The following is a 111762-nucleotide window of genomic DNA, read 5'->3' as shown; positions in this document are numbered from 1 at the left end:
GACAACGAATACTGGTACTACACGCGCTTCGAGACCGGCGGGAACTACCCGATCGTCGCGCGCAAGAAGGGATCGCTGGACGCGGCGGAGGAGATCATCCTCAACCAGCCGGAGATGGCCAAGGGCGCCAATTTCTTCCAGATCGCCGCACGCCAGGTCAGCCCCGACAACCGCCTGCTCGCTTATGCCGAGGACAAGGTCGGCCGGCGCCAATATGTCCTCAAGGTCAAGGACCTGACCACCGGGCAGACGCTCAGCGACGAGATCCCCAACGCGCAGCCGGGCTTCGCCTGGGCTGGCGACAACAAGACGATCTTCTATATCGAGAAAGATCCCGTCACCCTGCTCGGCAAGCGGGTGAAGGCGCATGTGCTGGGCACGCCGGTCAGCCAGGACCGGCTGGTCTACGAGGAGCAGGACGACACCTTCTCGCTCGGCATCGGCACGACCAGTTCGGAAAAGTTCATCTGCATCTATTCGGGCAAGACCATCAGCGACGAGCAGCGCTGCGCGCCGGTCGACAATCCCGCGACCTTCACGGTGCTGGCGCCGCGCGAGCGCGACTTCCTCTATGGCGCGGACCATGTCGGCAGCCGCTGGGTGATCCGCACCAACTGGCAGGCCCCGAACTATCGCCTGATGACCGTGCCCGACAGCGCGACCGGCGCGGGCAAGGCGGCGTGGAAGGACATCGTGCCGCACAGCGACAGCGTGTTCATCGAGGGCGTCCAGCCCTTCGACAACTATCTCGCGATCGAGGAACGCTCGGGCGGCAACAAGCGGCTGCGGCTGCTGGGCAATGACGGCAAGTCGAGCTTCGTCGAGGCCGACGAACCGGCGTACAGCATGGGACTCAGCACCAACGCCGAGACCGCGACCGACTGGGTCCGCTACACCTACAACTCGCTGACGACGCCCGCGACCACGATCGAGGCGAACATGAAGACGGGCGAGCGCAGGACGCTCAAGGTCAACCCCGTCCCCGGCTACGACAAGTCGAAATACGTGACCGAACGCATCTGGGCGACCGCGCGCGACGGGACCAAGGTTCCGGTCAGCCTGGTCTATGCCAAGGGGTTCAAGAAGGACGGCAGCGCCGCGCTATTCCAATATGCCTATGGCAGCTACGGCAATTCGACCGATCCCGGCTTCTCGCCGATGCTGCCCAGCCTGCTCGACCGCGGCATGGTCTATGCCATCGCGCACATTCGCGGCGGGCAGGAAATGGGCCGCAAATGGTATGATGACGGGCGGATGTTCAACAAGAAGAACAGCTTTACCGATTTCATCGACGTCACAGAATATCTGGTGAAACAGGGTTATGCGAAGAAGGGTCGCGTCGCCGCGATGGGCGGCAGCGCCGGCGGCCTGCTGATGGGCGGCATCACCAACATGGCGCCGCAGACTTATGGCGCGATCATCAACCTGGTTCCGTTCGTCGATGTCGTGACGACGATGCTCGACCCGACCATCCCGCTCACCACCGGCGAATATGACGAGTGGGGCAACCCGGAGAACAAGGCGAGCTACGACTATATGCTCAGCTACTCGCCTTATGATCAGCTCAAGCGGAAGGCCTATCCGGCGATCTTCGTCGGCACGGGGCTGTGGGACAGCCAGGTGCAATATTATGAGCCGGCCAAATATGTCGCACGCCTGCGCACGCTCAAGACCGACCCAAATCCGCTGCTGTTCCGCGTCAACATGGAAGCGGGCCATGGCGGCAAGTCGGGCCGGTTCGAGCGGTTCCGCGAACAGTCCGAATATCTCGCCTTCGCGCTGGATCAGTTGAAGGTGAAGTGATCGTCGAACGGAAGGGCATCTACGACTAGTCGTCACCCCGGCCACCGTGCCGGGGCCACCTTGCTGCGGCGGATTCGATCGAGCCTTCGGAGGTTCGCTTGCCGCGCCGTGGACCCCGGAACACGTCCGGGGTGACGATCGGGAGTATGCAGTGGCCGTTGCAGAGATTGAACCTCCGGCTTAGCGAGAGCGCATGGACAAGCTCCCCGCTACCGAGATCGATGCCGCCGCCGAGTTGGAGACGCTCGCTACCGAGATCGCCCGCCACAACCGGCTCTACCACACCGACGACGCGCCAGAGATCAGCGACGCCGACTATGACGCGCTGATGCGGCGCAACACCGCGATCGAAGCTGCTTTCCCGCACCTGATCCGCGACGACTCCCCGTCGAAGCTGGTCGGTTCCGCACCCGCCGGGCATCTCGCCAAGGTGCGCCACGCCCAGGCGATGATGAGCCTCGACAATGCCTTCTCTGACGAGGACGTGGTCGAGTTCGTGCTACGCGTGCGGCGCTTCCTCAAGCTCGGCGAGGACGACCGTGTCGCGCTCACCGCCGAACCCAAGATCGACGGCCTGTCCTGCTCGCTGCGCTACGAGAACCGCAAGCTCGTCCTCGCCGCCACCCGCGGCGACGGCCAGGTCGGTGAGAATGTCACACCCAATGTGCTGACCATTTCCGACATCCCGGTCGAGCTCCCCGCCGATGCCCCGGACGTGTTCGAGGTACGCGGCGAGGTGTATATGGCGAAGGACGACTTTCTCGCGCTCAATGCCCGGCTCGCCGCCGAAGCCGGGGAGAGCGGCAAGGAAGCGCGCCAGTTCGCCAATCCACGCAACGCCGCCGCCGGATCGCTGCGCCAGAAGGATGCGTCAGTCACACAATCGCGCCCGCTGCGTTTCCTCGCCCATGGCTGGGGCGAGACATCGGCGCTGCCGGGCGACACCCAGTTCGCGGTGATGAAGGCGATCGAGGCCTGGGGCTTCCCGCTCCACCCGCTGTTCGTCGACTGTGTTCAGGTCGAACCCGCGCTGGCGCAGTATCGCAAGATCGAGAAATTGCGCGCCGACCTGCCCTTCGACATCGACGGCGTCGTGTACAAGGTCGACCGGCTCGACTGGCAGGCGCGCCTCGGCAGCGTCGGCCGCGCGCCGCGCTGGGCGATCGCGCACAAATTTCCCGCCGAACGCGCCGAGACGACGCTCAACGCCATCGACATCCAGGTCGGCCGCACCGGCAAGCTCACCCCCGTCGCGCGACTCGAGCCGGTGACGGTGGGTGGCGTCACCGTCACCAACGCCACGCTGCACAATGCCGACGAGATCGAGCGGCTCGGTGTTCGCCCCGGCGACCGCGTGCTGCTCCAGCGCGCCGGCGATGTGATCCCGCAAATCGTCGAGAATTTGACGCGAGACGACGCACGCGAACCCTATGCCTTCCCCACGCACTGCCCGATCTGCCAGTCCGAAGCGACGCGCGAGGAGGGCGAGGTCGATTATCGCTGTACTGGCGGCCTGATCTGCCCCGCGCAGCGCCAGGAGCGGCTGCGCCATTTCGTCAGCCGCGGCGCGCTCGATATCGAGGGGCTGGGCGAGAAGACCATCGTCGAGTTCCTCGACCTTGGCTGGGTCGCCGAACCCGCCGACATCTTCCGCCTCGCCGCGCATCGCGACGAGTTGCTCGGCCGCGAAGGGTGGAAGGACAAGTCGGTCGACAACCTCCTCGCCGCGATCGAGGCGAAGCGCGCGCCCGACGCCGCGCGGCTGCTGTTCGGCCTCGGCATCCGTCACATCGGATCGATCACCGCGCGCGATCTGTTGAAGCGCCTCGCTACCCTCCCCGCCCTCGCCGCGTTGGCGGACGAGGTGATCGTGTTGCGCGAAAGCATCACTCCGGCGATCGGCGAGACCGACGCCAAATTCCGGACCCGACTCGACAAGGCGATCGCAGAGCATATCGGGATCGAGAATGTCGGTGCCGCGGTCGGCCATGCGCTTGCCGACTTCTTCCATGAACCGCACAACCGTGCGGTGTGGGACGACCTGCTTGCCGAGGTCGCCCCGCCGCCGTTCGTGGTCGAATCCCGCGCGTCGGAAGTCACCGGAAAGACCATCGTCTTCACCGGCAGCCTCGAGACGCTGAGTCGCGACGAGGCGAAGGCGCAGGCTGAGTCGCTCGGCGCCCGAGTCGCGGGTTCGGTATCGGCAAAAACCGATCTTGTGGTTGCCGGACCCGGCGCCGGATCGAAACTGAAGAAGGCCGCCGATCTCGGAATTCCGGTGATCGACGAGGCGAAATGGGCGGAAATCGTAGGGTCCGCCCACTGATTTGGGGGGTGATGCTTTTTTGCAACGCACAATGGACTTGAATCAACTGTAACAATCTCGCAAAGAATTCTCCCCATGGGGCAGCGCAAGACGGCGAACATCGCCGCACGCGCAGGCTTACCGAGCCGATCCTAAGGGGACACCAATGCGAAACTTTCTACTCGTCGGCGTGGCTAGCGCCGCGATCATCATGCCCGGCGCTGCCTATGCGCAGTCGAGCGGCTCCATCGAAGCCGAAGAAGGCACCGAAGTCGTCGTCACCGGCAGCCGCGTCGATGACGGGGTTCAGGGCGTCGTCCTGCCCAAGACGTCGAAGGCCAAGGGCGTTCTGACCGACGAATTCATCCGCCAGCAGGCGCAGGGCGTCGCGGTCAACGAAGTGATCAACCAGCTGCCGGGTGTCAGCACCTCGGGCAACGACGCGTATGGCTCGGCCTCGGGCAGCTCGTCGAACATGGTCATCCGCGGCTTCGACTCGACGCGCATCAGCCAAACCTTCGACGGCATGCCGATGAACGATTCGGGTGGCTACGCGATCTACACGCAGCAGCAGCTGGATTCGGAGCTGATCTCGCAGGTCAACGTGAACCTGGGTTCGACCGACGTCGACAGCCCGACCGCGGCAGCCAGCGGCTCGACCGTCAACTACCGCACCCGCCTTCCGCACGAGAAGTTCGGCGCGCAGGTGGTCGGTTCGGTCGGCGACTATGAATTCTTCCGCATCTTCGGCGTCGTCGACACCGGCGAGTTCACCAGCTTCGGCACGCGCGCATTCGTTGCCGCCAGCACGACCAACAACGTGTCGCCGTTCAACTCGCGCGCCCGGGTGTACAAGGAACAGTATAACGCCCGCATCTATCAGCCGCTGGGCAGCAACGGCGACTTCCTGTCGATCGCCGGCCACTTCAACAAGGGCCGCAACAACTTCCAGGGTTCGGTGCCGCTGCGCACCGACACCTCGATCGGCACCCCGGGGATCACGCGCGTCGTTGGTCCGAATTCGAACAACCGCTTCCCGATCACCAAGGACGAGCGCGAATATACGGTTGCACCGTGCACCACGACCGTGGCGGCCCGTCCAGGTCTGGCCGATGCGGCGAGCAGCTGCGGCTCGATCTTCGACGAGCGCCTGAACCCGGGCGACACCGGCAACATCCGTATCGCGTCGAAGTTCACGCTCTCCGACAAGCTGACGCTCTATTTCGACCCGAGCTACCAGTATGTGAAGGCGAATGGCGGCGGCACCGCGGTCGGCCAGGAAGGCCGTCGCGACGTCAACCCGGCAGGCGGCAACGCCAACTGCGCCACCACGCCGAACGGCGCACAGGTGAGCTGCCAGGTCGGCTATATCGGCGGCACGCCCTATTTCGGTCGTGACCTGAACGGCGACGGCGACCTGCTCGACGCGGTCCGCTTCGCCACGCCGAGCCAGACCAACACCCACCGTCTGGGCCTGATCTCGTCGCTGCGCTACGAGATCAACGACGAGCATAGCATCCGCATCGCCTACACCTATGACCGCGCCTATCACCGCCAGACCGGTGAAGTCGGGCTGCTGCTCGGCAATGGTCAGCAGGCCAATCCGTTCCCGGTCGACAACCCACTGCTCGACGTCAACGGGCGCGTGCTGCAGAAGCGCGACCGCAAGTCGTACGCCATCCTGCATCAGGTGGCGGGCGAGTATATCGGCGACTTCTTCGAGAAGGCGCTGCGCGTAAACCTGGGTCTGCGCGCGCCGTTCCTGCGTCGCAACCTGACCAACAACTGCGCCACGTCGAGCGCGGGTGGTTTCGTCGAGTGCTTCACCGATGACGCCGCGGCACTGCAGGCTTACCTCAGCACGCAGAACCCGCAGACCGTTCCGGGTGTCGGCACCTTCAACATCCAGGGTCCGCAGAACCGCGTGTTCAACTACAAGCGGCTGCTGCCGAATGCCGGCTTCACCTTCAACCTGTCGCCGCAGGCAGCCATCTTCGGTAACTATTCGAAGGGCATCCAGGCGCCGGGCACGGACAATCTGTACAACGCCTTCTACTTCCCGGTGACCGCCGCTCAGGCCAATCCGGATCCGGAGACGACCGACAATTTCGACCTGGGTTTCCGCTACAACAGCGGCAGGTTCCAGGTGCAGGCGTCGGGCTGGTACACGATCTACACCAACCGCCTGGCGTCGTCGTACGACCCCGAGCTGGAGCGCAGCGTCTATCGTAACCTGGGCAAGGTGACGAAGTGGGGCATCGACGGCAGCATTGCCTACGCGCCGATGCGCGAGCTGAGCTTCTACGCCTTTGGTTCGTACCTGAAGTCGCGCATCAAGGACGATGTCATTATCGGCCGCACGACCGCCGCTGGCACGCTTGGCCCGATCGGCACGCCGATCTACGCGCCGACCGCCGGCAAGTCCGAAGCGGGTGCGCCGACCTTCAGCTTCGGTGGTGGTTTCAACGCCATCCTCGGCCCGGTCGAGATCGGCGGCACGGTGAAGCACACGGGTCCGCGCTTCATCTACGACACCAACGAGCCGGTTCGCGCGTTTGCGCCGGTCAATGGCACTTCGACGCTGTTCGTGGTGTATCCGAACAAGACTCCGGCCTACACGATCGTGAACCTGAACGTGAAGATCGGCCTGGAGTGGGCGGGTCTGAACGACAAGACCTACTTCAAGTTCAACGCGATGAACCTGTTCGACGAACTGTGGGTCGGTGGCCTGCAGCAGAACCTGAACCAGGGTCCGGTCTATTCAGCCAATGGCCAGACCATCACCGGTTACAGCAACGCGCCGAACGCCAGCATCGGCTTCCCGCGTACCTTCATGGCATCGCTGATCGTCGGTCTCTGATCGCCTGACATCACTGTCGAAACGAAGCCGCCGCCCCGGAAACGGGGCGGCGGTTTTCGTTTGCGGACAATGGGCTAGCGTATCATGCGGCTGACGCTAATTTGTCCCGCGGCAATCAGGGGAAAGCATCATGAGTCCGTTCGAGCTGGTCTTCGCGGTCTATGGCATGCTTCTCGGCCTCGCGATCGCAGGGGTACTGAGCGGCTTCTCGCGCACGCTCAAGCTCAAGCGAGGCACCAAGCCGATCAGGGTCGGCTGGCTCACGCCACTGCTCGGAATCCTGGTGATGTTGGACCTCACCAACTTCTGGCTGATCGCATGGGAGACTCGCGACCAGATCGCCGCCAACTATCTCACGTTAGTCGGCGTGCTGACCATTGTCGGCATCTACTATCTCGCCGCGACGCTGATCTTTCCCGACGAACCGGAAGACTGGCCCGATTTCGACGACTGGTATGACAAGCAGAAATGCCTTGTGATCGGCGGCCTGCTCGCAGCCAATGCCGGAACCTGGATCGGCAGCATTGCCCTGCAGATCGCCAAGCCGGCCCCTGGGGCAGAACGGGCGATGACGGATTCGAAACTGATGGTGGTGTGGGCCGGTCTCGGCGGGCTGGCCCTGCTCGTCGCGCTGCTCAAGATCAAATCGCGCAGGTGGAACAGGGTCTTGCTCGTGGCCGTCAGCACGCTGCTGCTGGTCTTCGGAATCGTCGAGACATTCGTCTGACAGCGCGGTTGGGTGCGCGGCACAGCCGAGAAGCCGGAACTCGCCTATATCCCGCGCTGGCCCGACGAGGCGCGGATGAAGGCCGGCTGGGCCGCGTTCATGACGGACGAGGAATGGCCCGGATCAAGCGCGAGACCCCGGCGGAACACCGCCCGATCATCGGCACGATCCAGGATCGCATGATGCGCCTGACCGACTATTCGCCAATGATGAAATAGGAAGGTGGGAGCCGGGACGACCCGACACGAAAATCGTTACGGCTGCTTCCTTCCGGACCTGACCGGGTTGGCGACGGCATCGTCCGCCCGACTCCCGCGGCGCATATGGGGGAAGCCGCCAGACATCGCAATAGCTCAATGATTTCTGCACAGAGCGATGCTAGGCAGCCGCCCGATGCATATCCTGCTGCTGGGCGCCGGGGGCTTTATCGGCCGCCATATCCTCTCCGAACTGCTGGCGAGCGGCCACACGGTCCGCGCGGTGGCGCGCGACATCTCGGCGCTGCGTGAGATGGAACCCGGGGCCGAATGGGTCGCGCTCAACCTGGCCCGCATGACCCGGCCCGAAACCTGGGCGCCCCACCTTGCCGGTATCGATTGCGTGATCAACGCCGCCGGGGTGCTGCGTGGGCCGGACATGCACGCGGTCCATGTCGCGATGCCCCAGGCGCTCCATGCCGCATGCAAGAAGGCCGAGGTGCGCCGCGTCATCCTCCTCTCCGCCGTCAGCGCCCGGCCCGATGTCGCCACCGACTATGCCCGCACAAAGGTCGAGGGCGAGGCGGCGCTGCGCGCATCGGGGCTGCGCTGGACGATCTTCCGTCCCTCGCTCGTCATCGCGGAGGGGAGCTATGGCGGCACCTCGCTGCTGCGCGGGCTGGCCGCCCTGCCCTTCGTCCAGCCTCTGCCTGGCGATGGCGATTTCGCCTTCTCGCCAATCCATGCCGACGACCTTGCCCGATCGGTGCGACAGGCATGTGAGGACCTGTGGTTCGTCAACATGACGCTGGAGCCAGCCGGGCCAAAGACCCAGACCCTGCGTGAGCTCATGACTCGCTATCGTAGCTGGCTGGGCTTCGGGGGTCCGCGCTTCGTGTCGGTCCCGATGCCGGTGATGCGCCTGCTCGGGCGGATCGGCGACTTCACCGGTTCCGGCCCGGTCTCGACCAACAGCCTGACCCAGATGGTCGCTGGCAACGCCGCCGATGGCGAAGCCTTCGCGCAAACGGTCGGGTTCCGCCCGCGCAGCCTGGACAATGCGATGCGCGATCGCGCCGCCGGGGTTCAGGACCGCTGGCACGCGCGACTATTCTTCCTCGCTCCGGCGATCCGTTGGGGCCTTGCGCTACTGTGGCTCGCCTCGGCCCTGCTCGGCCTGTTCGCGGCACGCATGCAGACACTGGAGGTGTTGGCGGCCGTCGGCGCGCCCGACAGCCTCGCCTTCCCGCTCCAGATCGGTACGGCCTTGCTCGACTTCGCCATCGCCGCGCTGGTCGTCCGCGATTCCCGGGCCCGCGTCGCAACGGTCGCCCAACTCTTGGTGGTCGCGGGCTATACGCTGGCACTCACCCTTGCACTCCCCGCGCTCTGGGCCGATCCGCTCGGGCCGCTGCTCAAGAATCTGCCGATTCTGCTACTGATCCTGGTCCATGGCGCGATCGGGGACCGCCGCTGATGACCTATCTGCTGCTCAAATGGGTTCATGTTCTCAGTTCGACGGTGCTGTTCGGCTTCGGCGCCGGCACCGCCTGGTATCTCTGGTCGGCGCACCGCACCGGCGATCCGGCGACGATCGCCAGCGTCGGCCGGATGGTGGTGCGCGCGGACTGGATCTTCACCGGCTCAAGTGGCGTGATCCAGCCGGTGAGCGGTCTGATGCTGCTCCATATCCTCGGCTATTCGCTGACCGAATCCTGGGTGCTGGCCAGCATCGTGCTGTACTTGGTCGCCTTCGCCTGCTGGGTGCCGGTGGTCGGCCTCCAGATCCGTGCGCAGAAGCTGGCCCAACTGGCCCTGGAGACCGGCACGCCGCTGAGCGATGACTATCGCCGCGCGATGCGCGCCTGGTTCTGGCTCGGTTGGCCCGCCTTTCTCGGCCTCACCGCGGTCTTCTGGCTGATGATCGCCAAGCCGCAGCTCTGGTAGCGCTTTAGGAAAACAACAGTCCGACCAGCTCGCCCAGCTTGGCATGCGCGGCATTGACCTTGGCCAACGGCAGCATCGGCGCATCCATGTAGCAGGTGATCAGGATCGGCTTGCGCCCGGGCGGAGTCGCGATCGCGATGTCGTGAACATAGCCTTCGCCGCTCGTCCCGGTCTTGTCGCCCACCCGCCACGTCTTGGGCAGTCCAGCGCGCAACCGGTCCTTGCCCGTCGGCGACGCCTCCATCCAACCGGCCAGCTTCGCCCGCGATGCCGGGGCGAGCGTCTCTCCAAGCAACAGCGCGTTGAGCAACCACAGCATCGCCTGCGGCGTGGTCGTGTCACGCACCTCGCCGTTGCGGACATTGTTGAGCGTCGGCTCGTCACGATCCGAGCGCGTCAGCACATCGCCGGCCGACCGGATGAATTGGGTCAGTCCCCGCGGCCCCGAAATCTGGCCGAACACCAGATTGGCGGCGCTGTTGTCGCTCATCGCCACCGCCGCCTCGAGCAGCGTCTCGATCGGCAATGCGCCCTTGGCAAGATTCGCCCTCACGACCGGGGCGTAATCGAGTAAATCGGCCTCGCTGAACCGGATCTCACGCTTGAGGTCGATCTCGCCTCGGTCCGCCCGCGCCAGCACGGCGGCCGCGAGCGGCACCTTGAAGGTCGAGCACATCGCGAACCGCGCCTCGGCTCCGTCGAAATAGCGCCGACCGGTGCCGCTGTCATAGACAGCCAGCCCGATGCGCCCGCTCGTCTCCTCGCGCAGCCGGTCCAGCACGCTCTTTGATTGCGCCAGAGCGGCCGAGGGAAATGCAGCAAGCGCTGCGGCGCCAGCGATCAACTGGCGGCGATTGGGGGTCGTGGTCATCGTCCCTGCATATCGCGATGTTCTGAAGGCAGGCTGACCGTGAGGCCGTCCAGCTCCGGCGTCAGGACGATCTGGCACGACAGCCGGCTGGTCCGCGTCGCGCCGACGGCCAGGTCGAGCATGTCCTCCTCCTCCTCGCTCGCGCGCGGCAGCCGATCGAAATCTTCCGCCGCGACGATGACGTGACAGGTCGAACAGGCCATCTGCCCCTCGCACGTCCCCTCAAGCGGCATGCCCTTCGCCTGCCCGACCTCGAGCAGCGAAAAGCCCGCCTGTCCCTCGGCTTCTCCGGCCAGGCCACCGTCCGGCGTCAGGAACCGCACGCGGATCATGCCGCGAACCTCTGCTCGCGCGCCGCCGCGTCGATCCGTTCGACCGCGCCGAGCAGCGCCTCTTCTGTCGTGTAGCGCCCGAAGCCGAGCCGGATGCTCGACCGCGCATCGCTGTCGGAAAGGCCCATCGCCTTCAGCACATGGCTCGGCCGCCCCGATCCGCTCGCGCACGCCGACCCGGCCGAGAAGGCGATGTCGCGCAGGTCGGACATCAACCGGGCAACGTCGAGGCCGGGGTAGCGCATATTGAGATTGCCCGGATAACGATCGTCGAACGATCCGTTGAGCGTCCAGCCCGACCCGCCCAATGCCTGATAGGCCTTGCGGAACAGCTGCGCGACATGCCCGCGATCCGCGCCGAAGCGCTGCTTGGCCAGCGTCGCCGCCGCACCGAACCCGGCGCACAATGCCGGTGACAGCGTCCCTGAACGCCCGGCCGGCTCTTGTCCACCGCCATGCATCAGCGGCTCGAGCTCGACTCCGTTTCGGATCCACAGCGCTCCGACTCCCTTCGGGCCATGGACCTTGTGCGCCGACACCGCGACCAGATCACACGCCGCCGGGATGATCTCGCGGCCATAGCCCTGTACCGCATCGCACAGCAGCAGTGCTCCGGCGCCCTTTGCCAGCGCCGCGAGCTCGTCGAGCGGCTGGATCGTCCCGATCTCGTTGTTGACCAGCATCACCGCGACCAGCCCGACGCCCGGCTTGATCGCCTCGCGTGCGGCGGCCAGTTCGACCAGCCCGTCTCCGCCCACCGGCAGCACCGTCACCGCGCGCCCGCGCCGCGCCTCGGCCGCGACGGTATCGAGTACCGCGGCATGTTCGGTGGCCACCGTCACGATCGGGCCGCTGCTGCCCTTGATCGCCCAGTTCAACGCCTCGGTCGCGCCGCTGGTGAAGCTGACGATGCCATTGTCCGGCATCAGGTCCGCGACCGCCTCGCGCGCCACCTCGACCGCCGCCTTGGCCTTGCGCCCGGCGGCGTGCGCCGAATGCGGATTGGCGAAGCCGGCGTTGAGCCACGGCAGCATCGCCTCGACCGCTTCGGGCGCGAGCGGCGTGGTCGCCTGATAGTCGAGATAGGTCATGCGGCTCCCTTTTGGCCCGAAATCTTCAGCCATGCGTCGGCAAAGGCGTCGAGCTCGGCCGGCGTCGTGCTCCAGCCGATGCTGATCCGCACCGTACGGTCGGCAATCTCCGATTCGATCCCGAACGCGGCCAATGCACGACTGCGCTTGAGTGTTCCGGACGAGCAGGCGCTGCCAGCCGAAATCGCGAAGCCCAGCGCATCGAAGCGGATCAGCTGCGCCGCCGCGCTCAACCGCCCCATCGCGAACGCGAAGATATAGGAGGACTGGACCCCCGGCGCGACCATCTCGCCCCCGCGACACAGGGCGTCCTTGAAGTCGAACCGTTCCTCGGCCGTGGTGGCCCAGGACTCAGGTCCGCCCGCCTCCAGTGCCGCCGCGAAACCCAATGCCCCCGGCAAATTCTCGGTCCCACCGCGATAGCCGAACTCCTGCCCGCCCGACGGCTCCAGACAGCCAAGGTCGCGCACCAGCAACGCTCCGATCCCAGGCGGTCCGCCCAGCTTGTGCGCCGACACCACCGCCAGATCGACATCGGGCAGCTCGAATTTCCCGGCCGATTGCGAACAGTCGCTCAGGAATAGTCCGCCGGCGTCGCGCACCTGACCGATCATCGTGTCGTTCGGGTTCAAGATCAGCGCGGTTCCGGTCTCGGAATTGACGTGCTGGATCGCCACGACCGAACGCCCATCCTGCGCGAGCGCGCCAGCCAGCGCGTCGGCGTCCACCCGGCCATCGATGACCGGCAGCACTTCCGCACCGGGCGCGGCACGGAACACCGCGTCATGCTCCACCGCCGAAACCAGCCGCCGCTCCACCTTGGCTCGGCCCAACCCGATCGCCAGCGCCTCACTCGCCCCGCTGGTGAGGATGACATGCCCCTCCCAGCCCAGCGCCGTCCTGATCCGCTCGCGCGCATCCTCCAGCGCCGCGCGCGACGCGCGGCCCTCGGCATGGGGGGAAGACGGATTGGCCCATCGCCGCATCCCCTCGATCACCGCGTCGCGCGCCTCCGGCCGCATCGGCGTGGTGGCGGCATGGTCCAGATAGATGCGGTCGTTCAGGATGGGACTCGTTTGAAATTGCGTGAAAGGGCGGGACGACTATATAGCCAGCATCGCTTTCCGCGCCACCGCGCGTCCCACTTATCAGCAGGTAGAGCTTTGCCCGAAGTCATCATTCCCGGTCCCGAAGGCCGTCTTGAAGGGCGTTTCGCCCCCGCTCCCCGTCCCCGCGCACCGGTGGCGATGATCCTCCACCCGCATCCCAATGCGGGCGGCACGATGAACAACCGCATCGTGCAGGAGCTGTACAAGACCTTCCAGCGCCGCGGTTTCGCGACCCTGCGCTTCAACTTCCGCGGCGTCGGCAAGAGCCAGGGCGTGTTCGACAACGGCATCGGCGAATTGTCCGACGCCGCCTCCGCGCTCGACTGGGTACAGAGCTTCCACCCGGAGGCCTCGACGACCTGGGTTGCTGGATTCGGCTTCGGCGCATGGATCGGGATGCAGCTGCTGATGCGCCGCCCGGAAATCCGCGGCTTCATCTCGGTCGCGCCGCCCGCGAACATGTTCGACTTCACCTTCCTCGCCCCTTGCCCCTCGTCGGGCATCATCATCCAGGGCGAGAATGACGAGGTGGTGACCCCAGGCGCGGTCCAGAAGCTGGTCGACAAGCTGCGCACGCAGAAGCACATCACCATCCACCACGACACCATCCCCGGCGCGAACCATTTCTTCGAGCACGAGATGGAAGAACTGATGGGCAGCGTGGACAAGTATCTCGACATGCGGCTCGACCCGAACTCGCCGATCCGGTGAGGCTCTCGCCAGCACGGGCGACCACGGACATTGCGAAAGGCCGGGGCAAGCTCCGGCCTTTTTGCGTTTGGGAAACGCCTGCGTGTCGTGACCCGCTTCTTGCCGAAGAGCAGCGCCCTAAGGACCCCAGCGATCCCACGCCTTGTCTTCAATATCCGGGTCGAATGAGATCGTCAGGCTTCCTGGCGGGAGCGACATCCCTCGCTGATACGCTGCAAAAAAGGCACCGAATAGCGTAGCATATGTCTCAAAGCCGACGCTGGTTTGCGCAATTCTCTCTGAAACGCCTATCGTCCATTTATACTCCGGCCCTTGAAGACCGGAGGCCTGGCTGGCCCAAGCAAAGAACGACACTTCGCGCCTACCATCTATGAAAAGCGTGAAGCGCTCACGGACTCGCCCACCTTCACGTCGCACCTCGTATTTAGCGCCTTGGGCGAACCAGCCTTGGGGCGTGCGTTCAAAATGGATCGGCATATGTGAAAGCATAGCGGCGATCCGCGCATGTCCGCTACTTCGATCGCTGGCGGTCGTTCCTCGCTGGCTTCTAATCCCTCCAACCCTCTATCCTTCCGTCCCGCACCGTCGCATGATGCCCGCATGAAGCAATCGACCGCGATCAAGATCGCCACCGGCGTCGCCGCCGCCGCCATCGGCGGACTGTTCCTCTACTCGCGCGCGAGCCGGCCGCCGGTGATCAACCCCAAGGTGCCGCAGCCCGCCAAGCCGGTCGACCTTACCCGATATGCCGGCACATGGTTCGAACTCGCCCGGCACGAGAACCGCTTCCAGAAGGGCATGGACGCGGTCACCGCCGAATATTCGCTAGAGAAGGACGGCAAGGTCCGCATCGTCAACAGCGGGCTGCGTTCGGGCGAAGAGGCGCGCAGCGAAGCCGAGGGCCAAGCGATCGTCGCGGACGAGGAAACCAACGCCAAGCTCAAGGTCTCGTTCTTCGGCCCCCTCTATACCGGCGACTATTGGGTGCTCGACCATGGCGACGACTATGACTGGTCGATCGTCGGCGAGCCCGGCGGCCGCTATCTCTGGGTGCTGAGCCGCGTGCCCCATCCGGCGCCCGAGATGCTTCAGATGCTGCGCGAACGGGTCGATGAACTGGGTTACGACCGCTGGGCGCTGCGCATCACGCGACAGGATTGAGCCAATGGAGCGGATCGACGTCACCGTAACCGGTGGATGCCAATGCGGCGCGGTCCGCTATCGTGCCACGGCGATGCTCGACAATTCGCACCTCTGCCATTGCCGCATGTGCCAGAAGGCGGTGGGCAACCTCTTCGCCGCGCTGGTCGCCGCCCCCAATAACGCGCTGGAATGGACGCGCGGCACGCCCGCCACCTTCCGCAGTTCCGACCATGTCGACCGCGGCTTCTGCGCCGATTGCGGTACCCCGCTCTATTATCGCAACCTCCAGGGCAGCCGCACCAACCTGACCATTGGCTCGCTCGACGACCCAGCCGCTTTTCCGCCCAGGACCCAGATGGGAACAGAAGCGCGCATGCCCTGGTTCGAGGATCTGCCCGCGCTCGAGGATATCGGCGCGACCGAAGCGCAGGATGCGGCCTGGGCGGCGGCGATCGCGGCGAGCAATCGGCAGGCGCCGGACCGCGACTAGCCTGCGGTGCGATCCAGCCAGCGCTCCACCGCAGCCGCGAAGTTGCGCCCTTCGCTGGCATCGAACCGGGGGTACAGATACGGCTCGATCAATTCGCACTCCATCACGGCCAACTCGCCATCGGACCGACGAACCAGATCGACCCGCGCATAGAGCGCCGGCGCGGGCAGCACGTCGATCACCGCCCGGGCGCTCGCCAGATCCTGCGCCGCTGGAACGAATTCATGTTCCCGGCCGTCAAAGACCGACTGAACGCGATAGTCCGACCCCGCCGGAGTCTTGCGCACGGCATGGCTGAACACCCCGTCGAAGAAGATGAAGCTGAGTTCGCCCTCCTGGCCAATGCTCGCCATGAACGGCTGGATCATCACACCTTGTTGCCACAGTGGATGATCGGGCGGCGGCATCGTGTCCAGCGCGCCCTTGAACTGGTTCACGCCGCCCGCGCCGATCGCCGGCTTGATCACGATCTGCTCCGCCGCGATGCCCGCGCGGAGATCATCCGCCGTCAGGTCGGCGAGGCGATCGGCCCAAAGGGTCGGGATCGACGGAACACCCCGTTCGCTCAACTCGCGCAGATAATGCTTGGACAGGTTCCACTCGATCAGTTCGGGCGGGTTGGCCAGCCGGGTGCGCGATGCGATCTCCCGCAGCGTCGCCAGGAAGTGCTCCGACCGTCCGGCATAGTCCCAGGTCGTGCCGACGATCGCCGCGTCGAAGCGCGACCAGTCGATATCCGCGGCATCCCAGGCGACCTCCTGCAACTGATAGCCCCGCGCGGCGAAGGCCGGCCCGAAGATGCTCAGCGAAATGTCATGCTCGAACGCGTCATGGCGCCGCGCTGATGAGGTGGTCACCGTTCCCTGGCATGCCAGATAGGCGATGCGTCGTGCGTTCCCCGTCATGATCCCCCTTCAGCCTGTCACACCACCCGGCACGCTTCACACCGTCCAGATCAGCACGTTTCCCAGCGCCACCAGCGCACACACGATCATCAGCACGCCCTTTTGCCGCTCGCCCTTGCGGATCAACCGCACCCCGCCCCACGCCAGAGCGAAGGCGGCCAGCATCAGGATCGCGAGCGTGGTGGAACCGGCGGTGGGGAGAGTGTCCATCGCTCCGCCATGCCCAAAGCGGGCCTTCGCGTCGAGCCAAGATATAATTGCGATTGACTCGCAATAGCCAGATGCTAGGAGCGGCGGCGAAGGGAGCGCCCGTGTACCATTATCTCGACCGTACCACCGCCTCGCTCGATCTGGGCGGCCGGTTCATCGTCTGGGCGGTGCGTGGATGGGTTCAGGCGGTCAACCGCCGTCAGTGTCCGTGCAACGCGCTGGCCGACGGATTTGCCCGCTGGAATGCGGTGGAGGCGTTGCAATCCTTTTCCATGGCTATGGCAATTCTTAATTGCGAAGCTGGCGAACCCCTGTATTTCCGCGCTCCAGGCCATAGTCGGGTGAGCGACGACGAGGCGCTGCTGCTCGACCTGTTCGAGCAAGCGCCGCGACGGCCCCAAAACGAGATGCGGGAGATGCTGGGCATGGTCGTCCCTTCGACGAGCGCGCCCGCGCTTCAGATCGCGATCGAAACCGCGGCGGCGGCGTTCGAGGCCATCGGCCTCAGCCCGTCGGCGCAACATGGAACATGAAGTGATGAGTGACCGGAACCAAATCCCCCTCGCCCCCTCGGCGGCCCTGACGGTCGAAACCGTCCTGAGCGTGCGCCACTGGAACGAGCATCTGTTCAGCTTCACCATCAGCCGTCCGCAGAGCTTCCGCTTCCGCTCGGGCGAATTCGTGATGATCGGCCTTCCCGGTGAAGGCCGCCCGCTGCTGCGCGCCTATTCGATCGCAAGTCCCGCTTATGCCGAGGAACTGGAGTTCCTTTCGATCAAGGTGCCCGATGGCCCGCTGACCTCGCGCCTCCAGCTGATCCAGCCGGGCGACCAGGTCTTCCTCGGCCGCAAGCCCACCGGCACGCTCGTCACCGACGCGCTACTGCCCGGCAAGCGCCTGTTCTTCCTGTCGACCGGCACCGGCCTCGCGCCGTTCCTCAGCCTGGCGCGCGACCCCGACGTCTACGACATGTTCAACCAGATCCTGCTGGTCCACTCGGTCCGCCGCGTCAGCGACCTCGCCTTCCGCGAGGAGCTGGAATCGCAGCTCGCCGGCGATCCGCTGGTACAGGATCAGGCGCTGCTCCAGTTCGGCTATCTGCCCACCGTGACGCGCGAGCCCTTCCCGACCGACCAGCGCATCGGCACGCTGATCGAGAATGGCGCGCTGTTCGGCCCGCAGATGGGCGGCGAAAAGCGCCTCGATCCCGAAACCGACCGCATCATGCTGTGCGGTAGCATGGAGATGATCAAGGATCTCTCCGCGATGCTCGACGGCCTCGGCTTCGAGGAAGGCTCGAACGCCAAGCCCGGCCATTATGTGATCGAGCGCGCCTTCGTCGGATAAGTCGGGCGATATCCGCTCTCGAACTGGAAGCGGAACGCCCAGAAACCGGCGAAATCGCAAACGCATAGAGCGAAGGAACCGCCAAGGAGTCCTTCGCTTGATCGCTGCTGCACTGCTGTTCCTCTCGACCGTTGCCGGCCATCGCTTCGAACTGACCGACCCAAGGGTCGACGCCTGCGCATGATCGCACGGCTGTGGCATTGAGCGGCTTCCACCACCCTCTGTCTTCTAGCGTTCGCGCATCGCCTCCTGCGCCTTGTTGATCGGCTTGAGCAGGTAATCGAGCACGGTCTTGCGGCCGGTACGGATCTCGACCGTGGCGACCATGCCGGGCATGATCGCATGATCGCGGCCGTCCTTGGTGCGCAGCGTCGCGCGCTTGGTGCGGATGAAGACGCGGTAATAGACCTGATCGCGGTGCACATCGTCCTGCAGCGTATCCGGCGAAATCCGATCGACCGTGCCCGCGAGCGCGCCATAGATTGAGGGATCATAGGCGGTGATCTTGATCGTCGCGGGCAGGCCGGGACGGATGAACGCGATGTCCCGAGGACTGACACGAGCCTCGATCAACAGTTCATCGCCGAGCGGCACGATTTCCATCAGCGCCCCGCCTGGCTGAATGACGCCGCCGATCGTCGAGACCTCCAGATTCTTGACGATCCCGCGCACCGGGGAGGCGATCGTCGTGCGGTTCAGCTGATCGCGGCGACCGCTCATCACCTGGTTGACGACCTCCAGTTCCGATTTTGCCTTCGCGTAATCGGCATTGGCGTCGATCACGAACTGGTTGCGCAGGGAATCGAGCTTGGCCTGAAGTTCATTCTCTTGCCGCTGGAGGCGGATCACTTCGACATTGTTCGCCGCGCCCAGTTCGACGAGTGGCGCGGTCATCGCCAGTTCGCGCCGGACCAGCGTGAGCGACTGCCGCAGGCTGGCGGTGGCGACCTGAAGATTCTCGCGGCGCGAGCCGAGCAACTTGAGCTCCCGCGCCATCAGCCCCGGAGTCTGGCGTACCGCTTCGCTGAACTGCGGGGTACCGCCGCTGATTTCGGCTTCCAGGCGCGCGGCGGCGGCCTCCAATGTTCGCGCCTTGGCTTCGGCCTCACCCAGTGTCGAGCTGAAACGCGCCCGATCGAGCGTCGCAAGCTTCTGGCGCGGTTGAACAATGTCGCCTTCATGGACGAAGATGCCGTCGACGATCCCGCCCTCAAGACTCTGGATCACCTGCGATCGCGAGGTTGGCGTCACCTTGCCCGCACCGATCGTGACCTCGTCCAGCGTGCCGAAATAGGCCCAGAGCAAGAGCGCGACCACGCCGATCGAGATGATCGGGATGATCCGGAGCTTCTCGAAACGGATCAGCCAGCCATCGTCATAGCTACCGGACGCCTTAGGCAAGGCAGGCTCGGCGGTCTTGCGGCGAGCGAAGGGCATCATGCCGATTGGCCCTGCAACTTGTCGGCGGCCACGCCACCCCCTCCGCCCGACAGCGCGGCGAGCACCTTGGCCTTGGGGCCGTCGAGCGCGATCCGGCCATGGTCGATCACCACGATACGGTCGACGAGCTCGAGCAGGCCGGGCCGATTGGTGGTGACAATCAAGGTCCGCCCACCCAGCCACCGGCCAAGCTGCTGGACAAGACCGCGCTCGCTCAATTCGTCGAGCGGCGCCGATGGTTCGTCGAGCAGCAGAATATTGCCGTTGCGCAATAGCGTGCGCGCAAGCAGCAACGTCTGGCGCTGCCCTCCGGAAAGCCCGGCGCCGCCTTCCTGCAGCATCAGGTCAAAGCCATGCGCCTGGCTTTGCACCAGCGGCAGGCCGCCGCTGACCGCCAGCGCCGCCAACAGGTCCTCGTCGCGAGCGGCCGGGGTGCCGACCAGCAGATTTTCACGGATCGTGCCAAGAAACAGCTGCGCGCCCTGCCCCAGATAGGCCGCCTCGCGGCGGATATCGGCGGGACTGATCAGGCCCATGCTCGTGCCGTCGAGGAGCAGACGCCCGCTGCTGGGCTGTGCCATACCGGCAAGAAGGCGAAGCAGCGTGGATTTCCCCGCACCAATCCGGCCGAGCAGCGCGACGCGCTCACCCGCGCGGATCGTCAGCCGGTCGACACGAAGCACCGGCGCGGATTCGGCATCATAAGCGAAGCTGATCCCCTCCAACTCATAGTTTCCACGCAGAACGGTCCGACGGAGCAGCCCCTGATCCGGATCATGGTCGACCGGCTTGTCAAAGAGATCGTCGAGCGCCGCGATCGCGATCTTCGCATTCTGCCAGCGCGTGAAAATCTGGCCGAAAGGGATGAACAGGACGAGCGCGCGGCTGGTGAGGATCGAGCATGCGATGAGCGCACCCATCGTCATATCGCCATCCATCACCTGGAAAGCACCCACGACGACGACCGCGGTATAGGCGAGCTGCTGAAGCGTCTGCGTCCAGTTCACGAACAGGGAGGACAGGAAGCGCTGGCTGGCGCCGATACGCGTTCCGGTATCGCTGAAGCGCTCCCACAGCGACTGGAAGCGCGCTTCGGACTGGGTCGCCTTGATCTCCTCGATGCGTTCGATCGATTCGACGAGGATGGCATTGCGCAGCGCGCCTTCGCGCATGCCTTCCTTCGCGAGCTTGGCCAGCGGCCGTTGCAGCAGCAATCCGGGCAACGCGATCAACAACGCGGCGGCGACCAACACAAAGGTCAGCGGTCCCGCGAGCATCGTGAACAGAATGAGAAACAGGATGATGAACGGGAGGTCGACGATCGCGGCGATCGTGGTCGAGGTCAGCAGTTCGCGGATTTGCTCGATGTCGCGCAGCTGCGCGATCAGGGCGCCCGTGGAGCGCGGGCGGGCGTCATTGCGGATGTCGAGCGCGCGCGCGAAGACCCGCGCCGAGATCGCCATATCGGCTTCGCGTCCGATGCGATCGACGATCGCCACGCGGGCGGTGCGCAGCAACAGCTCGAGCAACAGCGCGATCCCGGTACCCAGCGCGAGTACCCAAAGCGTGGGGATCGATTGCGCGGGAATCACGCGGTCCCAGACCTGCATCGCGAACAGCGACGTGCCGAAGGTCAGCAGGTTGCCGAACAGCGACGCGAGCATGATATCGCGATAACCGCCGCGATGACCGATGATCGCGTCGCGCAGCCAGCTCTTGGCCGGCTTGCGCAGAAATGCCTCGATCCGCGCGTCGCGCGTCTTGGTCGAGAGCGGCTCGACAAAGCCGACGCGCCCGCTCGCCCTTTCGCGAAATTCGGCAAGCGGCTGCTGCACGGGGCTATTGTCGAGCAGCCGCGGCAGGATGATCTCGACGCTATCCGCGCTGCGGCCAAGCACGATCGCGACGGTGCCGTCGCGCATCGCGAAGATGGCGGGGAGCATCATGTCGGGAATGTCGTCGATCGCCGCCGGCACGATATCGAGCTTCAATCCCGCTGAGCGGGCGGCGGCGATAAGCCGGGCGTCCATGGTTTCGGCGGGATCGCCCCAGGCCAAGCGGCCGGCGAGTTCCGCCTCGGTGATCTTGACGCCCTTCAGCCCGGCGAGCGTTACCAGCGCGGCGCCCCAGTGGGGTACGGACTGGTCCACGTCACCCGCCACCATCTGCCCCCTCCTTCAGGGCGGACGGAAGGCCTAGCGATTGCCGCAATTTGCCATGGACCGTCTCATAGCGCACGCGCGCCGTCATAATGTCATACTCGGCGCCGATCCGCGCGCTGGCGGCGCGATAGATTTCGAGCTCGGCATTGAGCAGGTCGGTCAGGCTGCGCTTGCCGAGCTTATACTCCTCGAAGAAGATCCGGCTCGCCGACACCGCCTGTTGCTCCTGATGGCGATAGGCGTCGATCCGTTGATAGCCGCCGCGGATTTCCTCCCGCGCCGTCAGCGCACGCCCGCGTGCCTCGAGTACCGCGGATTGCTTGACCGCTTCGGCGGCGCGACGCTCTTCTTCTGCGGCGCGCACGGTATAGCGATTGCTGCGGCGATAGAGGTCGCCCGTCACCGTCATCATCGCGGTGAAGCCGTTGTCGCGCGAATTATAGGTGTAATTGTTGCGGGTATAGCCAAGTTGCACCCCCAGCCGCGGATAGCGTTCGGCCCGCGCCTGGCCGATGCGCGCGGCGGCGGCCTTCTCGGCCTGCCCAGCGGCGGCGATCACCGGCAATTGCTCGAAATCGGGTTCGGCCTCGCGCTCCGCGAAGGCGTCGATGACCGGCCCTGGGTCCGCATAGCTTTCCGCGATCCCGCCGATCAGATTGGCGAGCGCGACCTTCGCGACCGTGAGCGAGGAACGTGCGCGAATCTCGTCGCCACGCGCGCTTTCCACCCGAACATCGGCGAGCAGCAGATCGGACCTGTCCGAAATCCCGGCATTGACCCGCAGCCCGATAAGCCCGCGCAGCCGCTCCAGCGAGCGAACATGTTTCTGGGTTTCAAGCGCCAGCAGTTCGAATCGTTTGACGTCGAGAAACGAGACCGCGCCGCGCTCCGCCAGCTCGTCGGCGACCGCTTCGAGCTCGAAGCCGCGCTGTTTCTCGGTCGAGGCAGCATAGCCGATCTCACCCTTCGAACGGCCGAAATCCCACACCAGCTGGTTCAGCGTCAGGCTGGGCCCCGCCATGTTGTCGTTGAGTCCCGAACCGCTCTTCCCTGAGAGCATGTTGGGGCCGATATTGGCATGATAGGATATTTGTGGCGTCCACACGCTGCGCGCCGCACCCAGGTCGGCGCGCCCGCGCGCCAACGTCGCCATTGCCCGCGCGATATCGGGGTGGCGCGAAAGCGTCAGCGCCACGGCGTCGGCCAGGTCGATGCGATGCGGTGATTGCGGTGCGGGATCGTCGGCTATCGTTCGCGCGGACGGCGTTGCTTCGCGCAGCGGCACGTCTTGCATCGGCGGCCCGGCCGCGATCAGAACAACCCCCAATAACGGAACACCCGATACTCTTGCGACATATGGCCGAAAGAGAACCGGGTGTTCGTTTTTCATTGGCAGAGAGTGATAATTTTACGCGTCACTGTCCAGCTTCAAATAACCGAAACGGCAACAGCATCCTCAACAAGGACCGTTGTCGTTCCAAGCACATATTGGTTGTATGCGTGATTGTTGATGAGTGTCTGGCCCTGGAAGACCGCGCCCGTCAGCGTGACGCTGTCATTACTCTCACCGCTCACGATCAGCTGGCGATTGCTGTCGGTGGCGGCCAGCACACCGGCTTCATTGATGCTGATGCTGCGGCCGGCATCGCCACTGCCAAGATGGATTTGTTCGATATTGCGGATATTGGTAGCCGCATCGATCGTCGCCACTAGACCTGTCCCGCTGTCCATCAACAGAATGTCGGTTCCGGTGCCGCCGTCGATGATGACATCCGCCGCATCGAAGATCAGCACGTCGTTGCCGCCGTCGCCGTAGATTTCGTCGGCACCCGCGCCGCCTCGGATCAGGTCGGTACCGCCGCCACCATGAAGGACGTCGTTACCGTCATAGCCGTAGATGCGTTCGCTGAGCGCGGAGCCGTTGAGCGTGTTGGCACCGTTCGTGCCTTCCAGCAGCGTCGGATTGCCGTTGAGATTGATCAGACTGAGGTCGAGCAGCGTGCCCGTCGCTCCGACGGCGGTAAGACCGTTGGAGTCGGTGGCGGTGATCGTGGTCGAGTTGAGTACCTGCAAGCCGACCAGGGTGAGATCCTGATTGAAATGCACGGACTTCAAGAATTCGTTGATCTGCAGATTATCGATCACGCCGCCACCGAGTTTGGTGATGGTCATGGTCGATGAAGGCGCGATGATCCCCAGAACACCGGGATCATTTACGATGTTAACGACAAGCCCCAGTTCCGCCGCCAGTGCCGCGGAACCGGTGAGTGTATAGGCTCCGAGGTTCAGCGCCAGCAGCGGCGCATAGCGGACGACGACGCTTTGCAGATTGCCGTCGGGGTCGACCGCGACCAGCGATTGCCCGCTGAGATCGAGCAATCCGAGCGCTTCCGCACTGATCAGCCCCAGCAATGACGCGCCGGTCGCCTGAACGATCGGCCCGACATTGACGTTTGTGATCGTGATTGCCTGGCTCGCGGTACTACCCAGATTGCCCGCGGCATCGATCACGCGCACGCTGATATTGTGCGCGCCCAGCCCGATGGTTCCGGGACCGTGGAACCAGCTCGTCCCCGAAGCAGTCGCCTGCGCCCAGGTCGCACCGCCATCCAGGCTGATCTCGACGCGCTCATTGGCGCCGAGCGCGGCACTCAACGTCCCGCTGATCGTGGGGGACGTGTCGTCGGTCTGCCAGTCGCCCAGCGTGCCGGTATCATCCGAAATGCCGGTGATCGCGATCGTCGCGGTCGGGGCGGTGAGATCGACGGTGATGACATGCGCCGCCGATGGCACGCTTTCGTTGCCCACCGGATCGCGGGTAGTGACGGTGAAGCTGTGACTGGTTTCGGTTAGCGGCGCGCCCGGCGTGAAGCTCCAGGCGCCGACGCCATTGGCGGTCGTCGTCCCGATCAGCACGCCATTGTCGAACACCCGCACCAGCCCGTTGGCCTGGGCGCCGGTTCCCGCAAGCACCGGAATGGTGTCATCGGTAAAGCCGCCATTGGCGACGCTGCCGATGATGCTGCCGATATTGTCGGTCACGCTGACGATCGCGGGTGCCGCCGGCGGGATCGCATCGATCGTGATGGTGTAGCTGGCCGATTGGACGCTGCTGTTACCCGCGGCATCGGTCGCGGTGATGGTGAAGCTGTGAACCGCCGAACTCAACGGCGCGGACGGCGTGAAGCTCCAGGCCCCGGCACCATTGGCGGTCGTCGTCCCGATCGCGGTGCCATTGTCATAGACGGTGATCGTCGCATTCGCCTCGGCGCCCGTGCCCTGCAATTGAGGCAACGTGTCGTCGGTGGCACCGCCGTCCAGTATCGTGCCCAGGATCACCCCGACATTGTCGATGACCGAACCGATCACCGGAACCGCCGGTGCGCTGACATCGATCGTGACGACATAGGCGGCCGATTGCGCGCTGCTGTTGCCAGCCGCATCGGTGGCGGTGATCGTGAAGCTGTGCGCGATCGCCGCCAGCGCCGCGCTGGGCGTAAAGCTCCAGGCGCCGGCCCCATCCGCCGTTGTCGTGCCAATCGCACTACCATTGTCGTAGACGGTGATCGTCGCATTCGCCTCGGCACCCGTCCCCGTCAGTGTCGGCGTGGTATCGTCGGTGAAGCCACCATTGCTCACGCTGCCAAGGATCGATCCGACATTGTCCGTGATATCGCCGATCGTCGGCACCGCCGGCAGGCTGGTGTCGATGGTGACGACATAGGCAGCGGATTGCGCGCTGGCATTGCCCGCCGCGTCGGTCGCGGTGATGGTGAAGCTGTGCGCGATTGCCGCCAGCGCCGCTGCGGGCGTAAAGCTCCACGCCCCAGCGCCGTCAGCGGTAGTGGTACCGATCGCCGTCCCATTATCGTAGATGGTGATTGTCGCGTTGGCCTCGGCCCCCGTGCCCGACAGCGTCGGCGTGGTATCGTCGGTCACGCCACCGGTCAGCACCGTCCCCAGGATCGCCCCGACATTGTCGGTGATCGATCCGATCACCGGTATCGCAGGCGCGCTGACGTCGATGGTGATCGCATAAGCCGCCGATTGCGCGCTGGCATTGCCCGCGGCATCGGTGGCCGAAATGGTGAAGCTATGCGCCCCCGCACCCAATGCGGCCGAAGGCGTAAAGCTCCAAGCCCCCGCCCCATCCGCCGTTGTCGTGCCGATCGCGGTGCCGTTGTTGTAGACGGTGATCGTGGCATTCGCCTCGGCACCCGTCCCCGTCAGTGTCGGGGTGGTGTCGTCGGTCACGCCGCCATTGAGCACCGCTCCCAGAACCAACCCGACATTGTCTGTGATTGATCCGATCACCGGTATTGCAGGCGCGCTGACATCGATGGTGATCGCATAGGCCGCCGACTGCCCACTGGCATTGCCCGCGGCATCGGTGGCCGAGATGGTGAAGCTATGCGCGCCCGCACCCAATGCGGCCGAAGGCGTAAAGCTCCAGGCCCCAGCACCATCCGCCGTCGTCGTTCCGATCGCCGTCCCATTGTCGTAGACGGTGATCGTGGCGTTGGCCTCGGCACCCGTGCCCGACAGGGTCGGCGTGGTGTCGTCGGTGGAGCCGCCGTTCAGCACTGCTCCGAGAACCGATCCGACATTATCGGCGATCGATCCGATCACCGGTATTGCAGGCGCGCTGACATCGATGGTGATCGCATAAGCAGCCGACTGCCCACTGGCATTGCCCGCGGCATCGGTGGCCGAGATGGTAAAGCTATGCGCTCCAGCGCCCAGCGCCGCCGGGGTGAAGCTCCATGCCCCCGCCCCATCCGCCGTTGTCGTGCCGATCGCGGTCCCGTTGTTGTAGACCGTGATCGTCGCGTTAGCCTCGGCACCCGTGCCCGATAGGGTCGGGGTGGTGTCGTCGGTCACGCCGCCATTGAGCACCGCTCCGAGGACCAACCCGACATTATCGGTGATCGATCCGATCACCGGAATGGCAGGCGCGCTGACGTCGATGGTGATCGCATAGGCCGCCGATTGCGCACTGGCATTGCCCGCCGCGTCGGTCGCCGAGATGGTGAAGCTATGCGCCCCGGCGCCCAGCGCGACCGAAGGCGTGAAGCTCCACGCGCCCGCGCCATCCGCCATCGTCGTGCCGATCGCGGTGCCGTTGTTGTAGACGGTGATCGTGGCATTGGCCTCGGCACCGGTACCCGACAGGGTCGGCGTGGTATCGTCGGTCACGCCACCGTTGAGCACCGTTCCCAGAACCAACCCGACATTGTCCGCAATCGATCCGATTACCGGAATGGCGGGGGCGCTGAGGTCGATGGTGACGACATAGGCCGCCGACTGCGCACTGGCATTGCCCGCGGCGTCGGTGGCCGAGATGGTGAAGCTATGCGCGCCCGCACCCAATGCGGCCGAAGGCGTAAAGCTCCAGGCCCCAGCACCATCCGCCGTCGTCGTTCCGATCGCCGTCCCATTGTCGTAGACGGTGATCGTGGCGTTGGCCTCGGCACCCGTGCCCGACAGGGTCGGGATGGTATCGTCGGTGGAGCCGCCGTTCAGCACTGCTCCCAGAACCAACCCGACATTGTCGGCGATCGATCCGATCACCGGAATGGCAGGGGCGCTGACGTCGACGGTGACGACATAGGCCGCCGATTGCGCACTGGCGTTGCCCGCGGCGTCGGTGGCCGAGACGGTGAAGCTATGCGCGCCCGCGCCCAGCGCCGCCGCCGGCGTGAAGCTCCACGCACCGGCGCCATCCGCCGTCGTCGTGCCGATCGCGGTCCCGTTGTCATAGACCGTGATCGTGGCGTTGGCCTCGGCACCCGTGCCCGACAGGGTCGGGGTGGTATCGTCGGTGGAGCCGCCGTTCAGCACCGTGCCTAGAATTGCCCCGACATTGTCAACGATATCGCCGATCGTCGGTACGACCGGCGCGGACGTATCGACCGTGACGACATAGGCAGCCGACTGCGCACTGGCGTTGCCCGCGGCGTCGGTGGCCGAGACGGTGAAGCTATGCGCGCCCGTGCCCAGCGCCGCCGCCGGGGTGAAGCTCCACGCACCGGCCCCATCCGCCGTCGTCGTCCCGATCGCGGTGCCGTTGTCGTAGACCGTGATCGTGGCATTGGCCTCCGCACCCGTACCCGACAGCGTCGGGGTGGTATCGTCGGTCACGCCGCCATTGAGCACCGTGCCAAGGATCGCCCCGACATTGTCAACAATATCGCCGATCGTCGGCACAGCCGGCGCAGACGTGTCGATGGTGATCGCATAGGCCGCCGACTGCCCACTGGCATTGCCCGCGGCATCGGTGGCCGAAATGGTGAAGCTATGCGCGCCCGCACCCAGTGCAGCCGAAGGCGTGAAGCTCCACGCCCCGGCCCCATCCGCCGTCGTCGTCCCGATCGCGGTGCCGTTGTCGTAGACCGTGATCGTCGCGTTGGCCTCGGCGCCTGTGCCCGACAATGTCGGGGTGGTATCGTCGGTCACCCCGCCGTTCAGCACCGTGCCAAGGATCGACCCGACATTGTCGATGATATCGCCGATCGTCGGCACAGCCGGCGCGGACGTGTCGATGGTGATCGCATAGGCCGCCGACTGCGCACTGGCATTGCCCGCGGCGTCGGTGGCCGAGACGGTGAAGCTATGCGCGCCCGCGCCCAGCGCCGCCGCCGGGGTGAAGCTCCACGCACCGGCCCCATCCGCCGTCGTCGTCCCGATCGCGGTGCCGTTGTCGTAGACCGTGATCGTGGCGTTGGCCTCGGCACCCGTGCCCGACAGCGTCGGGGTGGTATCGTCAGTGGAGCCGCCGTTCAGCACCGTGCCTAGAATTGCCCCGGCATTGTCAACGATATCGCCGATCGTCGGCACAACCGGCGCGGACGTATCGACGGTGACGACATAGGCAGCCGACTGCGCGCTGGCATTGCCGGCTGCGTCGCTCGCCGTGATCGTGAAGCTATGCGCGCCCGTGCCCAGCGCCGCCGCCGGGGTGAAGCTCCACGCACCGGCCCCATCCGCCGTCGTCGTCCCGATCGCGGTGCCGTTGTCGTAGACCGTGATCGTGGCATTGGCCTCCGCACCCGTACCCGACAGCGTCGGGGTGGCGTCGTCGGTCACGCCGCCATTGAGCACCGTCCCCAGAACTAGCCCGGCATTGTCGGTGACATCGCCGATCGCCGGAACCGTGGGGGCGCTGAGGTCGATGGTGATCGCATAGGCCGCCGACTGCCCACTGGCATTGCCCGCGGCATCGGTGGCCGAGATGGTAAAGCTATGCGCTCCAGCGCCCAGCGCCGCTGGAGTGAAGCTCCATGCCCCGGCGCCATCCGCCGTCGTCGTCCCGATCGCGGTCCCGTTGTTGTAGACGGTGATCGTCGCATTCGCCTCCGCACCCGTGCCCGACAATGTCGGGGTGGTATCGTCGGTCACCCCGCCGTTCAGCACTGCTCCCAGAACCAACCCGACATTGTCGGTGATCGATCCAATCACGGGAATGGCAGGGGCGCCGAGGTCGATGGTGATCGCATAGGCCGCCGATTGCGCACTGGCATTGCCCGCCGCGTCGGTCGCCGTGATCGTGAAGCTGTGTGCTCCAGCGCCCAGCGCCGTGCTGGGGGTGAAGCTCCATGTACCGACGCCATTGGCGGCTGCCGTCCCGATCGTTGTACCATTGTCATAGACCGTGATCGTGGCATTGGCCTCGGCGCCGATGCCCGACAGCGTCGGCAAGGTGTCATCGGTCGAACCGCCGTTCAGCACCGAGCCCAGGATCGGCCCGACACTATCCACGACATCGCCGATCACCGGCACGGTGGGCGACAGGGTATCGACGGTGACGACATAGGCAGCCGACTGCGCGCTGGCATTGCCGGCTGCGTCGCTCGCCGTGATCGTGAAGCTGTGCGTCCCCGTGCCCAGAGGCGTACTCGGCGTGAAGCTCCATGCCCCTGCGCCATTGGCCGTCGCCGTCCCGATCACGGTACCATGGTCATAGACCGTGATCGTGGCATTCGCCTCGGCGCCGATGCCCGATAGCGTCGGGGTGGCATCATCGGTCACCCCGCCATTCACCACCGTCCCCAGAACCAGCCCGGCATTGTCGGTGACATCGCCGATCGCCGGAACCGTGGGGGCGCTGACATCTATGGTGACCACATAGGCCGCCGATTGCGCGCTGGCATTGCCCGTGGCGTCGGTCGCCGAAATGGTGAAGCTATGCGCGCCCGCGCTGAGCGCCGCCGCCGGTGTGAAGCTCCACGCCCCTGTGCCATTGGCCGTCGTCGTGCCGATCGCGGTCCCGTTGTCATAGACCGTGATCATGGTGTTGGCCTCGGCACCCGTCCCCGACAGCGTCGGGGTGGTATCGTCGGTGAAGCCGCCATTGCTCACGCTGCCAAGGATAGCGCCGACATTGTCGGCGACATCGCCGATCGTCGGAACCGCCGGCGCCAGGGAATCGATCACTCTGCTGGCGGGAGGCGATACATTGCCAACGGCATCGGCCGCCGTTGCGATCACCGTCGTACCATTCGGAATCGGGCTGGCCGGCGTATAGCTCCAGTTGCCGGAGCCGTTCGCGGTGACGGTTGCATCGACGTCGCCATCACCGTCCAGATCGAGCCTGACGGTCGCGTCTGCTTCGGCCGTACCGGTCAGCACGTCTCCGCGACTGGGGTTGATCGTCGGGGCGGGCGGCGCAAGGCTATCGACGACCGTGCTCGCCGGAGGCGAGACATTGCCGACCGCATCAGCCGCCGTTGCCGTCACCGTGGTGCCGTTGGCAACGGGTGTCGCGGGGGTATAGGTCCAGCTCCCTGCCGCGTTTGCCGTTACCGTGGCATCGACATTGCCGTCATTGTTGAGGTCCAGGCGAACCGTCGCCCCGGCCTCAGCCGTGCCGTTGATCACCGTTCCGTTGGTTGGATTGATGACGGGCGCGGCCGGTGCCGCGGCATCCACGATGACGGATGTCGGCGGAGAGACGTTGCCGGCGGCGTCAGCTGCCGTCACCCGCACCGTCACGCCATTTGCAAGCGCGGTTGTCGGTGTGAAGGTCCAGTTCCCCGACGCATTGGCCGTGGTCGTACCGTCGATCGTTCCGTCACCATTCACGTCGATGCGAACGGTGGCACCCGCCTCGGCCGTGCCCGTCAACACCCGGCCGTTGGTCGGTGCGACAGTCGGAGCCCCAGGAGGCGTCGTATCAGCCGGGGGAGCGCTCGGGTTGGAGCCGCCTCCACCGCCGCCGCCGCCCGCAGCGGCCGCCACACCCCCTCCAACAAGCAGCGCGCCCAGGCCGGCAAGCATCCCGCCGCTCAGTCCGCCCGCCGCGGCGTTGCTCGACAACGGTTCGAACGAATAGGCAAGCGCCTCGATGCTACCGTCCGTAGAAAGGTGGCAGGAATTTTCGCTCAATGCGGCACGCCATTGGCCACCTTCTCCCGGCTCGACAAAGATCACATCGGAGATGGATTGCGAAGGGCAGCTAAAATAGCCATCCAACCGTACCGTCGTTCCGTCCGTAAAGCTCAGGACAAGGTCATCGCCTTCGCGAACCATTCCAGCAAGCTCACTGCGCGCAGCAATTACCTTGATACTCGCAGCATCATTGATAGGAATCGTCGCATTTTTCTGTTGCACAACATGAGCTTCGACAGCTCCGGCTTTACGAGGCGCGACTTCGATACGTTTTTCCATATCTAATCCCCAATGTGCGACAGATTAATCCAATAGGATTTCGACTCATCTCCGAACTATTCAACAACGCTAATACAGATTCATCCATAATGGATGAAAAGCGATCTTCATCCTCATCGCAAATGACTATCGACGTATCGACATACGATGATCACATGGCTCACGTTGCGATAATATTCTCCAACACATGAAGTATGATGATCATCCACGATACTATGCATCGAATCTCTTCATAATACACGAACCAGCAGATACAGTTTCTTGATCATGTATTTCCGCCATTACAATCATAATATGATCGCCACATCATGCATAAGAATGGATAACAATTTGTTATCCAACTATTATGATTCCCGTATCGTACAAAATTGCTCTTATTGTAGAAAATACATCTCTGATCATGCTAAGAATACCTCAATCGCAATTGCGACTCGCAACCGTCTTAGTCATGGGATTCTTTTCCATAATTACATGGCGAGACGGGTCATTCTTGCGGGCCATCACGACCTCGACCGACGAGTCGTCGCTGCGCTTTGGGCAATCCGCCCGCGATCCTGTCGACGGGCTGCCGATGACCGCGAGTTTCGCCAGCCCCCGCCCGTGAGCGATCGCAAGCGCCCGCGCCGATCGGCGGTCATGGCCAAGACCCGCCACACCGCCCGGATCAGCCTCGCCCGGCTGCCGTGGTGATCGGCTGTCCGCGTCGACGCGGTTCGGTCGTGATCTAGCTTGGCCGATCCGTCCGCCTTGGCGATACCCGCCGCTTCGGCCGCGCATCGATCGGCGCGAGGACAAAGGCGAGGCTCGCAAGAAGCTCACGACCATCGGCGCGTGACTGACTGGTCAACTCGCTTAGCCGCTCGAGCAGCACATTGACTTCCGTCACGTCTGCCGGACTGAGCCAGCCCTTGTTACGTGAGGCCCAAAGCTCTCTTCTGGCGCCAGCGACTACGGCGTCGCCGCGTGCCAGCGCGCCCTCGAAGTCCCGTCCCGCAATCTGCAGCATCCCGTGCGCAAAGGCGCGCAGCTGCTCCGCATTGCCGCCGGGATTCAGATCATAGGCAAGGCGGAGCGGCATACTTCCCTCGCCTGCAAGGCGATACCGACGCTCGCCGCCTTTCTCGTCGGGGCTCTCCTCGACCAACCCACCCGCGATAAGCGCGCGCAAATGATAATAGAGGCCATCCGCGGGTCGCCCGAGCTGCTCCGCCAGATCGGCCACCCCCGCCTCCCCACCAAGCGCGGCCAAGGTATCGACCAGCTCCTGCCGGACGGGTGAACTGAGAAGACGGACCTGCGCGGAATCGTAAACGGCTCGGCGGTCCAGAGCATCGCGCATCGATATGGACTCCTGTTGAAATTCTGATCATATATTTCAACGACTCGCATGAGGGAAGACGCTGCGATGCTGTTGATCGAGGGTAGCGGCAGATCGCCATTGTCTTTCAGGAAGCTGCTCGTCCCCCTCGCCTTCGCGTTACTCCCCCTCTCCACCAGCGCCGCCGGCGCGCGGACGATTGAGCCTGACGCACTGCAGGCGGATCTGCGCTTCATCCTGGACACCGTCGAGCGCCAGCATCCGGACCTGGCCCATTCGGTGACCAAGACCAGGCTCGAACGCGCGGCAAGGAAGGTGCGGCGGCAGCTGGACCACCCGATGAATCAGGCCGAAGCATGGGCGGCGCTGGCACAGCTCAACCCGGTATTTGCCGATGGCCACCTGTTTATCGGCTTACCCGACTGGCGAGCACGGAGCGCGGAGGCGATCCGCCAGGGCACGGGCTTCTTCCCGTTCGAGATCGAGCTCGATTCCCGGGGATATCCGATCATCACCGCGGCGCTTGGCGGATCGGTAACGCCGATGGCCGGGCGACGGATCACGCATATCAACGGTCGGGACGCGCGCTCGATCGCGCGACTGCTTCTCGCGCGCGCCCATGGCGACACCCCGGCATTCCGCACGGCCTTGCTGGCGCAGCGGTGGTGGTTTCTATCTTCCAAGCTTTACGGAACACCAGCCACCTACGACCTGACGCTGGATGGAGCGAGAAAGCCCCGGCGCTTTCCGGCCGGCCGCGTGCTTCCGGCCATCCTTCAACGGGACGGCAGCTTCGAGCGCCTGTTCGAATGCCGCATCGACACGGGCGGCGCCGCGCGACTGACGGTCGCGTCGTTCCTCTGGGAGGATAAGAGCCGCTTCCTCGACTTCACCCGTGACTGCTTCGCCCGGATGAAGGCCGCATCGACGACAAGCCTCGTGATAGATGTCAGCGCCAATGGCGGGGGTGACGATGATATGTGGAAGGACGGCATCCTTCGCTACATCGCCACGCGCGCCTACAAACAGGGGGCCAGTTACAGGAAGCGCGAGCGCTCCGGTACGGTGACGACTGGCGCGATTGAGTCGGCAACCGATCCGGTCGTCGACGAACCACTTCATTATACCGGCAAGGTCACGGTCATGATCGGGCCGCTGACCTATTCGTCCGCTGTGCTGTTCAGCAACGTGGTCCGCGATTACGGGTTCGGCACGCTGGCTGGGACCGGAGGCGCGGCGCGGACCCGGCAATCCGGTGGGGTGCAGAGCATGAAGCTCCCCAATACCGGCCTGATCCTCTCCTACCCGCGCTTCGTGCTTGATCCCCCGGCGGGCAAGCGGGCTCCGGCGTATCTTGGGTCAACCACACCCAGGTGATGCGTGACCCAAGCCTTCCAATGTTGGAATTGATCTGATCTATCCTGATCGGTGGAACACCAGCTGGCCTCTCCCGACTCCAATATGAACGAAGCCTCCCTGGCGCGCCTGTGTCGCGCACCTGTCGCCAACCTGTCGCGTTGCCGCGCAAGCCCGTCGCTTGGGTGGCGCGTCACTGTCGCGTGGTTGTCGCCTCCCCGTCGCGCCTGTGGCGCTTGGGTGGCGCGTTACCGGCGCGAAGCCGTCCCGTTCCTGGCGCTTCGCCCGAAAACACCGTGTTTCGTGTCAACTTCGTCAACCGGTCGGGCGCTCAGTCCGCCGAAGCCAGCACTTTCGCATAGGCGTCCGGATCGGCATTGCCGCCCGACAGGATCACCAGCGTATCCGGCGTTGGATCGACCTTGCCCGCCAGCAGCGCCGCCAGCGCCACCGCGCCGCCCGGCTCGACCACCAGCCTCAGCTTGCGCGCCGCCCAGCGCTGCGCCGCGCGCACCTCCGCTTCGCTCACCGCCACGCCGGTCGCGCCGCGGCGCGAGAGGACATCGAAGGTCAGCTGCGCCGGCTGGAAGGTCTGCAGCGCGTCGCACGCCGTCGGCGGGGGCGAATCGCCGATCGATTCGATCCAGCCATTGGCCAGGCTGCGGCACATATCGTCCCAGCCCTCGGGCTCGACGATCGTGGTCTGCGCCTCGGGCAGCGCCAGCGTCACGCCCGATGCCAGCCCGCCGCCGCCGCACGGCACCACGATCCGGCCCGGATCGGGCAGCCGCATCTCGGCGGCCTGCGTCAGCACCTCGATCGCCATGCTCCCCTGCCCCTCGATGATCCACGGATCGTCGAACGGTGGGACGAGCGTCGCGCCGCGCGCATGGGCGAGGTGCCCGGCGATCTTGACGCGATCTTCGGTCATCCGATCGTATGCGACCACCTCCGCGCCCATCGACAGCGTCGAATCGCGTTTCGCGGCGGGCGCATCGGCCGGCATCACGATGACGGCGGGGATGCCGAGTCGCTTCGCGGCCCATGCGACGCCCTGCGCATGGTTGCCCGAGGAAAAAGCGACGACGCCCTTGTCGCGATGCTCAGGGTCGATCGCGGTCAGCCGGTGCCATGCGCCGCGGATCTTGAACGCGCCGATCGGCTGCAGGCACTCGGCCTTGAACATCACCGGAATCCCGCGGATTTCCGCCACAAGCAGCGGCGTCGGCGGCAAAATCGCCGCCACCTTCGCTGCTGCGTCCCGCACCCCGGCCCGAGTCGGTTGTCGCAATATGGTCACGCATCACCCCGCATCATTAGTTCGGACCCAGAATCACTTTACAAGGGGGGTCCCCGACCCTAAATGACCCCTCCGCTGCCCCATGGGACTTCCACCGCAAGGCAGTGTTTTCACCGTATGCCGCAAGGCAATTGGAGGTCCCTTGAGTTGCACAAGCATCATAGCGCGCTCGGGCTAGCGAAAGCCCTTCGTCCCGTCGAGCCGGTAACGCTCGTTCGTCCGCACGCAGCAAAGCGAGCAGCCCGATTCTTCGTTGAGAAGTTTCCGGGGACGACGATGTACGCCGTCAAGGCCAACCCGTCTCCTGAGCTTCTCCAGATCCTCTGGGATGCCGGAATCACGCATTACGACGTCGCGTCGATCGGTGAGGTGCGCATGGCGCGCCGCGCCCTGCCCAAGGCCGTCCTGTGCTTCATGCACCCGGTCAAGGCCGAGGAAGCGATCGAGGAAGCGTATTTCGTCCATGGCGTACGCACCTTCAGCCTCGACACGATGGACGAGCTGGAGAAGATCGTCCGCGCCACCCGCAATGCGCAGGATCTGAACCTGTGCGTGCGCATCCGCGTGTCGTCGGATCACTCGAAGCTCAGCCTCGCCGCCAAGTTCGGCGCTGAGCCCGAGGATGTGGCCGAACTGCTCGTCGCGACCCGCCAGGCCGCCGACGCGCTCGGCATCTGCTTCCATGTCGGTTCGCAGGCGATGACCCCCGCGGCCTATGCCGAGGCGATGGAGCGCGTTCGCGTCGCCATCGTCGCCTCGTCGGTCACGGTCGACATCGTCGATGTCGGCGGGGGCTTCCCCTCGACCTATCCAGGCATGGAGCCGCCGCCGCTCGACGCCTATTTCGGCGTGATCCACAACGCGTTCGAGAATCTGCCGATCTCGTACAGCGCGGAGCTGTGGTGCGAGCCGGGCCGGGCACTGTGCGCCGAGTATAGCAGCCTGATCGTGCGCGTCGAAAAGCGCCGCGGCGACGAGCTGTACATCAACGACGGTGCCTATGGCGCGCTGTTCGATGCGGCGCATGTCGGCTGGCGCTTCCCGGTCACGCTGCTGCGTGAAGGCGTGGACGCCGAAACCGAAGCGTTCAGCTTCTACGGCCCCACCTGTGACGACATGGATCACATGGCGGGTCCGTTCGAGCTGCCGGCGGACGTTCAGGCCGGCGATTATATCGAAGTCGGCATGCTCGGCGCCTATGGCTGTGCGATGCGCACCGCGTTCAACGGCTTCGGCTCGGACATCGTCCACGAGGTGACCGATGAGCCGATGGCGACGCTCTATTCGGGCATCGCGATCGAGCGCCCGACCAACGTCGTCAGCCTCGACCAGTTCAAGCGCCGCGCGCGCCGCTGAGCTCAAGACCGGACCAGAGAAACAGGGCCGTCGTCCCCCGGGGCGGCGGCCCTTTTCTTTGGCCTGCTGCCACCAAAATGCAGCTTGAGCGTCTATAGTGTGCCAGCGCCGCGCGAAGCGGCCAAACCAAGGAGAGCCTGTCATGAAGATCGTGACCAGCCTGAGCTTCCAGGGCCAGTGCCGCGAAGCCTTCGAATTCTACGCCAGCGTGCTCGGCGGCACGATCACCGCCGCCATGCCCTATGGCGACGCCCCACCCGAAATGCCGGTCGCCGAGGACAAGAAGGACTGGCTGATGCATTGCTGGATGGACGTCGGCGATCAGGCGATCATGGGCGCCGACATGGACATCGAATGGGCCCCGAACATCGACAAGCCCAAGAACGGTTTCGACGTCACCCTGCACAGCGAGGACAAGGACGAAGCGCAACGCTGGTTCGACGCCCTGTCCGAAGGCGGCCGCGTCGTCATGCCGTTCTCCGAGACCTTCTGGTCGCCGGGCTATGGCTCGCTGGTCGACCGGTTCGGCATCCCCTGGATGGTCAACACCATCCCTACGAACGGCTGAGCGCTGGGACAGGGCTAACGTGCGCGGCTCCTCTGCATACGCGCTGGAGCCGCTTCCCAGATCCGTTGCGGAGATTCCCGTTTGCCGCAGCTCGGCGCTCTATCGGCAACCGATCGTGATCGCCGAGTGATCCTCAACGGACGCTCGAATGCCCGCAGACCTGCGTTCGGAATATCGATCGACCAGCTGCGCGGCATGCGGGCGCGTGAGCACCGTGATTCGCACCAGTTCCTCCATCACATCGACAATCCGGTCATAATAGCCGGACGGTCGCATGCGGCCATGCTCGTCAAACTCCTTGTACGCCGTCGCCACGGACGACTGGTTGGGGATCGTGAACATCCGCATCCAGCGCCCGAGCAGGCGCAACGTATTGACCGCGTTGAAGGACTGCGAGCCGCCGGACACCTGCATCACGGCAAGCGTGCGCCCCTGCGTCGGCCGCATGCCCTTCATCTCCAGCGGTAGATGGTCGATTTGGGTCTTCATGATGCCGGTGATGGCACCATGACGTTCAGGGCTGCACCACACCTGTCCCTCCGACCATATCGACAACGCACGCAGTTCATGAACCGCAGGATGGTCGTCGCCGGGATGTTGATCCGGAAGCGGCAGGTCTGAAGGGTCGAATATGCGGGTCTCGGCGCCAAAGAACCGCAGCAGCCGCGCGGCCTCTTCCACCGCAAGGCGAGAGAAGGAGCGCTCGCGCAACGAACCATAGAGCAGCAGGATTCGCGGCGGCCGATCGTCGCCCAAACCTGATGCCGGCCGGCGAAGCGCATAGGCGGGATCGAGACTCGGCAGGTGTTCGGGGTCAGGCAAGATACGGACACGATTCATGCAGGGGTCCTTCTTTCATACCAGCCGCGCGTACGCTTCACGATCGACACCACGGACAACATCACCGGTACCTCGACCAGAACACCCACGACGGTGGCGAGCGCGGCGCCCGAATTGAGACCGAACAGCGAGATTGCTGCGGCGACGGCAAGCTCGAAGAAGTTGGAGGCGCCAATCAGCGCGGAAGGTGCCGCGACCTGCCAATCCACATCTAGCCGCCGCGACAGCCAGTAGGCGATTCCTGCATTCAGATAGACCTGGATCAGGATCGGCACCGCGATCAACGCGATGACGAGCGGCTGCGCGACGATGCGTTCGCCTTGAAAACCGAAGAGCAGAACCAGCGTCGCCAGCAGCGCCCCGAGCGAGAGCGGGCCAAGCCTCAACAACAGTCGCTCCAGCGCTGGCTGGCCGCCCGACGCGAGCAGGCCGCGCCGGATCGCCTGTGCCACGATCACCGGCACAAGAATGTACAGCACAACCGACAGCAGCAACGTATCCCATGGCACGGTCACCGATGCGACGCCCAGCAGCAATGCGACCAGCGGCGCGAATAGGAACACCATGAGCAGGTCGTTCAGCGCCACCTGGCTTAACGTATAGACGGGTTCGCCACCGCACAGGTTCGACCACACGAACACCATTGCGGTGCAGGGCGCCGCGCCGAGCAGGATCAAACCGGCAATGTAGGACGGAATTTCACCAGCCGGCAGCATTGGCGCGAAGAGCCAAGCGAGGAAGAGGGTTCCGAGCGCGGCCATCGAGAACGGCTTCACCGCCCAGTTCACGAACAGCGTAATCCCCACACCGCGCCAGTGCTGGCGGACGGAGCCGAGCGCACCGAAGTCGATCTTCAGCAGCATCGGCACGATCATCAGCCAGATGAGCGCCGCCACGATCAGGTTCACGCTGGCGATCTCGGTCGATGCGATCGCAACGAAAGCGCCCGGCACAGTCTGGCCCAGCGCAATTCCGGCGACGATGCACAGTGCGACCCATAGCGAGAGATAGCGTTCGAACCCGCCCATCAGCGTACCCGCCTGCCAGCGGCGTCGATGATCTGCTCACCGTCCTCCTTGGTAAACGCCCCTTGCGGGGGCGCGTCCAGGATATCGAGCACCAGCTCCGACGGCCGGCACAGCCGCACGCCGAGCGGAGACACGACAAGCGGCCGATTGAGCAGAACCGGATGCTCGATCATCGCGTCGATGAGCGCATCATCGCTCAGGGCGGGATCGCCAAGGCCAAGCTCCACATAGGGTGTCCCCTTCTCACGCAACAACCCACGCGGAGAGAGGCCCGCCCTGTCGATCAGCTCGACCAGCATCGCGCGCGATGGCGGAGTCTTCAAATACTCGACGACATGCGGCTCGATACCGGCGTTGCGGATCATCGCCAGCGTATTGCGCGACGTGCCGCATGCGGGATTATGATAGATGACGATGTCGGTCACGGATGGCATCCTCAGCAACAGGTGAGTTCGGCAAGCAACGGCTCGCACAGCTCGGTGCGCCCTTGGCAGCAATCCTTGGCTAAGAAGACCATCAAGGCGCGGAGCGCATCGATGTTCGCGCGCTGGATCTGATTCCGGCCCTGCTTCTCGGCGGTGACAAGGCCGGTCTTGGCGAGGACCGCCAGATGTGTCGAAAAAGTGCTCTGCGTCAGCCCACTCGCTTCGACGAGCGCTCCGGTGGGAAGGCCGTCAGGTTCGTGACGGATCAGTCGCCGAAAGGCGTCGAGCCGTGTCGGATGCGCGAGTGCGGCCAGCGCCGCTAAAGCCGTGTCGGTATCCATTCATCGGAAAATACCGATGCTTTCGAGTAAGTCAATTCCCATCGGCTATTTCCGATGGATATAGACTCACGCGGAGCTGACGCTTGTCCGCCTCAAGCTGGATCGCGCTTGGTCGTCGCGTCGAGAAAGCATCCCGAATAGACGATGGCTGCCGATGTGGCACCGATCCGGGGCTCAATGCGCGGTCAAAACTCGCGTCGTGCCACCAAAGAAAAAGGGGGCCGAAGCCCCCTTCCCTTGCGCCATGTCGCCCGGGCTTACGCGTTGCCGTCGAGGATCGCCTCGATCGCCTCGGTGACGTGGCCGATATCGGCCATGCCGTCCACGCGCTTCACCAGACCGCGTGCCTCGTAGATCGGCAGGATCGGCGCGGTCTTGGCGCGATACTCGGCCATGCGAGTGCGTACCGTTTCCTCATTGTCGTCGGGACGGCGCTTGAACTCGGTCCCGCCGCACTGGTCGCACTTGCCCTCAACCTTGGGCAGCTTGAACTTGTCGTGATAGCCTTCGCCACAGGTCGCGCAGGTGAAGCGGCCCGTGATGCGCTCGACCAGCGCGTCCTCATCCACCACCAGCTCGATCACATGGTTGAGCGTGCGGCCGCGGTCCGACAGGATCGTGTCGAGCGACTCAGCCTGCGCGGCGGTGCGGGGATAGCCGTCGAAGATCGCGCCCTTCTCGCCCAGCCCATCCAGGCTCTCGCCGATGATGCCGCTGACGATCTCGTCGCTGACCAGCTCGCCGGCTTCCATCACGGCCTTGGCCTTGAGACCGACCGGCGTGCCCGCCTTCACCGCGGCGCGCAGCATGTCGCCGGTGGAAAGCTGGACCATGCCGCGCTCGTCCTCGAGCCGCGACGCCTGGGTGCCCTTGCCGGCCCCCGGAGGCCCCAACAGGATGATGTTCATTCTCTCCTTACCCCCAAACCCGTTCGTACTGAGTCCGTCGAAGCACCGTTCGTCTCTTCCGACCACAAAGGAAAAGCAGCCCTTCGACAAGCTCCGGGCCAACGGTGCCTCCTTTTAGCGGAGGCGACCGCCCTTCAGCTTCGCCTTCTTGATCAGATCGCCATACTGGTGCGCTAGCAGGTGCGACTGGATCTGTGTCACCGTGTCCATCGTCACGTTGACGACGATCAGCAGGCTGGTGCCGCCCAGATAGAAGGGGATCGAAAGCTGTGCGACCAGCCATTCCGGCGCAAGGCAGATGATGGTCAGGTACGCGGCGCCGATCACGGTGATGCGCGTCAGCACATAGTCGAAATAGGCCTCGGTGTTCTTGCCCGGACGGATGCCGGGGACGAATCCACCATATTTCTTCAGATTGTCCGCCGTTTCCTCGGGGTTGAACACCACCGCGGTGTAGAAGAACGAGAAGAAGATAATGCCTGCGCCGTAGAGCAGCATGTACACCAGCGAGCCGTGCTGGAGATACTGGTTGAGACTGATGATGAAGTCGCCCCACCAGCCCTGGCCCGCCTGCTGCTGGCCGGCGAACTGGCTGATCGTCAGCGGCATCAGCAGCAGCGAGCTGGCGAAGATCGGCGGGATCACGCCCGCGGTGTTGATCTTGAGCGGCAGATGGCTGCGCTCCGACTGGACGCCACGTTGTGTCTGGCGCTTAGGATACTGGATCAGGATGCGACGCTGAGCGCGCTCCATGAAACAGATGAACAGTACCAGCAGCGCGACCGCGCCCAGAATCAGGACCAGCGTCACCGGGTTCATCGAGCCGCTGCGACCGCCCTCGAACAGCTGCACCAGCGTGGTCGGAAGGTGGGCGACGATGCCCGCCATGATGATCAGGCTGATGCCGTTGCCGACGCCGCGATTGGTGATCTGCTCACCCAGCCACATCAGGAACAGCGTGCCGCCGATCAGGCTGACGACCGCGCCCACGATGAACAGCGGCCCGGGATGAATCACTGGCGAGATGCCGTTGACGCCTGCCTGCAGGCCCGCCGCGATGACATAGCCCTGGATCGCGGTGAGCAGGACGGTGCCGTAGCGCGTATACTGATTGAGCTTCTTGCGACCGCTCTCGCCTTCCTTCTTGATCGCGGCAAGCGCCGGCGAGAGCGAAGTGGCAAGCTGAACGACGATCGAGGCGGTGATATACGGCATCACGCCCAGCGCGATTACCGACATGCGCTCCAGCGCGCCGCCCGAGAAGGTGTTGAAGAAGTCGAGCACACCACCCTGGGTGCGCTGTGCCAGCAGGCCCAGCTGGGTCGGATCGACGCCAGGCAGCGGCACATAGCTCAGCATGCGGAAGACGATCAGGGCGCCGAGGGTAAACCACAGGCGCTTCTTGAGTTCGGTGGCCTGGCCGAATTTGGACAGGTTGAGGCCGGATGCGAGTTGATCGGCTGCGGATGCCATGTGCGCGAATATCCTGGAAACCAAAGCGGCGGAGGAGCGTCTTCCGCCACCCCGCCGCTCATATAGGGCATGAAACCCGTTGGGCAATCATCCCCGGCGCTGCTGCGCCGGGGTGATGCAAATGGGTTACGCCTTGGCGGCCTTCTTGCCGGACGCCTTCAGCTCGGCAATCGCCTTCTGCTTCACGCGATGCTTCGCGGCATGCTTCTCGGCAGCAGGTACGATCGTCGGGATCGTGACCTTGCCACCGGCCTTCTCGACCGCCTCGATCGCGCCCTTCGACGCACCAGCGACGGTGAAGTTCAGCTTCGCCTTGAGCTCGCCCTTGGCCAGTAGACGGACGCCATCCTTGCCGCCACGAGCCAGGCCGACGGCCTTCAGCGCGGCGTGGTCGATGTCGGTCGCGGTCAGCTTGCCGGCGTCGACCAGCTTCTGGATCGCGCCCAGATTGACCTCGGCATAGTCCTTCGGGTTCGGATTGTTGAAGCCGCGCTTCGGGATGCGCATGTGGAGCGGCATCTGACCGCCCTCGAAGCCGTTGATCGCAACGCCCGAGCGCGCCTTGGCGCCCTTCTGGCCGCGACCCGCGGTCTTGCCCTTGCCCGAGCCGATGCCGCGTCCGACGCGCATCCGGCCCTTGCGGGCGCCTTCATTGTCCTTGATGTCGTTCAGTTTCATTATCTGCACTCGCTTTCGCTTTTGTCGCGCTCGATTCCCGGGAAGTCCGGAAACCGGAAAGGGGGCCGATAGCCCCCTCTCCTTCATCTGTCACCTGGAAAGGTGTCGTGGGCTTCAGCCCTCGACGCTCACCATGTGAGCAACCTTACGGATCATGCCGCGCACCTCGGGGGTGTCCTGCAGCTCGACCGTACGGTGCATCTTGTTGAGGCCCAGGCCGACCAGGGTCGCGCGCTGGTCCTTGGTGCGACGGATCGGCGACCCGGTCTGGGTCACCTTCACCGTGCCGGCCTTCGCCGCTGCTTCCTTCTTCGCCATCGCGATTACTCCGTGATCGCCGCGGCGTCAGCCTCGGCGGTCTGCGAGCCGCCACGGCCCAGCAGATCGGCGATCTTCTTGCCACGACGCTGCGCCACCGCCTTGGGCGAGGTCTGGTCGCCCAGGGCCTCGAAGGTCGCGCGGATCATGTTGTAGGGGTTCGACGTCCCGACCGACTTGGTCACAACGTCCGCAACGCCCAGGCTCTCGAAGACGGCGCGCATCGGGCCGCCCGCGATGATGCCGGTGCCTGCTGGCGCCGAACGGACGGTGACGTTACCGGCACCGAAATGGCCACGGCCATCATGGTGCAGGGTCCGGCCCTCGCGCAGCGGCACGCGGACCATCGCCTTCTTGGCAGCGGCGGTCGCCTTCGAAATGGCTTCCGGCACTTCGCGCGCCTTGCCATGACCGAAGCCGACGCGGCCCTTGCCATCGCCCACGACGACCAGCGCCGCGAAACCGAAGCGCTTGCCGCCCTTCACCGTCTTCGAGACGCGGTTGATGTGAACCAGCTTCTCGATCAGCTCTTCGCCGCCGTCTTCCGGACCGCCACGACGATCGTCGCGACGTCCACGGTTGCCGTCACGGCCGCCACGATTATTGCCGCCACCGGGACCACCACGGCCACGGCCGCCTCGGCCACCGCGCGGTGCGCCCGCGTCAGGAGCGGCGGCGCCTTCGACCGGCGTTTCGGTCGTGTTGATTTCATCCGCCATGCTTAGAACTCCAATCCGCCTTCACGGGCGGCATCTGCCAGCGCCTTGACGCGACCGTGGAACAGGAAACCGCCACGGTCGAAAACGACCTGCGTCACGCCGGCCTTCTTGGCGGCTTCCGCGATGCGGAGGCCGACAGCCTTGGCGGCATCGATGGTCGCGCCGGTCGTGCCGCGCACGTCCTTTTCCAGCGTCGAAGCGGCGGCCAGGGTCTTGCCCTGGGCGTCGTCGATCACCTGCACATAGATGTGCTTGCCCGAGCGATGCACCGACAGCCGAGGACGGCTGCCCGAACGCGCCTTCAGCGCGGTCCGGTTGCGACGGCGGCGCTTCTCGAAGAGAGAGAGACCCTTGCTCATTACTTCTTCTTCCCTTCCTTGCGGAAGATGAACTCGCCCTCGTACTTGATGCCCTTGCCCTTATAGGGCTCAGGCTTCCGCCACCGGCGAATTTCGGCCGCGAACTGGCCGACCTTCTGCTTGTCGTTGCCCGAAATCTCGACCGTGGTCTGATCCGGAGTCTTCACCTCGACGCCTTCCGGCACTTCGAGATCGACGTCATGCGAATAGCCGAGCTGAAGCTTCAGCTTCCGGCCCTGCGCGTTGGCGCGGTAACCGACGCCGGTGATGAGCAGCTTCTTCGAGAAGCCTTCGCTCACGCCCGTCACCAGGTTCTGCACCAGCGTGCGCTGCATACCCCAGAACGCCTTGGCGCGCTTGGTGTCGTTTGCAGGCTTCACGTTGATCGCGCCGTCCACCACCTCATAGGTGATGTCGTCGGCAGTCGGCATCGTCAGGGTGCCCTTCGGCCCCTTGACGCTGATCTGCCCGCTCTCGACGCTGGCGGTGACGCCGGCGGGAACGGTGATCGACTTCTTACCGGTGCGGCTCATCAGAACACCTCCGCCAGCACTTCGCCACCAACGTTCTGGTCGCGCGCTTCCGCGTCCGACAGAACGCCACGGGGCGTCGAAACGATGGTGATGCCCAGGCCGTTGCGGATCTTCGGGAGCTCCTTCGAGCCCGAATAGATGCGGCGGCCCGGCTTCGAGACGCGCGCGATCGACTTGATCGCGGGCTGACCCTCGAAATACTTCAGCTCGATGCGGATGCCGGCCGCGGGGCCCATCTGCTCTTCGCTGTAGCCACGGATATAGCCTTCGCGCTGAAGCACGTCGAGCACGCGGGCGCGCAGCTTCGACGCCGGCGTCAGGACGCTGTCCTTACGCGCGCGCTGGCCGTTGCGGATGCGGGTGAGCATATCACCCAGGGGATCGGTCAATGCCATCTTCTAACCCTTACCAGCTCGACTTGGTGACGCCGGGGATCATGCCCTTATTGGCAAGATCACGCAGAATCACGCGCGCCAGACGGAACTTGCGGTAGTAACCGCGCGGACGGCCGGTCAGCTCGCACCGGTTACGGATGCGGGTCGGATTCCCGTTGCGGGGAATCTCGGCCATCTTGAGACGCGCGATCAGGCGCTCGGTCTCGTCGAGCGACTTGTCGTTCGCAATCGCCTTCAGCTTCGCATACTTGCCGGCATACTTCTTCACCAGCTGCTTGCGACGCTCATTCTTGTTCACGGAACTCAGTTTCGCCATGACTTAAGTTCTCTTTCCCTTACGCTGCCTGCTTCACTTCGCCGTCCGCATCGCGCGGGAACGGGAAGCCGAAGAGACGGAGAAGCTCGCGAGCCTCTTCGTCGGTCTTGGCGGTGGTGGTCACGATCACGTCCATGCCACGCACCTTGTCGATGCGGTCATAGTTGATCTCGGGGAACACGATCTGTTCCTTGATGCCGCAGGCATAGTTGCCACGGCCGTCGAACGACTTGTCGTTCAGCCCGCGAAAGTCGCGAACACGCGGCAGCGCGATCGTGATGAAGCGGTCGAGGAACTCGTACATCCGCTCGCGGCGCAGCGTGACCTTGCAGCCAATCGCCATGCCTTCACGCAGTTTGAACTGCGCGATCGACTTCTTCGCCTTGGTGACGACCGGCTTCTGGCCAGCGATCAGCTCCATTTCAGAAGCGGCCTGCTCGACCTTCTTCTTGTCCTGGGTGGCTTCGCCAACGCCCATGTTGAGCACGATCTTCGAGATCGCCGGCACTTCCATGACGTTCTTGTAACCGAACTTCTCGGTCATCGCCTTCGCGATGGTCTCGTCATAGAGCTTCCGCATACGCGGCGTGTAGGTGTCAGCCATTGATGACCTCCCCGGTCTTGACCGCAACGCGCACCTTCTTGCCGTCACGCTCTTCGAAGCGGACGCGGGTCGCCTTGCCGTCCTTGGTCACGTGAGCAACCTTGGAGATGTTCAGCGGCGCTTCCGAGCGCTCCAGGCCACCCTGCGGGTTGGTCTGGGTCGGCTTGCGGTGGCGCACCGCGATGTTGACGCCCGAAACGACGACCTTGCCGTCCTTCGGAAGCGACTTGGTGACTTCGCCGGTCTTGCCCTTGTCCTTGCCGGACAGGACGATGACCTGGTCACCCTTCTTGATCTTGGCAGCAGCCATCACAGCACCTCGGGGGCGAGCGAAATGATCTTCATGAAGCCCTTCGAGCGCAGCTCGCGGACCACCGGGCCAAAGATACGGGTGCCGATCGGCTCCTCGTTCTTGTTGACCAGGACGGCAGCGTTGCCGTCGAAGCGGATCACCGAGCCATCGGCGCGGCGGACGTCCTTGGCGGTGCGGACGATGACGGCGCGATGCACGTCACCCTTCTTCACCTTGCCGCGGGGCTGTGCTTCCTTGATGCTGACGACGATCACGTCGCCCACGCCGGCGAAGCGACGCTTCGACCCGCCCAGCACCTTGATGCACTGAACCCGCTTCGCGCCGCTGTTGTCCGCGACGTCGAGATTGGATTGCATCTGGATCATTGATCCGGTTCCTTCTCGTTTGGCCTACCGGGACGTTTCGCCCGGCGGTTCCAGTTGAACTCTTGAGACCCTTGCGGGTCTTAAGCGATGTCGGCCCGCTCGGGGGTCGCGTGGGTGTTCACCCGCTCGATCACCTTCCAGGTCTTCAGCTTGCTGATCGGCGCAGTCTCTTCGATGCGCACGGTCTCGCCGGCCTTGTACTCGTTCGCCTCGTCATGGGCGTGATACTTCTTCGAGCGGCGGATGATCTTGCCATAGAGCGGGTGCTTGACCTTACGCTCCACGTTCACGACCACCGTCTTGTCGCCCTTGTCGGACACGATCTGCCCGGTCAGCACGCGCTTCGGCATGTTCGTAGTCCTCTTACTTCGCAGCCGAGCGCGAACGCTCAGCCTGCAGCGTCTTGATGCGCGCGATATCCTTGCGGACTTCCTTCACGCGGCTCGGCTTTTCGAGCTGGCTGGTCGCAGCCTGGAAACGGAGGTTGAACGCCTCGCGCTTCAGGTTGCCCAGCTCCTCGCCAAGCTGATCGTCGCTCTTCGCGCGCAGATCGATTGCCTTGGTCATGTTACTCAACCCTCCAGGTGCGACGTGTCGCCGAGGCGGGCCACGACCTTGGTCTTGATCGGCAGCTTCATCGCTGCACGCTCGAACGCTTCCGCCGCGAGCGGGCCGGGAACGCCGTCCAGCTCGAACAGGATGCGGCCCGGCTTGACGCGAGCGGCCCAATACTCAAGCGCACCCTTGCCCGAGCCCATGCGGACTTCGGCAGGCTTGCTCGACACCGGCAGGTCCGGGAACACGCGGATCCACAGACGCCCCTGACGCTTGATGTGACGCGTGATCGCGCGGCGAGCCGCCTCGATCTGGCGTGCGGTGATCCGCTCAGGCTCCATCGCCTTCAGGCCGTACGAGCCGAAGTTCAGCGTCGCGCCGCCCTTGGCCTCGCCCTTGATCCGGCCCTTGAAGGCCTTGCGGAACTTGGTCTTTTTCGGTTGCAGCATCGTGCCTAACCCTTAGCGACGGTCATCGCGCGCGGGGCGAACGCCCGACGTCTGCGATTCCATGTTCAGGCGATCGGTCGCCATCGGATCATGGCCCAGGATCTCGCCCTTGAAGATCCAGACCTTCACGCCGCAGACGCCGTACGCGGTGTGCGCTTCGGCAGTGGCGTGGTCGATGTTGGCGCGCAGCGTGTGAAGCGGAACGCGGCCTTCGCGATACCATTCCGAACGTGCGATTTCGGCTCCGCCCAGACGGCCGCCGCAGTTGATGCGGATGCCCTCTGCGCCCAGACGCATCGCCGACTGAACGGCGCGCTTCATGGCGCGGCGGAACGCGATGCGGCGCTCCAGCTGGTCAGCAATGCCCTGAGCGACGAGCTTGGCGTCGACTTCAGGCTTGCGGATCTCGACGATGTTCAGCGACACGTCCGAGCTGGTCATCGAGCCGAGCTTCTTGCGAAGCTTCTCGATGTCCGTGCCCTTTTTGCCGATGATCACGCCGGGGCGCGCGGCATAGATGCTGACGCGGCACAGCTTCGCCGGACGCTCGATCACCACCTTCGAGATCGCTGCCTGGGGCAGCGTCTTCAGGATGTACTGACGGATCTTCAGATCCTCCAGCAGCAGGCGACCATAGTCCTGGCCTTCCGCGAACCAGCGGCTGTCCCAGGTGCGGTTGACCTGCAGGCGCAGGCCGATCGGGTTGCTCTTGTGACCCATTATGCTTCTTCCTGCACTTCACGCACCACGATCCGGAGCCGACTGAACGGCTTCAGGATGCGGGTCGACTTGCCGCGACCACGGGTGTGGAACCGCTTCATCGTGATCGACTTGCCGACCGACGCCTCGGCGACGACGAGCGCGTCGACGTCGAGGTTGTGGTTGTTCTCGGCATTGGCAATGGCCGAAGCCAGCACCTTGCGCGCGTCGACCGCCATCGCCTTCTTCGAGAAGGCGAGGATGTTCATCGCGTCGCCGGCGGGCTTGTTGCGGATCAGCGCCGCGACCAGGTTCAGCTTCTGCGCCGAACCACGGATCTGCGTGCCGACCGACAGCGCCTCATTGTCGCCAACGCGACGGGGGGCTTTAGGCTTCGACATCTTAGCGCTTACCCTTCTTGTCGGCCGCGTGCCCCGGGAAGTACCGGGTCGGCGCGAACTCGCCGAGCTTCATGCCAACCATGTCCTCGTTCACCGACACCGGCACGAACTTGCGGCCGTTGTAGACGTTGAAGGTCAGGCCGACGAACTGCGGCAGGATGGTCGAACGACGCGACCAGGTCTTGATCGGACCTGAGCGGCCCGAGCTCTCCTGAGCCGTCTCGGCCTTCTTCAGGAGATGCAGGTCCACGAAAGGACCCTTCCAAACGGAACGAGCCATCGTTTAGCCCTTCTTCTTCGCGTGGCGGCTGCGGATGATGAACTTATCCGTCGCCTTGTTGTGACGGGTGCGAGCACCCTTGGTCGGCTTGCCCCACGGAGTGACCGGGTGACGGCCGCCCGAGGTCCGGCCTTCACCACCGCCGTGCGGGTGGTCGACCGGGTTCTTGGCGACGCCGCGGGTCAGCGGGCGGATGCCCTTCCAGCGGTTGCGGCCAGCCTTGGCGAGGTTGGTGTTGCCGTTGTCGGGGTTCGACACGGCGCCAACGGTGCACATGCACTCGCCACGGACGTAGCGCTGCTCGCCCGAGTTGAGGCGAACGATCACCATGCCGCGATCACGACCGACGACCTGCACATAGGTGCCTGCCGAACGTGCGATCTGACCGCCCTTGCCGGGCTTCATCTCGACGTTGTGGACGATCGTGCCGACCGGAGCCTGGCCGATTTCCATCGCATTGCCAGGCTTCACGTCGGTCTTCTTAGCCGCGATCACCTTGTCGCCAACGCCGAGGCGCTGGGGAGCGATGATGTAAGCCAGACGATCCTTGCCGTTCTCGTCCGCGCCATAGTTGATCAGCGCGATGAAGGCGGTGCGGTTGGGATCATATTCGATCCGCTCCACGGTGCCATCGACGTCCCACAGGCGGCGCTTGAAATCGATGATACGATAACGCTGCTTGTGACCGCCCGCAATGCCGCGCGAGGTCACGTGACCCTTGTTGTTGCGGCCGCCGGTCTTGCGCTTGCCTTCGGTCAGCGCCTTGACGGGGCCACCCTTGTGCAGACCCGAACGGTCCACCAGGATCAGGCCACGCCGCGCCGGCGAAGTCGGGTTGTAATTCTTCAGAGCCATGTCAGTTGACCCCCTGCGTCACGTCGATCGAGTCACCATCCTTGAGGGTGACGATCGCCTTCTTGATGTCCGACCGGGTGTAGGGCTTGCCCTTCCACTTCTTGGTCTTGCCCTTCTGGACGATCGTGTTCACGCCGGTCACGCCGACGCCGAAGATCGCCTCGACCGCCGCCTTGATCTGCGGCTTGGTCGCATCGCCGGCGACCTTGAAGACCACCGCGTTATGCTCGGAGACCAGGGTCGACTTCTCGGTGATGTGCGGCGCGACGATCACGTCGTAGTGACGGATGTCCACCTGCTTGCTCTGCTTAGCCATTGAAGCGAGCCTCCAACTTCTCGACGGCAGCGCGGGTCAGGACCAGCGTGTCGTGCTTCAGGATGTCATAGACGTTGGCACCCGCCGCCGGGAGGACGTCGACGCCCACCAGATTGCGCGCGGCCAGGAAACCGTTGCCGGCCTCACCGTCGATCACCAGCGCGGTCTTGCCGACCTTCAGACCAGCGAACTGATCCTTGAGCGCCGAAGTCTTGGTCGCGTCGAAACCGTCGAGGACGATCAGCGAACCCGCCTTGGCATGGCTCGAAAGCGCCATCTTCAGGCCGAGCGCGCGAATCTTCTTGTTCAGCGAGATGTTGAAATCACGCAGACGCGCGCCGTGCGCCTTACCGCCGCCGATGAAGATCGGGGCCGCACGATCGCCGTGGCGAGCCGTACCGCCGCCCTTCTGGCGACCAAACTTCTTGCCGGTGCGCGACACTTCCGAACGCTCGCGCGTCGGGCGTGCCGTACCACGGCGGTTCCACAGCTGCCAGGTGACGACGCGATGCAGGATGTCGGCGCGCGGCTCGAGGCCGAACACGTCGTCATTCAGCTCGATGTCGCCCGATGCCTTGGCGTCGAGGGTCTGTACCTTGACCTTCACGTTCAGCCCTCCTGGCCGTCGGTCGCCTCGGGAGCCTCGACCGTGTCGGCCGGGGTATCCGCGGGGGCGTCGTTGTTGCTGTTAGCAGCCTGCTTGATGCTTGCCGGGAACGGCGCGTCGGCGTGACGCGCGACCTTCACCGAGTCCTTGACGAACAGCCAGCCACCCTTCGAGCCAGGGACTGAGCCCTTGACGAAGATCAGGCCGCGCTCGACGTCGGTGCCGACGATCTCGAGGTTCTGCTGAGTACGGTTCTTGTCGCCCATGTGGCCGGCCATCTTCTTGTTCTTGAAGACGCGACCCGGATCCTGACGGTTACCCGTCGAACCCAGCGCACGGTGCGAGATCGAAACGCCGTGGGTTGCGCGCATACCGCCAAAACCCCAGCGCTTCATGCCGCCCGCAAAGCCCTTGCCCTGCGTACGACCCTGAATGTCGACGAACTGGCCCGCGACATAGTGGTCGGCCGAAATCTCGGCGCCCACGTCGAGCAGACCGTCCGCATCCACGCGGAACTCCGCGAGAATCGCCTTAGGCTCCACTTCGGCCTTGCCGAACTGGCCGCGCTGCGGCTTGGCGACATTCTTCGCCTTGGCGCTGCCGGCGCCAAGCTGAACGGCGGTGTAGCCGTCCTTATCCATTTCGCGACGAGCGACGACCTGAACGCCTTCGAGGCTCAGAACGGTGACCGGCACGTGGCGGCCGTCGTCCTGAAACAGGCGGGTCATCCCCAACTTCTTCGCGATCACGCCAGTGCGCATGATCAGTACACTCCATAACAGAGGCACCCCACGGACCATTCCGAAGGGTGCGTGCCTCAGCCCGTAGATGCGATGCGAGCCCCGTCCGGGCTGAATTCCAACCCGAAGGCCGGAAAGACGGGGGACGCAGACCCGAGCCAACTCCGAAGAACCAGCCCGGCGGTATCCCTATATCGTTCGAGCGTTAAGCCCGGGCCGGAACCTCGGATCGGGATCGATCCGGCCAACCCTGCATGACCCCAATGGAATCACGCGAATCTCGTGGGAAGCGGCGCCTTTACGTCAGCTTCACCCCCCTGTCCACCCCTGCCCCGCGATTCGCGCGACGGATGGAACGGAAACAGCCCCGATCCAGGATCGGGGCCGCGTCAGCTCGACTTAGGCGAGCTTGATCTCGACGTCGACGCCAGCGGCGAGGTCGAGCTTCATCAGCGCATCAACCGTCTGCGGGGTCGGCTGCACGATGTCGAGGAGGCGCTTGTAGGTGCGCGTCTCGAACTGCTCACGCGACTTCTTGTCGATGTGCGGGCCACGGTTGACCGTGAACTTGTCGATGTGCGTGGGAAGCGGGATCGGACCACGAATGAGTGCGCCGGTGCGACGCGCGGTGTCGGCGATGTCGCCGGCTGCCTGGTCGAGCACGCGATGATCGAACGCCTTGAGGCGAATGCGGATGCTGTTGTCCATGTCCCTACCGATGCGAAAGAGCGGGGCCGGTTACCGGCCTCTTGCTGTCAAACCAAAAACTGGAGGCGCGCCATTACAGGGCGCCTCATAAAAAAGCAACCGCCCGACCCCGATTTTTCGGGGCCGAGCGGCTGTTCGCTTTTCAGCTTACTTTTCGATGCTGCTGACGACGCCTGCACCGACGGTGCGGCCGCCTTCGCGGATCGTGAAGCGCTGGCCCACGTCCATAGCGATCGGCGCGATCAGCTTGATGCCGAGGGCAACTTCGTCGCCCGGCATCACCATCTCGGTGCCCGAAGGCAGCTCGATCGTGCCGGTCACGTCCGTGGTACGGAAGTAGAACTGCGGACGATAGTTGGCGAAGAACGGCGTGTGACGGCCACCTTCGTCCTTCGACAGCACGTACACGCTCGACTGGAAGTCGGTGTGCGGCTTGATCGAACCCGGCTTGCAGAGAACCTGGCCACGCTCAACTTCTTCACGGCCAACGCCGCGGATCAGCGCGCCAATGTTGTCGCCCGCCTGGCCCTGGTCGAGCAGCTTGCGGAACATTTCGACGCCCGTGACGGTGGTCTTGCGGACTTCCGGATGGATGCCGACGATCTCGACTTCCTCACCAACCTTGACCACGCCGGTCTCGACGCGGCCGGTGACGACCGTGCCACGACCCGAGATCGAGAACACGTCTTCGATCGGCATCATGAACGGCTTGTCGAGCGGACGCTCCGGCTGCGGGATCGACTCGTCGACAGCGGCCATGAGCGCGAGGATCGCGTCCTTGCCCAGCTTTTCGTCCGAACCCGAGAGAGCGGCGGTCGCCGATCCACGGATGATCGGAATGTTGTCGCCGTCGAACTCACGACGCGACAGCTCCTCGCGGATTTCCATCTCGACCAGCTCAAGGATTTCCTCGTCGTCGACCAGGTCGACCTTGTTGAGGAAGACCACCATGGTCGGCACGCCGACCTGCTTGGCGAGCAGGATGTGCTCCTTGGTCTGCGGCATCGGGCCGTCGGTAGCCGACACGACCAGGATCGCGCCGTCCATCTGCGCGGCGCCGGTGATCATGTTCTTCACATAGTCGGCGTGGCCGGGGCAATCGACGTGCGCGTAGTGACGCGAATCGGTCTCATACTCGACGTGTGCGGTCGAGATGGTGATGCCGCGCTCACGCTCTTCCGGAGCCTTGTCGATGTTGGCGAAGTCGACGGCCGCGTTGCCCGCGACGTTCTCTGCCAGAATCTTGGTGATCGCAGCGGTCAGCGAGGTCTTGCCGTGATCGACGTGACCGATGGTGCCGATGTTGAGGTGCGGTTTGTTCCGCTCAAACTTTGCCTTCGCCATTGTTTCCTACCTTCTGATTCAAATTTCCCGGACCGCTACGGGACTCGCGAGAACGCGGCCCCATAGCGGTTCAATTCACGTAACGCCAGCCTTAGGCCAGCTTCGCCTTCACTTCGTCAGCCACGTTCGGCGGCACTTCGTCATAGTGCGAGAACTGCATGCTGTACTGCGCGCGTCCCTGCGTGAACGAGCGGAGCTGGTTCACGTAACCGAACATGTTCGCCAGCGGGACCATCGCCTCGACCGTCTGCGCGTTACCGCGGCTGTCGGTACCCTGGATCTGGCCACGGCGGCTGTTGATGTCGCCGATAACATCGCCGAGGTAATCCTCGGGGGTCACGACCTCGACCTTCATGATCGGCTCGAGCAGCTTGATGCCGGACTTCTGCGCCGCTTCGCGCATTGCGGCGCGGGCGGTGATTTCGAAGGCCAGCGCCGACGAGTCGACGTCGTGGTACGCGCCGTCATACAGCAACACTTCGAAGTCGATGATCGGGAAGCCGACCAGCGAACCGGTCAGCGCCGTCTCGCGGAAGCCCTTTTCGATCGCCGGGATATATTCCTTCGGAATGTTACCGCCCTTGATCTCGTCCTTGAAGACGAAGCCCGAACCGCGCTCACCCGGAGTCAGCTTGACCTTGACGCGACCGAACTGGCCGGTGCCGCCCGACTGCTTCTTGTGGGTGTAGTCGATGTCCACCGGCTTCGCGAGATACTCGCGATAGGCCACCTGCGGCGCGCCAACATTCGCCTCGACCTTGAACTCGCGCTTCATGCGATCGACCAGGATTTCCAGGTGAAGTTCACCCATGCCCTTGATGATCGTCTGGCCCGATTCGTGATCGGTCGAAACGCGGAACGAGGGATCCTCGGCGGCCAGGCGGTTCAGGGCGAGGCCCATCTTCTCCTGGTCGGCCTTGGTCTTCGGCTCCACCGACAGCTCGATCACCGGCTCCGGGAACTCCATGCGCTCCAGGATGATCGGATTCGCCGGATCGCACAGCGTGTCACCGGTCGTGGTCTCCTTGAGGCCCGCGATCGCGACGATGTCGCCCGCACGCGCCTCATCGATGTCCTCACGCGAGTTCGCGTGCATGAGGAGCATACGACCGATCTTCTCCTTCTTGTCCTTCACCGAGTTCAGATACTGACCCTTGGCGAGGGTGCCCGAATAGATGCGGGCGAAGGTGAGCGAGCCGACGAACGGATCGTTCATGATCTTGAACGCGAGCAGCGACATCGGCGCGTTGTCGGCCGGCGGACGCGTGTCCACGGTCTCGCCGTCGAGCTTCACGCCCTGAACGTCCGGAATGTCGAGCGGGCTCGGCAGATAGTCGACGACCGCGTCGAGCAGGGGCTGAACGCCCTTGTTCTTGAACGACGAACCGCACAGCACCGGCACGAAGTCGAACGCCAGCGTGCCCTTGCGGATCAGCGCCTTCAGCGTCGGAACGTCGGGCTCGTTGCCCTCGAGATACGCTTCCATCGCCGCGTCGTCCTGCTCGACGGCGATTTCGATCAGCTCGCCACGGGCAGTCGCAGCCGCGTCCTTCAGATCGTCGGGGATCTCGCGATATTCGAACTTCGCGCCCAACGACTCGTCGAGCCATACGATCGCGCGGTTCTCGACCAGGTCGACAAGGCCGACGAACTGGTTCTCGAGGCCGATCGGCAGATACAGAACCGCGGTGCGCGCGCCGAGGCGATCCTTGATCATGTCGACGCAGCGGTCGAAGCTCGCACCGGTGCGGTCAAGCTTGTTGACGTAGCACAGACGCGGCACGCGATACTTGTCGGCCTGGCGCCACACGGTCTCCGACTGCGGCTCGACGCCGGCAACGCCGTCGAAGCAGGTGACCGCGCCGTCGAGCACGCGCAGCGAACGCTCGACCTCAATCGTGAAGTCGACGTGGCCCGGCGTGTCGATGATGTTGATCAGGTGCTCTTCACCCTTGCCCTCTTCGGCGCGCCACTTGCACGTGGTCGCCGCGGACGTGATCGTGATCCCGCGCTCCTGCTCCTGCTCCATCCAGTCCATCGTCGCGGTGCCTTCATGCACTTCGCCGATCTTGTAGGACTTGCCGGTGTAATAAAGGATACGCTCGGTCGTCGTCGTCTTGCCGGCGTCGATGTGCGCCATGATGCCAATATTGCGATAACGCTCGAGCGGATGGCTGCGGGCCATGATCGGGGTTCCTTAGCGATGTGGGGAGCCGTTTGCGACGGCTCCCCGGAATATAGGTGCGAAAATTACCAGTGCCAGATCATCGGCTTTCGCCGATGGTCCAGGCTTACCAGCGATAGTGGCTGAACGCGCGGTTCGCTTCCGCCATGCGGTGCGTGTCTTCGCGCTTCTTGACCGCGTTGCCACGGTTGTTCGAAGCGTCCAGCAGCTCGCCCGACAGGCGACCCGACATGGTGTTCTCGCTGCGGTTGCGGGCCGACGTGATCAGCCAGCGGATCGCGAGCGCCTGCGCGCGCTCCGGACGAACCTCGACCGGAACCTGATAGGTCGCACCACCGACGCGGCGGCTGCGAACTTCGATACCCGGCTTGATGTTGTTGAGCGCCTCGTGGAAGACTCCGATCGGATCCTTCTTCGCGCGCTGCTCGACAACTTCGAGCGCCGAATACACAATGCCTTCAGCGACGGACTTCTTGCCGTCCAGCATCACGCTGTTCATGAACTTCGACAGAACCTGATCACCATAGACGGGATCGGGCAGGATTTCCCGCTTTTCGGGACGACGACGACGTGCCATCTTGAATTTCCTTCTAAAACTTCAGCCGGTTCCGGAACCTGTCCGGGGCTTACTTTGGCTTACTTCGGACGCTTCGCGCCGTACTTCGAACGGCTCTGCTTGCGATCCTTGACACCCTGGGTATCGAGAACGCCGCGCAGAACGTGATAGCGCACACCGGGAAGATCGCGCACACGGCCGCCACGGATCAGGACCACCGAGTGCTCCTGCAGGTTGTGGCCCTCGCCGGGGATGTACGAGATGACTTCGCGGCTGTTGGTCAGACGGACCTTGGCCACCTTGCGAAGTGCCGAGTTCGGCTTCTTCGGGGTCGTGGTGTAAACACGGGTGCAAACGCCGCGCTTCTGCGGGTTCTGCTCCATCGCAGGGACCTTGCTCTTGGCCTTCTGCGGTTCGCGGCCCTTGCGGACCAGCTGGTTAATCGTCGGCATGAAGCCCTTCACCTTTTTCGTTACCGGTCGCCCGGCGGTTACTGTGTGGGAGCCCTGGTTTTGCAATACAAAAGGGCCTGGCGGGCGCACCCCCTGGCCCCAAGTCTCCGACACCGTTCAGCTCTGCTCCACCCGGAACGCAGAAAAGCCGACAGAATCGACTCTCCGCTCCGGTGCGGAACGCGCGGCCTATACGCGCACGCCCTTGGCCGGTCAATGGCGCCGCAGCTACCCGCCCCGGCCCTGCGCCTGCGCCCTTCCGGCGGTGCACAAACCTTCACGTGCACCCGGCTCCGGCACCCGCCAAAGATGCACTGTCGCACCGCCCGCACGCCGGGTTTCCTCAGGCTTCCAATCGCCCATGTCAAAGGCGTGGCTGACGATCCGCGTTCCCGTCTTTAATTGCGCGAGCAGGCGCGGGCACAGCCGCCAGTTTACCTCGGGCAGCAAATACATCACCACCACATCGGCAGCGGCAAGCTCGGCCTTGAAGAGATCGCCGGTCTCGAACCGTACCCGGTCGGCAACGCCGGCGTCCCGCGCGTTGGCCCGCGCCTTGCCGATCAGCACCGAGTCCAGATCGATCCCCAGCCCCGTCGCACCCCGCTCACGCGCCGCGGCGATCAGGATTCGGCCATCGCCGGTGCCCAGGTCGATGACATGGTCGCCCGGACCGACCTCGCCCATCTCCAGCATCCGCACGATCACTGCGGGCCGGGTGCCCTTGTAGGGCACGTCGAGCTTCGGTCCGCCGGTGAACAATGTATCGAACGAGCAACTCACCATCGTCGGCGATGCGCATCGCCCACCCAGCGCGATCAGGCCAAGAACGACGACCGCAGCCACGCCCGCGCCAATGCGGATGGGGACTCGAGAAGACGGCAGCGACAGCACCCTGAACCTGTCCAAGAATCCCCAACGCTTCCCCTTCGCCATCCGTCCCCCGCCGAAAGCCGATCCTTAACCCGATTTTCAGAGCGCTGCTCCAAGTGCAGGCTATGCCGCCCCTTCTCCTTCGTCCACCGATGCCTGCGCCCGCGACCTGGCTCATCGCGGCGGTGGTGGCGGCGCAAGCCTGGCTGTTCTGGCCAGTCGCTCCGTTCAGTTCGCTGGCGGAGGGACTCGATCCGATCGGCGTCGCGGAACTCCTGCCGGTTGCCGGGCTGGCGGCATTGGCACTCGCCTTCCACCGTCTGCTGACCGCACTTGGGACGCCCCAACGCACGCAATGGGCCGCGATGGCCTGCGCCCTGCCCCCGGTTTCGCTCAATGCGCTGTACCTGGGCCGGTCCGACACAATCCATATCGCCGCTTGCATCATGGCGGTGGCGATGGCGCTTGAGCGGCGCCACTTCGCCATGTTCGCCTGGTGCGGTATCGCGCTCGCCTTCAACACGCAGACGGCTCTGGTTGCGCCCTTCTTCTTCGCGCTGGCGATTCATCGTCGCGTGCCGATCCATCAATGGCTTCCCGCGCCCGCCTGGTGGTTGGCGGTAACTGCGCCGGCACGGCTCGCCGAATGGCAGCCCGCTGGTCTCGCCGCCATCGACCGCGCCATGCTTACCAACGGCGCACCCAACATCTGGTCGCTCGCCGGCACGATCGCCCCCGCTTATGCGCCACAGCTCTTCGCCCTGGCCCTCGCCACCGCCCTCGGCGCCGTCGCGACATATATCGCGCAGATGCAGGTCGCGCGCTTCGACAAGGCTGGGCTTGTCGCGATGGCCGCACTGTCGGTGCTGCTCACCGCCGGCCTGCTTCCGTGGATGCAAGAGCACCATTTCCTGCTTGCCACCATTCTGATCTTCGCGTTCGCGATCACCCGCGGCACCGGCAGCGCGTTCGCCCTCGCCGCGCTGGTCCAGCTCGGATCGATCGCCGCGATCATCGGGAATGCCGGCCTGGGATTACCCGCGGTCGCGATCGGCGCATTATGCATGATCGCCGCCACCTGGATCGCGACAAGGCCACTGATTGCCCCTCATGCGAACGATAATCGCGACGGATCGCATGGGATTCCGCTTCCGCACGGGCTGCGCGGCACTTTGTCCTTTGATATGATAGGCGCGCGGGTCGCACGACCGCGGGGGGAGTAAGGTTTATGTTCGGGAATAAGACGCGCGACGAGCGACCGGCTATGCCGCTGGCCACTGGCGGCAATGGCAAGCGCGGCATGTTCTCCGTCATCGGCGCCGACGTCGTCATCTCGGGCAGCATCAAGGCCAGTGCGGAACTGCATGTCGAAGGCCGGATCGAAGGCGATGTCGATTGCGCCGGACTGATCCAGGGCACCGAAAGCCATATCGTCGGCGGCGTCACCGCCGAAACCGCACGGATCGCCGGCGCGATCGAGGGCGCCGTCCACGTCCGCCAGCTCACTGTCGAGCGTACCGCGCGCATCACCGGCGACGTCGAGTATGAGAATATCACGATCGAGAATGGCGGCCATATCGACGGCCGGATGCGCCGCATCGGCGCCAGCACCGTCACCATCACCCCGCTGATCGGCAGCGACGCCCATCGGGCGCCGCTCACGACGACGACAGTAGAGCCGGCGGTCGCCAGCCTAGTCTGAGACCAGCACGCCGCCTTTGATCACCGCCTTCACCGCGGTGAGCACGCCGACATCCTTGAGCGGATCGCCCTCTACCGCGACGATGTCGCCATAGCGGCCGACCGCGATCGCGCCGACATCCTTGCCGCGACCCAGCGCCTCAGCGGCATTGATCGTGGCCGCTCGGATCGCCTCTAGCGGAGTCATTCCATAGGTCACCATGGTGCGGAACTGCCCCGCGGCCGTGCCGTGCGGCATTACCCCGGCATCGGTACCGAACACCATCTTCACGCCGGCAGCGTGCGCCTTGCGGAAATTGTCGCGCTGGATCTGCGCCACCTCGCGGTCCTTGCGCAGATTGTCCTCGAGCACGCCGTTCTTCTTGCCCTCGGCCTGGGTATAGTCGGTGTTGAAGATATCCATCGAGAACCACACAGGCTGCTTGCGCGAGGCGGCGAGGCGGATGCCCTCGTCATCGACCAGGCTGGCATGTTCGATCGTGTCGATGCCCGCGCGGATCGCCGCCTTGATCCCCGCCGCGCCATGCGCGTGCGCCGCGACCTTCAGGCCCCATTGATGCGCCTCGTCAGCGATCGCCCGCATCTCGTCCTCGGACAGCTGCTGCTGTCCCGGCTCGGTATTGCGTGAGAAGACGCCGCCGGTGGCACAGATCTTGATCACCTCGGCACCATATTTCCGCTGCTCGCGCACCTTGATACGCAGTTCCTGCGGACCGTCACCGACCGCCACGCCCTTGGCCTTGAACGAAGGCGGCAGATAGGTCTGGTCGCAATGCCCGCCCGTTGCGCCGAGCGCATGCGCGGCCGGCACGATCCGGGGGCCGGTGATCAACCCTTCCTCGATCGCCTGCTTGTAGCCGACATCGGCGTAATTTTCCGAGCCGACATTGCGGATCGTCGTGAAGCCCGCCTTCAGCATCGCGCGCGCATTGGCGACGCCCTGGATCGCCCAGAAGCTGTCGGTGAACTGCAGCCCGGTATAGCCGCCATAGAGTGGATTGGCGTCGAGATGGACGTGCATGTCGATCAGCCCGGGCAGGATCGTCTTGCCGCTGAGGTTGATATGCCGGACGTCAGCGCCCCAGCGCACCGTGCGCGCGTCCGCGATGCTCTTGATCCGCCCATCCTCGATGAACACCGCCGGATGTTCGACCACCGTCCCCGCGACGACGTCGACCATCCGGTCGGCGGTGACGACGACCGTCTCAGCGGCTGCGGGCGTGGCGGCGAGCGCGGCTGCGGCCGCAACGATCATCTGGCGCTTCATGGAATCCCCCGTCTGGCGTTTTTCCAAAGCTCGCCGTACCCGCGCCAAAGGTCAATCATTTCAGCGGGTCGTGCCCCCAGTTCATCAGCGAATAGCGCCAGCGTGAAGTGGGGATGCGGAACTCCTCATACGGCCCCTGCCCACGATGGCGGCGGACGAAACCGACCACTTTGCGCATGTGCGCATAGTCACCGCCATCGAGCTCGTCCTCGGGGGTGCGCAGGATGTGCACAATCCGGCGGCCCGAAGCGCGACCGACACTCTCGCTCTCGCCCGGCCGCGTGAAGCCGACCTTGCGGCTCTCCTCGGTCTCGAGCCAGTCCTCGATCTCGCCGGCGGTCATGTTCACCGCCTCGCGAAAATTCCGCCAAACCTGCTCGTGATCGTCCCGCTTCGCCATCTCACCCAAACGCTCATACCGTAACCGGGTTCTCCGTCACCCCATCCAACATTGGCTTCACACTCGCCGTGTCGATCGCAAAGCCGATCCACATGATCAGCAACACCAGCGCGGAGAGCGAAAAGAGCAACGCCCGCACCGGCACCTTCTTCGGCCCGATGTGCACGAAGCTGTGCAGGCAGCGCAGCGCCACATAGACCCACGCCAGCGCTACCTGAACGCCACTCCCTTGGTTGGTCAGCAGCAGCAATGGCACCAGCGCGAAATAGAGCACCGGCATCTCGAACAGGTTACGATAGTTGTTCGCGGGCATTTCGACCGGCTCGAAATAGCGCAGCGCCGCCTCGCCTGTCGCGAGATCCTCCGTCTTGGGCGGGTTGGCGCGGATATGCCCGAACCGCTTCACGAACATCATCGTGTAGACGATGAACGTCAGGCCCACGAGCGCGAATGTGGGCCACAGGATCGAATTCCCCATGCCGCTATCCTTCCCCTTCGGTTATGGGACGGCAAGGTGGCGGCACATTGCCGGGCTGTAAAGCGGAGGGGTGTATGGTTCGTGGTCAGGAAGGTGGTTGCCGTTGCGGCAAGGTTCGGTTCCGGATCAACGCCGAACCGTTCGTCACCGCGGTCTGCCATTGCCGCGGCTGCCAGAAGATGAGCGCCAGCGCCTTCTCCACCACGCTCACTCTGCCCGCCGACGCGCTGGAGATCATCGAAGGCGAGCCGGTGATCGGCGGCCTGCATGGCGAAGAGGCCCGCCATCATCATTGCGACTGGTGCAAGAGCTGGCTCTTCACCCGCCTCCCGCCCGAATATGGCGCGGTGAACGTGCGCGCGACGATGCTCGACGACGCGAGCGGGTTCGTGCCGTTCATCGAAACCTATACCAGCGAACAATTGCCGTGGGCCCGGACCGGCGCGGTCCACAGCTTCGAGACATTCCCGGAGGCGTCGGACTATCCGGCGCTGATGCAAGCGTTCGCACAAGCGAACGCGGGCTGAACGCCGCGTATCAGACCAGCTTGCGGCCGAAGGTCGGGCGCGGCGCGCCACTCTCGGGAACCTCGAACGATGCCTCGCCCGCCGCCTTCTTCTCGAGGTAGCGGGAGATCGCCGCGTCGGCGTCGAAATCGCCACGAGCGCCTTCCGGCGCCTTGTCGGCCTTGGGCTTCGCCGTCGCCAAGCGCAGCAGCTTGAACAGGATCGGAAAGCTGAAGAACACGCTGATCGCACCGAGCGCATAGACCATCGGCATCAGCTGTTGCGACGCCACTCCGCCCATCGAGTCGTTGACGCGATAGAGATAGATCGCCAGCCCGCCGAACCCGAAGATGGGGACAATCCCCAGAAACGCCCTTGCCGACATGCCATGCTCCCGCAAATCGCGCGGCAGCATGGCAGTGTTTCACGAAGAAAGGCTGAACGGGGTCACATGTGCAGCTGGCGGCCGTACGCGGCGAGCACGGCCTCATGCATCGTCTCGCTGATCGTCGGGTGCGGGAATACCGTTTCCATCAGCTCAGCTTCGGTGGTCTCCAGCGTCTTGCCGATGGTGTAACCCTGGATCATCTCGGTCACCTCGGCGCCGATCATATGGGCGCCCAGCAGTTCGCCCGTCTTGGCGTCGAACACCGTCTTCACAAAGCCTTCCGGCTCGCCCAGCGCGATCGCCTTGCCGTTGCCGATAAAGGGGAAGTTGCCGACCTTGACCTCGTACCCGGCTTCCTTCGCCTTCGCCTCGGTCAAGCCGACCGACGCGATCTGCGGGTGGCAATAGGTGCAGCCCGGGATATTGCGCGGGTCCATGGCGTGCGGATGCTTGCCCGCGATCGCTTCCGCCGCGATCACGCCCTCATGGCTCGCCTTGTGCGCCAGCCACGGCGGCGCGGTGATGTCGCCGATCGCATAGAGGCCGTCGATATTGGTCTTGCAGTCCGGCCCGGTCTTGAGGAAGCCGCGATCGTCGACATCGACGCCCAGCTCCTTGAGGCCGATATCGGCGGTGTTCGGGACGATGCCGATCGCGACGATAACGTGGCTAAAGTCGCCCACAGCGGACTTGCCGTCCTTGCCCGTGATCGTCGCCTTCACGCCGTTCGCATCCGCCGCGATCTTGTCGATCTTGGCGCCGGTCATGATCGTCATGCCCTGCTTCTTGAGCGCCTTCTCCAGATGCGCGGAGATGTCGGCGTCCTCGACCGGCACGATGCGATCGAGCATCTCGACCACCGTCACTTCGGCGCCCATATCATTGTAGAAGCTCGCGAATTCGATGCCGATCGCGCCCGATCCGATGACCAGCAGCTTCTTGGGCATCTCCTTGGGCGTCATCGCGTGGCGATAGGTCCACACCTTGTTGCCGTCGGCGGGCAGGTTCGGCAGGTCGCGGGCGCGCGCGCCGGTGGCGAGAACGATGTTCTTCGCGGTCAGCTCGGTCACCTTGCCGTCCGCGGCCGTGACGGAAAGCTTGCCCTTCCCCGTCAGCTTTCCGCTGCCCATGTGCACGGTGATCTTGTTCTTTTTCATCAGGTGCGTGACGCCCTGATTGAGCTGCTTGGCGACGCCGCGCGAGCGCTTGACCACGGCTTCCAGGTCCGCGCTGATCTTCTCGGCGGCAAGGCCATAATCCTTGGCGTGCTGCATGAAGTGGAAGATCTCGGCCGAGCGCAGCAGCGCCTTGGTCGGGATGCAGCCCCAGTTCAGACAAATCCCGCCCAACAGCTCGCGCTCGACGATCGCGGTCTTAAGGCCGAGCTGGCTCGCCCGGATCGCGGCGACATAGCCGCCGGGTCCGGAACCGAGCACGATCACGTCATAGGATTCAGCCATTGGAACTCCGATTGCTATTGGCACCAGCCCAAAAGGCGTAGCAGCCAGCCAATAATGTTAATCCAAGCACAAAGAGGAATGGAACACGCCCGCTGTCATCAGCCTCTTTGCAAAGCCGCTCGACTTCTTTAAGAGACCCCTCCTGTTCTTTCAGTGCCCTGGACGTCTCCGCACGAGCTCTTTTTAGATCAGAATCGATCTTGCTCGAATTACGCCGGAACGCTGCAGAATCAGCACCTGACAGACGATCTCCGCGAGCATTACTAATATTCAATTTTATCTCTAGCAGTTCGCCGCGAATAATTTCGTGACGAATAGCTCCCAACTGATCGCTGGCACGCAAACGAAGCGAGTGACAGTCGTTATATGTAGATCTAAATTCGTCCTGCGTGACCGAGAATAAAAAAACAGATAGTGATATAGCAGAAAATATTACTATCGGCTTCTTCGACCAGTCATTGACCTTGCGAAATAAGGAGGACGCGCTGCCCACCTATTCGTCCACCGGGCGCGGCTTGCGATCCTCGCCCACCGCGACGAAGGTGAAATTGGCCTGGGTCACCAATTCGCGCTCCTCGCCATGGCGGCCGCGGCGCCAGGCCTCGACATCGATCTTCATCGAGCTACGGCCGACCTTGGTGAGCGCGGCATAGACCGACACCTCATCGCCGACGAAGACCGGCGCATGAAACTGCATCGCGTCCATCGCCACTGTCACGGCGCGGCCCCTGGAGCGGCGCGCGGCGACCAGGCCGGCAGCCATGTCCATCTGCCCGATCAGCCAGCCGCCGAAGATGTCGCCATAAGCATTGGCGTCGGCGGGCATGGTGGTGACGCGGATCGTCGGTTCAAAGCTGGGCGGATTGCGATCAGGCATCTGTCTTGTTCGTCTTCTTACGATCTGCCGCCATCGCGCGTCGCATCGGGCCGATGCCCATGCCGATGATGCACAGGATCGCGACCCCCGTCACCGCCCAGACATCGCGCGTGGCCAGCGGATAAGCCCAGCTCGATAGCGCGGCGATCAGGAGCGCGACCGAGATCCCGGCCGCAATGTGCAGGGCTTCGACCAGAACACGCATCCAGATCCGCCCCGGCGTCAGGCCAGAAGGCCCATCGGCGACTCGACGAGCGCCTTGAACACCTTCATCAACTCGGCGCCATCGGCCCCGTCCACCGCGCGGTGATCGAAGCTGCCGGTTGCCGACATGACGGTCGCGACGCCCAGCGCGTCGTCGACGATGTACGGACGCTTCTCGCCCGCACCGACCGCCAGGATCATCGCCTGGGGCGGATTGATCACGGCGTCGAACTGCTTGATGCCGAACATGCCCATGTTCGAGATGCTGGCGGTGCCGCCCTGATATTCGTGCGGCTGCAGCTTGCCGTCCTTGGCGCGCTGGCCGAGCTCCTTCATCTGGGTCGAGATCGACGCTAGGCCGATATTCGCGGCGTCGCGGATGATCGGGGTGATCAGGCCGGTCGGCGTCGAGACCGCGACCGAGATGTCCGAGCGGCTGTACTTGACCAGCTTGTCGCCGGCATAGGTGACGTTGCACTTGGGCACCTGCGCCAGCGCGACAGCCAGCGCCTTGATCAGCATGTCGTTGACCGACAGCTTCACGCCACGCCCTTCCAGGCTCTTGTTGAGCTGGCCGCGCAGCTTGAGCAGCGCGTCGAGCTGGACGTCGACGGTCAGGTAGATGTGCGGGATCGTCTGCTTCGCCTCGGTCAGGCGGCGCGCGATCGTCTTGCGGATATTGCTGAGCTTCTCTTCCTCGTGCGGAATGGTCTCGTCATACCAGACCGAGGCAGGTGCCGCCGGAGCCGAAGCGGCAGGCGCAGCCGCAGCGGGAGCCGCCGCCGGTGCCGCAGCGGGCGCCGCGCCTGGCTTGGCGCCCTCGACATCCGCCTTGACGATGCGGCCGTTCGGACCCGATCCGCTCACGCCGCCCAGGTCCACGCCCTTCTCGGCCGCGATGCGGCGCGCCAGCGGGCTGGCCTTGACACGATCGCCGTTCGCCGCCGGAGCTGCAGCGGGAACCGCGACCGGAGCAACGATAGCCGCGGCCTTGGGTTCTTCCTTCGGCGCTTCGGCGGCCTTGGGCGCTTCAGCCTTGGGAGCGGCGGCGGAAACGTCCTCTCCCTCGCCTGCCAGCACCGCGATCACGGTGCCGACCTTCACGCCATCTGTGCCCTCGGCGATCAGGATCTTGGCGATCACGCCCTCGTCGACCGCTTCGAATTCCATCGTCGCCTTGTCGGTCTCGATCTCGGCCATCAGGTCGCCGGCCTTGACCGTGTCGCCCTCCTTCACCAGCCATTTGGCGAGGGTACCCTCCTCCATCGTCGGGGAAAGGGCAGGCATCTTGATGTCGATCGACATGGGTGGGGAGGATCCTGTCGCAGGGTGGTGGTTTCGATCCTCCCTTGCGCGATGAACGGCGCGGGTCAAGTCTGCCGCACCCGTCAACCTCTTGCGCTCCAGCCCTTCCCGCGCCACCACGAAGGGGAAACGGGAGGGGATGGTTTCATGCGTACCTATCTTGTGGTGATCGATGAAAGCCCTGAAGCGCAGATCGCCCTGCGTTTCGCCGCGCGTCGCGCGGTCAAGACCGGCGGCGGGGTCGAGATTCTCTCGCTGATTCCCAAGCCGGATTTCGTACAGTGGGGTGGGGTCATGGCAACGATCGAGGAAGAGGCTCGCCAGCGCGCCGAGGCCCTGGTCGCGGGTGCCGCCGGCACATTGATCCAGGAATCGGGACTGAAGCCCACCATCACCGTCCGCGAAGGCGATGGCCCCAAGATCATCCGCGAGCTGATCGATGCCAATTCGGAGATCGCCGCGCTCGTTCTGGGCGTGGCCGTCGGCGGCAAGCCCGGCGCGCTCGTCACCCATTTCACCAGTAGCGACATGGCCGCCCTCCCCGTCCCGTTGATGTTGATCCCGGGAAGCCTCGACCGCGACGCGATCGACCGGCTAAGCTGAACGACATGCGAACCCTCCCCTTGCTTGCGCTGCTCGCCGCAGCCTCCGCCCCGATCGCCGCCAACGCACAGAACAAGCCCGCTCCCGAGCAGCCCAGCCCCGAACGACTCAAGGCCGATGTCGAGAAGCTGGTGAGCTTCGGCACGCGCCACAGCCTGTCCTCCGCGACCGATCCGGTGCGCGGTATCGGCGCCGCGCGCAAATGGGCCGCCGACGAACTCAACCGCATCGGCGAGAAATGCGGCTGCATCGAAGTCGCCAATATCGCCCGCACCTTTACCGGCCCGCGCGCACCGAACGGGGTCGAGATCGTCAACGTCCTCGGCTTTCAGGCCGGCGAGGACCCCAAGCGCGTCGTGATCGTGCAGGGCCACATCGACAGCCGGGTGTCGGACCCACTCAACTTCACCGCCGACGCCCCCGGCGCCAATGACGATGCATCGGGCGTCGCGCTGGTGATCGAGGCGGCGCGCATCCTCTCGAAGCAGAAGCATCGCGCGACGATCATCTACGCCGCGCTGTCGGGCGAGGAACAGGGGCTGTGGGGCGGCACGCTTCTGGCCGAAACCGCCAAGGAACGCGGCTGGACCGTGATCGCGGTGCTCAACAACGATATCGTCGGCGGGACGATGGGCCAGAATGGCGTCCGCGTCGCCGATCGCGTCCGCGTCTTCTCCGAAGGCATTCGCGCATCCGAAACGATCGAGGAACAGATCAAGCGGCGCGGCGATGGCGGCGAGGATGACGGCCCCAGCCGTGCGCTGGCGAAAGCGATCGACAAGGTCGCCGACGGGCTGCGCAAGGATTCACCCGACGCACTCGACGCGTTCATCGTCCGTCGGCCCGACCGTTTTGGACGCGGCGGCGATCATGAGCCGTTCCTGCGCCTTGGCTATCCCGCTGTCCGTTTCTCGGTCGGTGCCGAGCATTATGACCAGCAGCATCAGGATCTGCGCACCGAGAATGGCCGCGTCTATGGCGACACGATCGACAAGATGGACTTCCCGTATCTGGCGAAGGTCACCGCGCTCAACGTCGCGACGATCCGACGCCTCGCCAACGCGCCCGACGCGCCGTCATCCGTGGTGCTCGACGGCGCGCTCTCGCACGACATCAAGGTGAAATGGAATCCGGTCGCGGGTGCCAAGGGCTATCGCGTCTATTGGCGCCGCAACGACATGCAGGACTGGACCGATGTCCGCGGCGTCGCCGGACTGACCCAGACGGTGCTGAAGGACGTCCCGGTCGACGATCACTTCGTCGGCGTGGCGGCCGTATCCGCGGACGGCAGCGAGAGCATCGTCACCTTCGGCACCCGCCCGCCGCGCCCATAGCCGACGGAGAGATCGCGTTCACCGATTGCGAGCCCGCCGCCACCCTCCCCCCGGGGATGGCGGCGGGACGCGCTTCAACGGCAATAGCAGTTCTTGCCCTTCACCGGTGCGCGATAGAGCTTCTTCGTCGGGGCGCGGCGCACGACCCGGCGGGGTGAGGAGTAGACGACTTCCTCGGTCACGATCGTCTTGGTGGTGACGACCGGAGCCGACTGGATCGTGATCGTCGTGGTCGCCGGAGCGCCGTAATAATAGCCCTGGGTGTAGCAGTTCGCGACGCACACCATAGGGCGTCGCGCATAGCGGCGATGCTCATATCCATCGCGATAGTCATAACGGTCGCGATATTCCCGGCGGTCGTCGCGGCGCACGCGCACATCGCGGTCGTAATCGCGGTCGTCGTAACCGGGCGCATCGTAGTCGGCGCCATAGCCGCGATCATAATCGTCGCGATCGGCGACATAGCCATCGTCATAATCATACCCGTGGCCGTCGCGGTCCCAGTCGAGGCCGCTGACCGAATCCCACACCTTGCCGCGCCGGTCGATCAGCACCGCATCGTCATAATAGCGGACCCAGTCATAGCCCGACGCCGGGCGGCTCAGCCCCCAGCTCGACCAGTCGTTGATCCAGAACCCGCTGCCGATCCAGTAGCTCGGCAGCGTCCAGCCGCGCACGGGCCGGCGATAGGCGCCCCAACCGCCCGGCGCCTTCGAGCCCGCATACCAGCGTCCGTCGATCCGCTGTCCCCAGCGGCCCGGACGCGTGGTCTGCTGCCAGTTTCCCGGACGCGGAGTCGTCGGCTGCCAGCCTCCGGGGCGCGGCGTACCGGGACGCCAGCCGGGGCGCTGCGGTCCGTGCTGAACCCCGGGCACCCGCGCCGCCGGGGCCACGAGCGGCGCGGCGGGAGCGACCGCGACCGGGGGAGCATGCTGCGCCTGTGACGGCAGGGCGAGCGACAGGCCGCCCAGGGCGGTGACGATCAGGGTGGCGGTACGCATGGTTGCGGCAACTCCTTTGCGGACTCGCGCGCTCCAGCAGGTGAAGACGCGATTCTTCACCTTTTCTTAACATTTTCGTTTCGTCGCAACCAACGACGGGCTGTGGTTAAGAAAGTCCCGAATCGGGTCAAGCACTTAACCCGCGATGCGCGGCCCCAGCAGCGCCACCAGCGCCTCGCAGCCCGCCGCGTCCTCCGCATCGAACCGCCCGACGATCGGGCTGTCGAGGTCGAGCACGCCGATCAGCCGCCCCTCATGCACGATCGGCACGACCAGTTCGGAATTGCTCGCCGCGTCGCAGGCGATGTGGCCGGGAAAGACGTGGACGTCCTCGACCAGCTGGGTCTCCCCGCTCGCCGCCGCCGCGCCGCACACGCCCTTGCCGAACGCGATGCGGATGCACGCGGCCTTGCCCTGGAACGGGCCGAGTACCAGCTCGTCCGCGACATTGCGGTAGAATCCCGCCCAGTTGAGGTCGGGCAGATACTGCCAGATCAACGATGCCGCGTTCGCCATGTTGGCGATGGCGTCGTCCTCGCCCGCGGTCAGCGCGTCGAGCGCGGCCAGCAGGTCGCGATAGAGCTCGGCCTTGGATCCGGCTGTGATGTCGAAGCTGTACATGGCATCGCAGGTGGCCCGGCGCGGCTCCGGGCGCAAGGGGTCAACGCCCCTTCGCGTCCGCCTTGGCGAAGGCGCGCAACGCGTCCTTGCCGTTCCAGCGCGCCGTGCGGTCATCCGATGCCGCGAGCTTCGTCGCCAGCGCGCGCGCCGCCGCACGCAATACCGGGTCGCGTTTCCCGCCGATCGCGCGCAACGCCCAGTTGGCACCCTTCTTGACGAAGTTGCGCTCATCGCCCGCCGCCCCTTCGATCAGCGCCAGGCCATGCAGATAGTCCGCCGCCCGCCCGTGCAGCGCCAGGCAGGCGAGCAGCGCGAACCCCGCGCGCCGCCCCATTTCGTCGTTCAGCCGCGTCCACGGCTCGACCATCGCCGCCGCGCCCTCGACCTTGTCGAACAGCTTGAAACAGGCGGTGTCGGTCACCGCCCAATTGTCGAACTCCGCGCGCCAGGCATCCATTTGCGCGTGGGTGACCAGCGCCGGGTCGTCGATCAGAAAGGCGACCATTCGCCCCTCATAGACCCGCGTCGCCCACAGCGCCGCCGCGAGCCCATGATCCTTGCCCAGCGGCTTGGCGACCGCCTGCATCCGCGCCATCGGCACGCCCAGCACCCGATCGGCGGTGACGATGCCGAAACGCGGCCCCATCTCGTCACGGGTCTTCGCCGATCCCTCGGCCGCCAGCGCCGCCATCACCGCATCGACCCGGTCGCTCATTCGACCCGCACCTTGCCGCGTCCGGCCTTGATCTGCGCGCGGCCCTTCTTCTCGTCCACCCGCCGTGCCTTGGCGGCCTTGCTCGGCTTGGTCTTCACCCGGCGCGCATCGCGCTCATAGGCCTTGGTGATCAGCTCGATCACGCGTTCGCGCGCATCCTGCCGGTTGGCTTCCTGCGTCCGGAACTTCCGTGCGGTCACCACCAGCTCGCCGCCCGCCGTCATCCGGCTCCCGGCGAGTTCCTTGAACTTGGCATAGGCATAGGGTGGCAACCCCAGCCGGAACACATCGACACGCAGCTGGACCGCGGTCGCCACCTTGTTGACGTTCTGACCGCCCGGACCCGACGCCGCGAGGAATTTCTCCTCGACGATCGCCGCTTCGGGAAGCTCAGCCGGCATCGTCCCCATCCGCGGCCTCGCCCGCAGCTTCATCCGCCGCGGCGTCCTGCGCGAATCCGCCAAAGCCCATCGCCTTGAAGCGCGCCGGGGTCGGCGCCTCGGCATGGACGTCGGGCTTGCCCGGTCGCGGCACGGTCAGCTGCGCGGCGTGGAGCATCATCGTCCGCCCGCCCGCAACGCCATAGACCGGATCGCCGGTGATCGGGATGCCCAGCCCCTCGGCGGCATGGACGCGGATCTGATGCGTGCGCCCGGTCTCGGGATAGAAGGCGACGAATGCGCGCCCATCCTTCGCGTCCAGCACCCGCCAGCGCGTGCGCGCAACCTTGCCCTTCGGATCGCCGGTCATGCGCCAGCCGCGCTCGGCGCTCGACACCTTGATCAGCGGCAAGTCGATCAGCCCCGACGGTTCTTCAGGCACCCCGTCGATCACCGCCAGATACCGCTTGGTCACCGCCCCGGCCTCGAACGCCTGCTGGAATCGGGCATGCGCCTTGGGGTTGCGCGCCAGCAACAGGCAGCCACTGGTATCGCGGTCCAGCCGGTGCACCGGGGTTGGCCAGCGCTGAAAGCCGAAGGTCAGATTGCCCAGATAATTTTCCAGGCTGATCGATCCGTCGCGCGGCGGATCGACCGGCAGCCCGGCGGGCTTGTCGATGATGATTGCCTCGCCGTCGATAAAGAGAACATGGTCCTGGATCATGCCCCGCTTTGGGCGTTGCCGCGTCCGCGCGCAATGGCGGAAACGGCGATCCCGTCAGCTCAGCGAAGTCTGGAACGTGGGCAGTTCTGGCCGCGCCGACTGAACCATCAACCGCTCCCCGCCCTGCTCGATCGTCCGGTCGATCGACAGACCCAGTTGAGCGAGCATCAAGGTCGATACGCGATAGCGGGTGCGATAGCCGCCCTGATCATCCCGCACCAACGCCTCGTCGAACTCCAGGCCCTGATGCGTGCCGCGCGACCGGCGCACAGTGGCGACAGCCCATTCGCGCGCGCCGAAATCGATCACGAAGCGCGTGCCGACCGGCACGTCCACCAGCCCTTCGATCAGCGCACCGGTCTTGGACAGGTTACGCAGGATCACCGGATAATAATGGTCGCCATGCACCGCGCCGATGCGGCGGAAGGTCGCGACACGGCTGCTGCGCTGCTTGGCCGGGCCGATCGGCTGGATCTCCGACCGCCCCTCGCCGACCATCTCCATCACCGCCGCCGCCGACACCGGCAGACTGTAGAGATAGCCCTGGATCAACCCGACATCGAGCGCGCGGAGCGCTTCGAGCTGGTCGAGCGATTCGACCCCCTCGGCCGTGGTTTCCATGCCCATCGCGCGGGCGAGCGCGACGATCGCGGTGATGATCGCGTTGTTGCGCGACCCGGGATCGGCGACCGACCGGACAAAGCTCTGGTCGATCTTGATCTTGTCGAACGGCGCGGACTTCAGATAGCCGAGCGAGGAATAGCCGGTCCCGAAATCGTCGAGCGCCAGCCGAACCCCGATGTTCTTGAGCGTGGCAAAGGTTGCCTCCGCCTCCGTCCCTCCATCGATAAACACGCTCTCGGTGATCTCAAGCTCGAGCCGTTCGGGGGCCAGTCCCGAATGGGCAAGCGCGTTGAGTACCGTCTGGGGCAGGTTCGGGTTGGCGAACTGGATCGGCGAAACATTGACCGCGACCCGCAGGTCATCGGGCCAGCTTGCGGCATCGACACAGGCCTGACGCATGACCCATTCGCCCAACCGCGCGATCAGGCTGGTTTCCTCCGCGATCGGGATGAACAATGCGGGCGAGATCCGGCCGCGATGGGGGTGGTTCCAGCGCAGCAGCGCCTCGAACCCGGCGACCTGACCGGTCTTGGCGTTCACCAGCGGCTGGTAATTGACCTCCAGCTCGCCGCGGTCGAGCGCGTCGAGCAGGTCCTGCTCGAGCACCCGCCGGTCCTCCGCGGCCTCGAGCATATCCCGCGTGAAGAAGCGATGCCCGCCACGCCCGGCGTCCTTGGCCGCGTACAGCGCCAGATCGGCGTTGCGGGTCAGATCCTCGCTCGTCTCGCCATCCTCGGGCCACACCACCATACCGATCGACGCACCGATCACGCAGCGGCTACCATTGATGAAATAGGGTTGGGAAACGGTACGGATGACCTCGTCCGCCACTTCCGCGAGCGCCTTGCGATCGGTCTGCTCGGACAGCACGATCTGGAACTCGTCGCCGCCGATCCTGCCGATGCAATCGGCATGGTTGAACACCCGCCCCAGCCGCGACGCGACCTGCGTCAACAGCTTGTCGCCGGCCGGGTGACCCAGCGTGTCGTTGATCTGTTTAAACCGGTCGAGATCGACCAGCAGGATCGCGAAGGGCTGATCCGAACGTCCGGACGCCAGCAGCGCCTGTTCGACCAGCGCCGAAACGCCGCGCCGGTTGCGCAGGCCGGTCAGCGGGTCGTGGCTGGCCAGGCGCGATATCGCCTCCGCCGATTCCTGCACCGCGGTAATGTCCGCGCCGATCCCCTGAAAGCCCTGGAAATTGCCGGCGTCATCAAACTGCGGATTGCCGGACATCGTCCAGATCCGCTCCTGCGGATCATGGGTACAGCGCATGTTGATCGCGCGGAACGGCTTCTGCTTCGCCAGCAAAAAGCCGATCGGGGTTTCGATCGCGCCGCTCTCCACCTTGAATACTGAAGTCAGTTGCTGACCCGCAACGCCATGCCCTGTGGCCGCGAACTCCTCCGCCACCCATTCGCTGACATAGGTGAGGCATCCGTCACTGTCGGTGGACCAGAACCAGTTGGTCCGCAGGCCTTCGACGGAAACAAGGAGCTGGCGTTGTGTCTGGTGCGAAGCCGAGTTCCCCTCGCTCCGCAACTTGCGTCGCGGACGCATCTTCGCACCGATCACTCGCCAGCTCCCGCGTGAATTACGCCACGCGCGACAGCTAGTGGGGCTGTGCTTGCGAATTGATGAATTTACTCCGGATCGGAGTGAACTTTGCTACCCGAAACGGTAAGCGTCCATCGCCAGCACGCCATAGGTGTAGCTGTGGTGCAGCCGTTCGGCCTGTACCCCACCCGCGCCCATCGCGGTGAACAGCGGCAGGATATGGTCCATCGTCGGGTGGTTCCGCTGGCCGAACGGTGCGCGCTCGACCGCGTTCAGCACCGCAGCGGTGTCGCCCGCATCGATCCGCTCCTTCATCCAATCGGCAAAGGCCGCCGTCCAGTCCGGCACCGGCGCATCGTGATCGCGTCGCTCGACAAAGACCTCGCGCAGATTGTGGGTCAGGCTGCCCGATCCGATGATCAGCACATTGCGATCGCGCAACGGCGCCAGCGCCTGTCCCACGCGATGATGCCATTCCGGCGCATGGGTGCTGCTGATCGACAGTTGGACCACCGGCACATCGGCATCGGGCCATGCCAGCATCAGCGGCACCCAGGCCCCGTGATCCAACCCGCGCTTGGGATCGATGAAGACGGGAATCCCCGCGCCCGCGACCAGCGCCGCAACCTCTTCCGCTAGCTTTGGATCGCCCTTGGCCGGGTAGCGCAGGTCGAACAGTTTCTGCGGGAAGCCGCCGAAATCATGGATCGTCGCCGGTGCCTCCACCGACGTCACCACCGCCTCCGCCATGTCATGATGCGCGGACACCATCACGATCGCGTCGGGCCGTTCGACCTGCCCGGCCAGCCCGGCGAGGAATTCCCGCGCCGGGCTGGGCTCGAACATGATCATCGGCGAGCCGTGCGATACGAACAGGGCTGGCTGAGCGGCCATTGCTACCTCACGCGAACAGCTTCGCCGCGGTCTCGGCGATGCGCTTGCCCTGGTAACGGGCGCCATTCAGATCAGCCTCGCTCGGCTGGCGGCTGCCGTCGCCATCGGCGATCGTCGTCGCGCCATAGGGGCTGCCACCCTTCACCTCGTCGACACCCATCTGCGCTGCATAGCCATAATCGAGACCGACGATGGACAGGCCGTGGTGCAACAGGTTGGTGATGATGCTGAACAGCGTCGTCTCCTGTCCGCCATGCTGAGTCGCCGTCGAGGTGAAGGCACCGCCAACCTTACCGACCAGCGCGCCGCGCATCCAGATGCCGCCGGTGGTGTCCCAGAACGCCGCCATCTGGCTCGCCATGCGGCCATAGCGGGTCGGCGCGCCGACGATGATCGCGTCATAGCGGCCGAGCGCGTCGGGACCTTCGATCAGGTCATGCGAATGATCGGCCTGGAAGCCGGCGGCCGCGGCCACTTCGGGCGGCGCGGTTTCGGGAACGCGGCGGATATCGACCTCGGCGCCCGCCGAACGCGCGCCTTCGGCGACCGCGTCGGCCATCTTCGAGAGATGCCCGTAGGACGAGTAATAGAGCACCAGAACCTTGGCCATTACGTGTCTCCTGCTGGAAATAATGTCGGGAAGAAGGGGGTGGAGCGGCCCGCCTTGGGAAGGGGAGGTCGCGGGCCGCTCCGGGGGGTTAGTCGGCGTCGACCAGGACGATCTCGGCGTCCTCGATCGCGGTGATCGTCACGGTCTGGCCGCCGGTCAGCGCGGCGCCGTCGCGAGCGTCGAAGGGCTGGCCGTCGATCTCGATCTTGCCCACCGCAGGCACGAGGTAGGCATAACGCCCCTCGCCCACGCTATGGGTCAGGCTCTCGCCCGCCTTGATCGTCGCGCCCAGCAAGCGGGCATCGGCGCGGATCGGCAGCGCATCGTCATCCTCGGCAAAGCCCGAGGCCAGCGTCACGAACTTGCCCGAACGCTCACCCTTGGGGAACGGCTTGGCACCCCAGCTCGGCGCGCCGCCATCGGCTCGCGGCATGATCCAGATCTGGAACAGCGTGGTGGTTTCGGGCTCGAGATTATATTCGGCGTGCCGCACCCCGGTGCCCGCGCTCATCACCTGGACGTCGCCGGCCCCGGTCTTGCCGGTGTTGCCCATCGAATCCTGATGCGTGATCGCGCCCTTCCGGACATAGGTGATGATCTCCATGTCCTTGTGCGGGTGCGCCGGAAAGCCGCTGTTCGGCGCGATCTCATCGTCGTTCCAGACGCGGATCGCTCCCCAGCCCATCCGGTCAGGGTCGTAATAGTTGGCAAAGCTGAAGTGATGTCGGGCGTTGAGCCACCCGTGATCGGCATGGCCCAGGCTCTCGAACGAACGTTTCTCGATCATGTAAGCCTCCTTGTTGACGCCCAAGATAGGCTCTGCGATCAGTGCGTAAATGGAAACGTCCGAAACAGATCGTTTCGTGAAATGCCCGGAGATTGACCTTGCGCTTACCCGATTTCGAAGCCTGGGCGATCTTCGCCTGCGTGGTGGAGCACCGTTCGTTCAGCGGCGCGGCGGAATCGATCGGCGTTTCGAAGGCAACCGTATCCAAGGCGATCGCCCGCTTGGAAGCGCAGCTCGGTACAGCCTTGTTTCACCGGACGTCACGTCGCCTGACGTTGACCGACAGCGGCAATGCGCTGGCCGAACGCGCGGGGCGCATCCTGGCCGAGGCGCAGCAGGCCGAGGAGGCCGCACTCGAATCCGCCAAGGCGCCCTCTGGCCTGGTCCGTATCGCCGCACCGATCACCTTCGGTATCCGCTTCGTGTCGGACGCGATCGCCGATCTGCTAACCGAACATCCGGGGATCGAGATCGATCTGCGCCTGTCCGACGCACGCGTCGACATCGTCGCCGACGGCTTCGACATCGCGCTACGCATCGCCGACCTGCCTGATTCTTCGCTGCGTGCACGCCGCCTTGCGCCGATCACCGCGCGCGTCGTCGCCGCGCCCAGCTATCTGGAGAAGCACGGCACGCCGAAGCATCCGGCGGATCTCGCCCACCATGCATGCTTCCTCTACGCCAACGCGATCGGCGCCTGGCACTTCCGCAAGACCGACGGCGAGGAAGCGGCGGTGCGTCCCGCCGGGCCCCTGATCACCGACAATGGCGACGCGATGCTCCCTGCGCTACGCGCCGGGCTCGGCATCGCCCGCCTGCCCGGCTTCATCATCGACGAGGAGCTGGAGAAGGGAAATCTGGTCGAAATCCTCACCGGTTGGGCGCCGATGAACATCGCGCTCCACCTGCTCACTCCACCCAGCACGCTGCGCCCGGCGCGCGTCGAGCTGGTCATCGACTATCTCTCCCATCGCTTCCGCAACATCTGCGCCAAGGAAACGGCGGCGCGGGCCGCGAAGCGCGCATAGAAAAGGGCCGGCCCGCGCATCCGCGGACCGGCCCCTTTCAACGACTTCGGATCAGAGCTTGTAGCGGAAACCGATGCGGAACTGACGACCCAGCATGTCCGAATAGGTGCTGTTCGACGCGTTACCGGTCTCCGGGACCAGTAGCGGCCAACGGTTGAACAGATTAGTCACGTTGAAGAACATCTCCGCTTCCGAGCTGCCCATCTTGACCTTCTGCGTTAGGTTGAGGTCGGCATAGAACAGCCCCGACACGCGATTATTGTCATAGGTCGGGAAGTTCGTGGTCGAGGGCGGGCAGTTGCTCGTGCACTCGATGCCGTTCGCGACATATTTGCCAGAGCTGATGCCGCGGCCGGTGAAGGTCGCCGAGAAGCTGGGCGTTTCATAGTTGATGCTGCCGCGGAAGATCCAGGTCGGCGTGCTAGCCTGGCCGCCATTGGCACCGACGGTGTTGACCGGTGCCGAACCCGCGATGCCCGTCACCGCCAGATTCTCGATATAGCGCGTCGCGATGCCGCGCAGCGTGATCTGGCCTTCGCCCACTGGGATACGATAGGCCGCATCGAAGTCGATACCGCGCACCAGACGCTTGACGTAGTTGAACGGCTGAGTGCGGATCAGCAGATAGGGTGCATTCGGCTGCGAACGCGCGGGATCGGTGGTGATCGCGTTACAGAAGTCCTGGTTGCCGTCGGCGTAACAGCGGTTGACGACTTCCTGCGCGGAGATCGAGTCGATCGCGCCTTCCAGGTCGATGCGGAAATAGTCGACCGACATGGTGAAGCCGCGCAGGAAGCGGGGCGACAGCACAGCGCCGATGTTCCACGAATTGGCGATTTCCGGCTTCAGGCTCGGATTGCCCGTGGTCAGGCCCGAATAGCTGAAGCGCTGCGGCCCCTTGGACGGATCGGTCGAGCTATAGATCGGATTGGACACCGAATCGCTGTTGGCGGTGCCCGCCTGATACAGTTCGTTCAGGTTGGGCGCCCGGATATCGCGTGAACGCGTCACGCGAATGCGGATGTCGTCGATCGGCTGCCAGGTCCCACCCAGCTTCCAGGTCGTGACATAGCCCGCATTCGAATAGTCGGTACCGCGCACGGCGCCGTTGAACTCAAGCCCGAAGCCCAGCGGGACGACGGTTTCGAGATAGGCTTCCTTCACGGTGTACTTGCCGGTGAAGGGCAGATAGTTGCCGACCGACCATGCGTTGCTGGTCGTTCCGTTCGGGTTGATCACCGGCTGGAATTCGCTCGGCACGCTGCCGCGGATTTTCTCTTCGCGATACTCGCCGCCGACCGAAATGCTGACATCGCCCGCCCAGGTCGCGAACGGCGTCACGGCGAAGTTGGCGCCGGTGACGAACTGCTGCAGCACCTGATCGCGATACGGGTTGCCCAGCACATAGTTGACCGCCGCCGGATCGGCGACACCCACGCCGAGCCGGTTGAGCGGCACGCAATTCGCGTCATCATTGGCAAGGTTGGCATCGACGTTGATCAGGCACTGGATCGAGCCGACCGCATAGCCACGCGCGTTGCCGGCCGGCGCGAACGCGGCGGCGGTGGCGTTGTTCATCCGCGCCGTGTGCATGATGTTGCGCAACTGTTCGCGCACGTCGGAACGGCCATATTGGGCATAGACATCCCAATGGGCGTTCTTCCCGAACGCTTCGAACGTGCCTTCCAGGCCGAAGACATAGCGCTGGACCTTGCGCTCATTGTCGATTGCGCGGAACGGCAGGTCGGCGGCGGTGGTCGCCACGGTGACGCTGGTGACGCCGTTCAGACGTGCCGCGCCAAGCGCCTGCAATGCGAAGGCATTACAGGTGATCGGCACCGGCACGGTGGTGCATCCGGTGGTGTTGTAGGTGATGCCGGTCGACAGGTTCGGACCCGCGTTGAAGAAGACCTTCTGGTGGTTGTACGACCCCTCGAAGAACGCCTCGACCCCGTCGGCGATTTCATAGCTCAGCCGACCGAACACGCCCCAGCGATCGTCCTTCGGCATCAGACCGATGCGACGGCCCGAATCATTGACCTGCCACGACCCGTTCTCGACCACGCTCGGCGCCGAGGAACCGGCCGCGCGGGTGAAGGTCGGGAACTGGAACGTGCCATAGTCGAAGGTGTTCACCGCGCCGTTCTGGCCGAAATACAGGCCACGCAGTGCGTTGACGGTGGTGCCGGCCGAGCCGGTGATCAGGCCACCAGGCGTGGAGTTGGCGGCGCCGATATTGCGACGCGTCGTGATGTACCGCGGGGTCGTGCTGGTCGCGGTCCAGGCCGGATCCTCGACACGGACATAGCCGGTGTGGTTCCACGGACGATCATTCGGATCGATCTCGAAGATGCCGTCCTGATGCGCGATCTCGGCATTGAATATGACATGGCCGCGCCCGTCGGCGAACGAAGTGCCCCCCGAAACGCTGCCCGAATAGTTGAAACCGTCGCCATAAGTGGTGACGCCGGCTTCACCGGTGACGCGCAGCCCCTCAAGCTTCTTGTTGAGCACGAAGTTGACCACGCCGCCGACCGCGTCCGAGCCATAAGCCGCCGAGGCGCCACCGGTCACCACTTCGACACGATCGACCAGCCCTTGCGGGATCGTGTTGATGTCGACCCAGCCGAAGATCGTCGATCCGACCGACCGGCGCCCGTCGAGGAGCACCAGCGTGCGGCCTTCACCCAGGTTGCGCAGGCTCAGCGCGTTGATGCCGGCCGAGCCGTTCGAAAGGTTAAGGCGCGAGTTGGCGGGCTTGGTCGAGCCGGCAAGCTGCGGCAGCTGGTTGACGAAGTCGGCGATGTTGTTGGTCGGCGAGGTGTTATCGATATCCTGACGCGTCAGCACGGTCAGCGGGGTCGGCGCCTGGAATCCGTCACGCACGATGCGCGTGCCGGTAACCACTACCTCACCTTCGCCTTCCTGCGTGGCGGCGGGAGCGGATGTGGGGGCGGCATCCTGCGCGAAAGCCGGATGCGCAAGCGCGCAAACCGTAACGAGAAGCGCGGCTTTGATCTTCATACTGACCCCCTGATTGTCCCGGCCCGCGTTATCGCGTGACCACCCCGGAAATAGCGAAACTAACCATGCAAGCTCTTGGTCGGCAAACGCAAAAAAAGGATGAAGCCTATAGACTGGGGATATGGGCGCCTGTCGCGCCTAACCCTCGCCATATCGTTACGGCTCCGTGCGACCGCGCCCATGTCCGCACGCTCAGGATTCCCCGCGACTCGTGGATTCCTGCGGGTTAGCACAAAATTAACCTTTTGCCTTCAGACCTGTTTAGGTTAATGAATCAGTCGTGTTGCGGGTCACAGGGGGTTCGCAACCGGCACAGGGGGAACCCGTCAATGCGCGTGCTGCTGATCGAAGACGAGCCGACGACCGCCAAGGCGATCGAGCTCATGCTCTCGACCGAGGGATTCAATGTCTACACCACCGATCTGGGCGAGGAAGGCCTCGATCTGGGCAAGCTGTATGACTACGACATCATCCTGCTCGACCTTAATCTGCCGGATATGCATGGTTACGATGTGCTCAAGAAATTGCGCGTCGCCCGTGTCCAGACTCCGGTCCTGATCCTGTCGGGCATCAGCGAGATGGACAGCAAGGTTCGCTCGTTCGGCTTCGGCGCCGACGACTATGTGACCAAGCCGTTCCATCGCGAAGAGCTGGTTGCACGCATCCATGCCGTCGTCCGCCGCTCGAAGGGGCATTCGCAGTCGGTCATCCGTACCGGCAAGCTGGCGGTGAACCTGGATGCCAAGACTGTCGAAGTCGATGGCGCCCGCGTCCACCTGACCGGCAAGGAATATGCGATGCTGGAGCTGCTCTCGCTCCGCAAGGGCACCACGCTCACCAAGGAAATGTTCCTCAACCACCTTTATGGTGGGATGGACGAACCTGAACTCAAGATCATCGACGTCTTCATCTGCAAGCTGCGCAAGAAGCTCAGCATGGCATGCGACGGCGAGAACTATATCGAGACCGTCTGGGGCCGCGGCTATGTACTGCGCGACGCCGAAGAGGTCGCGGCGCCGGTCAGCGCGGTCGCCTGAACATCGAATTCACGCAGAGGGGCAAATGGCCGCGGCGTCCAACCGGACTCCGCGGCCATCTCTTTTTAATCTAGATGAGCATCGCCGTGGCATCGCATATCGCCCTCCTCCACAGCATCTCGATCGGCGAGGGTCGTCGGCTGGTGATGGCCGAGTGGCGCGAGATGATGGAAGCCATCGGGCTGCGAAATCCACGCACGTTGATCGCGACGGGCAACGCCTTGTTCGACAGCGGCGGCACCACAATCCCCCAGCTTGAGGAGCAGCTCGAAACCGCGTTCGCGCTGCGCTTCGGTCGGCATATCGACACCATCGTCACAACCACCAAACAGTGGCGCGACCTCACCGCCGCCAATCCCTTCCCCGAGGAGGACAACGGCACGCGTATTGCCGTGCGGGTGATGCGCAAGCCGCTCGACCAAGCCATCCTAACCACACTGGCCCCCTATGCGACGCAGGGCGAGCGCATGAAACTGGTGAACGGTCATCTCTGGCTGCACTTCCCGCAGGATCCCGCTCGCTCGCGACTCGGCGCCCAACTGACGATCAAGCGCCTCGGTCCGGGCACCGTACGCAACTGGAACACGGTTCGCCGGCTTGAGGGGATGATCGCCGAGCCCTGACCGCCCTCACCTCGCTTCACGATATGAAATCGGGCGGTTCATATGAAGTAAATCCGGACGATGGCCATGTACCGCCCGCGACTCCTGCAAATATGCAAGGAGTCTCGATAGGGGAGGAACGATATGCTCAAGTTGTTCGCAGGCACCGCATTGGTGGCAATGCTGGCGCAAACGGCACCCCACTCCGGAATGCAACACAAGCACAAGCCTCAGGTGGTGGAAGCCACGCCGACCACTACACCGGCGGCAAAGTCGATCAGTGAAAAGGGAGTCAGCGGACCGCTCCCCCCGCGGCCGTCGCCGCGCCCCAGCCCGAAGCCTGGGGTCAAGTTCGGTTCGGAATAGCCCGGTCGGATCGCTGCCGGATCAGCGCCCCTCGCCGGCCCGCGCCGCGTCGCCGCGCCGGTAGACGCGCTGACCGCCGACCCAGGTTTCCAGCACCACCGTCGCCCGCAATTCGGTGGGCGACGACAGGAGCGGATCGCGGTCGACCACGATGAAGTCCGCCAGCAACCCCGGCGCCAGATGCCCGAACAGCTTCTCGCCGAACCCGGCATAGGCCGCGTCGACGGTGAAGCCCTTCCACACCTGTTCGCGGGTCACCACCTCTTCGGGGCGCCAGCCGCCGAAGGGCTGGCCCTGCGCGTCCTGCCGGGTGAACCCGGCCGCCCATCCCTCGAACGGGTTGGGGCTTTCCACCGGATAGTCCGATCCGAACGCCAGCCGCACGCCATTGTTCAGCATCGACTTCCAGGCGTAGGCGCCCGCCAGCCGCGCCTGCCCCAACCGTGCCTCGGCCATCGTGCGGTCGCTGGTCTGGTGCACCGGCTGCATCGACGCGATGATGCCATGCTTGGCGAAGCGCGGCAGGTCGGCGGTATCGACGATCTGGGCATGCTCGATCCGCCAGCGCCGGTCGCCGTTGAACGTGCCCGCAACCTCGTCGATCGCGTCGAGCACCTGCTGGTTGCCGCGATCGCCGATGGCGTGGATCGCGATCTGGAAATTGTCCATCGCGCCACGGCTCATCGAATTGAGCAATTGCGCGTCGGTCAGGAACGGCAGGCCCGTCACCCCCGGCGCATCGGCATAGGGCGCCTTGAGCCATGCCCCGCGCGAGCCGAGGGCGCCGTCGACCATGAGCTTGATCCCGCCCATGCGCAGTTTGTCGCCGTAGAGCCACGGCGTCGGCCCGGTGCCCGCCGCGATCAGCGCGGTATCGACCCCCGCCGCATAGCTCATGATGCGCATGCGCAACGCCCCAAGATCGCCCATCCGGCGGAAAGTCTGCCAGTCGTCCAGGCTGGTACCCATATCAGCGCTGGCGGTGACGCCGAGCGCCAACAACTGGTCCTGCGCCTTCAGGAACGCGGCGTTACGGTCGCGCGGGGTGGGCTTGGGCAGCGCCTTCTCGATCAGGTCCATCGCCGCATCGACGAACACCCCGCCCGGTTTGCCCGCGATCAGTTCGATCCGGCCGCCATTGGGCGATTTGGTCGCGGCGGTGATCCCCGCCGCACGCATCGCCGCGCTGTTCGCCCAGCCGGCATGGCCATCGGCGCGCACGAACCACGCCGGTTTGTCGCCGGTCGCCGCATCCAGTTCGGCCGCGGTGGGGAAGCGGCCCAGCGCCCAGGCCTCCTGGTTCCACCCGCCGCCGGTCAGCCAGGGCCGCGCCGCATTCTCGAGCGCATAGCGTCGGATCGCCTCCTGCGCCTGAGCCAGCGAAGTCGTAGCCGACAGGTCGAGCGCCAGTGCGCGGAAGCCCAGCCCCATCACATGGCCATGCCCGTCGATCATGCCGGGAATCACGGTCCGCCCCTTGAGGTCGTCCCTCCAGTCGAGCCGCTCAGGGCGCTTCTCGCCGCGCTTCAGCAGCTTCACCACCTTGCCGTCCGGCGCGATCAGGATGCCGGTGAAGCGCACCAGCTCACCCTTTTCGTCCAGCGTCATGCCATCGACATTTTCGACCAGCGCATCGGCAAGGGCGGGGGAAGCGAGCAACATCGAGGCCGCCAGGGCAAGCGAAACGGGAAGGCGCACACGGGTCTCCGGACGAATGAGCTGAAAAGCCACAGTTGGTTGCGCATTCGAATAGGCGGTGTTCCCCCGTCGCGCCAGATGGTCTACGGCGCCTCCATGGCAACTCAGGCAGCATCCGCAGCGCAACCCCTCCCCGTCACCCTCGCCGATGTTCAGGCGGCGGCGATGCGGATTATGGGCGCGGTGGTGCGCACGCCCACCTTGCACAGCAAGACGCTGTCGGACCTGACGGGCGCAAGCGTCTATCTCAAGTTCGAAAACCTTCAGTTCACCGCCGCCTATAAGGAGCGCGGCGCGCTCAACACCCTGCTCCAGCTCGATGACGCGGCGCGCGCCAAGGGCGTGATCGCGGCCTCGGCCGGCAACCATGCGCAGGGTCTTGCCTATCACGGCAACCGGCTCGGCATCCCGGTCACGATCGTGATGCCGAAATCGACCCCGACGGTGAAGGTCATGCAGACCGAGAGCCACGGCGCCACCATCATCCTCGAGGGCGAGACCTTCGACGAGGCCTATGCCCATGCCCGCGAGCTTGAGGCGTCGAACGGCTATACCTTCGTCCACCCGTTCGACGATCCGCGCATCATCGCGGGGCAAGGCACCGTCTTCCTTGAGATGCTCGCCGACGCGCCCACCATCGACACGCTGATCGTGCCGATCGGCGGCGGCGGACTGATCTCCGGCGCGCTGACCGTCGCCAAGGCGGCGGACAAGCCCATCGAAGTGGTCGGGGTTCAGGCCGAACTGTTCCCGTCGATGTACAACCGCGTCACCGGCGCGCACGAGCCGATCGGCGGCGACACGCTGGCCGAGGGTATCGCGGTCAAGGAACCGGGCGGCCTCACCGCCCAGATCGTCGAAGCATTGGTCGATGAGATCCTGCTGGTGACCGAACGCAGCCTCGAAGAGGCCGTGAGCCTGCTGCTCCAGATCGAGAAGACGGTAGTCGAAGGCGCGGGCGCCGCCGGCCTCGCCGCGCTGATGACTCAGCCCGAGAAGTTCCGCGGCAAGACGGTGGGTGTGATCCTCACCGGCGGCAATATCGACACCCGGCTGCTCGCCAACGTCCTGCTGCGCGACCTCGCCCGTTCGGGCCGCCTCGCACGGCTGCGCATCCGCCTTCAGGATCGCCCCGGTGCGCTGTATCAGGTCGCGCGCATCTTCCAGGAGCAAGCGGTCAACATCCTTGAGTTGTCGCACCAGCGCATCTTCACCAACCTGCCCGCCAAGGGCCTGAGCCTCGATGTCGAGTGCGAGACGCGCGACCGCGCGCACCTCGAGCGGCTGAACACGGCGCTTCAGGATGCGGGCTATGAGGTGCGGCTGATCGAACTCGCCTAGGGTTCGAACCCGGACGATCGCACGGCGCCCGACCCGCTTCGGACCGGGACGCGATCGTCCGCCTGCTCCCCCTTTTTTCGTTTCCGGCCGCACGCGGAATTCGTTCCGCCTCGATTTCATGCGATCTGAACCGGAACGCTGAATCCCTTTGGTTACTATCCACATTATCCACAGGACGTGGATGAATTGAATCGCACGCGCGACGAAGCGAGTCGCGGGACTCTTTTCGGTGAGTCATCAAGTCAGTAAAAGCTGCCGCAGATGTGGCCGAAACATAGCCGCGCGCCGTCCACAACTCCTTCCATCCGTTAACTCTCTTTCATGGTGAATCGTCTTTTCATCACGATTCGCCTGATTCATAAGGGGGCCATCGCCGAACGGTTCGGCGATCGGCAAGGGGCTTAGAAGGGTGACAGCACTTACCCGCTTTCCACGGTTCTTCGTGACCAGTCCCTCACCGTGCCCGTATCTGCCGGGGAAGCAGGAGCGGAAGATCTTCACCGAGCTGTCCGGGCCGCACGCTGGAGAGCTCAACGACGCGCTCGGTCGCATCGGTTTCCGCCGCAGCCAATCGGTCGCCTATCGGCCCAGCTGCGTCGGCTGCAACGCCTGCCTCTCGGTTCGCGTCGTCACCAACGAATTCCGTCCCAACTCCACCCAGCGCAAGCTGGTACGGCGCCATTCAGATCTGGAGGTCACTGCCTGTCGCCCCTGGGCGACCGAGGAACAGTTCGACCTGCTCCGCCGGTATCTGTCCAGCCGGCACCCAGGCGGCGGCATGACCGCGATGGACGAAAGCGACTATTCCGACATGGTCGAGCAATCGCCGGTCGGCACCTATGTGATCGAATATCGCGAACCCGCCGAGCGGGGCGGCGCGCTGGTCGGCGCCTGCATCACCGACCATCAGGGTGACGGTCTGTCGATGATCTACAGCTTCTTCGATGCCGACAACGCCGATCGTCCCGGTCTTGGCAACTTGATCATCATGGATCACATCATCCGCGCCCGCACCGCGGGGCTGGCCTATGTCTACCTCGGCTATTGGGTGAAGGGCAGCGCGCGCATGGCCTACAAGACCCGTTATCAGCCGATGGAAGTCCTGGGTCCCAATGGCTGGCGCCCGTTCAACGAGGACGAGCTTGCAGCGGCCGCGTCGGCACAGGTCCGCGAGGCGCAGGTCCGCGAGCTGGCCTGACCTTCACGCATCGCTGCCCAGTCGGCCGACATGCAGGTCGACCTCCATCTCCTCGCCGCCCAGCCCCAGCCTCGATCCCGCGATCGACGCCGCGCCCGGCGCATCCAGCCCAACCGCGACCCGGACATAGCGTTCGTCCGGGCTGATCCCCGCCGACGGATCGAACCCCACCCAGCCCAGGTCGGGCACCCACGCCTCAGCCCAGCCATGCGGCGCGCACGCATCGTCGGCGCCTTGCCGATAGCCCGACACATAGCGCGCGGGCACGTCGATCGCGCGCGCGCCCGCGATGAAGATATGCGCCAGGTCGCGCGAGCTTGGCTCAGGGTCCGCAAAGGCCTGTGCGGCCGACAGTCCGGCATCGGGCAGGTCCGGCACATCGGGAAAGCGCTGCGCCAGCGCCATGTTCCAGCGATGCAGGCAATCGAGATGCCCGCTGCACGCCCCCCGCGCCTCCTGCGCGAACGCGCTCAGCGCCTCGCTCGTCGTCGTGCGCGGCGTATCTCGCAGGAACAGCGCCTCGGGCAGCGGTTCATAGCCGCCGCGCACCACGCCGTTGGACTCGGTCGTCAGCACCTGCCCCGCCACAGTGATGTCGATGCCCTCCAGCGGCCCTTCGGCATAGAGCATCGTCACCTTGTTGCCGAACCCGTCCAGCGTCTCACGCAGCCGCACATCGCAATCGACATCGACCCGCCAGCTCAACACCGTCTGGTCGACCGTGTCGCTGGGCGTCATCCGCAGCATCTGGACCAGCCGCGACTGCGGCTCGGTGAACCGGTATTGGGTGTGATGCTCGATCGCTAGGCGCATGGAACTAGCCCCTTTCCGGTCCCACGCGGCGGAGCCAGCGGAACCGCCATCTCAAATAAACCTGAACTGGCGCGCGATCGAGGCGTCGAGCATCGCATTCTCGCGGATGAACGCCTCCAGATACTCGTGCAGCCCGCTGACGATCACCTCATGGCTCCGCGTCTTCTGCATCCGCGCGATCCGCCCGCGCGCCATCCGGTCGGCCTCCCCCTGCAACCCCGTGCGCTTGGCGAGCGCGCTGAGCAGCTCGACCACCTCCTCGACGCACGATGCCAGGCTGCGCGGCAATTCGGCATGACAGACCAGCAGGTCGATGACGTTCGCGGGCTTGAGGCCGTCGGTATAGAGCCAGCGATAGGCGGTGACCGCCGACACGGTCTGCAGGATCGTCGTCCACTGGTCGCGATCGACCACGCCGCCCACCTGCTCCCCCTCGGGCAGCAACAGATGATATTTGACGTCGAGCAGCCGCGCGGTGTTGTCCGCCCGCTCGATCGCGGCGCCGAGCTGGATCAGCAAGGTCGCCTCGTTGCGCATCATGCGGTGGATCGCACCCTCGAAGCCGCGCGCCTCGGCCATCACACCTTCGACCAGGTTGAGTGTCGCCGCCGATCCGCCGGGATTCGAGCGATTGGCGAACAGCAGCCACAGCCGGTTGATCGCGGTCCACGCCTCGCGCGTCAACGCGGTGCGCACCGCGCGCGCATTGTTGCGCGCCTGCTCCAGGCACCGGACGATCGACCCCGGATGGGTCATGTCCAGTGTCAGATAGCGTGCCACCGGCTGCTGGCCCACGCTCTGGCCGCTCGCCGCGAATCCTTCCGCGTTATAGGTGACGCTGAGCGCGCTCGCCCAGGCAGCCTCGCCCGCCGGTCGCGCCGACAGCGCGTCCAGACGCACCGTCGCCTCGACCAGCCGGGCGGTGAAATCCGCGCGCTCGACATAGCGGCCGAGCCAGTAGAGCGCCGACGCGGTGCGGGATAGCATCCGCATCAGCCGAGCACCTGAGTCTGGGTCTGGGTATCCCCCTCAGGCAACAGCACGAAACTGTCCTTGGTGCCGCCACCCTGGCTGGAATTGACCACCAGCGACCCTTCCTTGAGCGCCACGCGCGTCAGGCCGCCCGGGACGACGCGAACCCCGTCCGAGCCGGTCAAGACGAAGGGCCGGAAGTCGACATGGCGCGGCGCGAGACCCGTCTCGGTCACGGTCGGCACCGTCGACAGTGCCAATGTGGGCTGCGCGATGTAGCGATGCGGCTCGGCCTTGAGCGCGCGACGGAACGCGTCAATCTCCGCCTTGGTCGCGGTCGGACCCACCAGCATGCCATATCCGCCCGATCCATCGACCAGCTTCACCACCACTTCGTCGAGATGGTCGAGCACGTATTTCAGCGCCTCCGGTTCGCGGCAGCGCCAGGTCTCGACATTGGGCAGCTTCGCCTCGCTGCCCGAGTAGAATTTAACGATCTCAGGCATATAGCTGTAGATCGCCTTGTCGTCGGCGATGCCGTTGCCCGGCGCGTTGATCAGCGCGACATTGCCCGCACGATAGGCGGAGATGATCCCCGGCACGCCCAGTAGCGAGTCCGGGCGGAACACCAAGGGATCGAGGAAATCGTCGTCGATGCGGCGGTAGATCACGTCCACCCGCACCCGCCCGGCGATCGTCTGCATATAGACGACATCGTCATCGACCACGAGATCGGCGGCCTCGACCAGTTCGACCCCCATCGTGTCGGCCAGGAAGCTGTGTTCGTAATAGGCCGAGTTGAAATGGCCCGGCGTCAGCACGACGCACACCGGCACGCCCCCGCTCGGCCGGGCGTGGGTGTCCGGCGCGACCGAGCGCATCGTTTCACGCAGCATGTCGCTATAGCTGTCCACCGCCGCGACCCGGAAACTGCGGAAGAGCTCCGGGCACAAGCGGATCATCGCCTCGCGATTCTCAAGCATGTAGGAAACGCCGGAGGGCGTACGCGCATTGTCCTCCAGCACCCAGAATTCGTCGGGGCCGGTACGGACGAGGTCGATCCCGCAGATATGCGCCCAGATGCCGTGCGGGGGCCGGATGCCCGCGACTTCGGGCCGGAATTGCGGGTTCTTGAGGATCAGCTCCTCCGGCACCACGCCTTCCTTGAGGATGCGGCGCTCACCATAGATGTCTTCCAGAAAGGCGTTGATCGCCTCGACGCGCTGGACCAGCCCTTCGCTCAGCCGCTGCCATTCGTCGTGGAGGAAGATGCGGGGGACGATGTCGAACGGGATGATGCGTTCGCTCGCGTCGCTGTCGCCATAGACGGCGAAGGTGATGCCGAGCTGGCGGAAGGTGGCTTCGGCGGACTGCTGGCGACGATGCAGCTCCGATTGGGGGGTTTCCGCGATCCACTCGGAAAGCGCGGCGAAGTCGGCGCGCGGATTTTCCGGCCCGCCATGACCCCAGATCTCATCGAACGCGCGGCCTGTCCCCATTCAGCCTCCGATTCCGGCTTCGCGCCGCTGGCCTGCCCAGCCGCCGAAATGCCCGGTTGATGTCATGCTGCAATGCTTTGTTGCGTTGCACAAGGGGGGCCGCAACCCAGATCGGCTTGACAGTGTTGACGCGAAAACAGGGTTTTTCGCCGACGCGCCGGATTGGCGCCGCAAATGCGCCGGTTATGCGCCACCCACGCGCCAGTCAGGCGCCGCTTGCGCGCCACTGGCGCGCCATCCGCGCGCCGGGCGAGCCTCGGCCACGCGCCGCCTGCGGACGCTTTCGCGCCACCGGCGCGCCACCGACGCATCAGCCGCGCGCCGCCGGCGCGCCGGCTTGTGCGGCAAAGGGATCGGCCATGCGGCGCTGGTGCGCCGACAGCACCTGATCCCAGCTGCGGTCGAACGGTGTGCCGGTCAGGCGCCGGCGCAACCGGTTGGCGCTGGATCGCGACATGCCGGCAGCGCGCGATGCGGCCGCGACGCTGCCGGTTTCGAGCAGCGCGGCGAGGAAGATCCGCTGCTTGGCGGGGGTCCAGCGCGCATGGCTGCGGACCGCCGGGGCGAATTGAGGTTTGGGATCGGTGCTCATGCGGGCAAGCGCAGCACGGAATTTCCAACATGTATCCAACAAAATGCGCAGGCATCGTGCGGAGCCGGCCAACGAAAAAAGGCCGGGGTCTCCCCCGGCCTTCTCTTCGCCCCTACCCCCTATAAACAGGGACGGAAAACTCATTCAGCGTATTTGACCGAACAGCCATAGGGCGCGCTGGTCGCGACCGAGACGGCCTTGCCCGCCTTCATCTCACCCAGCGCCGCGAGGACATGGTTGCGTGCGCCGCCCATTTCCTCGACCCGAGCCGCCGGCTTGTCGTCGATGCCGCCCTGGTAGCGCAGCACGCCCTGGCCATCGACGATGTACATGTGCGGGGTCGTCTTGGCGGCATAGCCCTTGCCAACCACACCCTTGGGATCGAGCAGATAGTGCGCGGGCACCGCCTTTTGCTCGCCAACCCATTTCTTCGCGCCGGCGCCATCGACATGGCCCTGCTTGCCCGGCGCGCCCGAATTGATCGTCAGCCACACCACGCCGCCAGCCTTAGCAGCAGCCTGGGTCCGCTGCATATTGCCCTGATAATGGCGCTGCACGAACGGACAGCCGGGGTTGTTCCACTCCAGAACCACCGTCTTGCCCTTGAAATCGGAAAGCTGGACGGTCTGGCCGCTCGCATCGGTCAATTTGAAGTCGGTCGCCTTTTGACCGTTCACCTGCTCGGCAGTCGCGGGCGCCGCCAGCGCCACGATCATTGCCGCACCAATCGGGATCAACCTGTTCATCACCCTATCTCCTGGTTTCGCGTTATGCGCCGTCCCCCGGAAGCGCGGTCAACATGCCTTGGGTCAGCACCTGGGGCAAGACCTTCGCTTCGGTCGAACCCTTGGGATACCAAAGATATAGCGGCACGCCCGCACGATTATGCCGCTCGATGAAGCGGCCGAGCGCGGGGTCGCCGTCGGTCCAGTCGCCGACCAGTACCGCGACATTGCCGTCCTTGAACGCCTTGCCGACCGCATCGGTCTCGATCGCGGTCTTCTCATTGACCTTGCAGGTCACGCACCAGTCGGCGGTGAAATAGGCGAAGACCGGGCGCCCCTCGGCCCGCAACGCCGCGAGGCGCGCCTCGCTAAAGGGTTCGACCCCTTCCGCCTTCAGCTCGGTCGATGCCGCGGGCTTGTCGAGCATCGCAACCGCCCAGATACCCGCAACCGTCACCGCCAAGGCCGCGACCCACGCCACGCCATTGCCCGCCCCGCGCGCCTGCCGTCGCCCGAGCGCCCACAGCACCACTGCCAGGCCGAGCGCGACGATCAGCCCCACCGCCATGCCGTTGACGCCCTTGAGCCCACCCAGCACCCAGGCCAGCGCGATCGCGGTCAGGAACATCGGGATCGACAGAATCTTGCGGAACGTGTCCATCCACGCACCCGGCTTGGGCAGCATCCGCCGCAGCGCGGGCACGAACCCGAGCAGCAGGAACGGCAGCGCGAGTCCCAGCCCGAGGCCGAGGAAGATCAGCAGCGCGACATACCAGGGCAGCACCAGGGCCGCGCCCAGCGCCGCGCCCATGAACGGGCCGGTGCACGGGGTCGCGATGAACGCCGCGAGCGCGCCGGTCATGAATGCGCCGCCCGAACCTCCGCTCGCCAACATGCCGGCGAGCTTCGGCGTCATCAGCTCGAACAGCCCCGCCAGATTGAGCGCGATCCCGAGGACCAGCAGCAGCAGGAACAGGATCACGCGGCCATCGGTGAGCTGGAACGCCCAGCCGACGCTCGCCCCCGCCGCGCGCAGGCCCAGCATCGCGCCGCCGAGCGCGAGCACGACCAGCACGACGCCAGCGGTATAGGCCAGCGCCTCGGCGCGGGCATGGCTCTCACTGGTCCCGCTCTTGGCCAGGCTCAGCGCCTTCAGGCTCAGGATCGGGAAGACGCAGGGCATGATGTTGAGGATCAGGCCACCCAGCAACGCCCCGCCCAATGCGACCAGCGCGGCGCTCCAGTCGATCGCGCCGCCGCTCGCCGTCGTGGTTGCGGCGACCGCTCCCGGTACCGCCGCCAGCGCGAAGCCCTGTCCCGGCCCGACCGACAACACGCCCTCGAGCTTCGCTGGAGTCTTCGTCCCCGCCTTGACCTCCACCACCACGGTATCGCCGTCGCGGGTCAGCTTCTGCGGGGCGGAATAGTTCACCGCCTCCAGCGTCAGCGGGAAGAAATAGGCGTCGGCGCCCAGTGGCGCGTTCGCCGGATAGGGGATCGCGACCCGCAGCGTGCCGTCCGCGACCGCGAACTTGCCCTCGCTGCCCAGCGGCTTGGGAAAGGCGCGACGCCATTCGTCGAAGCGCGCGCGCCGTTCGCCGGAAATCGCGCCGTCGCCGACGGTCAGGTTGATCGCCAGATTCTCGGTCTCGGGCACGCACACTTCGTCGGTGCAGACCAGATAGTCGGCGCGGACGGTAATCGGCAGCGCGGTGCCCGGCTTCAGCGCGGCCGGGACCTTGAGCGTGACGAGCTGCGTGTAGCTGCCCTTGTAGACATAGTTCATGATCCCCGCGACCATCAGCCGCGTCGGCACCGGATAGCGCAGCTCGCCGGCGGTCACGCCCTGCGGCAGCTTCCAATCGAGCCGCGTGTCGAGGCCGGCATCGCCGGGATTCTTCCAATAGCCGTGCCAACCGGGATTGGGCTTCGCGACGAAGGCCAGCGTCACCTCGCTCCCCGGCGCGGGGCTGTCGGTCTCGGCGACCAGATCGACGATCAGGTTATCCTGCCCAGCCTGCTGCGCCGCGACGGGTAACGCCGCCGCCAGAAACCAAGCGAACACTGTCACAAACGCGAAACTCAACCTGCGCATTCACCAGTCCTTGCCGTGCGGGAGCGAAAGGAACATAGCGCCCTCGGCCCGATTTGCCATCCGGAGGAAAGATGCTTCGTTCGTTCGCCGCCGCCCTGCTCCTCGCATCGCCCGCATACGCGCAGGAAGCGCCGCCCCCTCCTCCTCCGCAGGCTCCGGCCGCGCCGCCCAAGCTGATCGTTGCGATCTCGGTCGATCAGTTCTCGGCCGATGTCTTCGCCGAGTATCGCCAGCATTTCACCGGCGGCCTCGCGCGGCTGGCCAACGGCGTGGTCTTCCCGTCGGGCTATCAGAGCCATGCGGCGACCGAGACCTGCCCGGGCCATTCGACGATCCTGACCGGCAGCCGCCCGGCGCGCACCGGGATCATCGCCAATGACTGGATCGACCTCAGGACGCCGCGCAAGGACAAGACGATCTATTGCGCCGAGGATGAGAGCGTCCCGGACAGCAATTCCTCGAACTACACGGTTTCGCCGCTCCATCTGAAGGTGTTGACGCTGGGTGAGCGCATGCAGGCCGCGACCCCCGCCACCCGCGTCGCCGCGGTCGCGGGCAAGGATCGCGCGGCGGTGATGATGTCCGGCCACAAGGCCGATCAGGTCTGGTGGTGGGGCGGCAAGGCGTTCGTCAGCTATGCCGGACGCGCCACGCCCGAAGCCATCACGCGGGGTAACGCCGCCGCCGTCGCCCGCATCGGTCAGGCGCAGCCGGCGATGGAGCTGCCCGCCTTCTGCCAGTCGCGCGACATCGCCATCCCGATCGGCGCGGGCAAGACCGTCGGCACCGGCCGCTTCGCTCGCGACGCGGGGGACAGCCGCCGCTTCCGTGCCTCGCCCGAGTTCGACATGGCGATCGTCGGCATCGCCGCCGACCTGCGCGCCGAGATGAAGCTGGGCGAAGGCGCCGCCACCGATCTGCTGATCGTCGGCGCATCGGCCAGCGACTATGTCGGGCACACCTATGGCACCGAGGGCACCGAGATGTGCCTGCAGATGGTCAATCTCGACCGCACGCTCGGCAAGTTCTTCGAGATCCTCGACAAGACCGGGATCGACTATCAGGTCGTGCTGACCGCCGATCATGGCGGTCACGACCTGCCCGAGCGGCACAACATGCACGGCATCCCCGAAGCGGCGCGCGTCGCGCCCGGCATGGGCGCCAAGGCGATGGGCGAGAAGGTCGCCGCGAAGCTCAAGCTCGGCGAGCGCCAGCTGCTGTGGGGCGGCAATTTCGGCGACATCTATGTCGACCCCGCCCTTCCCGCCAAGCAGCGGGCGGCGGTGCTGCGCGAGGCGATGGCGCTGTATCGCGCCAACCCGCAGGTCGCCGGGGTCTATACCCGCGCCGAGATCCTCGCGACGCCCAGCCCGAGCGGCCCGCCGGAGACCTGGTCGATGCTCCAGCGCGCCCGTGCCTCATACTTCCCCGAGCGGTCGGGCGATTTCGTCGTGGCGCTGAAGCCGCGGATCACGCCGATCTCGGACCCCACCAACGGATCGGTCGCGACCCATGGCAGCTTCTGGGACTATGACCGCCGCGTGCCGATCCTGTTCTGGCGCAAGGGCCAGACCGGGTTCGAGCAGCCGATGTCGGTCGAGACCGTCGACATCCTGCCCACGCTGGCCGGGCTGATCGGCCTGCCGATCCCTGCGGGCGAGATCGACGGTCGCTGCCTCGACCTTGACGCCGGACCGGGTACGACCTGCCCGGCGAAGTAAGCCGTCGCCCCGGCCTTGTGCCGGGGTCCACTTTGCCGCAGCGGATGCGATGGAGCCTCTACTCCATCGCTCGCCGCGCGGTGGATCCTGGCACAAGGCCGGGATGACGAGGGGAAGGAATTCAGGCCTTCCCGTCGCCCAGCATCTTGATGATGCCGGAGAAGTCGACGCCGGCATTCCCGGCGTCGGCGAACTGCGTGTAGAGTTCGGCAGCGCGCGCGCCCATCGGGGTTTCGCTGTGTGTGCTCTCCGCCGCTTCCATCGCGAGCTTGAGGTCCTTGAGCATCAGTCCGGCGGCGAAACCGCCCTGATAGCCATTGTCCGCAGGCGTCTGCGGTCCCATGCCCGGCAAGGGCGCATAGGTGTTGAGCGACCAGCACGCCCCTGACGAGACCGAGGCGATGTCGTAGAAGGTCTGCGGATCGAGCCCCAGCTTCTGCGCGAGCAACAGCGCCTCGCATGTCGCGACCATCGTCGCGCCGAGCAGCATGTTGTTGCAGATCTTGGAAGCCTGTCCGGCGCCGTTGCCGCCGGCATGGATCACCGCCTTGCCCATCGCCGACAGGAAGATTTCGGCGCGTTCGAACGCCGCGCGATCGCCACCGACCATGAAGGTCAGCGTGCCGCCCGCCGCCGCCGCGATCCCGCCCGACACGGGTGCATCGACCGCCGCGAGGCCCTTCGCCTGCGCCGCATCGGCGACGCGACGCGCGGTGGCGACGTCGATCGTCGAACAGTCGATCAGGATCGCGCCGGTGTCCGCGGCGCCGAACACCGCGTCTTCATAGACCTGTTCGACATGCTTGCCCGCGGGCAGCATGGTGATGACCGCCTCGGCACCCTCGGCCGCAGCGGCCGCGCTCTCAACCGGCAGGCAGCCCGCCGCCTTGGCCCGCTCAAGCGCCTCCGCAGAGAGGTCGAAGGCGCGAACATCATGCCCCGCCTTGGCCAGGTTCGCGGCCATCCCGCCGCCCATATTGCCCAGCCCGATGAAACCAACGCGCGCCACTCAACTCTCCTTTGCAAATCTGCGTCGAGCCATGGCCCCGGCAAATGCGGCGATGGCGGCAGGAACGAACATCGCGCCTCCCACCATGCTCACAAAGGGGAGCATCGACCCAAAGCTATACCCCGAAGTTGCGATAAACAGGCCTGCCAGCAACAGCACCGCCCCCAAACCCGCCAGCAGCCAACGGTCCGGAAAAAGGACTCCGCCAACGAACGCCAGAGCGAGTGGCGGCAATCCATAGACCAGGAAGGCGAGGCCGATCATGCGATCACTTGCCCGTCCAGTTCCCCGGGCGCTTCTCAACGAACGCCGCCATGCCTTCCTTTTGGTCGGCGGTGCCGAACAGGCCGTGGAACAGGCGCCGCTCGAACTGCACGCCCTGCGCCAGCGTGGTCTCGAACGCCGCGTTGACCATTTCCTTGTTCGCCAGCACCGACAGCGGCGCCATGCCGGCGATCGCCGTGGCGGTCCTGAGCGCGTCCTCAAGCAGATCGGCGGCGGGCACGATGCGGCTGACGAGACCGGCACGCTCGGCCTCCTCGGCGCCCATCATGCGGCCGGTGAGGCACATCTCCATCGCCTTGGCCTTGCCGACAGCGCGCGTCAGCCGCTGCGAACCACCCATGCCGGGCGCGACCGCCAGCTTGATCTCGGGCTGGCCGAACTTCGCGGTATCGGCGGCGAGGATGAAGTCGCACATCATCGCCAGCTCGCACCCGCCGCCAAGCGCAAAGCCCGAAACCGCGGCGATGATCGGCTTGCGCGTCCGCGTGAACTGATCCCAGCCGGCGAAGAAGTTGTGGCCATACATGTCGGCAAAGCCCTGAGCCTGCATCTCCTTGATGTCGGCACCGGCGGCGAACGCCTTCTCGCTTCCAGTCAGCACGGCGCAGCCCTGCGACGGATCGGCGTCGAACTTGGCGAAGGCGTCGAGCAGTTCGCTCAGGACTTCACTGTTGAGCGCGTTGAGCGCCTGCGGGCGGTTGAGCGTCACCAGCGTGACGCCGCCGCGCTGTTCGACGAGGATGGTCTGATAATCGGTCACGAAACGCTCCCAAAAGTCTCAAAAGTCATGCTTCTACGCGCGCGCGAGGACCCTTCGCCGCCCTGCCGGCCGACACATCAAGGATATCATGGCGGCATAGCTGTAGGAAAATGCCGTCATGCCGGTGTCCATGCCTCACCCTCGGGCAACGGCGCGAAGATCTGGTCGATCAGGTGATCGCTCACCTCCTCAGCCGTCGCCGGGTTCCATTTCGGCGCATTGTCCTTGTCGATGATCACCGCGCGCACGCCTTCGATGAAGTCATGGCGCTGCACGACATGGCTGCCGACCGCGAATTCCTGGCGCATCTCGTCCTCGAAGGTCGGCATGGTCTTGCCGTCGAGCAATAATTTGAGGCTGACCTTCATCGTCTGAGGGGATTTGGTGGCGAGCGTCACGCGCTGCTGGGCCGCCCATTCGCCGCCATCGGCTTCGAGCGCGGCCAGCACGTCCTCGAGCTTGTCCGACGCGAACAGCCGGTCGACCGCGCCACGATGGGCAAGGATGCGGGCATCGGGTGCGGGCGAAGACAGGTCGTCCAGCACCGCTTCGATCGCCTGCGGATCGGCGACGATCCGCGCCTTGGCATCGTCCAGCGTATCCGAATGGAGGTAATGGCTGGCCAGCCCCAGCGCGAGGCACTCGGCCCCGTCGAGGCGGTGGCCGGTCAGCGCGAGATACTGACCGGTGCGTCCCACTAGCCGCGAGAGATACCAGCCGCCGCCGACATCGGGGAACAGGCCGATCCCGGTTTCCGGCATCGCCAGCTTGGTATTCTCGGTCGCGACGCGATATTTCGCCGGCTGGCTGATGCCGACGCCGCCGCCCATGGTGATCCCGTCCATGAAGGCAACGATCGGCTTGGCATAGGTGAACAGCGCGTGATTCATCCGGTATTCGACCCGGAAGAAGTCGCGCGCCGCGCTGCCGTCGCCCGCGCCGCTCTCCGCGATCATGCGGATATCGCCGCCCGCGCAGAACCCGCGACCCTCGGCATGGTCGATCATCACCGCTTCGACGCCGGTATCGTCGCGCCACGCGATCAGCGCGTCGAGGATCGCCGCGCACATGCCGGTGTTGAGCGCATGGATCGCCTTGGGCCGGTTGAGCCGGATGCGGCCGACCTTGCCCTCGATGAAGATCAGGACATCGCTCATTCGGGCTTCGCCCCTGTCGTGTTGCCCAATCCCGGATTGGCGTCGCCCGCGGGCACGCTGATCAGCGTCACGCCTTCATGGGTACCGACCAGCTTTGCGCCACGCCCGGTCAGCGCCTGCGCCGCCGTGGAACTTGCGTCACCGGGACAACCGACCAGGGTGGCGCTGTCATCGAGATAGTCCACCGTCGCGGCGCTTTCACCGATACGGCGGCAAACATCACCCGCGTTGGGATAGCCGTCGCCGACCACGCGCAGCGTGTCGGGCCAGACGAACGCGGTGTCGGCGGCATTGCCCAGCCCGGCATCGTTCGCGATCATCGCGAGGCCGCTGTCGGCGCCGTTGTCGGCCGCATTATCGGCTGCGGCATTGCCGTCGCTCGCAGCGGTGCAGCCGGCCGCCAGCGCGGACGCGAGCAGCGCGATCCAGACATGCTTCATGGTCCTGCCTCCCGTCACTGTCGTGTCAGTTCGCGGCCGACGATCATCCGCATCACCTGATTGGTGCCCTCGAGGATCGAATGGACGCGCAGGTCGCGCCAGAAGCGCTCGATCGGATAGTCCATGAGGTAGCCATAGCCACCATGGAGCTGGAGCGCGCGGTCGACCACCGACGAGCCGGTGTCGGTCGCGAAGCGCTTGGCCATCGCCGCGAACTTGGTCTTGTCGGGCGCGTTCGACGTCACCTTCGCCGCGGCGAGGTAGAGCAGCGCGCGCGCCGCCTCGAGCTCGGTCGCCATGTCGGCAAGGGTGAACTGGGTGTTCTGGAAGTCCGCGATCGCCGAGCCGAACTGCTTGCGGTCCTTGGTGTATTGAACCGCCTCGTCCAGGCAGCGTTGCGCCCCGCCCAGCGAGCAGGCGCCGATGTTGAGCCGGCCGCCGTCGAGGCCCATCATCGCGATGCGGAAGCCCTCACCCTCGCCGCCGATCAGATTCTCGGCGGGCACGCGGACATTGTCGAACGTCACCTGGCGCGTCGGCTGAGCGTGCCAGCCGAGCTTGCGCTCGTTCGCGCCGAAGCTGACGCCGGGCATGTCCTTTTCGATCGCGAGGCACGAAATGCCCTTGGGACCATCGGCGCCGGTGCGGACCATGGTGACGTAGAGCTCATTCTCGCCCGCGCCGGAGATGAACTGCTTCGAGCCGTTGACGATGAAGTGGTCACCGTCACGCTTGGCCGTGGTCTTGAGCGCGGCGGCGTCGGAGCCCGAGGACGGTTCGGTCAGGCAATAGCTCGCCAGCCAGTCGGCGGTGACCAGCTGGGGCAGATATTTGTCCTTCACCGCCTGCGACCCGAAACGGTCGATCATCCAGCTCGCCATGTTGTGGATCGAGATGAACGCGCTGGTCGCGGGACAGCCATAGGCCATCGCCTCCATGATCAGCGCGGATTCGAGCCGGCCGAGACCGATCCCGCCGCTTTCCTCCGACACGTAGATCGCGCCGAAGCCGAGTTCGGCGGCGGCCTTCACCGTTTCGCGCGGGAAGATGTGCTTCTCATCCCATTCGGCGGCATGCGGGGTAATCGCATCGGCGGTGAACTTACGTGCCATCTCCTGGATCGCGCGCTGGTCTTCGTTGAGATCGAACTGGTCCATCATCCCCTCTTTATCATTCGCCGATTGAACGCCGCCCAAGTCCGTGCGATCCGATGCCGCACAGATCGGGGAAGTTCACCGCATGAAACTTCGTCTTTTGCTCGTTGCGCCGCTGCTTGCGACCGGCGCCTGCACCACGCCCGACGCGCTCAACAGCCTTGCCGTCGGCATCTGCCAGAAACAGGAAGGCTGCCACGTCCGCGACCAAGGGCCGCGCCACGGCTCGCAACAGCAGCGCGCGGTCGAGGACGTGATCGAGGGCCGTCAGGAGCCGATGTAGCGGGGCGCTCATTCCGCCTCGCCCAGTACGCGCCGGCGGAACAGCGGACCCATCAGATCAAGGTCGTTGCGCGCATACCAGCGCGGCGCGGGCAGACCCTTTTGCCAGGCCAGCGCCTCGGTCAGCGTGCCTTGCGCCACGGGAGCGTCGGGCACCAGCTCACCGAGCGGATCGGCATAGGCGGCGTCGGCGGTCACGATCTCCCAGCCCTTGGCCCGCAGCGCCGCGACGAGTTCGTCGACGAACATCGCCGCGACGTCATTCTCGTGCAGCAGCAGCATCTGAACGGGCTGGCGGCCAACGGTCTTCACCATCAGCCCGTCGTAGAATTCGGCGGCCTCGACATGGCTTTCGACATAGAGGTCGCGCAGCGCGTCCAGATCGACGCGCTTGCCGGCCTTCTTCGCCGCCACTGCCTGATCGTCGATATACCAGTCGACGGACTCGGCGGTGACATAACCGTTGGACAGGCCCCGCGTCTTCAGCCCCGCGCGCACGGCGTCGCGCTTGGCCTTGTCCTTGCCGCCCTCATCCAGATACGGAAAGCGGAACCAGGGGCGATAGCCGGGGCGACCCTTCAGCCATGCCTGAGCCTGATCGATATCGGCGAGATAGGCCTCGGCGGTCATGCCGCTCAGGCGTTGATGCGCGAAGCTGTGGTTGGCGATGACATGGCCGGCGGCGACATAGGCCGCGATGTTCGCCGCGCCGTCGCCGACGCCCGGCTTGTCCAGATTGCCGACGGTGACGAAGAAGGCGGCCTGCCTGACCTTGGCCTTGCGCAGCGACTGGACCAGCATCTTCGCGCGTGCGTCGGGCGTCATGAAGGCGCCGGCGTGGCGGGGCGCGTCGTCGAAGCTGATCGCGATCCGCTTTTGCGCGGCGGCGGGTGCCGCCATCGCCAGACACGCCACCAGAGCCGCAAACCAACGCATCAGCCTCTCCCCCGTTTTCATGAAACGGCGAAAGTCATAGCACGGCGCACCGCCCGCCCGTCACCTGTGCTTTCGCGCAGGGAACGGCGGGACGGTTGCGGTCCGCGATGGAACGTCAGGGGGCCGGTTCGGTCACCGCCTCGAATGCCGATTTCACGGCCTTTCCGGCGAGATAGAGCATGATCAGCGCCACCCCGTTGAAGATCAGCTCGATCCCCAGCAACGTGCCCAGCAGGACCGCGGCGGAGCCGGGATAGGTCGCGAAGATGTAGACGCCGAGGCCGATCGCGATCAGGCCGGTCAGCAGCAGTGGCCAGAACAGCCCGGTGCCCCGCACCTGAACCGCGAAGATCACGCGGAACAGCCCGGATGCGGTGAACAGGATCGCGGCGGCGAGCGTGAGCGACAGGGTTCCGGCAAGCGGATTGGCCAGGATCGCGATGCCGAGCAAGGTCACGACGAGCGCCCAGAGGATGGCCCAGATCTTCGCGCCGGTCCCCGTTTCCGAGAAGGCCGAGATGAGATGGACGATCCCGCTGAACAGGAAAATCCATCCGGCCAGGAAGACCGCCGTCAGCGTCGCGCCGAACGGATTGAACAGCGCAAAGATGCCGCCGACCAGCGAAACGATGCCGGCGATGATCCAGAGTGCAGAAGCTTTCATGACTTGCCACCCTTTTCCCGCGATGGCCCCCCGGCCGCCGCGACCATAGGTCAGCGGCGGTCGGAGGAACAGCGCATTCCGGGTAGCAGGGCATGTCAGCCCATCGTCGGGATGACGAACGCGTTGCCGCCGTCGGGCGAACCGTCCGGCCAGCGCTGGGTGATCGTCTTCACCTTGGTGAAGAACTTGATGCCTTCCATGCCGTGCTGGTTGGTGTCGCCGAACGCCGAGCGCTTCCAGCCGCCGAAGGTGTGATAGGCGACCGGCACCGGGATCGGCACGTTGATGCCGACCATGCCGACATTGACGCGCGCGGCGAACTCGCGCGCGGCATGGCCGTTGCGCGTGAAGATCGCGACGCCGTTGCCGTACTGGTGATCGCTCGGCAGGCGCAGCGCCTCCTCGAAGCTGTCGGCGCGGACCATCTGGAGGACCGGGCCGAAGATCTCTTCCTGATAGCTCCGCATCTGCGGGGTCACGCGATCGAACAGGCTTGGGCCGATGAAGAAGCCCTGCTCATGCCCCTGAAGGCTGAAGCCGCGGCCGTCGACGACCAGCTCGGCACCCTCGTCGACGCCCATCTGGATGTAGCTTTCGATCTTGGCGCGGTGGGCGGCGGTGACGACCGGGCCGTAATGCGCCTCGGCATCGGTCGAGACGCCGACGCGCAGCGCCTCGATCGCCGGGAGCAGCTTGGCGCGAAGCGCTTCTGCGGTCTTGTCGCCGACCGGCACCACGACCGGGAGCGCCATGCAACGCTCGCCCGCCGAACCGAAGGCGGCACCGGCGAGGTCGTTGACGACCTGATCGAGATCGGCGTCGGGCATGACGATGCCGTGGTTCTTGGCGCCGCCCATCGCCTGGACGCGCTTTCCGGCCTCGACGCCGCGGCGATAGACATAATGCGCGATGTCGGACGAGCCGACGAAGCTCACTGCCTTGATCTCGGGATGGTCGAGGATCGCGTCGACCATCTCCTTGTCGCCCTGCACGACCTGGAGCACGCCTTCGGGCAAGCCGGCTTCGAGCATCAGTTCGGCGAGGCGCACCGGGACGCTGGGATCGCGCTCGCTGGGCTTGAGGATGAAGGCGTTGCCGCAGGCGATGGCGACGCCGAACATCCACATCGGGATCATCGCCGGGAAGTTGAACGGGGTAATGCCCGCGACCACGCCGAGCGGCTGGCGCATCGAATAGACGTCGATCCCCGGACCCGCGCCCTGGGTATATTCGCCCTTGAGCACATGCGGGATACCACAGGCGAACTCGATCACTTCGAGCCCGCGCTGGATATCGCCCTTCGAATCCGCGATGACCTTGCCATGTTCGGAGCTGAGCAGATGCGCCAGCTCGTCCATGTTCTTTTCGATCAGCGCCTTGAAGTTGAACATGACGCGGGCGCGGCGCTGCGGGTTGGTCGCCGCCCAGCCCGGCTGGGCCTTGAGCGCGTTCGCCATCGCGGCGTCGAGATCGGCCTGCGCACCCAAGGTTACCTGCGCCTGGATCGCGCCGGTATTGGGATCGAACACGTCGGAGCGGCGCGTGCCGGTCCCGGCCGTCGCCGCATTGCCGATAAAGTGCGAAATCTCGCGGACCGCCGTCGCCATTTCAGACTCTCCTTTGGCAAAGGGTGATGCACCCGCGCCCACCGCGCGAGCAACCCATCGACATGCAGGCGCAAGCTGCATATTTGCAGGCAATGGACTGGAGCGATCTCCCCATCTTCCTTGCGATCGCCCGTACGGGGCAGCTCGCCAAGGCCGCGCAAGCGTTGGAGATCGACGCCACGACGGCGGGGCGGCGCTTGCGTCGGTTGGAGAAAGCGCTGGGCGAGCGCCTGTTCGAGCAAGGGCAGGATGGCCAGTCGCTGACCCCGGCCGGCGAGCGGTTGCTCACCCACGCCCGCGCGATGGAGCGTGCCGCCGCCGCGATCGGCAGCCGCGACCCGGGCGGCGCGGTGCGCGGGACGATCCGGGCGAGCGTGTCCGAGGGGTTCGGCACCTGGTTCGTCAGCCGGTACCTCGGCGAGCTGGCCGACGCGCATCCGGGGCTGGCGGTCGATCTGATCGCGACCAGCGGCTTCCTCAACCCGACACGGCGCGAGACCGATGTCGCGGTGCTGCTCGCCCGCCCGCGCCGCGGGCCGCTGCTGACGCGCAAGCTCGCCGATTATGGCCTACGGCTCTATGCATCGAACGAGTATCTCGCCCGCAGCGCGCCGCTAACCACGCCCGAGCAGCTGCGCGACCATCGCCTGATCGGCTATGTCCCCGACATCCTTTATGCGCCCGAGTTGCGCTATCTGGACGAGGTGCCGGGCGCGCCCGAGCCGCAGCTGCGATCGTCGAGCATCAACGCGCAATACCGGATGACGACGGCGGGTGCCGGCGTCGCGGTGCTGCCCTGCTTCATCGGCGACGCGGACCGCAAGCTGACCCGCGTGCTGCCCGACATCCGCATTCGCCGCAGCTTCTGGATGGTGACCCATGAGGAGACGCGGCACTTCCCGCATGTCGCGGCCTTTGCCGACTGGTTGACCGCGCTGGCGGGACGTCATCGGGCCCAGTTGGAAGGTTAACCGCAAAAAGGCGCGAAAAACCGCCATTTGTCTTCAAACTGTCACGCCCGGATAACATCGCATTTACCGCGTCGCCCCTAGTTGGACGGCATGTTCTGTTCGCCCGCCGACTTCGCCGATCTGCGCCAGCCCGCCACCGCGCGCAGCTGGCTGACCCCGATCGAGCGCGACCCGCCCTTCCTGCGCCAGACCGATACGCTGTTCGCCGCGATCGACCTGTTCCAGGCCAATATGGAGCTGCGGCTGCTGCCGGTGGTGGACAGCGGACATCATATCGTTGGCGCGGTGTTCGAAAAGGATGTGCGGCGCCTGCTGCTCAACCCGTTCGGTCATGCGCTGATGCGCAACCCGGCCTATGGCAACGGCCTGGCGGCGCATATCCGCGCCTGCCCGACGGCCGAAGTCGACCAGGACCCGGGCGCGCTTGTGGAAGCCTATCGCGAGGCCAATGGCGCCGAGGGGATGATCGTCACCCACCACGGGCGGTTGTTCGCGGTGGTCGCCAATCGCCGTCTTGTTCGCCTGACCTCCGACCGCGAGCTCGACGCGGCCAATGCGCGGATCGAGCGGGCGCAGCGGATCGAGAGCGCCGCCGTGCGGTTCGAGCGGCAGGTCGCGGGCCTCACCCGCGCGCTGACCGATCTCGCACGCTTCATCTCAGCCAATGCCAAGGAGACCGAGGGCCGCGCGGGAGACACCGGCGACCGTGCCGCCGCGGTTGCCGCCGCCGCCGGGCAGACCAGCGCGTCGATGCGCGACATCGCCGATCGGGGACGGCTGCTCGCGGGCGCCTTCGCCGCGATCAACGGCGACGCGCTGCGCGCCAAGGCCGCCGCATCCGACGCGGTCGCGCTGGTAAGCGCGGGCAGCGCGCGGATGGATGGGCTGATGCATTCCGCCCAGTCGATCGACGCGGTGATCGGCCTGATCGGCGAGATCGCGAAACAGGTGAACCTGCTCGCGCTCAACGCGACGATCGAGGCGGCGCGCGCGGGCGAAGCGGGACGCGGCTTCACCGTCGTCGCCAATGAAGTGAAGATCCTGGCGACCCAGGCCGGGGTCGCCGCCAAGCGCATCACCGCGCATGTCGAGGAGATTCGCGGCGGGATCGTCCATGTCGCCGACGGTCATGCCCAGGTCGAGGCGTCGATCGCCGCGATGGCACGCCTGTCCGACACGGTCGAGGACGCGGTCGGCACCCAGCGCGAGACCACCCGGCTGATCGCGCTCACCGTCGAAGAGGCGGTTGCCGCCGGCACGCAGATCCATGACGATGTCGCGGCGATCGGCGCGACCGCACGATCGGCATCGAGCAGCGCGGGCGAGATGGGCGGCCTGGCCGGCCGCATCCGCGCCGAGGCGGATGCGCTGGGAAATACCGTCAATGCGTTCCTGGCGGAGTTGCGCGCGGCTTAGATTTGGGGATTCGAGCTCCGGAGACCGTCATTCCCGCGCAGGCGGGAATCCATTGCCGCCGAAGTCGAGGCTAGATTCGATCGGTCAGCCAGAATGGATCCCCGCCTGCGCGGGGATGACGACGATAGAATGCGACGCTGACTATGGTTGAAGGTATCGTCGAGCCGCGGCCTAAGCCTCCAGCGCCTCGCCGATCACCGTGTAGACCCGCGCGAGATCCTCGTCCGAGATGCAGTAGGGCGGCATGATGTAGAGAGTGTTGCCGAGCGGGCGCAGCAGCACGTTGCGGTCCCGGAAGAAGCTCATCAGCCGCGGTCCGACGACGGAGAGATAGGCCCCTTCCGGCGCTTCGACCTCCATCGCGACGATGGTGCCCAATTGCCTGAGGTTGTTGACCTTCCCCGACAGCGCCCGGCTGTAGCCGCGCTGGCGGTGCGCGAGATGCGCGATCCGCTCGAGCACCGGCTCCTCGCGCCAGAGGGCGAGGTTGGCGGCGGCGGCGGCGCAGGCGATCGGGTTGGCGGTGTAGCTCGACGAATGGAAGAACATCTTCGCCCGGTCCTTCGAGCGGTGCGATTCGAAGATTTCCGGCGTCGCCATCGTCACCGCGAGCGGCAGCGATCCGCCGGTCAGCCCCTTGGACAGGCACAGCAGGTCGGGGACCACCGACGCCTGCTCGCACGCCAGCAAGGTGCCGGTGCGGCCCCAGCCGGTCATCACCTCATCCGCGATGAACAGCACACCATGCGCCGCGCAGATCTCCCGCATCGCGCGCAGCACGCCGGGCGCGTACATCTTCATGCCCCCGGCGCCGAGCACCAGCGGCTCGACGATCATCGCGGCGGGCGGCGGCGACTGGGCGCAGAGCTGTTCGAGCGCGTCGAGCGCGCGATATTCGTTGGCGCCCTCCGGAAACGGGATCGTGTCGACGTCGAACAACAGCGGCGCATAGCTCTTGTTGAACACGCCGCGCGCGCCGACCGACATGCCGCCGATCGTGTCGCCATGATAGCTGCCCTGCATCACCACGATGCGATGTCGCGGCTCACCGCGATTGGCGAAATGGCCGAGCGCCATCTTGATCGCCACCTCGACGCTGGTCGAGCCGCTGTCCGAGAAGAAGACATGGTCGAGCGGGCGCGGCATCATCGCCACGAGATCGCGCGCCACCGTCTCGGCCGGCTCGTGGGTCCAGCCGGCGAAGATCAATTGGTCGAGCTTTTCCGCCTGCTCGCGGATCGCCGCGACGATGCGCGGATGGCAATGGCCGTGCGTCGTCACCCACCAGGAGGAGATCGCGTCGATCACGCGCCGCCCATCGGCGGTGTGGAGCGCGGCTCCCTCGGCATGCGTGACCAGCGGGACCGGTTCACCCAGGCCATGCTGGGTGAAGGGATGCCAGACGGGTGATTTCTTCATGCGATTGCCGTCAGGTCGAGCGTTTCGGCAGCCACGCGCAATGTTTCCGGCGTCAGCGGATCGAGCATCGGAATGCGTCCGAGCGACCGCACCTTGCCCATCGCGCAGATCGTCGCTTCGCTGTCCGGCATCGCATCCCCCGAGAAGAGCACGCCGCCTACCCAGATTGAGCGAGTCCGCAAAGCCTCGATCGTCAGCAAAGAGTGGTTAATGGTTCCGAGCGTGGTGCGCGCGACCACCACCACCGGCAGCCCCCAGCGCGCGAATAGATCGGCATAGACCAGCTCGCGCGTCAGCGGGACCAGCGCCCCCCCTGCCCCTTCGATCACCACCCGGCCCGATGGCGGCGCGAGGCGATCGGGGTCGATGGTCACGCCATCGATCTCGGCGGCGCGGTGCGGCGAGCAGGGAGTGTTGAGCCGATAGGCCTCGGGCAGTATCTCGACGCCCGTGAGCCGCGCGACGGTCTCGCTGTCGGTCTCCTCATCCAGCCCGGCCTGGACCGGCTTCCAATAGGATGCGCCCAGCCGCAGCGCGAGCGCCGCCGAGGCCACGGTCTTGCCGATGCCGGTATCGGTTCCGGTGACGACGATCATGCGAGCGCGTCCGCCAGCCGATCGATATCGCCCTGGGTGACGTTGAGCGTCAGCGAGATACGCAGCCGCGCCGTCCCTGCGGGGACGGTCGGCGGACGGATGCCGCGTACGTCGAAGCCCTTCGCCTGAACCGCGGCGGCGCGCAGCATCGTCTCGGCGTCGCCGCCCACGATCAGCGGCAACAGCTGCGATCCGGTCGGGGTCACGCCGAGCGGTGCCAGCACGCGTTCGGCATGGGCGATCAGCCAGTGCAGCGTCTCACGTCGGGCCGGCTCGTCGACAACGATCCGCAATGCCTCGCGTACAGCCGAGGCCATCAGCGGCGAGGGCGCGGTCGAGAAGATGAAGGGGCGCGCGCGGTTGACGAGGAAGTCGATGAAGACGCGTGGACCACAGACCAGCGCGCCCTCGCAGCCCAGCGCCTTGCCGCAGGTGTGCAGGGTGATGATGTTGGGACGCCCCTCCAGCGTGGCGGCGAGGCCGCGTCCGCCGCTGCCCCAGACGCCAGTCGCATGCGCCTCATCGACGATCAGCATGGCGTCGTGCCGGGCAGCAACCTCGGCCAGCGCCGCGATCGGAGCGCGATCGCCGTCCATCGAATAAAGGCTCTCGACCGCGATCCACGGTGTGCCGGTGCCGCCCTGCCCGCGCCATGCCGCGATGGCGTCGTCGACCGCCTGCGCATCGTTATGCGCGGCCGCCACCGATGGCGCGCGCGACAGTTTGAGGCCGTCATGCACGCTGGCGTGGATCAGGGCGTCGTGGACGATCAGGTCGCCGGGCTGCGGCAAGGTCGCCAGCAACGCCACGTTGGCGGCGAAGCCGGTCGAGAAGAACAAGGCCGCCTCCGCCCCGAACATCGTGGCCGCCTCGGCCTCGAGCGCCGCGATCTCGGGATCGTTGCCGCGCAGCAGTCGCGATCCGCCCGACCCGACGGCGACCCCGCGATCCAGTGCAGCCGCTACCGCATCGCGCAACCTCTGGTCGTTCGCGAGGCCGAGATAGTCGTTCGACGCGAAGTCGATGCCGGTCCGTGGCGTCAGCGACCGATAGCGGCCCGCGGTGCGCAGCCGCTCCAGATCGCCGCGATGGAAATCCCCGCTCACGCGACGCCGGCGCGCTTCAGTAATGCCTCAGCCTGTTTGAGATGCGGCGCGTCGATCATCTTGCCGTCGAGCTGGAGCGCGCCAGCTTCGGGGTTCGCCGCGAACGCCGCGACGACGCGCTGGGCATGCGCCACGGCCTCTGCCGACGGGGTGAAGGCGGCGTTGATGATCTCGATCTGCGCGGGGTGGATCGCCATCATGCCCGTGAAACCGTCGCGCATCGCTCGCGCGCAATAGGCCTTGAGTCCATCGAGGTTGCGGAAATCGGGATAGACGGTCTCGATCGCGCGTACACCCGCGGCATGGGCGCCGAACAAGGCGAGCGCGCGAACCATCTCATAGGGCGGGGTGTAGCTTCCGTCCTTCTCACGCGAGGAGACCGCGCCGATCGCGGCGGGGAGGTCCTCCGCGCCCCAGGTGATCCCGGCAAGGCGCGGCGAACAGCCGACGTAACTGCCGAGGCCGAACACCGCCGCGGGAGTCTCGGTCGCGATCGGCAGGATGCGCGCGGCGATCCCGCCCAGCATCGCGTCGAGCGAGGCGACGTCGGTCCCGCTCTCCGCCTTGGGCAGGACGATCCCGTCAGCGCCGTGCGAAGCGCCAAGGTCGTCATGCGTCATGCCCGAATCGAGCGGATTGACCCGAACCCATAGGCTCACCTCGCCATGGGTCTCCGCCAGGAACTTCGCCACCGCCTGTCGCGCGGCGCCCTTGTTGGCCGGGGTGACCGAATCCTCAAGGTCGAGGATCAGGGCATCGGCGCCGCTGGCCAGCGCCTTTTCCATCCGGTCGGGACGGTCGCCGGGAACGAACAGCATGGAACGCAGCTTCATCGGAACTCTCCTCGCGCCGCCCCATGACGCCGGATCGTCCCAAAGTTCAAGAAGGGACTTGAACGAAACGCGGCCCACGTCATATGGCAACGCACGCCCGAGCGGGTGTAGCTCAATGGTAGAGCAGAAGCTTCCCAAGCTTACGACGAGGGTTCGATTCCCTTCACCCGCTCCAGTTTTTCGGCGACCCCGCGCAGAATGGAATGCGAATGCGCCTATTGAGTACCGGGCGACGCAAGGCATTGATCGCGCTGTCCGTGGTGACGCTGGGCGCTGGCGTCTTCGCGGCCTCTCACTTCGCCACGCTCCAATCCACACCCGCCGAACCGCCCGAAGCGACCGCCAATGGCGAGGTCCATCGGCCCGAAACCCCCGCGCGCGTCGATTACGGGAAGCTGGAGGCGCGGATCGCGCGGCTGATGCAGGAACCCGACATGGTCGGCCTCGCGGTCGGCACGGTCGAGAATGGGCAGGTTCGCTTCGTCAAAGGCTTTGGCGAGACGGTCGCGCATAGCGGCGCCGCCGTGTCGCCGGACACGGTGTTCCGCTGGGCGTCGGTGTCCAAGGGGGTCGCGTCCGCATTGGTGACCAAGCTCGCCGAAGAGGGGAAGCTGTCGCTGAATACCCCGGTGGCATCGCTCAACACGACGCTGACGTTGCCGGGCGATTCGAGCAACGTCACCATCGCCAATGTCCTGTCGCACCGCGTCGGGCTGGTCCGGAACGCCTGGGACGAGCGGCTTGAGGCCGGCGAGGACCCGAAGGCGTTGCGTGCGATGCTGGGTACCCTGCCCGTCCATTGCCCGCCGGGAACCTGCTACGGCTATCAGAATATCGCGTACGACACCGCGACCGAGATCGTCGAGGGCGCGACCGGCGAGGACTATGCCAGCCTGGCGCGCAAACGCCTGTTCGAGCCGCTGGGGATGCGCAACGCTAGTGTCGGCCGCACGGGACTGCAGACGGCGACGAGCTGGGCCCAGCCGCACCGCAAGGCCAAGGCGCTCGTCACGGTCAACGACGCCTATTACCGCGTGCCCGCCGCGGGCGGAGTCAATTCGTCGATCCGCGACCTGTTGATCTGGATGCAGGCACAGATGGGCAATGCGCCCACCGTTCTGTCACCGGCCGCGCTCGAAATGATGCACCGCGCCCGGGTCGCGACCCCGCCGCACGGACCGCGCGGGCCGATGGATCGCGCGCTGACGGATGCGTCCTACGGGTTGGGCTGGCGCAGCTTCAACTATGCCGGCCATGCGCTGGTCGGGCATCGCGGATCGGTCGACGGCTATGGCTCGCTCGTCCTGTTCGATCCGGCGGATAAAAGCGGCATCGTGATGCTGTGGAACAGCAACACGGGCAAGCCGGCACGGTTGCAGCTCGAATTCTTCGACCTGCTCTATGGCCTGCCGTTCACGGACTGGTTCGAGTTCACCGAGCCGCCGGGCGCTTCACCGACGCCTGCGACCGGCGCGACGGCGGATCGGCCTAAATCTCGATAGTCCGCTGGCCCAGACGTTCGGCTTCGGCCGCGTCATGGGTGACCATCAGGATCGGCAGGCCGGAGTCGTCGCGCAGGTGCTCGATCACCCGCATCACCTCTTCACGCCGGGCGCGGTCGAGCGACGACAGCGGCTCGTCGAGCAGCAGAAAGCGCGGTTTCGCCAGCAGTGCCCGTCCGATCGCCACGCGCCGAGCCTCTCCGCCCGAAAGCGAGCGCGGCCAGCGGTCGAGCAGATGCGCGATGTCGAACCGGCCCGCCAGATCGTCCAGTCCGGACGGATCGCCCCCCGCCCCGTAGAGCAGGTTCGCCCGCACGCTGAGATGCGGGAACAGCCGCGCATCCTGGAAGACATAGCCGGCCCGGCGCCGCTCGGGCGGAACGTCCGCGCCCGTGGCCGCGTCGAACAGCGTCTCGCCGTTGACGCGCACATGACCCGTATCCGGCTCCAGCAGCCCGGCGACCATGTCGAGGACGCTGGTCTTGCCCGCACCTGAGGGGCCGAACAAGACGGTGATCCCCTCCCCGCCCTCGATCCGGCAGGTCACATGCGCATCGCCCCGGCGCTTCTCAAGCGCGATGTCAAAGGACATGGACGCCCCGCCCCGCCCGCCGCGCGAGCAGTTCCGA

The 111762-nt window shown here is 65.3% G+C and carries 115 protein-coding genes, 1 tRNA gene and 1 other RNA gene (2 of these 117 cut by a window edge); 30 read left to right on the top strand and 87 right to left on the bottom strand.

Features of this window, described 5'->3' with window-relative positions:
* The 4 genes from AC07M1_RS07190 to AC07M1_RS07175 all read left to right on the top strand — a co-directional run.
* Positions 1 to 1803, top strand: partial view of a S9 family peptidase gene (locus tag AC07M1_RS07190; RefSeq protein ID WP_495161866.1) — the 3' portion only. It extends 321 nt beyond the left edge of the window; only the last 1803 of its 2124 coding nucleotides appear in the window; its start codon lies beyond the left edge, outside the window; its stop codon occupies positions 1801 to 1803.
* Between the two features lie 193 nt (positions 1804 to 1996).
* Entirely contained in the window at positions 1997 to 4129 is a 2133-nt protein-coding gene (ligA, locus tag AC07M1_RS07185) for an NAD-dependent DNA ligase LigA (protein ID WP_495161865.1), read from the top strand.
* Positions 4130 to 4274: 145 nt separating this feature from the next.
* The gene (locus tag AC07M1_RS07180; protein WP_495161864.1) at positions 4275 to 6968 is read left to right on the top strand and encodes a TonB-dependent receptor; all 2694 of its coding nucleotides are present in this window, start codon (positions 4275 to 4277) and stop codon (positions 6966 to 6968) included.
* 130 nt (positions 6969 to 7098) lie between these two features.
* Entirely contained in the window at positions 7099 to 7695 is a 597-nt protein-coding gene (locus AC07M1_RS07175) for a hypothetical protein (protein WP_495161863.1), read from the top strand.
* A 218-nt stretch (positions 7696 to 7913) separates the two neighbouring features.
* On the opposite strand, the gene ffs is transcribed toward AC07M1_RS07175, so the two are convergent.
* Positions 7914 to 8012, bottom strand: an RNA gene (ffs, locus tag AC07M1_RS07170) — signal recognition particle sRNA small type.
* A gap of 76 nt (positions 8013 to 8088) precedes the next feature.
* Between ffs and AC07M1_RS07165 the strand changes: the two genes are divergently transcribed.
* Both AC07M1_RS07165 and AC07M1_RS07160 read left to right on the top strand, forming a co-directional pair.
* A complete protein-coding gene (locus AC07M1_RS07165; RefSeq protein WP_495161862.1) occupies positions 8089 to 9369 on the top strand; it encodes an NAD(P)H-binding protein in 1281 nt (426 codons plus the stop codon).
* On the top strand, positions 9369 to 9839 hold the full coding sequence (locus AC07M1_RS07160) for a DUF2269 family protein (RefSeq protein WP_495161861.1): 471 nt from the start codon (positions 9369 to 9371) through the stop codon (positions 9837 to 9839). The genes AC07M1_RS07165 and AC07M1_RS07160 overlap by 1 nt, the downstream gene beginning before the upstream one ends.
* Positions 9840 to 9843: 4 nt before the next feature.
* Here AC07M1_RS07160 and bla read toward each other — a convergent pair whose 3' ends face one another.
* Genes bla through AC07M1_RS07140 form a run of 4 tightly spaced genes read right to left on the bottom strand, consistent with a single transcriptional unit; the run spans position 9844 to position 13155 of the window.
* Positions 9844 to 10710, bottom strand: coding sequence for a class A beta-lactamase (gene bla, locus AC07M1_RS07155; protein WP_495161860.1), 867 nt, complete (start codon positions 10708 to 10710; stop codon positions 9844 to 9846).
* A complete protein-coding gene (locus tag AC07M1_RS07150; protein WP_495161859.1) occupies positions 10707 to 11042 on the bottom strand; it encodes a 2Fe-2S iron-sulfur cluster-binding protein in 336 nt (111 codons plus the stop codon). The genes bla and AC07M1_RS07150 overlap by 4 nt, the downstream gene beginning before the upstream one ends.
* Entirely contained in the window at positions 11039 to 12133 is a 1095-nt protein-coding gene (locus AC07M1_RS07145; RefSeq protein WP_495161858.1) for a cysteine desulfurase family protein, read from the bottom strand. Before AC07M1_RS07145 ends, AC07M1_RS07150 begins: the two co-directional genes overlap by 4 nt.
* Positions 12130 to 13155 (bottom strand): cysteine desulfurase family protein, encoded by a 1026-nt coding sequence (locus tag AC07M1_RS07140; RefSeq protein ID WP_495161857.1) that lies wholly within the window; start codon positions 13153 to 13155, stop codon positions 12130 to 12132. Before AC07M1_RS07140 ends, AC07M1_RS07145 begins: the two co-directional genes overlap by 4 nt.
* A 141-nt stretch (positions 13156 to 13296) precedes the next feature.
* On the opposite strand from AC07M1_RS07140, the gene AC07M1_RS07135 reads away from it, so the two are divergent.
* Positions 13297 to 13953, top strand: a complete 657-nt coding sequence (locus AC07M1_RS07135) for an alpha/beta hydrolase (RefSeq protein WP_495161856.1) — start codon at positions 13297 to 13299, stop codon at positions 13951 to 13953.
* A 117-nt stretch (positions 13954 to 14070) separates the two neighbouring features.
* Here the strand turns inward: AC07M1_RS07135 and AC07M1_RS07130 are convergent, their stop codons facing one another.
* Positions 14071 to 14430 (bottom strand): hypothetical protein, encoded by a 360-nt coding sequence (locus tag AC07M1_RS07130; protein ID WP_495161855.1) that lies wholly within the window; start codon positions 14428 to 14430, stop codon positions 14071 to 14073.
* A 123-nt stretch (positions 14431 to 14553) separates the two neighbouring features.
* Between AC07M1_RS07130 and AC07M1_RS07125 the strand changes: the two genes are divergently transcribed.
* Positions 14554 to 15114: a lipocalin family protein gene (locus AC07M1_RS07125; RefSeq protein ID WP_495161854.1), complete on the top strand. Its 561-nt coding sequence runs from the start codon at positions 14554 to 14556 to the stop codon at positions 15112 to 15114.
* A gap of 4 nt (positions 15115 to 15118) precedes the next feature.
* The gene (locus AC07M1_RS07120; protein WP_495161853.1) at positions 15119 to 15586 is read left to right on the top strand and encodes a GFA family protein; all 468 of its coding nucleotides are present in this window, start codon (positions 15119 to 15121) and stop codon (positions 15584 to 15586) included.
* Here the strand turns inward: AC07M1_RS07120 and AC07M1_RS07115 are convergent.
* Both AC07M1_RS07115 and AC07M1_RS07110 read right to left on the bottom strand, forming a co-directional pair.
* Positions 15583 to 16491 carry an ATP-grasp domain-containing protein gene (locus AC07M1_RS07115; RefSeq protein WP_495161852.1) on the bottom strand — a complete coding sequence of 303 codons (909 nt, stop codon included), beginning with the start codon at positions 16489 to 16491 and terminating at the stop codon, positions 15583 to 15585. The two genes, AC07M1_RS07120 and AC07M1_RS07115, sit on opposite strands and share 4 nt — an antisense overlap.
* A 36-nt stretch (positions 16492 to 16527) precedes the next feature.
* Positions 16528 to 16701 (bottom strand): hypothetical protein, encoded by a 174-nt coding sequence (locus tag AC07M1_RS07110; protein ID WP_495161851.1) that lies wholly within the window; start codon positions 16699 to 16701, stop codon positions 16528 to 16530.
* A gap of 101 nt (positions 16702 to 16802) precedes the next feature.
* Here AC07M1_RS07110 and AC07M1_RS07105 point away from each other — a divergent pair, with 101 nt between their 5' ends.
* Both AC07M1_RS07105 and AC07M1_RS07100 read left to right on the top strand, forming a co-directional pair.
* The gene (locus tag AC07M1_RS07105; RefSeq protein WP_495161850.1) at positions 16803 to 17234 is read left to right on the top strand and encodes a hypothetical protein; all 432 of its coding nucleotides are present in this window, start codon (positions 16803 to 16805) and stop codon (positions 17232 to 17234) included.
* Positions 17235 to 17238: 4 nt separating this feature from the next.
* Positions 17239 to 18048, top strand: a complete 810-nt coding sequence (locus AC07M1_RS07100) for a ferredoxin--NADP reductase (RefSeq protein WP_495161849.1) — start codon at positions 17239 to 17241, stop codon at positions 18046 to 18048.
* 228 nt (positions 18049 to 18276) lie between these two features.
* On the opposite strand, the gene AC07M1_RS07095 is transcribed toward AC07M1_RS07100, so the two are convergent.
* The 5 genes from AC07M1_RS07095 to AC07M1_RS07075 form a co-directional block, all read right to left on the bottom strand.
* Complete coding sequence (locus AC07M1_RS07095; RefSeq protein WP_495161848.1) at positions 18277 to 19488, bottom strand: HlyD family type I secretion periplasmic adaptor subunit; 1212 nt, start codon at positions 19486 to 19488, stop codon at positions 18277 to 18279.
* A complete protein-coding gene (locus tag AC07M1_RS07090; protein WP_495161847.1) occupies positions 19485 to 21653 on the bottom strand; it encodes a type I secretion system permease/ATPase in 2169 nt (722 codons plus the stop codon). Before AC07M1_RS07090 ends, AC07M1_RS07095 begins: the two co-directional genes overlap by 4 nt.
* Positions 21640 to 22944: a TolC family protein gene (locus tag AC07M1_RS07085; protein WP_495161846.1), complete on the bottom strand. Its 1305-nt coding sequence runs from the start codon at positions 22942 to 22944 to the stop codon at positions 21640 to 21642. The genes AC07M1_RS07090 and AC07M1_RS07085 overlap by 14 nt, the downstream gene beginning before the upstream one ends.
* A 134-nt stretch (positions 22945 to 23078) precedes the next feature.
* Positions 23079 to 31316, bottom strand: a complete 8238-nt coding sequence (locus AC07M1_RS07080; RefSeq protein WP_495161845.1) for an Ig-like domain-containing protein — start codon at positions 31314 to 31316, stop codon at positions 23079 to 23081.
* 724 nt (positions 31317 to 32040) lie between these two features.
* A complete protein-coding gene (locus tag AC07M1_RS07075) occupies positions 32041 to 32655 on the bottom strand; it encodes an ArsR/SmtB family transcription factor (protein WP_495161844.1) in 615 nt (204 codons plus the stop codon).
* A 66-nt stretch (positions 32656 to 32721) separates the two neighbouring features.
* Here AC07M1_RS07075 and AC07M1_RS07070 point away from each other — a divergent pair, with 66 nt between their 5' ends.
* Positions 32722 to 34011 (top strand): S41 family peptidase, encoded by a 1290-nt coding sequence (locus tag AC07M1_RS07070; RefSeq protein WP_495161843.1) that lies wholly within the window; start codon positions 32722 to 32724, stop codon positions 34009 to 34011.
* 310 nt (positions 34012 to 34321) lie between these two features.
* Here the strand turns inward: AC07M1_RS07070 and AC07M1_RS07065 are convergent, their stop codons facing one another.
* Positions 34322 to 35257 carry a threonine ammonia-lyase gene (locus AC07M1_RS07065; protein WP_495161842.1) on the bottom strand — a complete coding sequence of 312 codons (936 nt, stop codon included), beginning with the start codon at positions 35255 to 35257 and terminating at the stop codon, positions 34322 to 34324.
* 180 nt (positions 35258 to 35437) lie between these two features.
* Here AC07M1_RS07065 and AC07M1_RS07060 point away from each other — a divergent pair, with 180 nt between their 5' ends.
* Together AC07M1_RS07060 and AC07M1_RS07055 are read left to right on the top strand one after the other, a co-directional pair.
* Positions 35438 to 36646: a type III PLP-dependent enzyme gene (locus tag AC07M1_RS07060; protein WP_495161841.1), complete on the top strand. Its 1209-nt coding sequence runs from the start codon at positions 35438 to 35440 to the stop codon at positions 36644 to 36646.
* A gap of 142 nt (positions 36647 to 36788) precedes the next feature.
* Positions 36789 to 37214 carry a VOC family protein gene (locus AC07M1_RS07055; protein ID WP_495161840.1) on the top strand — a complete coding sequence of 142 codons (426 nt, stop codon included), beginning with the start codon at positions 36789 to 36791 and terminating at the stop codon, positions 37212 to 37214.
* Positions 37215 to 37313: 99 nt separating this feature from the next.
* Here AC07M1_RS07055 and arsH read toward each other — a convergent pair whose 3' ends face one another.
* The 32 genes from arsH to AC07M1_RS06895 form a co-directional block, all read right to left on the bottom strand.
* On the bottom strand, positions 37314 to 38054 hold the full coding sequence (gene arsH, locus AC07M1_RS07050) for an arsenical resistance protein ArsH (protein WP_495161839.1): 741 nt from the start codon (positions 38052 to 38054) through the stop codon (positions 37314 to 37316).
* The gene (gene arsB / locus AC07M1_RS07045) at positions 38051 to 39082 is read right to left on the bottom strand and encodes an ACR3 family arsenite efflux transporter (protein ID WP_495161838.1); all 1032 of its coding nucleotides are present in this window, start codon (positions 39080 to 39082) and stop codon (positions 38051 to 38053) included. The genes arsH and arsB overlap by 4 nt, the downstream gene beginning before the upstream one ends.
* Positions 39082 to 39516, bottom strand: a complete 435-nt coding sequence (arsC, locus tag AC07M1_RS07040) for an arsenate reductase (glutaredoxin) (protein ID WP_495161837.1) — start codon at positions 39514 to 39516, stop codon at positions 39082 to 39084. The genes arsB and arsC overlap by 1 nt, the downstream gene beginning before the upstream one ends.
* A 2-nt stretch (positions 39517 to 39518) precedes the next feature.
* The gene (locus tag AC07M1_RS07035; protein WP_495161836.1) at positions 39519 to 39848 is read right to left on the bottom strand and encodes an ArsR/SmtB family transcription factor; all 330 of its coding nucleotides are present in this window, start codon (positions 39846 to 39848) and stop codon (positions 39519 to 39521) included.
* A 257-nt stretch (positions 39849 to 40105) separates the two neighbouring features.
* Complete coding sequence (locus tag AC07M1_RS07030) at positions 40106 to 40756, bottom strand: adenylate kinase (RefSeq protein WP_495161835.1); 651 nt, start codon at positions 40754 to 40756, stop codon at positions 40106 to 40108.
* Positions 40757 to 40870: 114 nt separating this feature from the next.
* Complete coding sequence (gene secY / locus AC07M1_RS07025; protein ID WP_495161834.1) at positions 40871 to 42229, bottom strand: preprotein translocase subunit SecY; 1359 nt, start codon at positions 42227 to 42229, stop codon at positions 40871 to 40873.
* 126 nt (positions 42230 to 42355) lie between these two features.
* Complete coding sequence (gene rplO / locus AC07M1_RS07020; protein WP_495161833.1) at positions 42356 to 42907, bottom strand: 50S ribosomal protein L15; 552 nt, start codon at positions 42905 to 42907, stop codon at positions 42356 to 42358.
* 114 nt (positions 42908 to 43021) lie between these two features.
* Entirely contained in the window at positions 43022 to 43225 is a 204-nt protein-coding gene (gene rpmD / locus AC07M1_RS07015; RefSeq protein WP_495161832.1) for a 50S ribosomal protein L30, read from the bottom strand.
* A 5-nt stretch (positions 43226 to 43230) separates the two neighbouring features.
* Entirely contained in the window at positions 43231 to 43944 is a 714-nt protein-coding gene (rpsE, locus tag AC07M1_RS07010) for a 30S ribosomal protein S5 (RefSeq protein WP_495161831.1), read from the bottom strand.
* A 2-nt stretch (positions 43945 to 43946) separates the two neighbouring features.
* A complete protein-coding gene (rplR, locus tag AC07M1_RS07005) occupies positions 43947 to 44303 on the bottom strand; it encodes a 50S ribosomal protein L18 (protein WP_495161830.1) in 357 nt (118 codons plus the stop codon).
* Positions 44303 to 44836 carry a 50S ribosomal protein L6 gene (gene rplF, locus AC07M1_RS07000; RefSeq protein ID WP_495161829.1) on the bottom strand — a complete coding sequence of 178 codons (534 nt, stop codon included), beginning with the start codon at positions 44834 to 44836 and terminating at the stop codon, positions 44303 to 44305. The genes rplR and rplF overlap by 1 nt, the downstream gene beginning before the upstream one ends.
* Positions 44836 to 45231 (bottom strand): 30S ribosomal protein S8, encoded by a 396-nt coding sequence (gene rpsH / locus AC07M1_RS06995; protein WP_495161828.1) that lies wholly within the window; start codon positions 45229 to 45231, stop codon positions 44836 to 44838. The genes rplF and rpsH overlap by 1 nt, the downstream gene beginning before the upstream one ends.
* 10 nt (positions 45232 to 45241) lie before the next feature.
* The gene (gene rpsN / locus AC07M1_RS06990) at positions 45242 to 45547 is read right to left on the bottom strand and encodes a 30S ribosomal protein S14 (RefSeq protein WP_447723954.1); all 306 of its coding nucleotides are present in this window, start codon (positions 45545 to 45547) and stop codon (positions 45242 to 45244) included.
* Between the two features lie 19 nt (positions 45548 to 45566).
* On the bottom strand, positions 45567 to 46151 hold the full coding sequence (rplE, locus tag AC07M1_RS06985) for a 50S ribosomal protein L5 (protein ID WP_495161827.1): 585 nt from the start codon (positions 46149 to 46151) through the stop codon (positions 45567 to 45569).
* The gene (gene rplX / locus AC07M1_RS06980; RefSeq protein ID WP_495161826.1) at positions 46144 to 46461 is read right to left on the bottom strand and encodes a 50S ribosomal protein L24; all 318 of its coding nucleotides are present in this window, start codon (positions 46459 to 46461) and stop codon (positions 46144 to 46146) included. The genes rplE and rplX overlap by 8 nt, the downstream gene beginning before the upstream one ends.
* Positions 46461 to 46829, bottom strand: coding sequence for a 50S ribosomal protein L14 (gene rplN, locus AC07M1_RS06975; protein WP_066574426.1), 369 nt, complete (start codon positions 46827 to 46829; stop codon positions 46461 to 46463). The genes rplX and rplN overlap by 1 nt, the downstream gene beginning before the upstream one ends.
* Positions 46830 to 46909: 80 nt before the next feature.
* Positions 46910 to 47179 (bottom strand): 30S ribosomal protein S17, encoded by a 270-nt coding sequence (gene rpsQ, locus AC07M1_RS06970; protein ID WP_066574429.1) that lies wholly within the window; start codon positions 47177 to 47179, stop codon positions 46910 to 46912.
* 13 nt (positions 47180 to 47192) lie between these two features.
* A complete protein-coding gene (gene rpmC / locus AC07M1_RS06965) occupies positions 47193 to 47396 on the bottom strand; it encodes a 50S ribosomal protein L29 (RefSeq protein ID WP_495161825.1) in 204 nt (67 codons plus the stop codon).
* A 5-nt stretch (positions 47397 to 47401) separates the two neighbouring features.
* Positions 47402 to 47833: a 50S ribosomal protein L16 gene (gene rplP / locus AC07M1_RS06960; protein WP_495161824.1), complete on the bottom strand. Its 432-nt coding sequence runs from the start codon at positions 47831 to 47833 to the stop codon at positions 47402 to 47404.
* Between the two features lie 12 nt (positions 47834 to 47845).
* Positions 47846 to 48553: a 30S ribosomal protein S3 gene (gene rpsC / locus AC07M1_RS06955; protein ID WP_495161823.1), complete on the bottom strand. Its 708-nt coding sequence runs from the start codon at positions 48551 to 48553 to the stop codon at positions 47846 to 47848.
* Positions 48553 to 48933, bottom strand: coding sequence for a 50S ribosomal protein L22 (gene rplV / locus AC07M1_RS06950; protein ID WP_495161822.1), 381 nt, complete (start codon positions 48931 to 48933; stop codon positions 48553 to 48555). The genes rpsC and rplV overlap by 1 nt, the downstream gene beginning before the upstream one ends.
* Position 48934: 1 nt before the next feature.
* Entirely contained in the window at positions 48935 to 49213 is a 279-nt protein-coding gene (gene rpsS, locus AC07M1_RS06945) for a 30S ribosomal protein S19 (protein WP_495161821.1), read from the bottom strand.
* A gap of 3 nt (positions 49214 to 49216) precedes the next feature.
* Positions 49217 to 50068 carry a 50S ribosomal protein L2 gene (rplB, locus tag AC07M1_RS06940; protein WP_447723945.1) on the bottom strand — a complete coding sequence of 284 codons (852 nt, stop codon included), beginning with the start codon at positions 50066 to 50068 and terminating at the stop codon, positions 49217 to 49219.
* Between the two features lies 1 nt (position 50069).
* Positions 50070 to 50384 carry a 50S ribosomal protein L23 gene (locus AC07M1_RS06935; RefSeq protein ID WP_495161820.1) on the bottom strand — a complete coding sequence of 105 codons (315 nt, stop codon included), beginning with the start codon at positions 50382 to 50384 and terminating at the stop codon, positions 50070 to 50072.
* Positions 50377 to 50991 (bottom strand): 50S ribosomal protein L4, encoded by a 615-nt coding sequence (rplD, locus tag AC07M1_RS06930; protein WP_495161819.1) that lies wholly within the window; start codon positions 50989 to 50991, stop codon positions 50377 to 50379. Before rplD ends, AC07M1_RS06935 begins: the two co-directional genes overlap by 8 nt.
* Positions 50992 to 50993: 2 nt before the next feature.
* A complete protein-coding gene (gene rplC, locus AC07M1_RS06925; RefSeq protein WP_495161818.1) occupies positions 50994 to 51752 on the bottom strand; it encodes a 50S ribosomal protein L3 in 759 nt (252 codons plus the stop codon).
* Between the two features lie 378 nt (positions 51753 to 52130).
* The gene (gene rpsJ, locus AC07M1_RS06920; RefSeq protein ID WP_447723939.1) at positions 52131 to 52439 is read right to left on the bottom strand and encodes a 30S ribosomal protein S10; all 309 of its coding nucleotides are present in this window, start codon (positions 52437 to 52439) and stop codon (positions 52131 to 52133) included.
* 147 nt (positions 52440 to 52586) lie between these two features.
* The gene (tuf, locus tag AC07M1_RS06915; RefSeq protein WP_495161817.1) at positions 52587 to 53783 is read right to left on the bottom strand and encodes an elongation factor Tu; all 1197 of its coding nucleotides are present in this window, start codon (positions 53781 to 53783) and stop codon (positions 52587 to 52589) included.
* 91 nt (positions 53784 to 53874) lie between these two features.
* Positions 53875 to 55968: an elongation factor G gene (gene fusA, locus AC07M1_RS06910; RefSeq protein ID WP_495161816.1), complete on the bottom strand. Its 2094-nt coding sequence runs from the start codon at positions 55966 to 55968 to the stop codon at positions 53875 to 53877.
* 106 nt (positions 55969 to 56074) lie between these two features.
* A complete protein-coding gene (rpsG, locus tag AC07M1_RS06905) occupies positions 56075 to 56545 on the bottom strand; it encodes a 30S ribosomal protein S7 (protein WP_488277729.1) in 471 nt (156 codons plus the stop codon).
* Between the two features lie 59 nt (positions 56546 to 56604).
* On the bottom strand, positions 56605 to 56976 hold the full coding sequence (rpsL, locus tag AC07M1_RS06900; protein WP_010545715.1) for a 30S ribosomal protein S12: 372 nt from the start codon (positions 56974 to 56976) through the stop codon (positions 56605 to 56607).
* Between the two features lie 228 nt (positions 56977 to 57204).
* Positions 57205 to 57822: an SAM-dependent methyltransferase gene (locus tag AC07M1_RS06895; RefSeq protein ID WP_495161815.1), complete on the bottom strand. Its 618-nt coding sequence runs from the start codon at positions 57820 to 57822 to the stop codon at positions 57205 to 57207.
* Positions 57823 to 58001: 179 nt separating this feature from the next.
* On the opposite strand from AC07M1_RS06895, the gene AC07M1_RS06890 reads away from it, so the two are divergent.
* Together AC07M1_RS06890 and AC07M1_RS06885 are read left to right on the top strand one after the other, a co-directional pair.
* Positions 58002 to 59072 carry a hypothetical protein gene (locus tag AC07M1_RS06890; protein WP_495161814.1) on the top strand — a complete coding sequence of 357 codons (1071 nt, stop codon included), beginning with the start codon at positions 58002 to 58004 and terminating at the stop codon, positions 59070 to 59072.
* 5 nt (positions 59073 to 59077) lie between these two features.
* Positions 59078 to 59551 (top strand): bactofilin family protein, encoded by a 474-nt coding sequence (locus AC07M1_RS06885; RefSeq protein ID WP_495161813.1) that lies wholly within the window; start codon positions 59078 to 59080, stop codon positions 59549 to 59551.
* On the opposite strand, the gene AC07M1_RS06880 is transcribed toward AC07M1_RS06885, so the two are convergent.
* The 3 genes from AC07M1_RS06880 to AC07M1_RS06870 are packed head-to-tail and all read right to left on the bottom strand — an operon-like array spanning position 59543 to position 61695.
* Positions 59543 to 60817: a Xaa-Pro dipeptidase gene (locus AC07M1_RS06880; RefSeq protein ID WP_495161812.1), complete on the bottom strand. Its 1275-nt coding sequence runs from the start codon at positions 60815 to 60817 to the stop codon at positions 59543 to 59545. The genes AC07M1_RS06885 and AC07M1_RS06880 overlap by 9 nt on opposite strands.
* Positions 60818 to 60872: 55 nt before the next feature.
* A complete protein-coding gene (locus AC07M1_RS06875; protein WP_495161811.1) occupies positions 60873 to 61217 on the bottom strand; it encodes a DUF3140 domain-containing protein in 345 nt (114 codons plus the stop codon).
* Between the two features lie 13 nt (positions 61218 to 61230).
* Positions 61231 to 61695, bottom strand: a complete 465-nt coding sequence (locus AC07M1_RS06870) for an MAPEG family protein (protein WP_495161810.1) — start codon at positions 61693 to 61695, stop codon at positions 61231 to 61233.
* 74 nt (positions 61696 to 61769) lie between these two features.
* Here AC07M1_RS06870 and AC07M1_RS06865 point away from each other — a divergent pair, with 74 nt between their 5' ends.
* Positions 61770 to 62222 carry a GFA family protein gene (locus AC07M1_RS06865; RefSeq protein WP_495161809.1) on the top strand — a complete coding sequence of 151 codons (453 nt, stop codon included), beginning with the start codon at positions 61770 to 61772 and terminating at the stop codon, positions 62220 to 62222.
* A 10-nt stretch (positions 62223 to 62232) separates the two neighbouring features.
* Here AC07M1_RS06865 and AC07M1_RS06860 read toward each other — a convergent pair whose 3' ends face one another.
* From AC07M1_RS06860 to AC07M1_RS06835, 6 genes are all read right to left on the bottom strand, one after another.
* Positions 62233 to 62586, bottom strand: coding sequence for a hypothetical protein (locus tag AC07M1_RS06860; protein ID WP_495161808.1), 354 nt, complete (start codon positions 62584 to 62586; stop codon positions 62233 to 62235).
* 62 nt (positions 62587 to 62648) lie between these two features.
* Positions 62649 to 64049 carry a dihydrolipoyl dehydrogenase gene (gene lpdA / locus AC07M1_RS06855; RefSeq protein WP_495161807.1) on the bottom strand — a complete coding sequence of 467 codons (1401 nt, stop codon included), beginning with the start codon at positions 64047 to 64049 and terminating at the stop codon, positions 62649 to 62651.
* Positions 64042 to 64542 carry a hypothetical protein gene (locus AC07M1_RS06850; protein WP_495161806.1) on the bottom strand — a complete coding sequence of 167 codons (501 nt, stop codon included), beginning with the start codon at positions 64540 to 64542 and terminating at the stop codon, positions 64042 to 64044. Before AC07M1_RS06850 ends, lpdA begins: the two co-directional genes overlap by 8 nt.
* Positions 64543 to 64926: an acyl-CoA thioesterase gene (locus AC07M1_RS06845; RefSeq protein ID WP_495161805.1), complete on the bottom strand. Its 384-nt coding sequence runs from the start codon at positions 64924 to 64926 to the stop codon at positions 64543 to 64545.
* A complete protein-coding gene (locus tag AC07M1_RS06840) occupies positions 64919 to 65131 on the bottom strand; it encodes a hypothetical protein (protein WP_495161804.1) in 213 nt (70 codons plus the stop codon). The genes AC07M1_RS06845 and AC07M1_RS06840 overlap by 8 nt, the downstream gene beginning before the upstream one ends.
* A 17-nt stretch (positions 65132 to 65148) precedes the next feature.
* Complete coding sequence (locus AC07M1_RS06835) at positions 65149 to 66435, bottom strand: pyruvate dehydrogenase complex dihydrolipoamide acetyltransferase (protein WP_495161803.1); 1287 nt, start codon at positions 66433 to 66435, stop codon at positions 65149 to 65151.
* A 147-nt stretch (positions 66436 to 66582) separates the two neighbouring features.
* Here AC07M1_RS06835 and AC07M1_RS06830 point away from each other — a divergent pair, with 147 nt between their 5' ends.
* Both AC07M1_RS06830 and AC07M1_RS06825 read left to right on the top strand, forming a co-directional pair.
* On the top strand, positions 66583 to 67038 hold the full coding sequence (locus tag AC07M1_RS06830) for a universal stress protein (RefSeq protein ID WP_495161802.1): 456 nt from the start codon (positions 66583 to 66585) through the stop codon (positions 67036 to 67038).
* A 5-nt stretch (positions 67039 to 67043) separates the two neighbouring features.
* Positions 67044 to 68372, top strand: a complete 1329-nt coding sequence (locus tag AC07M1_RS06825; RefSeq protein ID WP_495161801.1) for a M28 family peptidase — start codon at positions 67044 to 67046, stop codon at positions 68370 to 68372.
* A gap of 74 nt (positions 68373 to 68446) precedes the next feature.
* Here AC07M1_RS06825 and AC07M1_RS06820 read toward each other — a convergent pair whose 3' ends face one another.
* From AC07M1_RS06820 to AC07M1_RS06780, 9 genes are all read right to left on the bottom strand, one after another.
* Entirely contained in the window at positions 68447 to 69373 is a 927-nt protein-coding gene (locus AC07M1_RS06820; RefSeq protein WP_495161800.1) for an RcnB family protein, read from the bottom strand.
* A 135-nt stretch (positions 69374 to 69508) separates the two neighbouring features.
* On the bottom strand, positions 69509 to 69994 hold the full coding sequence (locus tag AC07M1_RS06815; protein ID WP_495161799.1) for a GAF domain-containing protein: 486 nt from the start codon (positions 69992 to 69994) through the stop codon (positions 69509 to 69511).
* 40 nt (positions 69995 to 70034) lie between these two features.
* Complete coding sequence (locus AC07M1_RS06810) at positions 70035 to 70709, bottom strand: DNA alkylation repair protein (protein ID WP_495161798.1); 675 nt, start codon at positions 70707 to 70709, stop codon at positions 70035 to 70037.
* The gene (gene arfB, locus AC07M1_RS06805) at positions 70706 to 71110 is read right to left on the bottom strand and encodes an alternative ribosome rescue aminoacyl-tRNA hydrolase ArfB (RefSeq protein WP_495161797.1); all 405 of its coding nucleotides are present in this window, start codon (positions 71108 to 71110) and stop codon (positions 70706 to 70708) included. Before arfB ends, AC07M1_RS06810 begins: the two co-directional genes overlap by 4 nt.
* Positions 71100 to 71813 (bottom strand): RluA family pseudouridine synthase, encoded by a 714-nt coding sequence (locus AC07M1_RS06800; RefSeq protein ID WP_495161796.1) that lies wholly within the window; start codon positions 71811 to 71813, stop codon positions 71100 to 71102. Before AC07M1_RS06800 ends, arfB begins: the two co-directional genes overlap by 11 nt.
* A gap of 54 nt (positions 71814 to 71867) precedes the next feature.
* On the bottom strand, positions 71868 to 74012 hold the full coding sequence (locus AC07M1_RS06795) for a sensor domain-containing protein (protein WP_495161795.1): 2145 nt from the start codon (positions 74010 to 74012) through the stop codon (positions 71868 to 71870).
* A gap of 93 nt (positions 74013 to 74105) precedes the next feature.
* On the bottom strand, positions 74106 to 74888 hold the full coding sequence (locus AC07M1_RS06790) for a dioxygenase family protein (RefSeq protein WP_495161794.1): 783 nt from the start codon (positions 74886 to 74888) through the stop codon (positions 74106 to 74108).
* 7 nt (positions 74889 to 74895) lie between these two features.
* Entirely contained in the window at positions 74896 to 75498 is a 603-nt protein-coding gene (wrbA, locus tag AC07M1_RS06785) for an NAD(P)H:quinone oxidoreductase (RefSeq protein ID WP_495161793.1), read from the bottom strand.
* 88 nt (positions 75499 to 75586) lie between these two features.
* On the bottom strand, positions 75587 to 76285 hold the full coding sequence (locus tag AC07M1_RS06780) for a pirin family protein (protein ID WP_495161792.1): 699 nt from the start codon (positions 76283 to 76285) through the stop codon (positions 75587 to 75589).
* 98 nt (positions 76286 to 76383) lie between these two features.
* On the opposite strand from AC07M1_RS06780, the gene AC07M1_RS06775 reads away from it, so the two are divergent.
* On the top strand, positions 76384 to 77313 hold the full coding sequence (locus tag AC07M1_RS06775) for a LysR family transcriptional regulator (RefSeq protein WP_495161791.1): 930 nt from the start codon (positions 76384 to 76386) through the stop codon (positions 77311 to 77313).
* Between the two features lie 51 nt (positions 77314 to 77364).
* Here the strand turns inward: AC07M1_RS06775 and AC07M1_RS06770 are convergent, their stop codons facing one another.
* Complete coding sequence (locus AC07M1_RS06770; RefSeq protein WP_495161790.1) at positions 77365 to 80337, bottom strand: TonB-dependent receptor plug domain-containing protein; 2973 nt, start codon at positions 80335 to 80337, stop codon at positions 77365 to 77367.
* 329 nt (positions 80338 to 80666) lie between these two features.
* Between AC07M1_RS06770 and ctrA the strand changes: the two genes are divergently transcribed.
* Positions 80667 to 81374: a response regulator transcription factor CtrA gene (gene ctrA, locus AC07M1_RS06765; RefSeq protein ID WP_447723895.1), complete on the top strand. Its 708-nt coding sequence runs from the start codon at positions 80667 to 80669 to the stop codon at positions 81372 to 81374.
* A 74-nt stretch (positions 81375 to 81448) separates the two neighbouring features.
* A complete protein-coding gene (locus AC07M1_RS06760; RefSeq protein ID WP_495161789.1) occupies positions 81449 to 81997 on the top strand; it encodes a DUF1697 domain-containing protein in 549 nt (182 codons plus the stop codon).
* 366 nt (positions 81998 to 82363) lie between these two features.
* On the opposite strand, the gene AC07M1_RS06755 is transcribed toward AC07M1_RS06760, so the two are convergent.
* The gene (locus tag AC07M1_RS06755) at positions 82364 to 84004 is read right to left on the bottom strand and encodes an amidohydrolase (protein WP_495162826.1); all 1641 of its coding nucleotides are present in this window, start codon (positions 84002 to 84004) and stop codon (positions 82364 to 82366) included.
* 132 nt (positions 84005 to 84136) lie between these two features.
* Between AC07M1_RS06755 and AC07M1_RS06750 the strand changes: the two genes are divergently transcribed.
* The gene (locus AC07M1_RS06750) at positions 84137 to 85381 is read left to right on the top strand and encodes a threonine ammonia-lyase (RefSeq protein WP_495161788.1); all 1245 of its coding nucleotides are present in this window, start codon (positions 84137 to 84139) and stop codon (positions 85379 to 85381) included.
* 409 nt (positions 85382 to 85790) lie between these two features.
* Positions 85791 to 86579 (top strand): arginyltransferase, encoded by a 789-nt coding sequence (locus AC07M1_RS06745; protein WP_495161787.1) that lies wholly within the window; start codon positions 85791 to 85793, stop codon positions 86577 to 86579.
* A gap of 3 nt (positions 86580 to 86582) precedes the next feature.
* Here the strand turns inward: AC07M1_RS06745 and AC07M1_RS06740 are convergent, their stop codons facing one another.
* The 6 genes from AC07M1_RS06740 to AC07M1_RS06715 form a co-directional block, all read right to left on the bottom strand.
* Positions 86583 to 87392: a transglutaminase family protein gene (locus AC07M1_RS06740; RefSeq protein WP_495161786.1), complete on the bottom strand. Its 810-nt coding sequence runs from the start codon at positions 87390 to 87392 to the stop codon at positions 86583 to 86585.
* Positions 87393 to 87443: 51 nt separating this feature from the next.
* The gene (locus tag AC07M1_RS06735; RefSeq protein WP_495162825.1) at positions 87444 to 88379 is read right to left on the bottom strand and encodes an alpha-E domain-containing protein; all 936 of its coding nucleotides are present in this window, start codon (positions 88377 to 88379) and stop codon (positions 87444 to 87446) included.
* 5 nt (positions 88380 to 88384) lie between these two features.
* Positions 88385 to 89863 carry a circularly permuted type 2 ATP-grasp protein gene (locus AC07M1_RS06730; RefSeq protein WP_495161785.1) on the bottom strand — a complete coding sequence of 493 codons (1479 nt, stop codon included), beginning with the start codon at positions 89861 to 89863 and terminating at the stop codon, positions 88385 to 88387.
* Positions 89864 to 90173: 310 nt separating this feature from the next.
* Positions 90174 to 90455, bottom strand: a complete 282-nt coding sequence (locus AC07M1_RS06725) for a LysR family transcriptional regulator (protein ID WP_495161784.1) — start codon at positions 90453 to 90455, stop codon at positions 90174 to 90176.
* Positions 90456 to 90595: 140 nt separating this feature from the next.
* The gene (locus AC07M1_RS06720; protein ID WP_495161783.1) at positions 90596 to 91201 is read right to left on the bottom strand and encodes a redoxin domain-containing protein; all 606 of its coding nucleotides are present in this window, start codon (positions 91199 to 91201) and stop codon (positions 90596 to 90598) included.
* Positions 91202 to 91223: 22 nt separating this feature from the next.
* Positions 91224 to 93275, bottom strand: coding sequence for a protein-disulfide reductase DsbD family protein (locus AC07M1_RS06715; protein ID WP_495161782.1), 2052 nt, complete (start codon positions 93273 to 93275; stop codon positions 91224 to 91226).
* A gap of 71 nt (positions 93276 to 93346) precedes the next feature.
* Here AC07M1_RS06715 and AC07M1_RS06710 point away from each other — a divergent pair, with 71 nt between their 5' ends.
* Entirely contained in the window at positions 93347 to 94996 is a 1650-nt protein-coding gene (locus tag AC07M1_RS06710) for an alkaline phosphatase family protein (protein ID WP_495161781.1), read from the top strand.
* Positions 94997 to 95117: 121 nt separating this feature from the next.
* Here the strand turns inward: AC07M1_RS06710 and mmsB are convergent, their stop codons facing one another.
* The 6 genes from mmsB to AC07M1_RS06680 form a co-directional block, all read right to left on the bottom strand.
* Positions 95118 to 96005 carry a 3-hydroxyisobutyrate dehydrogenase gene (gene mmsB / locus AC07M1_RS06705; RefSeq protein ID WP_495161780.1) on the bottom strand — a complete coding sequence of 296 codons (888 nt, stop codon included), beginning with the start codon at positions 96003 to 96005 and terminating at the stop codon, positions 95118 to 95120.
* Positions 96006 to 96269 (bottom strand): hypothetical protein, encoded by a 264-nt coding sequence (locus AC07M1_RS06700; protein WP_495161779.1) that lies wholly within the window; start codon positions 96267 to 96269, stop codon positions 96006 to 96008. It abuts the gene before it with no gap.
* A gap of 4 nt (positions 96270 to 96273) precedes the next feature.
* Positions 96274 to 97050, bottom strand: coding sequence for an enoyl-CoA hydratase (locus AC07M1_RS06695; protein WP_495161778.1), 777 nt, complete (start codon positions 97048 to 97050; stop codon positions 96274 to 96276).
* 116 nt (positions 97051 to 97166) lie between these two features.
* Entirely contained in the window at positions 97167 to 98207 is a 1041-nt protein-coding gene (locus AC07M1_RS06690) for an enoyl-CoA hydratase/isomerase family protein (protein WP_495161777.1), read from the bottom strand.
* Positions 98204 to 98647, bottom strand: coding sequence for a hypothetical protein (locus AC07M1_RS06685; protein WP_495161776.1), 444 nt, complete (start codon positions 98645 to 98647; stop codon positions 98204 to 98206). Before AC07M1_RS06685 ends, AC07M1_RS06690 begins: the two co-directional genes overlap by 4 nt.
* Before the next feature lie 14 nt (positions 98648 to 98661).
* Positions 98662 to 99804 carry an acyl-CoA dehydrogenase family protein gene (locus AC07M1_RS06680; protein ID WP_495161775.1) on the bottom strand — a complete coding sequence of 381 codons (1143 nt, stop codon included), beginning with the start codon at positions 99802 to 99804 and terminating at the stop codon, positions 98662 to 98664.
* An 82-nt stretch (positions 99805 to 99886) separates the two neighbouring features.
* Between AC07M1_RS06680 and AC07M1_RS06675 the strand changes: the two genes are divergently transcribed.
* Positions 99887 to 100084 carry a hypothetical protein gene (locus AC07M1_RS06675; RefSeq protein WP_495161774.1) on the top strand — a complete coding sequence of 66 codons (198 nt, stop codon included), beginning with the start codon at positions 99887 to 99889 and terminating at the stop codon, positions 100082 to 100084.
* An 8-nt stretch (positions 100085 to 100092) separates the two neighbouring features.
* Here AC07M1_RS06675 and AC07M1_RS06670 read toward each other — a convergent pair whose 3' ends face one another.
* The 3 genes from AC07M1_RS06670 to AC07M1_RS06660 form a co-directional block, all read right to left on the bottom strand.
* The gene (locus tag AC07M1_RS06670) at positions 100093 to 101019 is read right to left on the bottom strand and encodes a polysaccharide deacetylase family protein (protein WP_495161773.1); all 927 of its coding nucleotides are present in this window, start codon (positions 101017 to 101019) and stop codon (positions 100093 to 100095) included.
* Positions 101020 to 101134: 115 nt separating this feature from the next.
* Positions 101135 to 101683, bottom strand: coding sequence for an HdeD family acid-resistance protein (locus AC07M1_RS06665; protein ID WP_495161772.1), 549 nt, complete (start codon positions 101681 to 101683; stop codon positions 101135 to 101137).
* A 95-nt stretch (positions 101684 to 101778) separates the two neighbouring features.
* A complete protein-coding gene (locus tag AC07M1_RS06660) occupies positions 101779 to 103290 on the bottom strand; it encodes a CoA-acylating methylmalonate-semialdehyde dehydrogenase (protein ID WP_495161771.1) in 1512 nt (503 codons plus the stop codon).
* 92 nt (positions 103291 to 103382) lie between these two features.
* Between AC07M1_RS06660 and AC07M1_RS06655 the strand changes: the two genes are divergently transcribed.
* Together AC07M1_RS06655 and AC07M1_RS06650 are read left to right on the top strand one after the other, a co-directional pair.
* The gene (locus tag AC07M1_RS06655; protein WP_495161770.1) at positions 103383 to 104261 is read left to right on the top strand and encodes a LysR family transcriptional regulator; all 879 of its coding nucleotides are present in this window, start codon (positions 103383 to 103385) and stop codon (positions 104259 to 104261) included.
* A 90-nt stretch (positions 104262 to 104351) separates the two neighbouring features.
* The gene (locus AC07M1_RS06650) at positions 104352 to 105677 is read left to right on the top strand and encodes a methyl-accepting chemotaxis protein (RefSeq protein ID WP_495161769.1); all 1326 of its coding nucleotides are present in this window, start codon (positions 104352 to 104354) and stop codon (positions 105675 to 105677) included.
* 171 nt (positions 105678 to 105848) lie between these two features.
* Here the strand turns inward: AC07M1_RS06650 and AC07M1_RS06645 are convergent, their stop codons facing one another.
* From AC07M1_RS06645 to AC07M1_RS06630, 4 genes are read right to left on the bottom strand one after another with little or no spacing between them, the layout of a single operon-like run.
* Complete coding sequence (locus AC07M1_RS06645; protein WP_495161768.1) at positions 105849 to 107096, bottom strand: adenosylmethionine--8-amino-7-oxononanoate transaminase; 1248 nt, start codon at positions 107094 to 107096, stop codon at positions 105849 to 105851.
* On the bottom strand, positions 107093 to 107692 hold the full coding sequence (bioD, locus tag AC07M1_RS06640; protein ID WP_495161767.1) for a dethiobiotin synthase: 600 nt from the start codon (positions 107690 to 107692) through the stop codon (positions 107093 to 107095). Before bioD ends, AC07M1_RS06645 begins: the two co-directional genes overlap by 4 nt.
* Positions 107689 to 108798: an 8-amino-7-oxononanoate synthase gene (locus AC07M1_RS06635; protein WP_495161766.1), complete on the bottom strand. Its 1110-nt coding sequence runs from the start codon at positions 108796 to 108798 to the stop codon at positions 107689 to 107691. The genes bioD and AC07M1_RS06635 overlap by 4 nt, the downstream gene beginning before the upstream one ends.
* Positions 108795 to 109631, bottom strand: a complete 837-nt coding sequence (locus AC07M1_RS06630; RefSeq protein ID WP_495161765.1) for an HpcH/HpaI aldolase/citrate lyase family protein — start codon at positions 109629 to 109631, stop codon at positions 108795 to 108797. The genes AC07M1_RS06635 and AC07M1_RS06630 overlap by 4 nt, the downstream gene beginning before the upstream one ends.
* A 101-nt stretch (positions 109632 to 109732) precedes the next feature.
* On the opposite strand from AC07M1_RS06630, the gene AC07M1_RS06625 reads away from it, so the two are divergent.
* Positions 109733 to 109806: transfer RNA gene (locus AC07M1_RS06625), tRNA-Gly, on the top strand.
* Positions 109807 to 109840: 34 nt separating this feature from the next.
* On the top strand, positions 109841 to 111133 hold the full coding sequence (locus tag AC07M1_RS06620) for a serine hydrolase domain-containing protein (protein ID WP_495161764.1): 1293 nt from the start codon (positions 109841 to 109843) through the stop codon (positions 111131 to 111133).
* Here AC07M1_RS06620 and AC07M1_RS06615 read toward each other — a convergent pair.
* Together AC07M1_RS06615 and modB are read right to left on the bottom strand one after the other, a co-directional pair.
* Positions 111120 to 111725 (bottom strand): ATP-binding cassette domain-containing protein, encoded by a 606-nt coding sequence (locus AC07M1_RS06615; RefSeq protein WP_495161763.1) that lies wholly within the window; start codon positions 111723 to 111725, stop codon positions 111120 to 111122. The genes AC07M1_RS06620 and AC07M1_RS06615 overlap by 14 nt on opposite strands.
* Positions 111715 to 111762, bottom strand: partial view of a molybdate ABC transporter permease subunit gene (gene modB / locus AC07M1_RS06610; protein ID WP_495161762.1) — the final stretch only. It continues 642 nt past the right edge of the window; 48 of the gene's 690 nt are visible here — the last part of the coding sequence; its start codon lies beyond the right edge, outside the window — the gene reads right to left on this strand; its stop codon occupies positions 111715 to 111717. The genes AC07M1_RS06615 and modB overlap by 11 nt, the downstream gene beginning before the upstream one ends.

The organism is Sphingomonas sp. GW821-FHT10C01 (assembly GCF_059415525.1).
The sequence above is the reverse complement of the archived record's forward strand: the minus strand, read 5'-3'. Positions and strand labels throughout refer to the sequence as shown.

Bases quoted from the DNA above. Each gene is read 5' to 3' on its own strand.
- ligA (WP_495161865.1), top strand. From the start codon at position 1,997: ATGGACAAGCTCCCCGCTACCGAGATCGATGCCGCCGCCGAGTTGGAG.
- AC07M1_RS07180 (WP_495161864.1), top strand. From the start codon at position 4,275: ATGCGAAACTTTCTACTCGTCGGCGTGGCTAGCGCCGCGATCATCATG.
- AC07M1_RS07175 (WP_495161863.1), top strand. From the start codon at position 7,099: ATGAGTCCGTTCGAGCTGGTCTTCGCGGTCTATGGCATGCTTCTCGGC.
- AC07M1_RS07165 (WP_495161862.1), top strand. From the start codon at position 8,089: ATGCATATCCTGCTGCTGGGCGCCGGGGGCTTTATCGGCCGCCATATC.
- AC07M1_RS07160 (WP_495161861.1), top strand. From the start codon at position 9,369: ATGACCTATCTGCTGCTCAAATGGGTTCATGTTCTCAGTTCGACGGTG.
- bla (WP_495161860.1), bottom strand. From the start codon at position 10,710: ATGACCACGACCCCCAATCGCCGCCAGTTGATCGCTGGCGCCGCAGCG.
- AC07M1_RS07150 (WP_495161859.1), bottom strand. From the start codon at position 11,042: ATGATCCGCGTGCGGTTCCTGACGCCGGACGGTGGCCTGGCCGGAGAA.
- AC07M1_RS07145 (WP_495161858.1), bottom strand. From the start codon at position 12,133: ATGACCTATCTCGACTATCAGGCGACCACGCCGCTCGCGCCCGAAGCG.
- AC07M1_RS07140 (WP_495161857.1), bottom strand. From the start codon at position 13,155: ATGCGGCCGGAGGCGCGCGACGCGGTGATCGAGGGGATGCGGCGATGG.
- AC07M1_RS07130 (WP_495161855.1), bottom strand. From the start codon at position 14,430: ATGCCGATCCATTTTGAACGCACGCCCCAAGGCTGGTTCGCCCAAGGC.
- AC07M1_RS07125 (WP_495161854.1), top strand. From the start codon at position 14,554: ATGAAGCAATCGACCGCGATCAAGATCGCCACCGGCGTCGCCGCCGCC.
- AC07M1_RS07120 (WP_495161853.1), top strand. From the start codon at position 15,119: ATGGAGCGGATCGACGTCACCGTAACCGGTGGATGCCAATGCGGCGCG.
- AC07M1_RS07115 (WP_495161852.1), bottom strand. From the start codon at position 16,491: ATGACGGGGAACGCACGACGCATCGCCTATCTGGCATGCCAGGGAACG.
- AC07M1_RS07110 (WP_495161851.1), bottom strand. From the start codon at position 16,701: ATGGACACTCTCCCCACCGCCGGTTCCACCACGCTCGCGATCCTGATG.
- AC07M1_RS07100 (WP_495161849.1), top strand. From the start codon at position 17,239: ATGAGTGACCGGAACCAAATCCCCCTCGCCCCCTCGGCGGCCCTGACG.
- AC07M1_RS07095 (WP_495161848.1), bottom strand. From the start codon at position 19,488: ATGATGCCCTTCGCTCGCCGCAAGACCGCCGAGCCTGCCTTGCCTAAG.
- AC07M1_RS07090 (WP_495161847.1), bottom strand. From the start codon at position 21,653: ATGGTGGCGGGTGACGTGGACCAGTCCGTACCCCACTGGGGCGCCGCG.
- AC07M1_RS07085 (WP_495161846.1), bottom strand. From the start codon at position 22,944: ATGCAAGACGTGCCGCTGCGCGAAGCAACGCCGTCCGCGCGAACGATA.
- AC07M1_RS07080 (WP_495161845.1), bottom strand. From the start codon at position 31,316: ATGGAAAAACGTATCGAAGTCGCGCCTCGTAAAGCCGGAGCTGTCGAA.
- AC07M1_RS07075 (WP_495161844.1), bottom strand. From the start codon at position 32,655: ATGCGCGATGCTCTGGACCGCCGAGCCGTTTACGATTCCGCGCAGGTC.
- AC07M1_RS07070 (WP_495161843.1), top strand. From the start codon at position 32,722: ATGCTGTTGATCGAGGGTAGCGGCAGATCGCCATTGTCTTTCAGGAAG.
- AC07M1_RS07055 (WP_495161840.1), top strand. From the start codon at position 36,789: ATGAAGATCGTGACCAGCCTGAGCTTCCAGGGCCAGTGCCGCGAAGCC.
- arsH (WP_495161839.1), bottom strand. From the start codon at position 38,054: ATGAATCGTGTCCGTATCTTGCCTGACCCCGAACACCTGCCGAGTCTC.
- arsB (WP_495161838.1), bottom strand. From the start codon at position 39,082: ATGGGCGGGTTCGAACGCTATCTCTCGCTATGGGTCGCACTGTGCATC.
- arsC (WP_495161837.1), bottom strand. From the start codon at position 39,516: ATGCCATCCGTGACCGACATCGTCATCTATCATAATCCCGCATGCGGC.
- AC07M1_RS07035 (WP_495161836.1), bottom strand. From the start codon at position 39,848: ATGGATACCGACACGGCTTTAGCGGCGCTGGCCGCACTCGCGCATCCG.
- AC07M1_RS07030 (WP_495161835.1), bottom strand. From the start codon at position 40,756: ATGAACATCATCCTGTTGGGGCCTCCGGGGGCCGGCAAGGGCACCCAG.
- secY (WP_495161834.1), bottom strand. From the start codon at position 42,229: ATGGCATCCGCAGCCGATCAACTCGCATCCGGCCTCAACCTGTCCAAA.
- rplO (WP_495161833.1), bottom strand. From the start codon at position 42,907: ATGAAACTGAACGACATCAAGGACAATGAAGGCGCCCGCAAGGGCCGG.
- rpmD (WP_495161832.1), bottom strand. From the start codon at position 43,225: ATGGCGAAGAAGGAAGCAGCGGCGAAGGCCGGCACGGTGAAGGTGACC.
- rpsE (WP_495161831.1), bottom strand. From the start codon at position 43,944: ATGGCGGATGAAATCAACACGACCGAAACGCCGGTCGAAGGCGCCGCC.
- rplR (WP_495161830.1), bottom strand. From the start codon at position 44,303: ATGAGCAAGGGTCTCTCTCTCTTCGAGAAGCGCCGCCGTCGCAACCGG.
- rplF (WP_495161829.1), bottom strand. From the start codon at position 44,836: ATGAGCCGCACCGGTAAGAAGTCGATCACCGTTCCCGCCGGCGTCACC.
- rpsH (WP_495161828.1), bottom strand. From the start codon at position 45,231: ATGGCATTGACCGATCCCCTGGGTGATATGCTCACCCGCATCCGCAAC.
- rpsN (WP_447723954.1), bottom strand. From the start codon at position 45,547: ATGGCGAAACTGAGTTCCGTGAACAAGAATGAGCGTCGCAAGCAGCTG.
- rplE (WP_495161827.1), bottom strand. From the start codon at position 46,151: ATGGCTGACACCTACACGCCGCGTATGCGGAAGCTCTATGACGAGACC.
- rplX (WP_495161826.1), bottom strand. From the start codon at position 46,461: ATGGCTGCTGCCAAGATCAAGAAGGGTGACCAGGTCATCGTCCTGTCC.
- rplN (WP_066574426.1), bottom strand. From the start codon at position 46,829: ATGATCCAGATGCAATCCAATCTCGACGTCGCGGACAACAGCGGCGCG.
- rpsQ (WP_066574429.1), bottom strand. From the start codon at position 47,179: ATGCCGAAGCGCGTGCTGACCGGGCAGATCGTGTCCGACAAGGGCGAC.
- rpmC (WP_495161825.1), bottom strand. From the start codon at position 47,396: ATGACCAAGGCAATCGATCTGCGCGCGAAGAGCGACGATCAGCTTGGC.
- rplP (WP_495161824.1), bottom strand. From the start codon at position 47,833: ATGCTGCAACCGAAAAAGACCAAGTTCCGCAAGGCCTTCAAGGGCCGG.
- rpsC (WP_495161823.1), bottom strand. From the start codon at position 48,553: ATGGGTCACAAGAGCAACCCGATCGGCCTGCGCCTGCAGGTCAACCGC.
- rplV (WP_495161822.1), bottom strand. From the start codon at position 48,933: ATGTCGAAGCCTAAAGCCCCCCGTCGCGTTGGCGACAATGAGGCGCTG.
- rpsS (WP_495161821.1), bottom strand. From the start codon at position 49,213: ATGGCTCGTTCCGTTTGGAAGGGTCCTTTCGTGGACCTGCATCTCCTG.
- rplB (WP_447723945.1), bottom strand. From the start codon at position 50,068: ATGGCTCTGAAGAATTACAACCCGACTTCGCCGGCGCGGCGTGGCCTG.
- AC07M1_RS06935 (WP_495161820.1), bottom strand. From the start codon at position 50,384: ATGGCTAAGCAGAGCAAGCAGGTGGACATCCGTCACTACGACGTGATC.
- rplC (WP_495161818.1), bottom strand. From the start codon at position 51,752: ATGCGCACTGGCGTGATCGCGAAGAAGTTGGGGATGACCCGCCTGTTT.
- rpsJ (WP_447723939.1), bottom strand. From the start codon at position 52,439: ATGGACAACAGCATCCGCATTCGCCTCAAGGCGTTCGATCATCGCGTG.
- tuf (WP_495161817.1), bottom strand. From the start codon at position 53,783: ATGGCGAAGGCAAAGTTTGAGCGGAACAAACCGCACCTCAACATCGGC.
- fusA (WP_495161816.1), bottom strand. From the start codon at position 55,968: ATGGCCCGCAGCCATCCGCTCGAGCGTTATCGCAATATTGGCATCATG.
- rpsG (WP_488277729.1), bottom strand. From the start codon at position 56,545: ATGGCACGTCGTCGTCGTCCCGAAAAGCGGGAAATCCTGCCCGATCCC.
- rpsL (WP_010545715.1), bottom strand. From the start codon at position 56,976: ATGCCGACGATTAACCAGCTGGTCCGCAAGGGCCGCGAACCGCAGAAG.
- AC07M1_RS06890 (WP_495161814.1), top strand. From the start codon at position 58,002: ATGCCTGCGCCCGCGACCTGGCTCATCGCGGCGGTGGTGGCGGCGCAA.
- AC07M1_RS06885 (WP_495161813.1), top strand. From the start codon at position 59,078: ATGTTCGGGAATAAGACGCGCGACGAGCGACCGGCTATGCCGCTGGCC.
- AC07M1_RS06880 (WP_495161812.1), bottom strand. From the start codon at position 60,817: ATGAAGCGCCAGATGATCGTTGCGGCCGCAGCCGCGCTCGCCGCCACG.
- AC07M1_RS06875 (WP_495161811.1), bottom strand. From the start codon at position 61,217: ATGGCGAAGCGGGACGATCACGAGCAGGTTTGGCGGAATTTTCGCGAG.
- AC07M1_RS06870 (WP_495161810.1), bottom strand. From the start codon at position 61,695: ATGGGGAATTCGATCCTGTGGCCCACATTCGCGCTCGTGGGCCTGACG.
- AC07M1_RS06865 (WP_495161809.1), top strand. From the start codon at position 61,770: ATGGTTCGTGGTCAGGAAGGTGGTTGCCGTTGCGGCAAGGTTCGGTTC.
- AC07M1_RS06860 (WP_495161808.1), bottom strand. From the start codon at position 62,586: ATGTCGGCAAGGGCGTTTCTGGGGATTGTCCCCATCTTCGGGTTCGGC.
- lpdA (WP_495161807.1), bottom strand. From the start codon at position 64,049: ATGGCTGAATCCTATGACGTGATCGTGCTCGGTTCCGGACCCGGCGGC.
- AC07M1_RS06845 (WP_495161805.1), bottom strand. From the start codon at position 64,926: ATGCCTGATCGCAATCCGCCCAGCTTTGAACCGACGATCCGCGTCACC.
- AC07M1_RS06840 (WP_495161804.1), bottom strand. From the start codon at position 65,131: ATGCGTGTTCTGGTCGAAGCCCTGCACATTGCGGCCGGGATCTCGGTC.
- AC07M1_RS06835 (WP_495161803.1), bottom strand. From the start codon at position 66,435: ATGTCGATCGACATCAAGATGCCTGCCCTTTCCCCGACGATGGAGGAG.
- AC07M1_RS06830 (WP_495161802.1), top strand. From the start codon at position 66,583: ATGCGTACCTATCTTGTGGTGATCGATGAAAGCCCTGAAGCGCAGATC.
- AC07M1_RS06825 (WP_495161801.1), top strand. From the start codon at position 67,044: ATGCGAACCCTCCCCTTGCTTGCGCTGCTCGCCGCAGCCTCCGCCCCG.
- AC07M1_RS06820 (WP_495161800.1), bottom strand. From the start codon at position 69,373: ATGCGTACCGCCACCCTGATCGTCACCGCCCTGGGCGGCCTGTCGCTC.
- AC07M1_RS06815 (WP_495161799.1), bottom strand. From the start codon at position 69,994: ATGTACAGCTTCGACATCACAGCCGGATCCAAGGCCGAGCTCTATCGC.
- AC07M1_RS06810 (WP_495161798.1), bottom strand. From the start codon at position 70,709: ATGAGCGACCGGGTCGATGCGGTGATGGCGGCGCTGGCGGCCGAGGGA.
- arfB (WP_495161797.1), bottom strand. From the start codon at position 71,110: ATGCCGGCTGAGCTTCCCGAAGCGGCGATCGTCGAGGAGAAATTCCTC.
- AC07M1_RS06800 (WP_495161796.1), bottom strand. From the start codon at position 71,813: ATGATCCAGGACCATGTTCTCTTTATCGACGGCGAGGCAATCATCATC.
- AC07M1_RS06790 (WP_495161794.1), bottom strand. From the start codon at position 74,888: ATGGCCGCTCAGCCAGCCCTGTTCGTATCGCACGGCTCGCCGATGATC.
- wrbA (WP_495161793.1), bottom strand. From the start codon at position 75,498: ATGGCCAAGGTTCTGGTGCTCTATTACTCGTCCTACGGGCATCTCTCG.
- AC07M1_RS06780 (WP_495161792.1), bottom strand. From the start codon at position 76,285: ATGATCGAGAAACGTTCGTTCGAGAGCCTGGGCCATGCCGATCACGGG.
- AC07M1_RS06770 (WP_495161790.1), bottom strand. From the start codon at position 80,337: ATGAAGATCAAAGCCGCGCTTCTCGTTACGGTTTGCGCGCTTGCGCAT.
- ctrA (WP_447723895.1), top strand. From the start codon at position 80,667: ATGCGCGTGCTGCTGATCGAAGACGAGCCGACGACCGCCAAGGCGATC.
- AC07M1_RS06760 (WP_495161789.1), top strand. From the start codon at position 81,449: ATGAGCATCGCCGTGGCATCGCATATCGCCCTCCTCCACAGCATCTCG.
- AC07M1_RS06755 (WP_495162826.1), bottom strand. From the start codon at position 84,004: ATGTTGCTCGCTTCCCCCGCCCTTGCCGATGCGCTGGTCGAAAATGTC.
- AC07M1_RS06750 (WP_495161788.1), top strand. From the start codon at position 84,137: ATGGCAACTCAGGCAGCATCCGCAGCGCAACCCCTCCCCGTCACCCTC.
- AC07M1_RS06740 (WP_495161786.1), bottom strand. From the start codon at position 87,392: ATGCGCCTAGCGATCGAGCATCACACCCAATACCGGTTCACCGAGCCG.
- AC07M1_RS06735 (WP_495162825.1), bottom strand. From the start codon at position 88,379: ATGCTATCCCGCACCGCGTCGGCGCTCTACTGGCTCGGCCGCTATGTC.
- AC07M1_RS06730 (WP_495161785.1), bottom strand. From the start codon at position 89,863: ATGGGGACAGGCCGCGCGTTCGATGAGATCTGGGGTCATGGCGGGCCG.
- AC07M1_RS06725 (WP_495161784.1), bottom strand. From the start codon at position 90,455: ATGAGCACCGATCCCAAACCTCAATTCGCCCCGGCGGTCCGCAGCCAT.
- AC07M1_RS06720 (WP_495161783.1), bottom strand. From the start codon at position 91,201: ATGAACAGGTTGATCCCGATTGGTGCGGCAATGATCGTGGCGCTGGCG.
- AC07M1_RS06715 (WP_495161782.1), bottom strand. From the start codon at position 93,275: ATGCGCAGGTTGAGTTTCGCGTTTGTGACAGTGTTCGCTTGGTTTCTG.
- AC07M1_RS06710 (WP_495161781.1), top strand. From the start codon at position 93,347: ATGCTTCGTTCGTTCGCCGCCGCCCTGCTCCTCGCATCGCCCGCATAC.
- AC07M1_RS06700 (WP_495161779.1), bottom strand. From the start codon at position 96,269: ATGATCGGCCTCGCCTTCCTGGTCTATGGATTGCCGCCACTCGCTCTG.
- AC07M1_RS06690 (WP_495161777.1), bottom strand. From the start codon at position 98,207: ATGAGCGATGTCCTGATCTTCATCGAGGGCAAGGTCGGCCGCATCCGG.
- AC07M1_RS06685 (WP_495161776.1), bottom strand. From the start codon at position 98,647: ATGAAGCATGTCTGGATCGCGCTGCTCGCGTCCGCGCTGGCGGCCGGC.
- AC07M1_RS06680 (WP_495161775.1), bottom strand. From the start codon at position 99,804: ATGGACCAGTTCGATCTCAACGAAGACCAGCGCGCGATCCAGGAGATG.
- AC07M1_RS06675 (WP_495161774.1), top strand. From the start codon at position 99,887: ATGAAACTTCGTCTTTTGCTCGTTGCGCCGCTGCTTGCGACCGGCGCC.
- AC07M1_RS06670 (WP_495161773.1), bottom strand. From the start codon at position 101,019: ATGCGTTGGTTTGCGGCTCTGGTGGCGTGTCTGGCGATGGCGGCACCC.
- AC07M1_RS06665 (WP_495161772.1), bottom strand. From the start codon at position 101,683: ATGAAAGCTTCTGCACTCTGGATCATCGCCGGCATCGTTTCGCTGGTC.
- AC07M1_RS06660 (WP_495161771.1), bottom strand. From the start codon at position 103,290: ATGGCGACGGCGGTCCGCGAGATTTCGCACTTTATCGGCAATGCGGCG.
- AC07M1_RS06655 (WP_495161770.1), top strand. From the start codon at position 103,383: ATGGACTGGAGCGATCTCCCCATCTTCCTTGCGATCGCCCGTACGGGG.
- AC07M1_RS06650 (WP_495161769.1), top strand. From the start codon at position 104,352: ATGTTCTGTTCGCCCGCCGACTTCGCCGATCTGCGCCAGCCCGCCACC.
- AC07M1_RS06645 (WP_495161768.1), bottom strand. From the start codon at position 107,096: ATGAAGAAATCACCCGTCTGGCATCCCTTCACCCAGCATGGCCTGGGT.
- bioD (WP_495161767.1), bottom strand. From the start codon at position 107,692: ATGATCGTCGTCACCGGAACCGATACCGGCATCGGCAAGACCGTGGCC.
- AC07M1_RS06630 (WP_495161765.1), bottom strand. From the start codon at position 109,631: ATGAAGCTGCGTTCCATGCTGTTCGTTCCCGGCGACCGTCCCGACCGG.
- AC07M1_RS06620 (WP_495161764.1), top strand. From the start codon at position 109,841: ATGCGCCTATTGAGTACCGGGCGACGCAAGGCATTGATCGCGCTGTCC.
- AC07M1_RS06615 (WP_495161763.1), bottom strand. From the start codon at position 111,725: ATGTCCTTTGACATCGCGCTTGAGAAGCGCCGGGGCGATGCGCATGTG.